This is a genomic window from Winogradskyella psychrotolerans, from assembly GCF_018860565.1.
In the GTDB taxonomy this organism is placed as follows: domain Bacteria; phylum Bacteroidota; class Bacteroidia; order Flavobacteriales; family Flavobacteriaceae; genus Winogradskyella; species Winogradskyella damuponensis.
The window spans coordinates 57,672-173,014 of sequence record NZ_JAHKPS010000025.1; the positions used below are offsets into that span (position 1 = coordinate 57,672).

128 protein-coding genes (2 of these 128 cut by a window edge) are annotated in these 115,343 nt (G+C 32.9%); 69 read left to right on the plus strand and 59 right to left on the minus strand.

Annotation, left to right across the window (positions count from 1 at the left end; translation table 11 throughout):
* Together pafA and KO504_RS13100 are read left to right on the plus strand one after the other, a co-directional pair.
* Window positions 1–1,561, plus strand: partial view of an alkaline phosphatase PafA gene (gene pafA, locus KO504_RS13095; protein WP_215927584.1) — the 3' portion only. The gene continues 107 nt to the left of window position 1, outside the view; only the last 1,561 of its 1,668 coding nucleotides appear in the window; its start codon lies beyond the left edge, outside the window; the stop codon is at window positions 1,559–1,561.
* A gap of 9 nt (window positions 1,562–1,570) precedes the next feature.
* Entirely contained in the window at window positions 1,571–2,377 is an 807-nt protein-coding gene (locus tag KO504_RS13100) for a DNA/RNA non-specific endonuclease (protein ID WP_215927586.1), read from the plus strand.
* A gap of 50 nt (window positions 2,378–2,427) precedes the next feature.
* Here the strand turns inward: KO504_RS13100 and KO504_RS13105 are convergent, their stop codons facing one another.
* The 4 genes from KO504_RS13105 to gcvP form a co-directional block, all read right to left on the minus strand.
* On the minus strand, window positions 2,428–3,279 hold the full coding sequence (locus KO504_RS13105) for a glycosyltransferase family 2 protein (RefSeq protein WP_215927799.1): 852 nt from the start codon (window positions 3,277–3,279) through the stop codon (window positions 2,428–2,430).
* A 58-nt stretch (window positions 3,280–3,337) separates the two neighbouring features.
* Complete coding sequence (locus KO504_RS13110; RefSeq protein ID WP_215927588.1) at window positions 3,338–3,874, minus strand: methyltransferase; 537 nt, start codon at window positions 3,872–3,874, stop codon at window positions 3,338–3,340.
* Between the two features lie 20 nt (window positions 3,875–3,894).
* A complete protein-coding gene (locus KO504_RS13115; RefSeq protein ID WP_215927590.1) occupies window positions 3,895–4,953 on the minus strand; it encodes a 3-oxoacyl-ACP synthase III family protein in 1,059 nt (352 codons plus the stop codon).
* A gap of 161 nt (window positions 4,954–5,114) precedes the next feature.
* Entirely contained in the window at window positions 5,115–7,964 is a 2,850-nt protein-coding gene (gcvP, locus tag KO504_RS13120) for an aminomethyl-transferring glycine dehydrogenase (RefSeq protein WP_215927592.1), read from the minus strand.
* Window positions 7,965–8,178: 214 nt separating this feature from the next.
* On the opposite strand from gcvP, the gene KO504_RS13125 reads away from it, so the two are divergent.
* A complete protein-coding gene (locus tag KO504_RS13125) occupies window positions 8,179–8,919 on the plus strand; it encodes a hypothetical protein (protein ID WP_252723693.1) in 741 nt (246 codons plus the stop codon).
* Here the strand turns inward: KO504_RS13125 and KO504_RS13130 are convergent.
* The 9 genes from KO504_RS13130 to KO504_RS13170 all read right to left on the minus strand — a co-directional run bounded on the left by KO504_RS13130 (window position 8,893) and on the right by KO504_RS13170 (window position 16,749).
* Entirely contained in the window at window positions 8,893–9,159 is a 267-nt protein-coding gene (locus KO504_RS13130) for a hypothetical protein (protein ID WP_215927596.1), read from the minus strand. The genes KO504_RS13125 and KO504_RS13130 overlap by 27 nt on opposite strands.
* A 25-nt stretch (window positions 9,160–9,184) precedes the next feature.
* On the minus strand, window positions 9,185–9,742 hold the full coding sequence (locus tag KO504_RS13135) for a sigma-70 family RNA polymerase sigma factor (RefSeq protein ID WP_215927598.1): 558 nt from the start codon (window positions 9,740–9,742) through the stop codon (window positions 9,185–9,187).
* Between the two features lie 96 nt (window positions 9,743–9,838).
* Window positions 9,839–10,717, minus strand: a complete 879-nt coding sequence (locus tag KO504_RS13140; RefSeq protein ID WP_215927600.1) for a methyltransferase domain-containing protein — start codon at window positions 10,715–10,717, stop codon at window positions 9,839–9,841.
* 9 nt (window positions 10,718–10,726) lie between these two features.
* The gene (locus tag KO504_RS13145) at window positions 10,727–11,161 is read right to left on the minus strand and encodes a hypothetical protein (protein ID WP_215927602.1); all 435 of its coding nucleotides are present in this window, start codon (window positions 11,159–11,161) and stop codon (window positions 10,727–10,729) included.
* 390 nt (window positions 11,162–11,551) lie between these two features.
* Window positions 11,552–12,055 (minus strand): GbsR/MarR family transcriptional regulator, encoded by a 504-nt coding sequence (locus KO504_RS13150; protein ID WP_215927604.1) that lies wholly within the window; start codon window positions 12,053–12,055, stop codon window positions 11,552–11,554.
* Between the two features lie 47 nt (window positions 12,056–12,102).
* On the minus strand, window positions 12,103–12,900 hold the full coding sequence (locus KO504_RS13155; RefSeq protein ID WP_354667401.1) for a hypothetical protein: 798 nt from the start codon (window positions 12,898–12,900) through the stop codon (window positions 12,103–12,105).
* A 12-nt stretch (window positions 12,901–12,912) separates the two neighbouring features.
* Window positions 12,913–14,943, minus strand: coding sequence for a M3 family metallopeptidase (locus KO504_RS13160; protein ID WP_215927606.1), 2,031 nt, complete (start codon window positions 14,941–14,943; stop codon window positions 12,913–12,915).
* 169 nt (window positions 14,944–15,112) lie between these two features.
* The gene (gene purE / locus KO504_RS13165; protein WP_215927608.1) at window positions 15,113–15,592 is read right to left on the minus strand and encodes a 5-(carboxyamino)imidazole ribonucleotide mutase; all 480 of its coding nucleotides are present in this window, start codon (window positions 15,590–15,592) and stop codon (window positions 15,113–15,115) included.
* A gap of 2 nt (window positions 15,593–15,594) precedes the next feature.
* Window positions 15,595–16,749 carry a 5-(carboxyamino)imidazole ribonucleotide synthase gene (locus KO504_RS13170; RefSeq protein ID WP_215927610.1) on the minus strand — a complete coding sequence of 385 codons (1,155 nt, stop codon included), beginning with the start codon at window positions 16,747–16,749 and terminating at the stop codon, window positions 15,595–15,597.
* A gap of 155 nt (window positions 16,750–16,904) precedes the next feature.
* On the opposite strand from KO504_RS13170, the gene KO504_RS13175 reads away from it, so the two are divergent.
* The 6 genes from KO504_RS13175 to KO504_RS13200 all read left to right on the plus strand — a co-directional run bounded on the left by KO504_RS13175 (window position 16,905) and on the right by KO504_RS13200 (window position 22,204).
* On the plus strand, window positions 16,905–18,014 hold the full coding sequence (locus KO504_RS13175; RefSeq protein WP_215927612.1) for an adenylate kinase: 1,110 nt from the start codon (window positions 16,905–16,907) through the stop codon (window positions 18,012–18,014).
* A 63-nt stretch (window positions 18,015–18,077) separates the two neighbouring features.
* Entirely contained in the window at window positions 18,078–19,076 is a 999-nt protein-coding gene (gene obgE, locus KO504_RS13180) for a GTPase ObgE (protein ID WP_215927614.1), read from the plus strand.
* Between the two features lie 15 nt (window positions 19,077–19,091).
* A complete protein-coding gene (locus tag KO504_RS13185; RefSeq protein ID WP_215927615.1) occupies window positions 19,092–19,805 on the plus strand; it encodes an ion transporter in 714 nt (237 codons plus the stop codon).
* A 42-nt stretch (window positions 19,806–19,847) separates the two neighbouring features.
* On the plus strand, window positions 19,848–20,840 hold the full coding sequence (locus KO504_RS13190) for a T9SS type A sorting domain-containing protein (RefSeq protein WP_215927617.1): 993 nt from the start codon (window positions 19,848–19,850) through the stop codon (window positions 20,838–20,840).
* Window positions 20,841–20,869: 29 nt separating this feature from the next.
* Complete coding sequence (locus KO504_RS13195; protein WP_215927619.1) at window positions 20,870–21,394, plus strand: DUF4136 domain-containing protein; 525 nt, start codon at window positions 20,870–20,872, stop codon at window positions 21,392–21,394.
* Between the two features lie 81 nt (window positions 21,395–21,475).
* Window positions 21,476–22,204 carry an SDR family oxidoreductase gene (locus KO504_RS13200; protein WP_215927621.1) on the plus strand — a complete coding sequence of 243 codons (729 nt, stop codon included), beginning with the start codon at window positions 21,476–21,478 and terminating at the stop codon, window positions 22,202–22,204.
* 63 nt (window positions 22,205–22,267) lie between these two features.
* Here KO504_RS13200 and KO504_RS13205 read toward each other — a convergent pair whose 3' ends face one another.
* Entirely contained in the window at window positions 22,268–28,558 is a 6,291-nt protein-coding gene (locus tag KO504_RS13205; protein WP_215927623.1) for an alpha-2-macroglobulin family protein, read from the minus strand.
* Window positions 28,559–28,743: 185 nt separating this feature from the next.
* Between KO504_RS13205 and KO504_RS13210 the strand changes: the two genes are divergently transcribed.
* Window positions 28,744–29,688 (plus strand): tetratricopeptide repeat protein, encoded by a 945-nt coding sequence (locus KO504_RS13210; RefSeq protein ID WP_215927625.1) that lies wholly within the window; start codon window positions 28,744–28,746, stop codon window positions 29,686–29,688.
* A gap of 209 nt (window positions 29,689–29,897) precedes the next feature.
* Window positions 29,898–31,250, plus strand: coding sequence for a UDP-N-acetylmuramate--L-alanine ligase (locus KO504_RS13215; protein ID WP_215927627.1), 1,353 nt, complete (start codon window positions 29,898–29,900; stop codon window positions 31,248–31,250).
* 22 nt (window positions 31,251–31,272) lie between these two features.
* Here KO504_RS13215 and KO504_RS13220 read toward each other — a convergent pair whose 3' ends face one another.
* From KO504_RS13220 to KO504_RS13300, 17 genes are all read right to left on the minus strand, one after another.
* Complete coding sequence (locus KO504_RS13220; protein ID WP_289846252.1) at window positions 31,273–32,001, minus strand: tRNA-uridine aminocarboxypropyltransferase; 729 nt, start codon at window positions 31,999–32,001, stop codon at window positions 31,273–31,275.
* A 91-nt stretch (window positions 32,002–32,092) separates the two neighbouring features.
* Entirely contained in the window at window positions 32,093–32,392 is a 300-nt protein-coding gene (locus tag KO504_RS13225) for an immunity 53 family protein (RefSeq protein WP_215927631.1), read from the minus strand.
* A 312-nt stretch (window positions 32,393–32,704) separates the two neighbouring features.
* Window positions 32,705–33,415, minus strand: a complete 711-nt coding sequence (locus tag KO504_RS13230) for an aromatic aminobenezylarsenical efflux permease ArsG family transporter (RefSeq protein WP_215927633.1) — start codon at window positions 33,413–33,415, stop codon at window positions 32,705–32,707.
* Entirely contained in the window at window positions 33,416–33,856 is a 441-nt protein-coding gene (locus KO504_RS13235) for a nitrophenyl compound nitroreductase subunit ArsF family protein (protein WP_215927635.1), read from the minus strand.
* Window positions 33,857–33,875: 19 nt separating this feature from the next.
* Window positions 33,876–34,850: a permease gene (locus KO504_RS13240; RefSeq protein WP_215927636.1), complete on the minus strand. Its 975-nt coding sequence runs from the start codon at window positions 34,848–34,850 to the stop codon at window positions 33,876–33,878.
* A complete protein-coding gene (locus tag KO504_RS13245; RefSeq protein ID WP_215927638.1) occupies window positions 34,843–35,250 on the minus strand; it encodes an OsmC family protein in 408 nt (135 codons plus the stop codon). The genes KO504_RS13240 and KO504_RS13245 overlap by 8 nt, the downstream gene beginning before the upstream one ends.
* Window positions 35,251–35,261: 11 nt before the next feature.
* Window positions 35,262–35,498, minus strand: coding sequence for a thioredoxin family protein (locus KO504_RS13250; RefSeq protein ID WP_215927640.1), 237 nt, complete (start codon window positions 35,496–35,498; stop codon window positions 35,262–35,264).
* A 51-nt stretch (window positions 35,499–35,549) separates the two neighbouring features.
* Window positions 35,550–35,855 carry an ArsR/SmtB family transcription factor gene (locus KO504_RS13255; protein WP_179340008.1) on the minus strand — a complete coding sequence of 102 codons (306 nt, stop codon included), beginning with the start codon at window positions 35,853–35,855 and terminating at the stop codon, window positions 35,550–35,552.
* Between the two features lie 339 nt (window positions 35,856–36,194).
* Complete coding sequence (locus KO504_RS13260) at window positions 36,195–38,039, minus strand: cystathionine beta-synthase (protein ID WP_215927642.1); 1,845 nt, start codon at window positions 38,037–38,039, stop codon at window positions 36,195–36,197.
* A gap of 213 nt (window positions 38,040–38,252) precedes the next feature.
* A complete protein-coding gene (locus tag KO504_RS13265) occupies window positions 38,253–38,390 on the minus strand; it encodes a hypothetical protein (RefSeq protein WP_215927644.1) in 138 nt (45 codons plus the stop codon).
* Window positions 38,383–38,880 (minus strand): hypothetical protein, encoded by a 498-nt coding sequence (locus KO504_RS13270; protein ID WP_215927646.1) that lies wholly within the window; start codon window positions 38,878–38,880, stop codon window positions 38,383–38,385. The genes KO504_RS13265 and KO504_RS13270 overlap by 8 nt, the downstream gene beginning before the upstream one ends.
* Before the next feature lie 183 nt (window positions 38,881–39,063).
* Complete coding sequence (locus KO504_RS13275) at window positions 39,064–39,507, minus strand: hypothetical protein (RefSeq protein ID WP_215927648.1); 444 nt, start codon at window positions 39,505–39,507, stop codon at window positions 39,064–39,066.
* Entirely contained in the window at window positions 39,504–40,064 is a 561-nt protein-coding gene (locus tag KO504_RS13280) for a hypothetical protein (protein WP_215927650.1), read from the minus strand. The genes KO504_RS13275 and KO504_RS13280 overlap by 4 nt, the downstream gene beginning before the upstream one ends.
* Window positions 40,065–40,195: 131 nt before the next feature.
* A complete protein-coding gene (locus KO504_RS13285; protein WP_215927652.1) occupies window positions 40,196–41,140 on the minus strand; it encodes a tRNA dihydrouridine synthase in 945 nt (314 codons plus the stop codon).
* A gap of 87 nt (window positions 41,141–41,227) precedes the next feature.
* A complete protein-coding gene (locus KO504_RS13290) occupies window positions 41,228–42,115 on the minus strand; it encodes a dienelactone hydrolase family protein (protein WP_215927653.1) in 888 nt (295 codons plus the stop codon).
* 75 nt (window positions 42,116–42,190) lie between these two features.
* On the minus strand, window positions 42,191–42,598 hold the full coding sequence (locus tag KO504_RS13295; protein WP_215927655.1) for a hypothetical protein: 408 nt from the start codon (window positions 42,596–42,598) through the stop codon (window positions 42,191–42,193).
* Between the two features lie 10 nt (window positions 42,599–42,608).
* A complete protein-coding gene (locus tag KO504_RS13300; RefSeq protein WP_252723694.1) occupies window positions 42,609–43,196 on the minus strand; it encodes an FMN-binding negative transcriptional regulator in 588 nt (195 codons plus the stop codon).
* Window positions 43,197–43,289: 93 nt separating this feature from the next.
* Between KO504_RS13300 and radC the strand changes: the two genes are divergently transcribed.
* From radC to KO504_RS13320, 4 genes are all read left to right on the plus strand, one after another.
* A complete protein-coding gene (gene radC, locus KO504_RS13305) occupies window positions 43,290–43,988 on the plus strand; it encodes a RadC family protein (protein ID WP_215927657.1) in 699 nt (232 codons plus the stop codon).
* A gap of 212 nt (window positions 43,989–44,200) precedes the next feature.
* Entirely contained in the window at window positions 44,201–45,496 is a 1,296-nt protein-coding gene (locus KO504_RS13310; protein WP_215927658.1) for a polysaccharide deacetylase family protein, read from the plus strand.
* The gene (locus KO504_RS13315; RefSeq protein ID WP_215927659.1) at window positions 45,493–46,179 is read left to right on the plus strand and encodes a YjjG family noncanonical pyrimidine nucleotidase; all 687 of its coding nucleotides are present in this window, start codon (window positions 45,493–45,495) and stop codon (window positions 46,177–46,179) included. Before KO504_RS13310 ends, KO504_RS13315 begins: the two co-directional genes overlap by 4 nt.
* Before the next feature lie 10 nt (window positions 46,180–46,189).
* Window positions 46,190–47,005 (plus strand): hypothetical protein, encoded by an 816-nt coding sequence (locus tag KO504_RS13320; RefSeq protein ID WP_215927660.1) that lies wholly within the window; start codon window positions 46,190–46,192, stop codon window positions 47,003–47,005.
* 4 nt (window positions 47,006–47,009) lie between these two features.
* Here KO504_RS13320 and KO504_RS13325 read toward each other — a convergent pair whose 3' ends face one another.
* Window positions 47,010–48,287, minus strand: a complete 1,278-nt coding sequence (locus tag KO504_RS13325; protein WP_215927661.1) for a replication-associated recombination protein A — start codon at window positions 48,285–48,287, stop codon at window positions 47,010–47,012.
* Between the two features lie 119 nt (window positions 48,288–48,406).
* On the opposite strand from KO504_RS13325, the gene KO504_RS13330 reads away from it, so the two are divergent.
* Window positions 48,407–49,177, plus strand: coding sequence for a rhomboid family intramembrane serine protease (locus tag KO504_RS13330; RefSeq protein ID WP_215927662.1), 771 nt, complete (start codon window positions 48,407–48,409; stop codon window positions 49,175–49,177).
* On the opposite strand, the gene rlmB is transcribed toward KO504_RS13330, so the two are convergent.
* From rlmB to KO504_RS13345, 3 genes are all read right to left on the minus strand, one after another.
* Window positions 49,174–49,908, minus strand: coding sequence for a 23S rRNA (guanosine(2251)-2'-O)-methyltransferase RlmB (gene rlmB, locus KO504_RS13335; protein WP_215927663.1), 735 nt, complete (start codon window positions 49,906–49,908; stop codon window positions 49,174–49,176). The genes KO504_RS13330 and rlmB overlap by 4 nt on opposite strands.
* A gap of 69 nt (window positions 49,909–49,977) precedes the next feature.
* Window positions 49,978–51,609: an aryl-sulfate sulfotransferase gene (locus KO504_RS13340; protein WP_215927664.1), complete on the minus strand. Its 1,632-nt coding sequence runs from the start codon at window positions 51,607–51,609 to the stop codon at window positions 49,978–49,980.
* A 10-nt stretch (window positions 51,610–51,619) separates the two neighbouring features.
* Window positions 51,620–53,308, minus strand: a complete 1,689-nt coding sequence (locus KO504_RS13345) for a POTRA domain-containing protein (RefSeq protein ID WP_215927665.1) — start codon at window positions 53,306–53,308, stop codon at window positions 51,620–51,622.
* Window positions 53,309–53,484: 176 nt separating this feature from the next.
* Here KO504_RS13345 and rpsL point away from each other — a divergent pair, with 176 nt between their 5' ends.
* The 39 genes from rpsL (at window position 53,485) to KO504_RS13540 (ending at window position 77,144) form a co-directional block, all read left to right on the plus strand.
* The gene (gene rpsL / locus KO504_RS13350) at window positions 53,485–53,859 is read left to right on the plus strand and encodes a 30S ribosomal protein S12 (protein ID WP_019386263.1); all 375 of its coding nucleotides are present in this window, start codon (window positions 53,485–53,487) and stop codon (window positions 53,857–53,859) included.
* A 22-nt stretch (window positions 53,860–53,881) separates the two neighbouring features.
* Window positions 53,882–54,358, plus strand: a complete 477-nt coding sequence (rpsG, locus tag KO504_RS13355; protein ID WP_178984421.1) for a 30S ribosomal protein S7 — start codon at window positions 53,882–53,884, stop codon at window positions 54,356–54,358.
* 3 nt (window positions 54,359–54,361) lie between these two features.
* The gene (gene fusA, locus KO504_RS13360) at window positions 54,362–56,488 is read left to right on the plus strand and encodes an elongation factor G (RefSeq protein WP_215927667.1); all 2,127 of its coding nucleotides are present in this window, start codon (window positions 54,362–54,364) and stop codon (window positions 56,486–56,488) included.
* A gap of 11 nt (window positions 56,489–56,499) precedes the next feature.
* Entirely contained in the window at window positions 56,500–56,805 is a 306-nt protein-coding gene (rpsJ, locus tag KO504_RS13365; RefSeq protein ID WP_007650482.1) for a 30S ribosomal protein S10, read from the plus strand.
* Between the two features lie 106 nt (window positions 56,806–56,911).
* The gene (locus KO504_RS13370) at window positions 56,912–57,427 is read left to right on the plus strand and encodes a hypothetical protein (RefSeq protein ID WP_215927669.1); all 516 of its coding nucleotides are present in this window, start codon (window positions 56,912–56,914) and stop codon (window positions 57,425–57,427) included.
* A 26-nt stretch (window positions 57,428–57,453) separates the two neighbouring features.
* A complete protein-coding gene (gene rplC / locus KO504_RS13375; protein WP_215927671.1) occupies window positions 57,454–58,071 on the plus strand; it encodes a 50S ribosomal protein L3 in 618 nt (205 codons plus the stop codon).
* Window positions 58,071–58,700 (plus strand): 50S ribosomal protein L4, encoded by a 630-nt coding sequence (rplD, locus tag KO504_RS13380; protein ID WP_215927673.1) that lies wholly within the window; start codon window positions 58,071–58,073, stop codon window positions 58,698–58,700. The genes rplC and rplD overlap by 1 nt, the downstream gene beginning before the upstream one ends.
* Before the next feature lie 5 nt (window positions 58,701–58,705).
* Window positions 58,706–58,996 (plus strand): 50S ribosomal protein L23, encoded by a 291-nt coding sequence (gene rplW / locus KO504_RS13385; protein ID WP_173302428.1) that lies wholly within the window; start codon window positions 58,706–58,708, stop codon window positions 58,994–58,996.
* A gap of 12 nt (window positions 58,997–59,008) precedes the next feature.
* Window positions 59,009–59,836, plus strand: coding sequence for a 50S ribosomal protein L2 (gene rplB / locus KO504_RS13390; protein ID WP_215927675.1), 828 nt, complete (start codon window positions 59,009–59,011; stop codon window positions 59,834–59,836).
* 10 nt (window positions 59,837–59,846) lie between these two features.
* Window positions 59,847–60,125: a 30S ribosomal protein S19 gene (rpsS, locus tag KO504_RS13395; RefSeq protein WP_008269180.1), complete on the plus strand. Its 279-nt coding sequence runs from the start codon at window positions 59,847–59,849 to the stop codon at window positions 60,123–60,125.
* A 5-nt stretch (window positions 60,126–60,130) separates the two neighbouring features.
* A complete protein-coding gene (rplV, locus tag KO504_RS13400; protein ID WP_215927677.1) occupies window positions 60,131–60,538 on the plus strand; it encodes a 50S ribosomal protein L22 in 408 nt (135 codons plus the stop codon).
* A gap of 9 nt (window positions 60,539–60,547) precedes the next feature.
* The gene (rpsC, locus tag KO504_RS13405; protein WP_215927679.1) at window positions 60,548–61,264 is read left to right on the plus strand and encodes a 30S ribosomal protein S3; all 717 of its coding nucleotides are present in this window, start codon (window positions 60,548–60,550) and stop codon (window positions 61,262–61,264) included.
* Between the two features lie 20 nt (window positions 61,265–61,284).
* The gene (gene rplP, locus KO504_RS13410; RefSeq protein WP_008269176.1) at window positions 61,285–61,704 is read left to right on the plus strand and encodes a 50S ribosomal protein L16; all 420 of its coding nucleotides are present in this window, start codon (window positions 61,285–61,287) and stop codon (window positions 61,702–61,704) included.
* Window positions 61,705–61,716: 12 nt separating this feature from the next.
* Window positions 61,717–61,908: a 50S ribosomal protein L29 gene (rpmC, locus tag KO504_RS13415; protein WP_115818549.1), complete on the plus strand. Its 192-nt coding sequence runs from the start codon at window positions 61,717–61,719 to the stop codon at window positions 61,906–61,908.
* A gap of 17 nt (window positions 61,909–61,925) precedes the next feature.
* Window positions 61,926–62,183, plus strand: coding sequence for a 30S ribosomal protein S17 (gene rpsQ / locus KO504_RS13420; RefSeq protein ID WP_092469501.1), 258 nt, complete (start codon window positions 61,926–61,928; stop codon window positions 62,181–62,183).
* Window positions 62,184–62,185: 2 nt separating this feature from the next.
* Entirely contained in the window at window positions 62,186–62,554 is a 369-nt protein-coding gene (rplN, locus tag KO504_RS13425) for a 50S ribosomal protein L14 (protein WP_092446808.1), read from the plus strand.
* Between the two features lie 12 nt (window positions 62,555–62,566).
* Window positions 62,567–62,878: a 50S ribosomal protein L24 gene (gene rplX, locus KO504_RS13430; protein ID WP_215927681.1), complete on the plus strand. Its 312-nt coding sequence runs from the start codon at window positions 62,567–62,569 to the stop codon at window positions 62,876–62,878.
* A 1-nt stretch (window position 62,879) separates the two neighbouring features.
* Window positions 62,880–63,431, plus strand: coding sequence for a 50S ribosomal protein L5 (gene rplE, locus KO504_RS13435; protein ID WP_215927683.1), 552 nt, complete (start codon window positions 62,880–62,882; stop codon window positions 63,429–63,431).
* 2 nt (window positions 63,432–63,433) lie between these two features.
* Window positions 63,434–63,703 (plus strand): 30S ribosomal protein S14, encoded by a 270-nt coding sequence (gene rpsN, locus KO504_RS13440; RefSeq protein ID WP_115818545.1) that lies wholly within the window; start codon window positions 63,434–63,436, stop codon window positions 63,701–63,703.
* A gap of 62 nt (window positions 63,704–63,765) precedes the next feature.
* Entirely contained in the window at window positions 63,766–64,164 is a 399-nt protein-coding gene (gene rpsH, locus KO504_RS13445) for a 30S ribosomal protein S8 (RefSeq protein WP_215927684.1), read from the plus strand.
* Window positions 64,165–64,176: 12 nt separating this feature from the next.
* Window positions 64,177–64,719 (plus strand): 50S ribosomal protein L6, encoded by a 543-nt coding sequence (rplF, locus tag KO504_RS13450; protein ID WP_215927686.1) that lies wholly within the window; start codon window positions 64,177–64,179, stop codon window positions 64,717–64,719.
* A 10-nt stretch (window positions 64,720–64,729) separates the two neighbouring features.
* Complete coding sequence (gene rplR / locus KO504_RS13455; protein WP_215927688.1) at window positions 64,730–65,086, plus strand: 50S ribosomal protein L18; 357 nt, start codon at window positions 64,730–64,732, stop codon at window positions 65,084–65,086.
* 6 nt (window positions 65,087–65,092) lie between these two features.
* Entirely contained in the window at window positions 65,093–65,617 is a 525-nt protein-coding gene (rpsE, locus tag KO504_RS13460) for a 30S ribosomal protein S5 (protein ID WP_179354566.1), read from the plus strand.
* A 13-nt stretch (window positions 65,618–65,630) separates the two neighbouring features.
* On the plus strand, window positions 65,631–65,810 hold the full coding sequence (rpmD, locus tag KO504_RS13465; protein WP_008269164.1) for a 50S ribosomal protein L30: 180 nt from the start codon (window positions 65,631–65,633) through the stop codon (window positions 65,808–65,810).
* A gap of 15 nt (window positions 65,811–65,825) precedes the next feature.
* Window positions 65,826–66,278 carry a 50S ribosomal protein L15 gene (rplO, locus tag KO504_RS13470; RefSeq protein ID WP_215927690.1) on the plus strand — a complete coding sequence of 151 codons (453 nt, stop codon included), beginning with the start codon at window positions 65,826–65,828 and terminating at the stop codon, window positions 66,276–66,278.
* 9 nt (window positions 66,279–66,287) lie between these two features.
* The gene (gene secY, locus KO504_RS13475) at window positions 66,288–67,652 is read left to right on the plus strand and encodes a preprotein translocase subunit SecY (protein ID WP_215927692.1); all 1,365 of its coding nucleotides are present in this window, start codon (window positions 66,288–66,290) and stop codon (window positions 67,650–67,652) included.
* A gap of 78 nt (window positions 67,653–67,730) precedes the next feature.
* Window positions 67,731–67,946 carry a translation initiation factor IF-1 gene (gene infA / locus KO504_RS13480; RefSeq protein ID WP_007094967.1) on the plus strand — a complete coding sequence of 72 codons (216 nt, stop codon included), beginning with the start codon at window positions 67,731–67,733 and terminating at the stop codon, window positions 67,944–67,946.
* 55 nt (window positions 67,947–68,001) lie between these two features.
* Window positions 68,002–68,118, plus strand: a complete 117-nt coding sequence (ykgO, locus tag KO504_RS13485; RefSeq protein WP_008269159.1) for a type B 50S ribosomal protein L36 — start codon at window positions 68,002–68,004, stop codon at window positions 68,116–68,118.
* A gap of 2 nt (window positions 68,119–68,120) precedes the next feature.
* Window positions 68,121–68,495, plus strand: coding sequence for a 30S ribosomal protein S13 (gene rpsM / locus KO504_RS13490; RefSeq protein WP_215927694.1), 375 nt, complete (start codon window positions 68,121–68,123; stop codon window positions 68,493–68,495).
* A 100-nt stretch (window positions 68,496–68,595) separates the two neighbouring features.
* Window positions 68,596–68,979, plus strand: a complete 384-nt coding sequence (rpsK, locus tag KO504_RS13495) for a 30S ribosomal protein S11 (protein WP_173281865.1) — start codon at window positions 68,596–68,598, stop codon at window positions 68,977–68,979.
* Between the two features lie 213 nt (window positions 68,980–69,192).
* The gene (gene rpsD / locus KO504_RS13500) at window positions 69,193–69,798 is read left to right on the plus strand and encodes a 30S ribosomal protein S4 (RefSeq protein WP_215927696.1); all 606 of its coding nucleotides are present in this window, start codon (window positions 69,193–69,195) and stop codon (window positions 69,796–69,798) included.
* A 95-nt stretch (window positions 69,799–69,893) separates the two neighbouring features.
* Window positions 69,894–70,886 (plus strand): DNA-directed RNA polymerase subunit alpha, encoded by a 993-nt coding sequence (locus KO504_RS13505; protein ID WP_115818534.1) that lies wholly within the window; start codon window positions 69,894–69,896, stop codon window positions 70,884–70,886.
* 59 nt (window positions 70,887–70,945) lie between these two features.
* Window positions 70,946–71,422 carry a 50S ribosomal protein L17 gene (gene rplQ / locus KO504_RS13510; protein WP_215927698.1) on the plus strand — a complete coding sequence of 159 codons (477 nt, stop codon included), beginning with the start codon at window positions 70,946–70,948 and terminating at the stop codon, window positions 71,420–71,422.
* 275 nt (window positions 71,423–71,697) lie between these two features.
* Complete coding sequence (gene carA / locus KO504_RS13515) at window positions 71,698–72,801, plus strand: glutamine-hydrolyzing carbamoyl-phosphate synthase small subunit (RefSeq protein ID WP_215927700.1); 1,104 nt, start codon at window positions 71,698–71,700, stop codon at window positions 72,799–72,801.
* A 198-nt stretch (window positions 72,802–72,999) separates the two neighbouring features.
* On the plus strand, window positions 73,000–74,295 hold the full coding sequence (gene eno, locus KO504_RS13520) for a phosphopyruvate hydratase (protein ID WP_215927701.1): 1,296 nt from the start codon (window positions 73,000–73,002) through the stop codon (window positions 74,293–74,295).
* 344 nt (window positions 74,296–74,639) lie between these two features.
* On the plus strand, window positions 74,640–75,092 hold the full coding sequence (locus tag KO504_RS13525; protein WP_354667403.1) for a hypothetical protein: 453 nt from the start codon (window positions 74,640–74,642) through the stop codon (window positions 75,090–75,092).
* Between the two features lie 265 nt (window positions 75,093–75,357).
* Complete coding sequence (locus KO504_RS13530) at window positions 75,358–75,660, plus strand: hypothetical protein (RefSeq protein ID WP_215927703.1); 303 nt, start codon at window positions 75,358–75,360, stop codon at window positions 75,658–75,660.
* Between the two features lie 125 nt (window positions 75,661–75,785).
* Window positions 75,786–76,700: a TlpA family protein disulfide reductase gene (locus KO504_RS13535; RefSeq protein ID WP_215927705.1), complete on the plus strand. Its 915-nt coding sequence runs from the start codon at window positions 75,786–75,788 to the stop codon at window positions 76,698–76,700.
* 42 nt (window positions 76,701–76,742) lie between these two features.
* Window positions 76,743–77,144, plus strand: coding sequence for an HlyD family secretion protein (locus tag KO504_RS13540; RefSeq protein WP_252723696.1), 402 nt, complete (start codon window positions 76,743–76,745; stop codon window positions 77,142–77,144).
* A gap of 107 nt (window positions 77,145–77,251) precedes the next feature.
* Here KO504_RS13540 and KO504_RS13545 read toward each other — a convergent pair whose 3' ends face one another.
* Entirely contained in the window at window positions 77,252–78,007 is a 756-nt protein-coding gene (locus KO504_RS13545) for a DUF481 domain-containing protein (RefSeq protein ID WP_215927707.1), read from the minus strand.
* Between the two features lie 175 nt (window positions 78,008–78,182).
* Here KO504_RS13545 and KO504_RS13550 point away from each other — a divergent pair, with 175 nt between their 5' ends.
* Both KO504_RS13550 and KO504_RS13555 read left to right on the plus strand, forming a co-directional pair.
* The gene (locus KO504_RS13550; protein ID WP_215927709.1) at window positions 78,183–79,469 is read left to right on the plus strand and encodes a citrate synthase; all 1,287 of its coding nucleotides are present in this window, start codon (window positions 78,183–78,185) and stop codon (window positions 79,467–79,469) included.
* Window positions 79,470–79,621: 152 nt separating this feature from the next.
* Entirely contained in the window at window positions 79,622–80,533 is a 912-nt protein-coding gene (locus KO504_RS13555; RefSeq protein WP_215927711.1) for a dimethylarginine dimethylaminohydrolase family protein, read from the plus strand.
* On the opposite strand, the gene KO504_RS13560 is transcribed toward KO504_RS13555, so the two are convergent.
* From KO504_RS13560 to rsfS, 6 genes are all read right to left on the minus strand, one after another.
* Window positions 80,534–80,800 carry an acyl-CoA-binding protein gene (locus KO504_RS13560; RefSeq protein WP_215927713.1) on the minus strand — a complete coding sequence of 89 codons (267 nt, stop codon included), beginning with the start codon at window positions 80,798–80,800 and terminating at the stop codon, window positions 80,534–80,536.
* Complete coding sequence (locus KO504_RS13565; protein WP_215927715.1) at window positions 80,797–81,450, minus strand: phosphatidylserine decarboxylase family protein; 654 nt, start codon at window positions 81,448–81,450, stop codon at window positions 80,797–80,799. The genes KO504_RS13560 and KO504_RS13565 overlap by 4 nt, the downstream gene beginning before the upstream one ends.
* Complete coding sequence (locus KO504_RS13570; protein WP_215927717.1) at window positions 81,440–82,261, minus strand: phosphatidate cytidylyltransferase; 822 nt, start codon at window positions 82,259–82,261, stop codon at window positions 81,440–81,442. Before KO504_RS13570 ends, KO504_RS13565 begins: the two co-directional genes overlap by 11 nt.
* Window positions 82,261–82,869 (minus strand): LUD domain-containing protein, encoded by a 609-nt coding sequence (locus tag KO504_RS13575; RefSeq protein ID WP_215927719.1) that lies wholly within the window; start codon window positions 82,867–82,869, stop codon window positions 82,261–82,263. Before KO504_RS13575 ends, KO504_RS13570 begins: the two co-directional genes overlap by 1 nt.
* Before the next feature lie 102 nt (window positions 82,870–82,971).
* The gene (ftsH, locus tag KO504_RS13580) at window positions 82,972–84,915 is read right to left on the minus strand and encodes an ATP-dependent zinc metalloprotease FtsH (protein WP_215927721.1); all 1,944 of its coding nucleotides are present in this window, start codon (window positions 84,913–84,915) and stop codon (window positions 82,972–82,974) included.
* 17 nt (window positions 84,916–84,932) lie between these two features.
* Window positions 84,933–85,304 carry a ribosome silencing factor gene (rsfS, locus tag KO504_RS13585; protein WP_215927723.1) on the minus strand — a complete coding sequence of 124 codons (372 nt, stop codon included), beginning with the start codon at window positions 85,302–85,304 and terminating at the stop codon, window positions 84,933–84,935.
* A gap of 94 nt (window positions 85,305–85,398) precedes the next feature.
* On the opposite strand from rsfS, the gene KO504_RS13590 reads away from it, so the two are divergent.
* Window positions 85,399–86,130 carry a biotin--[acetyl-CoA-carboxylase] ligase gene (locus tag KO504_RS13590; RefSeq protein ID WP_215927725.1) on the plus strand — a complete coding sequence of 244 codons (732 nt, stop codon included), beginning with the start codon at window positions 85,399–85,401 and terminating at the stop codon, window positions 86,128–86,130.
* Here the strand turns inward: KO504_RS13590 and KO504_RS13595 are convergent.
* Complete coding sequence (locus KO504_RS13595; protein WP_215927727.1) at window positions 86,127–86,522, minus strand: SRPBCC family protein; 396 nt, start codon at window positions 86,520–86,522, stop codon at window positions 86,127–86,129. The genes KO504_RS13590 and KO504_RS13595 overlap by 4 nt on opposite strands.
* A gap of 84 nt (window positions 86,523–86,606) precedes the next feature.
* Entirely contained in the window at window positions 86,607–87,251 is a 645-nt protein-coding gene (gene pyrE / locus KO504_RS13600) for an orotate phosphoribosyltransferase (protein ID WP_215927729.1), read from the minus strand.
* A 120-nt stretch (window positions 87,252–87,371) separates the two neighbouring features.
* On the opposite strand from pyrE, the gene KO504_RS13605 reads away from it, so the two are divergent.
* Complete coding sequence (locus KO504_RS13605; RefSeq protein ID WP_215927809.1) at window positions 87,372–87,953, plus strand: NUDIX hydrolase; 582 nt, start codon at window positions 87,372–87,374, stop codon at window positions 87,951–87,953.
* A 43-nt stretch (window positions 87,954–87,996) separates the two neighbouring features.
* On the opposite strand, the gene KO504_RS13610 is transcribed toward KO504_RS13605, so the two are convergent.
* Together KO504_RS13610 and KO504_RS13615 are read right to left on the minus strand one after the other, a co-directional pair.
* Window positions 87,997–88,275 carry a hypothetical protein gene (locus tag KO504_RS13610; protein ID WP_215927731.1) on the minus strand — a complete coding sequence of 93 codons (279 nt, stop codon included), beginning with the start codon at window positions 88,273–88,275 and terminating at the stop codon, window positions 87,997–87,999.
* A gap of 388 nt (window positions 88,276–88,663) precedes the next feature.
* The gene (locus KO504_RS13615; protein WP_215927732.1) at window positions 88,664–90,421 is read right to left on the minus strand and encodes a M14 family metallopeptidase; all 1,758 of its coding nucleotides are present in this window, start codon (window positions 90,419–90,421) and stop codon (window positions 88,664–88,666) included.
* Window positions 90,422–90,460: 39 nt separating this feature from the next.
* Here KO504_RS13615 and KO504_RS13620 point away from each other — a divergent pair, with 39 nt between their 5' ends.
* A complete protein-coding gene (locus KO504_RS13620) occupies window positions 90,461–90,829 on the plus strand; it encodes a hypothetical protein (protein WP_215927734.1) in 369 nt (122 codons plus the stop codon).
* A 69-nt stretch (window positions 90,830–90,898) separates the two neighbouring features.
* Window positions 90,899–91,831, plus strand: coding sequence for a citrulline utilization hydrolase CtlX (gene ctlX, locus KO504_RS13625; RefSeq protein ID WP_215927736.1), 933 nt, complete (start codon window positions 90,899–90,901; stop codon window positions 91,829–91,831).
* An 87-nt stretch (window positions 91,832–91,918) separates the two neighbouring features.
* Here the strand turns inward: ctlX and KO504_RS13630 are convergent, their stop codons facing one another.
* Both KO504_RS13630 and KO504_RS13635 read right to left on the minus strand, forming a co-directional pair.
* Complete coding sequence (locus tag KO504_RS13630; protein ID WP_215927738.1) at window positions 91,919–92,545, minus strand: chromophore lyase CpcT/CpeT; 627 nt, start codon at window positions 92,543–92,545, stop codon at window positions 91,919–91,921.
* A gap of 38 nt (window positions 92,546–92,583) precedes the next feature.
* Entirely contained in the window at window positions 92,584–94,644 is a 2,061-nt protein-coding gene (locus tag KO504_RS13635; RefSeq protein WP_215927740.1) for a tetratricopeptide repeat-containing sensor histidine kinase, read from the minus strand.
* A 460-nt stretch (window positions 94,645–95,104) separates the two neighbouring features.
* Here KO504_RS13635 and argS point away from each other — a divergent pair, with 460 nt between their 5' ends.
* Both argS and KO504_RS13645 read left to right on the plus strand, forming a co-directional pair.
* The gene (gene argS, locus KO504_RS13640; protein ID WP_215927810.1) at window positions 95,105–96,883 is read left to right on the plus strand and encodes an arginine--tRNA ligase; all 1,779 of its coding nucleotides are present in this window, start codon (window positions 95,105–95,107) and stop codon (window positions 96,881–96,883) included.
* A gap of 196 nt (window positions 96,884–97,079) precedes the next feature.
* Complete coding sequence (locus tag KO504_RS13645; RefSeq protein ID WP_215927742.1) at window positions 97,080–98,366, plus strand: carboxypeptidase-like regulatory domain-containing protein; 1,287 nt, start codon at window positions 97,080–97,082, stop codon at window positions 98,364–98,366.
* A gap of 99 nt (window positions 98,367–98,465) precedes the next feature.
* On the opposite strand, the gene KO504_RS13650 is transcribed toward KO504_RS13645, so the two are convergent.
* From KO504_RS13650 to KO504_RS13665, 4 genes are read right to left on the minus strand one after another with little or no spacing between them, the layout of a single operon-like run.
* The gene (locus KO504_RS13650; protein ID WP_215927744.1) at window positions 98,466–99,743 is read right to left on the minus strand and encodes an acyloxyacyl hydrolase; all 1,278 of its coding nucleotides are present in this window, start codon (window positions 99,741–99,743) and stop codon (window positions 98,466–98,468) included.
* A 33-nt stretch (window positions 99,744–99,776) separates the two neighbouring features.
* Complete coding sequence (locus KO504_RS13655) at window positions 99,777–102,092, minus strand: TonB-dependent receptor domain-containing protein (RefSeq protein WP_215927746.1); 2,316 nt, start codon at window positions 102,090–102,092, stop codon at window positions 99,777–99,779.
* Window positions 102,085–102,981, minus strand: a complete 897-nt coding sequence (locus KO504_RS13660; RefSeq protein WP_215927748.1) for a FecR family protein — start codon at window positions 102,979–102,981, stop codon at window positions 102,085–102,087. Before KO504_RS13660 ends, KO504_RS13655 begins: the two co-directional genes overlap by 8 nt.
* A 56-nt stretch (window positions 102,982–103,037) precedes the next feature.
* The gene (locus KO504_RS13665; RefSeq protein ID WP_215927750.1) at window positions 103,038–103,553 is read right to left on the minus strand and encodes an RNA polymerase sigma factor; all 516 of its coding nucleotides are present in this window, start codon (window positions 103,551–103,553) and stop codon (window positions 103,038–103,040) included.
* 105 nt (window positions 103,554–103,658) lie between these two features.
* Here KO504_RS13665 and KO504_RS13670 point away from each other — a divergent pair, with 105 nt between their 5' ends.
* The 4 genes from KO504_RS13670 to KO504_RS13685 all read left to right on the plus strand — a co-directional run bounded on the left by KO504_RS13670 (window position 103,659) and on the right by KO504_RS13685 (window position 109,566).
* Window positions 103,659–106,256, plus strand: a complete 2,598-nt coding sequence (locus KO504_RS13670; RefSeq protein ID WP_215927752.1) for a hypothetical protein — start codon at window positions 103,659–103,661, stop codon at window positions 106,254–106,256.
* A 253-nt stretch (window positions 106,257–106,509) separates the two neighbouring features.
* Complete coding sequence (gene ffh / locus KO504_RS13675; RefSeq protein WP_215927754.1) at window positions 106,510–107,841, plus strand: signal recognition particle protein; 1,332 nt, start codon at window positions 106,510–106,512, stop codon at window positions 107,839–107,841.
* Window positions 107,842–107,969: 128 nt separating this feature from the next.
* Window positions 107,970–108,854, plus strand: a complete 885-nt coding sequence (locus KO504_RS13680; RefSeq protein WP_215927756.1) for a bifunctional 5,10-methylenetetrahydrofolate dehydrogenase/5,10-methenyltetrahydrofolate cyclohydrolase — start codon at window positions 107,970–107,972, stop codon at window positions 108,852–108,854.
* Window positions 108,855–108,870: 16 nt separating this feature from the next.
* Window positions 108,871–109,566, plus strand: a complete 696-nt coding sequence (locus KO504_RS13685; RefSeq protein WP_354667402.1) for a YwaF family protein — start codon at window positions 108,871–108,873, stop codon at window positions 109,564–109,566.
* Here the strand turns inward: KO504_RS13685 and KO504_RS13690 are convergent.
* Genes KO504_RS13690 through KO504_RS13715 form a run of 6 tightly spaced genes read right to left on the minus strand, consistent with a single transcriptional unit; the run spans window position 109,559 to window position 114,097 of the window.
* Window positions 109,559–109,978, minus strand: a complete 420-nt coding sequence (locus KO504_RS13690) for a VOC family protein (RefSeq protein WP_252723697.1) — start codon at window positions 109,976–109,978, stop codon at window positions 109,559–109,561. The two genes, KO504_RS13685 and KO504_RS13690, sit on opposite strands and share 8 nt — an antisense overlap.
* A gap of 2 nt (window positions 109,979–109,980) precedes the next feature.
* Window positions 109,981–110,751, minus strand: coding sequence for a pseudouridine synthase (locus KO504_RS13695; RefSeq protein WP_215927758.1), 771 nt, complete (start codon window positions 110,749–110,751; stop codon window positions 109,981–109,983).
* 21 nt (window positions 110,752–110,772) lie between these two features.
* Window positions 110,773–111,600 carry an alpha/beta fold hydrolase gene (locus KO504_RS13700; protein ID WP_215927760.1) on the minus strand — a complete coding sequence of 276 codons (828 nt, stop codon included), beginning with the start codon at window positions 111,598–111,600 and terminating at the stop codon, window positions 110,773–110,775.
* A 2-nt stretch (window positions 111,601–111,602) separates the two neighbouring features.
* Window positions 111,603–111,968 carry a cupin domain-containing protein gene (locus tag KO504_RS13705; protein ID WP_215927762.1) on the minus strand — a complete coding sequence of 122 codons (366 nt, stop codon included), beginning with the start codon at window positions 111,966–111,968 and terminating at the stop codon, window positions 111,603–111,605.
* Window positions 111,969–111,982: 14 nt separating this feature from the next.
* The gene (locus tag KO504_RS13710) at window positions 111,983–112,522 is read right to left on the minus strand and encodes a hypothetical protein (RefSeq protein ID WP_252723698.1); all 540 of its coding nucleotides are present in this window, start codon (window positions 112,520–112,522) and stop codon (window positions 111,983–111,985) included.
* 36 nt (window positions 112,523–112,558) lie between these two features.
* Complete coding sequence (locus tag KO504_RS13715) at window positions 112,559–114,097, minus strand: helicase HerA-like domain-containing protein (protein WP_215927766.1); 1,539 nt, start codon at window positions 114,095–114,097, stop codon at window positions 112,559–112,561.
* Between the two features lie 178 nt (window positions 114,098–114,275).
* On the opposite strand from KO504_RS13715, the gene KO504_RS13720 reads away from it, so the two are divergent.
* On the plus strand, window positions 114,276–114,908 hold the full coding sequence (locus tag KO504_RS13720; protein WP_215927768.1) for a 7-carboxy-7-deazaguanine synthase QueE: 633 nt from the start codon (window positions 114,276–114,278) through the stop codon (window positions 114,906–114,908).
* 82 nt (window positions 114,909–114,990) lie between these two features.
* Window positions 114,991–115,140: a hypothetical protein gene (locus KO504_RS13725; RefSeq protein WP_215927770.1), complete on the plus strand. Its 150-nt coding sequence runs from the start codon at window positions 114,991–114,993 to the stop codon at window positions 115,138–115,140.
* Between the two features lie 66 nt (window positions 115,141–115,206).
* On the opposite strand, the gene KO504_RS13730 is transcribed toward KO504_RS13725, so the two are convergent.
* A protein-coding gene (locus KO504_RS13730) for a DUF2911 domain-containing protein (RefSeq protein ID WP_215927771.1) crosses the window boundary here: on the minus strand, window positions 115,207–115,343 show its 3' portion. The gene runs 409 nt beyond the window's last position; only the last 137 of its 546 coding nucleotides appear in the window; its start codon lies off the right edge, out of view — the gene reads right to left on this strand; it ends in the stop codon at window positions 115,207–115,209.

Sequence of the window (115,343 nt, forward strand, 5' to 3'; positions counted from 1 at the left end):
CTCTAGACCTAAACTAGTTGTTGGAATTGTGGTAGACCAAATGCGCTATGATTATTTAACACGTTTTGAATCTAAATTTGGAGATGGTGGTTTTAACCGCATGATAAATGAAGGATTCAATTGTAAAAACAATCATTTTAATTATATACCAACCTATACAGGCCCAGGACATGCATCTGTATACACTGGAACTACTCCAAAAATTCATGGAATCATAGGTAATAACTGGTATGATAAGGAAACTAAGGAAATGGTGTATTGTGCAGGAGATGACAATGTGAAATCGGTGGGAACTGAGCATAAAGCAGGGAAAATGTCACCACACAGAATGCAAACAACAAGTTTTGCTGACGAGAACAGGTTGTTTACGCAAATGCAAGGTAAAACTATTGGGATTTCTTTAAAAGATAGAGGAGCTATTTTGCCAGCAGGTCATGTTGCAAATGCAGCATATTGGTTTCATGGAAGAGATGAAGGGCGTTGGATTTCAAGTTCGTTTTATATGAATGATTTGCCAAAATGGGTAAAAGATTTTAATACCGAAACTCATGCAGAATCTTACTTAAAAGAATGGAATACTCTTTATGATATTTCAACGTATACTGAAAGCGGAGTTGATGAAAATACGTTTGAAGGAGGCTTTAAAGGCAAAGAAAAGGCTACATTTCCTTACGATTTAAAAGCATTAAGTAAAGACAATAGAGGTTTCGATATTTTAAAAGCAACACCTTATGGCAATAGCTTAACTACAGATTTTGCTATAGCAGCAATTAAAGCAGAAGGTTTAGGGCAAGATCAAATTACAGATGTTTTAGCAGTAAGCTTTTCTGCGACGGATTATGTAGGTCATAATTTTGGTGTAAACTCTAAAGAAATCCAGGACACCTACTTACGTTTAGATAAAGATTTAGAACGCTTATTTATATATTTAGATGCTACAGTGGGTAAAGGGGAATACACTGTTTTTCTTACTGCAGATCATGGAGCAGTAGACGTACCTTCTTATTTAACTTCGGCAAGAATACCTTCTGGTTATGTAGATAATAAAGATAGAAAAGAAAAATTTAATACTTTTTTAGAGGCGACTTATGGCACTAATGATATTGTTGAAAATATTAGTAATGGACAAATATTCTTAGACAGAAAGAAAGTAGAGGATTTAGATTTAAACCTTATTGATGTTCAAAATGCGATTGCAATGGAGCAGTTGAATTATAAGAATATTTCTAAAGTTTATACAGCCACAACGATGAGTTCATCAAGTTTTTCAAATGGAGTAGAAATGTTGTTGCAAAATGGATTTAACCAAAAGCGTTCAGGAGATGTGTTGTTAGTTAATGACACAGCCTTTATTTCATATAGTAAAACGGGTTCTACTCATGGTAGTGGTTTAAATTACGATACTCATGTGCCTTTATTATTTTTTGGTAAAGGGGTTAAGCATGGTGAAACATTTGATAAAACTGTAATTCCAGATATTGCGCCAACAATTTCTGCACTTTTAGGCATTAGTTTTCCCAATGGAGCAACAGGTCAACCTTTAGGGTTTGTTATTGATTAAACGCTTATTTTGAAAAGAAAACCAATATTTACTATAATAGCCATCATCATTGTCATTGGCATTTACAGTTATGAGTATTTTTTAAACTCAGAAGAAAAAACTGAAATCGTAAATGAAGGGCAAGCGGTAAAAGAAGGCACCAACGCGTATTACTTGCCAACAAGTACAACGAACCAAATAATTCATCATCAAAACTATTCCTTATCGTATAGTGAGCCTCATGAACAAGCCGAATGGGTGGCTTATGAGTTGAAAGCATCACATCTAAGTTCTACAAATCATAAACGACCTTATTTTGAAATTGATAATGCCGTAAAAACAGGAGCTGCACATTGGGGAAATTATAAAAAATCGGGTTACGATAAGGGGCATTTGTGTCCTGCTGGAGATAGACGTTTTACTAAAGAAGCGCATGACGAAACTTTTTTAACGAGTAATATAAGTCCACAAGAACATCAATTCAATGCAGGTGTTTGGAATAGGTTAGAACAGAAAGTAAGGTATTGGGCGAAAAAGAATGATGGTGTTTTTGTAGTCACTGGAGGTATTCTTAAAAATGGACTAAAAGTGATTGGAGAAGAAGATGTCGCTGTACCTAATCAGTTTTATAAAGTGATATTAGACAATACCAATGGAAAAATAAAAATGCTTGCTTTTATTATGAATCATGAAAACTCAGATTTACCATTGTATAAATTCGTGGTTTCTGTAGATGAGGTTGAAGCTGCAACTGGAATTGATTTTTTTCCGCAGTTAGATGATGCTATTGAAGATAGATTAGAAGCATCGAGTAGTTATAAAAGTTGGAGTTTCTAAGTGATTTCTCGCTCTAATTAGAAAAAAATAATAGCGTACAGGTAGTATTTTTATTTTAGAAATTTCCCCTTTATTCCATCCCAGCGTAAGTCTCTAATAAACTGCCCTTCTTCATTAGAAACTAAAAATTCTAATTTATTAGATTTAGCTCTAAAATAGCCAGACATATAATCTTTAAATAGTTTGAAACTCCCTTTTTTCGATGCTAATTTTAAAGCAGAGATTAAGGTGATCCAAAAGCCATAGCGCATTTTATACATAGCTTCACCTTGTAAATACTTAGAGGCTTTATTGTAAGATAGTCCTGTGGGTTTTAAGTGTTTTACATGAAGTGTTTCATCAGTAAGAATTTCCCAACCATTATATTTTGCTAATAATTCATCTACCGTATCCCATCCCATAGAAGGTTTGAGTTGCCCTATTTGATTAAAACATTCTTTTCTATAGGCTTTAAGAGCTCCTCTAATATGATCTTTATTGGTTAGGTTTTCAAGAACCCATGCATTATTTTCTTTAATATAACAGAACCCAGAAGCCATTCCTAATTTTGGATTAGACCGAAAATGGTCTGCTATTTTTTCTAAATAATCTTTTGGAAAAATAAGATCGGCATCAAATTTACAAATGATGTCAAAGTTGTTGTCTAATGATTCGAAACCTTTATTAAAAGCATGAATTATTTTTGATCCAGGTAAATGTAGGTCTGAAGACTTAGAGTTTACAATAGATAACCAAGTGTATTTTGAAGCATAGGTTTCAACAATATTTTGAGTAGCGTCTGATGAATTATCATTTACAACAACTAATGCTTTAGGTAATAGTGTTTGTTGCACCAAAGATTCTAAAGTTTTACCAATGTAATCTTCTTCGTTGTGAGCAGGAATGATGATGTAAATATCCATTAGAAATTTCAAAATACTAAGTTTCAAAGCTAAGTAAAACGCAATTGAAATTAGGGATTTATGCTTTGGAATTTATACCTCTTTCTGCATAGACAATATAATAACGTGGAGTAAAATGCCTCAAAATAGGTCTTATACCAAATTTCTTTACGGGATTAGTCCATTTTTGTCGGTCTTTAATTATCCATCCTGTTTTTTCTAAAAGCCAATCGAGTTGCCAATCTTCAAACTCATGGTAATGTCTGTCTCTCATATCTGTTTTACTTCTATAAGCTGAAACAAACCAGAGCTTTAATGGTACACTGATAAGAATTCTGTCTGCTTTAATCGATTTTAAAACTTCATAAGGAGATAAAAAATGTTCAAAAATCTCAAAGGCGGTTACTACTTTTGCAGACGAGTCTTCAATTTCAGAACGTTCTTCATCTAAATCTTTACCTGTAGTATTTTCAACCGAGTAACCTTCAGAAATCATAATTTCTGAAAACGGATTTTTAACACCTAAATCTAAGATCGAATCCGATAGATTAACATGTTTTTGTAAAAACTGAAGGGTGAGTTTAAAGCGTTTATTTGGATATGTTTTTTCGTACATCTATTGTTGAATCAGTAAAATCAATATTGATATACAATAGCATTGATATTCATACCAGCGCCAACACTTGCAAGCATTATAATATCACCTTTATTAATTTCTTGATTTTCTAATTGATCTTTTAAAATTATATCTAATAACGTAGGTACGGTTGCTACACTAGAATTGCCAAGCCTATTTATAGACATTGGCATTATGCCTTGAGGCATTTTCATTTGGTATAGTTTATAAAACCGTTTCACAATGGCTTCGTCCATTTTCTCATTAGCTTGATGAATCAATATTTTTTTAACATCGGTAATGGACTTGCCGCTTTTTTCGAGACAAGATTTTAATGCCATTGGAACATTAGAAAGCGCAAATTCATAGATTTTACGACCATACATTTTAATGTATCTACGTTGGTCTGTAATCTCAGGATTATTGGTTTCTCCAAAAAATATAAAATGTGCTTCATCTAAAGCATAAGTCGCTGTTTCATGTGCTAAAATTCCACCTTTTTCATCATTTTTTTCAATAATAACAGCTCCTGCGCCATCACTATAAATCATTGAATCTCTATCGTGTTTGTCAATAACTCTAGATAAGGTTTCGCTACCAATTACTAAACAGCGTTTAGCAATACCTGCTGTGATAAATGCGTTGGCTTGAATGACTCCTTCTATCCAACCAGGACAACCAAAAAGTAAATCGTAACCTACGCATTTAGGATTTTTAATTTGCAGCAAATGTTTAACACGCGATGCTATACTAGGTACAGTGTCGCTCTGTTCTGTGTTATATTTTATATCGCCATAATTGTGGGCAACAATAATATAGTCTAAGCTCTCTTTGTCAATACCAGCATCTTCAATAGCTTTTGTTGCCGCAATAAAAGCAATATCACTGTTTAATTGTTTTTCATTAACATAGCGCCTTTCCTGAATACCTGTTATAGCTTCAAATTTTTTTACAATAATTTCATTAGGGCTATCAATTGAAGTTCCATCAGCATTTAAAAATTGATGATTATAAAAATCTTCATTTTTTTCAACAATACTTGGTATATAACTTCCCGTTCCTGTAATTCTAATTGCCATAGTTCTTTAATTTCAATACTACGAAGCTACTTAATATTATAGAATTTTCTATAATTTAAAGTTTTAATGCTTTAATTTTTAATGAATTCGTAATAATTGCTGTTTATAATTTGAAATGCATAAAAAAGATTTCAATTTGTAAATTTTTTATAATACTATTTTTAAGCTTCCATGTAATCTTCAATTGGTGCACAACTACAAATAAGGTTTCTATCTCCATAGGCATCATCGACACGTCTTACACTTGGCCAAAATTTATTGTCTCTCACAAAATCTAGAGGAAATGCTGCCGCTTCTCTGTTGTATGGTAGTGTCCATTCATCAGCAGTTAGCATATCTAAAGTATGAGGTGCATTTTTTAATATGTTATTGGATTCGTCTTTAGAGGATGAATCAATTTCTTTTCTAATAGAAATCATAGCATCACAAAAACGATCCATTTCTGCTTTACTTTCACTTTCTGTAGGTTCAATCATCATGGTTCCTGCTACCGGAAATGATACTGTTGGTGCGTGGAATCCATAATCCATTAAACGTTTTGCAATGTCTGTAACTTCAATGCCATTGGCTTTAAAATCACGACAATCTATAATCATTTCGTGAGCGGCTCTTCCCATTTCTCCTGAATATAAAGTTGGGTACGATCCTTTTAAACGTTCTTTAATATAGTTTGCATTTAGTATCGCAATTTCGGTCGATTTTTTCAAGCCTCTGTAGCCTAACATTTTAATATAGCCATAAGAAATAAGGCAAACTAATGATGATCCAAAAGGAGCGCCAGAAATAGCCGAAATTGCTTGATGACCTCCTGTTTTTACAATTGGGTTTCCTGGTAAAAAAGGAACTAATTGTTCTGCTACACATATTGGTCCAACACCTGGTCCACCTCCTCCATGAGGGATGGCAAATGTTTTGTGTAAATTTAAGTGACAAACATCAGCACCAATATTTCCAGGATTAGTTAAGCCTACTTGCGCATTCATGTTAGCACCATCCATATAAACTTGTCCGCCGTTATCGTGAATAATCTGTGTGATTTCTTTTATCGCAGATTCGTAAACTCCATGTGTTGAAGGGTAAGTAACCATTATCGCAGAAAGATTATCTTTATGTAATTCTGCTTTTTCTCTTAAATCTTCGACATCGATATTACCATTTTCTGAAGCTTTGGTAACAACCACTTTCATACCTGCCATAACAGCACTTGCTGGGTTTGTCCCGTGAGCAGATGATGGAATTAAACAAATGTTTCTATGGTGATCTCCACGAGATTCATGGTAAGCTTTAATAACCATTAAACCGGCGAATTCACCTTGGGCACCAGAATTTGGTTGAAGTGATGTTGCTGCAAATCCAGTGATTTCTGATAATTGGTTTTCTAATTCTTTTAATACTAATTTATAACCTATAGGCTGGTCTGCAGGTACAAATGGATGTATATTTCCCCAATTTGGCCAACTTAGTGGTAGCATTTCAGATGCTGCGTTTAATTTCATAGTACAAGACCCTAATGAAATCATTGAGTGATTTAAAGCCAAATCTTTGCGCTCTAAACGTTTTACATAACGCATTAATTCTGTTTCAGAATGGTAGGTATTAAAAACTTCAAACGTTAAAAACTCAGACTGACGTTTTAAATGATCTGGAATGGTTTTTATATGAGAAATAGATGCAATTTTATCTGTAGTGTTACCTGTTGCATTTTCAAAAATTGAAATAATTTCATTTAAGTCTTCAATAGTTGTAGTTTCATTTATTGAAATTGTTACTGTATTGGTGTCTGGATAATGAAAATTAACTTCACGTTTTTCTGCTTCATACTTAACCTTTACAGCATCTGTTTTTATTTGAAGCGTATCAAAGTAGTGAGAGTTTACTTGCTCTAATCCTAGTTTTTCTAGAGCATTGGCAAGAGTAGAGGTCGAGTTCTTAACTTTATCTGCAATAAAAGTTAAGCCTTTTGGACCATGATAAACAGCATACATTCCTGCCATAACAGCTAAAAGTACTTGAGCTGTACAGATGTTAGATGTTGCTTTGTCTCGTTTAATATGCTGTTCACGCGTTTGTAATGCCATACGCAAAGCTCTATTGCCATTTTTGTCTTTGGTTACACCAATAATACGACCAGGAACATCTCGTTTGTAAGCTTCTTTAGTTGCAAAAAAAGCAGCATGAGGACCTCCATAACCCATTGGGATTCCAAAGCGTTGTGTTGTTCCAACAACTACATCTGCTCCAAATTTACCTGGCGCTTCAAGTTTTACTAGACTTAAAATATCTGCAGCAACAGCGACTTTAATGTTTTTAGCGTTGGCTTGTTCTATAAAGGATTTAATGTCTGTAATTTGACCATTTTTTCCAGGATATTGTAATAAGGCACCAAAATAGTCTTCAGAAAGGTTGTATTCTGCTTCGTTACCAATTACTAATTCAATTCCTATTGGGTTTGCTCTAGTTTCTAGTAGTGCAATAGTTTGTGGCAATACTAAATCTGAAACAAAGAATTTATTGACATTGGCTTTCTTTTGAGCACGATCTCTAACAGCAAATAAAAGCCCCATAGCTTCTGCGGCTGCAGTACTTTCATCTAAAAGTGATGCATTGGCAATTTCCATACCTGTTAAATCAATAATCATGGTCTGGAAATTTAATAATGCTTCTAATCTACCTTGAGCAATTTCTGCTTGATAAGGTGTGTAAGCAGTATACCATCCTGGGTTTTCTAATATGTTTCGCTGAATTACAGCAGGTAAATTTGTAGGATGATAGCCTAAACCTATGTAAGATTTGTAGACTTTGTTGAGTTGTGATAGTTTATAAATGTGAGTTAGATACTCTTGTTCGCTCATTGCAGCATCAAGATCTAAATCGTTTTCTAAACGGATATTGTCTGGAATAGTTTCAGTAATTAATTGTTCTAAATCTTTAACACCTATAGTGTCTAACATGGCTTGTTGTTCGGTTGAATTTGGGCCAATATGTCTGAGTGCAAATGAGGTTGTGTCCATTAAAAAATAATTTATTTAGTTCTGCAAAAGTAAGGATTTAGCCTAATTTTTTAGTTAATGAAAACTAAAGTTTTTAACCGAAATGATAGGTTATTAACACATTCCTTACTTTTGTTGAATGAGAGTTTTAAAACGCATCTTTAACTTTTATTTGAATAGTAGTATTCATGTTGCATTAGCCGCTTATGCCTTAGCATGGATAACACTAATAGAGATGAATATTGATTATGATAAATCTCTTTTAAGTTTTGTTTTTTTTGCGACGATAACGGGATATAATTTTGTGAAATATTTTGGAATCGTTAAGTTTCATCATCGCAGTTTGGCCAGCTGGCTAAAAGCGTTACAAGTGTTTTCTTTTCTAGCCTTTTTAGCTATGTGTTATTTTGTACTAAAGCTTGAGTTTAATGCATTAGTACTTATTGTTATTCTTGGAATTATTACATTCTTTTATGCTATTCCGATAATGGTTCCTAAACAGTATTTGTTTGATGACCATAAGAATTTAAGGCAAGTCAGTGGTTTAAAAGTTTACCTTATTGCATTAATATGGATGCTTACAACGGTTTTGTTGCCCATGTTAAATAATGATATTGTGATAAGTTCTGATAGCGTAATTATAGGTGTGCAAAGGTTTTGTTATGTGCTTGTATTAATGTTGCCGTTTGAGATTAGAGATCTAAATTACGATAGTTTAAAGTTGGCAACAATACCTCAAAAAATAGGGGTTAAAAACACTAAAATTATAGGAGTAGCCCTTTTAGTTGTTTTTTTGATGTTAGAGTTTTTTAAAGATGAATTATTAGATGTATCCATTATTGCTATTGTAATAACGACTATTATTACACTAGTATTATTGCTTCTTTCAAACAAAAATCAATCAAAATATTTTAGTGCGTTTTGGGTAGAAGGTTTGCCTATTATTTGGCTACTGGTCTTGTTGTTGCTTCGCTAATTCTTTATCAAATTGTGATTGAAGCTTTTTTAGTTCTTCAGTTTTGAGACACTGAACTTTTGATTTTTCTATGGTTTCAGATAATTTCTTGTTTTTATTAGAATACTTCTTTGTAATGTGGCAATACATAAGACGTAATCTTAGTTTAAATTGTTCCCAAGAAGAAGCCTCATCATATTGTACTTTGTCACAAATATGCTTTGCTTCATCACAGCTAATAAATAAAAAACTTTTTTTCATTTTTAATGTCCTTGTAAACGGAATATTATTTATACCAATTATCTTCCATGCATTCTGCTAATGCAGTTCGTGCTCTGTGTATAATAACCCATAGGTTAGACGCAGTAATATCTAAATCATTACAAATGGTTTCTGTATCATAACCTAAAATGGTTTTCATCTTAAAAACGTCGGCTTGTTTTGCAGGTAATTTCCCTAAACAATCGTAGATGGCGTCACCTAATTCTGAATTCACTAAATGGTCTTCAGCAGTTTTGTCACTGGCATCTGCCACGCGCTCTTCTAACCAATCACCTTCAGTGTCTGTATCACTGTTGTAACTCATTCTAACTTCGGCTTTACCTTTATTAGAATTTATTTTTCGGTAATGGTCAATGATTTTACGTTTTAAAATAGAGATTAGCCACGTGCGTTCACTCGCTTCACCCTTAAAGTTTTTCATGGATTTAAGGCCTGCTAAGAATGTTTCAGATATTAAATCTTGAGCAATTTCTCTGCTATTAACACGAGTAATTGTGTAATTAAATAAATAATCTGAATATGATTTTACCCAATTGTTTGGGTTTATTTGATGCTTAGGCATTTTTCATTTTCATTGCTGACTCAAAAATAGGTTAAAATTTTTAAATATAATTTAGTTCTAAAAATTAAAGTAAAATTACATAATGTGCATATCTCATTATTTTTTTGTGGCGCTAATAATATAATACCCAAAACTTTTGAGGTGTAATCCTGTTAATAATGCGTAGAATGATCCTTTTAAGTTGTGAAGACTTTCTCTTTTTATAGATTTAAAACTCAATAATTTTTTGAGTATAAAGCCCGTAATTGCAAATGGTACGTGTAGTACAGAAGGGGCAACGCAATGGGAGGTGTCTTCAATTGTAATATTTATGAAACCTAAGTCCTGTAACTTTTGCTTTATAAAAGTGTGGGTTTCCAGTTTTTCAAGACTCCAATGATCGCATAAACGGTTATAGGCATATTCTGCTCCTTTGCAAAGTTCTGAACGCTCTTTTTTTAGGAAGGCATCTGCGATGACTAGTCTTCCGCCAGGTTTTAAAATACGATACGCTTCTTTTAATGAATTTTCTCCGTGACCGGAATGGCAAAAGCTTTCTATGGCTACAGCCGAATCAAAGGAATGCGATTGAAATGAGGTGTGGTTATAGTTTTCTTTTAGAATAATACCATTTTTTCCTTGTAATAAATCATTCCCATGTTTCACTTGAAAATCAGAAAGTGTGACTCCATAAGTGATGATATTTTGATGTTGTTTTAAGGCATAGCGCATCGTGCCGCCCATACCACAACCTAAATCGATGAGTCTATGTTTTTTAGTGTTAATTTGAAGTCGTTTTATAACCTGAGCATTCATTTGATTAAGCATGCGGTCGCGTTTAAAAGGATTAGTTTTAAACGGTGCATAATAACCAAAATGCATGTTAAAGTCTTGACTCCAAAATTCGTAATCTTCTGAGGCTTCGTTATAGAAATCTATCATTTCTATTTTGTTTTTTTCAGAATAGCTGTCAATAGGTAGTACTTGTGTTTTCATAATGGAAATTTATAAGATTGAACTAAGATTTATCATTAATAACCACGTGTAAACCACAGTAAATAGTGTGAACAAAGTATTCATGAAATAACTACCGATCTTGAAAATTAATTTCTGTGGTATTTGATACATGGAATAATATGCAATTTGTGTAGCGACTTTCCCAACCCAATATGCTGCAATAAGTCCGGTTAAGGCAATAGCTAAGTTTGATCCGTTTTGTAAATCGTTAGGCATTACGATAGCAATTAATCCAAAAGAAAAATTTAAACCTTGAATATATCTGCCATACGTTTTTGCGATTTCTTGATTTAGAGGTTTTAGCTGTTTCACATCATTATACCAGTCAAAAACCTTGTGTCTTATATAAGGATAAATTAATGCGGTGAATATTTGTCCACAGCCACCTAGAATGATTAACCAATTTGGAATTTGTGTTTTCATGATAATTTAATTTTATAAGTGATATAGAAATGGAATAGGGCAAGACCCATTGAAACGAATAACCATAGAAATATGAGTTGGAATCCTCCAATTCCGAAATGGCTTATAATCCGAAAGAGTACAATAAAGGATGCCGTTGTAATTACATAACTTTTAAATAGGTTTTTGACAGGTTTAGAGAGCGTTTTAAAATGAACTATAAGCGTGATACTCATTAAAATTTGAACAAGACCTAAAACAATTTGTACCATAATGCCTCCCCAAAAAGTTAAGTAAAGAAACAGAGTAATCAGGATTAACAATTTGTTGATATCGTAAAAATGCTTCATGTTTTCTTTGTTTTTAAACTTTCAGAAAAAATTGAAAGTTTGTTTTAAAAAAATATACGTGCTACTTCATCAGTTTTAAAACCGACTTCGTTAACCAGTTTTGTTTTTGATTCACCATCTTATTCATTAAAGTATCTAAATCTTGCGTTAATTGATTTAAAGCCTTGGTTTGTTTAATGAGCTCTTTTGTTTTTTCAGTGCCATCCTCTTTTATTGTAGAGACCTCTTCAAGAACTTTAATCACAGGTCTAATTTCTCTTCGGCTGCGCTCTTTGGCGACGATGCGTGCTAATTCTTGTACGTCTTTTTCCGTAGTAAAAAACTCTTTACGTTCACCAGATACCAACACTTTAGTGACAATGCCCCAATCCATCAATTGTCTTAAATTCATACTGGTATTACCGCGTGAAATTTTAAGATCTTCCATAATGTCTTCCATAGACAAAGGCTGCGTGGAAATAAAAAGTAAGGCTTGTATTTGAGCCATTGCTTTATTGATGCCCCAAAGTGAGCCTAAACTTCCCCAAGTGCTAATAAATTTTTCTTTTGCTTCTTGATATTCCATAATACAAATATATAATAATTTTTAAACTTTCAATAATCTTTGAAAGTTTATTTGATTTGATAATGGATATGGTCATCGTGTCGTACTGCTTTACAACCGTGAAATCGAATTTTAGATTCATGACCTAAACCGAGTGATTGTTTCAGATGTGGTTCAATAAATAGCTTTTGGGTTGAAGGCGCAGAAAGCAATTGTTTAATTATAAGCACTGTTTTGGGGTTATCTAGTTTTAGGTTATGAATCGTTCCAAGTGTAAAATACTTTGTAAAATCATACTGCCAATAGCCTTTTTCTAAACAAGATTTAAAGCTGTAATTTTTATCGGTATTAGCATAAACACCATAACCAGAAATTGAAGGTTTTTTAGAGGTTGAAATGCCATTGTGATCTAAATACATAAAAGATAAATCTATCTTTTTTCCGTCATTATGACTTAAATGCGGCAATAAGGGAAAGCCATCAATAAAAGGGAAATTAGCATCTAAATAGGTAATTGCAATACCTGAAGAAGATAAAACGTGAGCTGAGTTTTCTAATTCGCTTTTCAAATTGGAATTCACATAATTTCTAAAAGCTAAGGGGTAAAACCAATTTCGAGGTTTTAAATGCTTATCAAACCATGGTAATTTTTCTCTTCCAAAATGAGTAGCAATTGGCGGAATGATAACAAGGTTAAATATTAAGTAAAGTAAAGGGAAAACAATGCGTTTTCCCTTTTTGATTTTGTTTGAAATAATAATAGCCAGAAGCCAAATAATACCTCCAATTTGCGTGATTATTGTTAAAACTAAAATGATTGCTATATGCCCAATAAGTTTTAATAAGCTCATAAATAGTGAACGCACTAACGTTACGTTTTATTTCAACAAGCCTGCACGTCTTAATAAGGCTTCAGGTTTTGGTTCTTGTCCTCTAAACTTTTTATACAAAGTCATTGGATTATCTGTACCTCCTTGAGATAACACAAAGGTTTTAAACTTATCTGCCACGGTTTTATTAAAAATGCCTTCTTCTTTAAAATATTCAAAGGCATCTGCATCTAAAACTTCTGCCCATTTGTAACTGTAATAGCCAGAAGAATAGCCTCCTTGAAAAATATGCGAAAACGACGTGCTCATACAATTTTCTGCGACATCAGGATACAGACTTGTATCTCCAAAGGCTTCAACTTCATGAGACTTTACATTTGTAATATTTGAAGGATCAATACCATGCCACGACATATCTAATAAACCAAAGCTCAATTGACGTAAGGTTTGCATACCTTCGTGAAAGGTTGCTGAAGCTTTTATTTTTTCAACCAGTTCCATTGGGATGACTTCGCCTGTTTCGTAATGTGTTGCAAATAATTCTAAAGCTTCTTTTTCGTAGCACCAATTTTCTAATACCTGACTTGGTAATTCAACAAAATCCCAATATACGCTAGTTCCAGATATACTTGGATACGTGGTATTGGCTAACATACCATGTAAGGCGTGACCAAATTCATGAAACAACGTTGTGACTTCATTAAAGGTTAATAATGATGGTTTACTTTTTGTTGGTTTTGTAAAGTTACATACGATAGATACATGTGGTCTTTCATTTTTACCATCTTTTATCATCTGTGGTTTAAAAGACGTCATCCAAGCACCATTTCGTTTTCCTGCTCTTGGGAAAAAGTCGGCATAGAAAATGGAAACTAATTCTCCTTCGCTATCCGTAACTTTATACGTTAAAACGTCCTCGTGATATTTATCAATGGTATTAATTTCTTCAAACTGTAACCCGAATAATTTATTAGCTACTGTAAAAGCACCATTGATTACATTTTCTAGTTTGAAATACGGTTTTAATTGCTCATCATCCAAGTCGAATAATTTTTGTTTTAACTTTTCAGCATAATAACCAGAATCCCATTTTTGTAATTGGTCAATACTATCTAGTTCTTTTGCGAAAGCTTCTAATTCTTCAAATTCTGCATTAGCCGCTGGTTTCGCTTTTTCTAATAATTCGTTTAAAAATGACGTTACTTTTTCTGGCGTTTCTGCCATACGCTCTTCCAATACAAAGTGAGCATGTGTTTTGTAACCTAAAAGTTGAGCACGCTCAAAACGCAATTGCGCTATTTTAAGAACAATGTTTTGATTGTCTAGTTCATTGTTTTGAAATCCTTTTCTACCAAAGGCTTTAGATAATTTTTCTCTAAAAGCTCTGTTGTCTGCATAGGTCATAAACGGAATATAGCTTGGGTAATCTAAGGTGATTAACCAACCGTCTTTGTCTTTGCTTTCGGCTAATTGTTTAGCGGCTTCTTTGGCGCCTTCTGGTAAACCTGAAAGGTCAGATTCGTCCATTAGGTGCATTTCAAATTTATTTGTTTCCGCTAAAATATGTTCTCCGAATTTTAATTTTAATTGACTTAATTCTTTGTCAATGGCACGAAGTTTTTCTTTCTTATCTTCAGGTAAATTAGCTCCATTACGAGAAAATCCTTTATATTTTTTATCGAGAAGCGTGTCTTGCTCTGTAGTTAAATTTAAACTAGATTTAGCATCGTAAACTGCTTTTACGCGTTTAAATAAGGCTTCATTTAACGTAATGTCATTGCTGAAATCTGAAAGTAAAGGTGAAACCTCTTGTGCAATTTTCTGAATCTCGTCATTAGTTTCAGCAGAATTCAAATTAAAGAAAATACTAGATAGACGATCTAACTCTTCACCAGAATAATCTAAGGCTTCGATGGTGTTTTTAAAAGTTGGTGCTTCAGTGTTTGCTGTTATGGTATCAATTTCGGCTTTTGCTTTTTCTATGGCAATATTAAAAGCCGATAGATAATCTTCTGTTTTTATTTTAGAAAAAGGGGCTGTTTTATAAGGAGTATTGAATGAATTATTAAGAATTGTCATTTTATGTTATTTTTCTTACTAAATAATTGATAATCTGTTTTTTAACTAAAATTTAAGAGGCTGATTACAGAAGTTGGTTGTACTTTTGTAAAATCTTTTTAGTGATGTATTTTACTACTAAGAATTGATTAATAGCAAAAAAAAGCCTTGATGTAAATTGAGGCTTTTTTTATAGGTTTTTTGCAGAGTCTATAACTTTAGATTTTAGTCCTTCTTTATAAACCATTATTTTGTCTAAAACACATTGGTCTGCGCTGCCTAAAATCTGAGCAGCTAAAATTCCTGCATTTTTGGCTCCGTTTAAAGCTACAGTAGCTACAGGTACTCCGCCTGGCATTTGTAAAATGGATAATACAGAATCCCAACCATCTATAGAATTACTGCTTTTTACAGGAACACCAATAACTGGTAACGGAGACATAGAGGCTACCATTCCTGGTAAATGAGCTGCTCCACCTGCGCCAGCTATAATTACTTTGATGCCTCTTTTATGAGCATTTTTACTAAAATCGAATAATTTTTCAGGGGTTCTGTGTGCCGAAACGATATCAACTTCAATTTCAATATCAAAACCGTTTAATATATCTATAGCGTCTTGCATTACTGGCATGTCGCTTTTACTTCCCATTATTATGGCTACTTTACTCATTTTTATTCGCTAATTACTTCGATTGTTTGTTTTACTTGTTCTGCTATTTTACGAGCTACAGAGATCTCTTTGTTAACAATAGTTACATGGCCCATTTTTCGGAATGGTCTGGTTTGTTTTTTACCGTAAATATGTGGAGTTACGCCATCCATAGCTAAGATGTTTTCAATGTTTTTATACACTACATTCCCGGTGTGGTTTTCGGCACCAACAAGGTTAACCATTACTCCAGCGACTTTACTTTCGGTATTGCCAAGTGGTAAGCCTAAAATACATCTGATCTGTTGTTCAAATTGTGAGGTATAACTGGCTTCAATACTATAATGACCAGAATTATGTGGTCTTGGTGCGACTTCGTTTACTAAAATGTCATCAGTTTCAGTTTGAAACATTTCCACAGCCAATAGCCCCACATGTTTAAATTCTGCTGCTACTTTTAATGCAACAGATTCTGCCTTCTTTGCAATAGCATCAGGAATTCTAGCCGGGCAAATCACATATTCCACTTGATTGGCTTCAGGATGAAATTCCATTTCAACAACCGGATACGTTTTAACATCTCCTTGTGCGTTTCTAGCCACAATTACAGCTAATTCATTTTTAAATGGAATTAACTGTTCTGTAATACATTCCACATTTGGTAAATCCGTTAAGTCAGAAAGATTTCTAACCACTTTTACACCTGTGCCATCATAACCAAATCGAGCGCTTTTCCATACAAAAGGATAATTTAAGCCTCCATGATCTACAGCTTCATCAATTTCAGACGTATATGCAAATCTTGAGAAATCTGCTGTCGGAATATTATGATCGCGATAAAATAATTTTTGTGTGGCTTTATTTTGAATGGTTCGTAATGTTTTAGACGAAGGAAACACTTTTACACCTTGTTTTTCAAGTGTTTCTAAAGCATCTACATTAACATTTTCAATCTCAAAAGTTAATACATCAACCTGTTTTCCGAAGTTAATTACGGTGTCGTAGTCTAATAAATCGCCAACGGTGAATTCGTCGCAGGCCAGTCGTGATGGTGCATCAGGACTAGAATCTAAGACACAAGTGTAAATATCAAACTTACGCGTATCGTATAACATCATTTTGCCAAGTTGGCCACCACCAAGAATTCCGAGTTTAAAATTTGAAGAAAAATAGTTCATGTTCACTTTCCACGAAAGTGGAAATATTTTAAAAGATTCAACTTAATTTATAGCAAAAATACGCTAAATATCATACATCCCTCTAAATTCCTAAATCAAAAATCCCTTAAAAAGCAATCAAATATGTATCTTTGCAACTCTAAAATAAAAAGAAAGTGATTAAGCTTCACGATTTATACTTTAAACCTTTTATATCTGAACAAGAAATAGATACCGCTGTCCAAAAAATGGTAGATGGTATTGCTAAGGATTTAGGAGATGAAGTACCTGTGTTTATTGGGATTTTAAATGGCTCGTTTATGTTAGTAAGCGATTTTGTAAAAAAATACCCAAAGCCATGTGAAGTTACTTTTATTAAACTGGCCTCTTATGAAGGTGTGAAGTCTACAGAAGATATTCAACGCTTAATTGGGTTAACCCAAGATTTAACAGGGCGTACAGTTGTTATTTTAGAAGACATTATAGATTCAGGAAACACTCTGGAAGAAGTGCATCGTATTTTTGAAAACGAAAATGTAAAGCAATTGATTATTGCAACGCTGTTTTACAAACCCGAAGCCTATAATAAAGACTTTAAACTTCATTACGTCGGTATAGAAATTCCTAATAAGTTCATCGTTGGTTATGGACTTGATTATAATGGATTAGGAAGAGATTTGCCAGATGTATATCAATTAAAAACAACACAACATATGACAAACATAGTACTATTTGGCCCTCCGGGAGCAGGTAAAGGAACACAAGCTAATTTTCTAAAAGAGAAATACGATTTAATACACATCTCTACAGGTGACGTTTTTAGATTTAATATCAAAAACGAAACCGCTTTAGGAATGTTAGCTAAGTCTTTTATGGATAAAGGAGAATTAGTGCCAGATCAGGTTACTATTGATATGTTGAATAAAGAGGTGGAGAAAAATGCAGGTGCTAATGGTTTTATCTTTGATGGTTTTCCAAGAACCAATGCACAAGCAAAAGCCTTAGATGCGTTAATGGAAGATAAAGATTCTCAAATTGACGCTATGGTGGCTCTAGAGGTTGATGATGAGGTTTTAGTAGAGCGTTTACTTAAACGTGGGGAAACGAGTGGAAGAACTGATGATGCAGATGAGAGTATCATAAGAAACCGAATAAAACAATACTATACTAAAACGGCTGTTTTAAAAGATTACTACACTGATCAAAATAAATATTTTGGTGTTAATGGTGTTGGTAGTGTTGAAGATATTACAGTGCGTTTAAGTACTGTAATAGATAAATTATAAATTACCATTCCTACTAAAATAGGAATCTAACTAAAAAGATTCCCACTTTGGTGGGAAATGAATATGACTGAAGGAAATTTTGTTGACTACGTAAAAATGCATGTTACTTCCGGAAATGGAGGTAAAGGTTCGTCGCATTTACATCGCGAAAAATATATTGCTAAAGGTGGACCAGATGGCGGTGATGGCGGTAGAGGAGGTCACGTGATTTTAAGAGGAAACTCTAACCTTTGGACACTTATTCACTTGAAATTTAAGAGACACTTTAGAGCTGGTCATGGAGCACATGGTAGTTCTGGTAGAAGTACAGGTGCAGATGGAGAAGATGTCTATGTTGAAGTGCCTTTAGGAACGGTTGTACGTGATTCTGAAACAGATGAGATTCTATTTGAAATTACCGAAGATGGTGAAGAAAGAATAGTCGTTGAAGGAGGTATGGGAGGTCGTGGTAACTGGCATTTTAAAAGTTCAGTAAACCAAACTCCACGCTATGCACAACCCGGAATTCCACTTAAAGAAAAAGATATTACTTTAGAACTTAAAGTTTTAGCAGATGTTGGGTTGGTAGGCTTTCCTAATGCAGGGAAATCAACCTTATTATCTGTATTAACTTCTGCAAAACCTAAAATTGCCGATTACGAGTTTACAACCTTAAAACCAAATTTAGGTATTGTAGAATATCGCGATTTTAAATCCTTTGTAATGGCAGATATTCCTGGTATTATAGAAGGTGCAGCAGAAGGAAAAGGTTTAGGGTACTACTTTTTAAGACATATTGAACGAAATTCAATTCTATTGTTTTTAATTCCTGCAGATGCCAAAGATATAGTAGAACAATACGAAATTTTAGAAGACGAATTAAGACGTTATAATCCTGAGATGCTAGACAAAGAACGTCTCGTTGTAATCTCAAAATCTGATATGCTCGATGATGAGTTGAAATCTGAAATATCGACTATCCTAGATAAAGACTTAAAAGCAGAATATATGTTTATATCTTCTTTAGCTCACCAAGGATTAACAGAGTTAAAAGATAAACTTTGGAAGTTGTTGAATGATTAAGAGCTAAGCTTAATAATGAAAACCTATCTTAAAAACTTAGTTGAAATAAACGAATCAAAACAAAGTCGGCGATTTGCATATTTTATTCAGTTTTTAATTATTTTTTCGGTTATCACATTTTCAATAGAAACCTTACCAGATTTAAAGCCTCAAACAAGAGTGGTTTTAAATGCCATTGAGGCTTTTTGTGTTGTGATTTTTACTTTTGAATATGTAGCGCGAATTTATGTGGCTGATAGTAAACCTAAATTTGTTTTTAGTTTTTTTGGCATTGTAGATTTTCTAGCTATTCTACCTTTTTATCTTTCATTTGGTATCGATTTACGTTCGTTGCGTTTATTACGTATGTTCCGGTTATTTAGATTGTTTAAGCTGGTTCGTTATAATAAAGCTATGCGTCATTTTGCTAATGCTATGAAATCAGCAAAAGAACAAATTGTGCTTTTTATGATCATAACCTTAATGCTTATTTATTTTACAGCAGTAGGTATCTATTATTTTGAAAACGAAGCCCAACCAGAACATTTTTCGTCTGTATTCTCAAGTCTTTGGTGGTCTATAGTCACCTTAACAACTGTGGGTTATGGTGATGTATACCCAATCACAGTAGGCGGTCGTATTTTTACATTTTTTATGCTGTTAATAGGTTTGGGAATTGTAGCCATACCTACTGGTATTATTTCGTCTTCTCTAACCAAAGCAGTAGAACCAAGCGAGGAAAAGAAATAGATGCCTCAAAAAAATAACACAGACCTTTTTGACTTATTCAATATGAAAACATTTTTAAACCTTATAGCACTAGTCTTTTTTACAGCTAGTTTTGGTCAATGTCCTGAAGGAGATGTTGTATTATTTGGACAATCTGCTGTAGATAATTTCGAAGTTCAATACCCAAATTGTCAGACTATTGAAGGATTTCTTATTATTCAAGGAAATGATATTGTAGATCTCTCTCCATTGTCTCAGATAAATGCCGTAGGAAGTCTTCTTATTAATGATACTTCTCTTAGTAATATGCAAGGCTTAGACGCTATTACAATTACGGGTTTGAGCGAGCAAGATGCTTTTATCGTTATAGATAACAACCCAATGTTTCAGGACATATTATTTTTAAATAATTACACCGTTAATGTTCCTGTGGTGTTTTTAGTTAGAGACATGTCTGCTTTAACATCTTTGGAAGGAGCTGGGAATATAACTGAGTTTATCACATTATATTTAGAAAATAACGATCTGTTATCTGACTTGAATGGTTTAAATGAGAATCTAAATATTATTGGAGGATTAGTTCAAGACCCTGTTTTATATATCAGAGAACACGCAAGTCTATCTGATATTTCTAGATTGAATACAACGCAATTGAATAATTCGTTGACGGCAGAGATTATTAATAATATCCAACTTGCGGTTTGTGAGAATGATTTGGTGTGTAGTTTAATTGAGAATAATGCTATTTTAATTGAGAATAATGCTTTGGGTTGCAATTCAAATGCTGAAGTTGAAATAGCGTGTGAAAGCTTATCTCTAGGTGAAGTTGAAGAGGAATTATTTGAAATTTATCCCAATCCCGTATCTGGAATTCTGTTTGTTGATGGTCTCAATAATGAGAATTTTGAAAGTTTAAAAATATATTCAAGTACTGGTGAAAAAATCTTAGAAACAAACACGCATAAATTAGATTTAACAGCTTTTCAATCGGGAGTTTATTTTATTAAAATTACGACAAAGCAAGGGAGTTTAACAAAACTTGTGATAAAAGCGTAATGCGTTTTTAGTATCTTTAAACTAAAAAAATGAAAAAGCTAAGGTTTCTATTTATAGTATTTTTTATCACCTCATGTGGTACAATAGTCAATTACGATTACGAAAAATCAACAGAATTTAGTAATTACAAGAGTTATAATTATTTTGATGACATGAAAACGGGTCTAAGCGAATTAGATACCAAACGTTTAATCAGAGCTATGGATAAAAAGCTCAAAACAATGGGGGTATTAAAATCAGATTACCCTGATTTTTATATCGATATACAAAGTCAAGATATCCAAAGCCGAAACCAAAGTAATGTTGGTATTGGTATTGGAGGAGGTGGCGGACACGTTGGAGGTGGAGTTGCTATAGGAATTCCTGTAGGAATGAATAAGCAAACACGAGAAATTGTTATTGAATTTGTTGATGATTCTAAAACAGGAATGTTTTGGCAAGCCGTGAGTGAAAGTAGTTATAATCCTAATGCAACACCAGAGAAACGTCAGGCACAGTTTGAGGCTTTAGTGGAAAAAATTTTTGCAAGCTATCCGCCTAAGTTAGAAAAGTAATTTTATCATTTTCATAACAGTTTTAACTTCAACGTTGTTTCAGTGTTTTGTAATTTTGGTGTCAACTGAAATTCAAAAGAAATGGAAGCATTAAAAGGAAAAGTAGCACTTATTACAGGTGGTACAAAAGGTATCGGTTATGGTGTTGCAGAAGCATTATTAAATAAAGGAGTAAAAGTAGTTATAACGAGTAGGCATCAGGATTCCGCTGAAAGTGCAGCTCAAGAATTGGCAGCAAAAACAAATAAATTAGATGCTATAATAGGAGTTGAAGCTGATGTAAGACGACTAGATAGTCAGGAAGTAGCCGTACGACAAGCAGTGTCAAAATTTGGCAAGTTAGATATTGTTATAGCTAATGCTGGTTTGGGGCATTTTGCAAGTATTGAGGATTTAACAACAGAACAGTGGAATGACACCATTGATACAAATCTTACTGGAGTGTTTAATTCTATTAAGGCTAGTGTTCAGGAACTCAAAAAATCAAAAGGTTATTATATTACCATTTCAAGTTTAGCTGGCGCTAACTTCTTTGCTAGTGGTTCTGCATACAATGCGAGTAAATTTGGTGTAACAGGATTTACGCAGGCAGTGATGCTAGATTTAAGACAATACGGAATTAAAGTAAGTACAATCATGCCTGGTTCTGTATCGACGCATTTTAATGGAAATACACCAAGTGATGAACAAGCATGGAAAATTCAAATTGAAGATATCGGAGAACTGGTCATTGATTTATTAAAAATGAATCCAAGAACTCTACCAAGTAAAATAGAAGTAAGGCCTACCACGCCTCCAAGTAAAGGATAAGTAAAGTATAGAAAAAAGAGGTTTCAATTAGAAACCTCTTTTTTTAATTTAGAATATTAACTGTTAGTTTGCTGAAATTCTAACGCCTTCACTATGACTACTAAACTCTGGTGCATACATACTCTGAATGGTGCTAATGCCATTACTCATATTACCAGCATTACTCACTCGTAAATCATATTCAAAGACATAAACCCCCTTTGGTAAATAGTCCATAAAGAAATTGGTGGCCGCATCTTTGGTGCTTTCATAATACCCCAAACCATCTTGCCATTTGTACTGCGATAATACATTTATAGGTTCTAAACCAGCAGCACGCATGTCTTTAAGATGTACAAATTCCATAGTGCGATCGGTTCTCAATTCAATTCTAACTCTAATTAAATCTCCTACTTTTAATTGACTTGCTGAGGTAATTTCGGTGATTTCTTCACCTTTATCGGTATTCGATTTTAAGAACAACTTTTTACTTAACTTTAAAGGAGTTTCAGCTGAAGTTATTTTGTCTAAATCTTCAAAATATTGCCAATATAAAGCTCCCCAAGCAATGCCTTCACCTTTTTTAGTAATGGTAACATCGGCTTGTTCTGATTTAATTTCAGAACCATTCCAAGAGGTTTTATAATACCCTGTGCCAGCTTCTACTTTTACGTTTTCTAATGTTGAAGGTGAAATGGTTTCATTACCAACTTTAACGTCTACTTGTTCTGTAACGCTAAGCCAATCGCTACCTTGAAGTAGTAAAGCATATACTGCTTCAGTCGTTGCTTTAGTGGTTTTCCATTGATTGGTTTGCTTGTTCTTTAGTAACCAAATTTTTAGGTTATCAATGTCTGCTAGATTCTTCGCTTCACTCTGTATTTCATTACCAACTTCAGAAAATGCTTCAATCATGAGCGCTTGTGTTTCAATTGGTGCTTGGTACCAATACCAAGAATTCGTATTTGATTTCCAGTACATGCCTAATTCATCTGAAGTAATACTATTTTCTTTTAAAGATTTTATAATCTTACCAGCTGTTTTAGAATCGTCCATTCGGTTTATGGTTAAAGCCATTAAGCCTTTCGAGTATAATGAACGCGATAACCAATATTTCTGAATCTGTCCTTGGTAATAATCCATAATATTTTGAACCTCTTTAGAAGGAGTCATTTCAGAATAAAAACTTCGTGTGTATAAATAATGCAATTGGGTATGCGATAAATGATCTTTGTTTAAATCAGCATCCTTGTTGTACTTTCTAATGTCTTTATATTCTTTAACAAATTCGGTATCTAAATAGTCTATGGCGTTTTTGATCATAGAACCTTCGACTGCGCTCAGGCTGACATTTAGTTGTTTTAGATGCCCAAACCCAGCAATAATATGTTGGGTGATGTAGCGATTGTCGCGTCCACCATTAAACCAAGGCCAAGCTCCAGAACTGTGTTGGTTGTTCTTTAGTTTTCTTATGGCAGATTGCAATTCGTTATTCATTTTATTTAAATCGAATAACAACCCAATGCGTTTTTTCTGTTCGGTTTCAGACTGTGCATCACGTAACCAAGGTGTTTCTTGAATCAATAATGATTTCAATTCTTGGTTCTTTTCTAAATTAGAAAGTAATGCGTCAGTCGATTTCCATTGATTGAATACTGCTTCAATTTTAGGATTCGATTGTACAATGTGTTGTGCTAATGCATTTGCATAATAACGCGAGAAAGTCTGCTCATTACACTCATAGGGATATTCCATTAAATACGGTAAAGCCTGTACAGCATACCAAGCCGGATTTGAGGTCATTTCTAAAGTCAACTTATGATTGGTAAGTGTTGTTGAGGTCGTATTCTTCAGTTTATCTAAAGTGAATGTTTTGGTCTCATTAGAACGAATCCACATTGGTAGCGTTTCTGTAACTAGCATTCTGTTTGATAAAACAGGTAAGGCATTTTGCTCGCCATCACTAAAAGCACCTGCTTTAGCAATAATTTTATATTGTACAGCTTGTATGCCTTTTGGGATTTCTAAATTCCAAGTTACTTGTGTATTGCCTTTCGCATCAACTACAAAAGGAGAGGTGTTACTAGAATTTGAAAGTTCTGCATCAATGGACTTCCCGGTCACAGCATCAGTTAATATCAATTGAGCCATTCCAGATAATTCATTGTCGGTAAGATTTGCAATTTTAGTGCTAATTGTAATTTGATCTCCTTCTCTTAAAAAACGTGGTGCGTTTGGTATCACCATTAATTCTTTTTGAGTTACAGCTTCCATCTGTGTCACGACACTTTCTAACGTTTTAGTATGCGCCAAGAGTTGTAATTTCCATTTGGTTAAAGCTTCTGGTGCTGTAAAGTTGAAGCTCAGATTGCCATCTTTATCGGTTTGTAATTGTGGAAAGAAGAACGCGGTTTCGTTTAGGTTTTTTCGGACTTCGACTTTTTGCAAGTCGCTAAGACTCTGATTAGTTGTAATTATTATAACTCCGTTTTTACCTTTTTCGCCATATAGAGCAGTTCCTTCTTCAGCTTTTAAGATCGTATACTCTAAAATATCTGAAGCTTCGATAGATCTAAATTGTGTTTCTGTTGCTATGTTTCCATTGATTATAAAAAGAGGTTCACTGTTACCAGTTATAGATCCTATGCCTCTCAAAATAATAGAGCTGTCAGATCCAGGTTGACCTGAACTAGATGTTATATTTAGTCCTGAAACTGCTCCATTCAAATTATTCAAAGCCGTTTTGTTTTCCGCAGACTCACCATAACCAACAGTTACAACCTCTTCTAATTCTGCAGAATCTGAAACCATCGCCACAGCTTCTGGTGAAGAAAGCCTTTTGCTTTTACTTAAGTACCTGTAATTATTTCCAAAGTAAAATCCAAACCAATTCAGTTCATCATAACCTTGATATGGATATGTCACATCTGTATAAAAATTATTGAATACTCTAAAATTAGTAGTTCCAAAACTTTGTCTTGAATTTTTACCTAGTCTTCCATGATAAACAGGGGTGTTAATAGGATTAAAATTCCAATTGTGTGTTCTAAACTCGTCTAAAGAGGCATCATACATGCTTGCTAATAATTCGGCAGACACTTTATCTCCTTGAGGTCCTTTAATTTTAAAACTCCAAGTTTCATCTTGTCCTGGTTGTAATTTATCTCTAAAAGTGGTGGTTTCAATGTCTAAATCAGTACTCGGATAAGGGACACTAACATTAAAACTCTGAGATTTATATTCGTTAAAAGCTGCAAATGACGTGTGTACTGTAAAGCCGCCTAAATCACTTTCTGTTACAGGAATACTAATTGTTTTTTTAGAATTGTTGAGTTGGACTAACTGTGTCATTATAATTGTCTTGTCCTTTTCAATTTCTACAGTAACTGTGATGTTCTCAGCGGCAGAACCTAAGGTTAATTTTGCCATCGAATTAATTTCGTAAGTGTTTTTATCTAACTGTGCTTCATAAATTTGGTTATCTGCTATGGTCTTGTCTTTATCACTAAAAAGAGAAGTAAAGATTTGGTCTTTTATAGGTTGTCCAAATTTATCTTTGCTTTCTGTAACGATGATGTATTGGCCAGAATTCCATTTATTAAGCTTTTTAAGCGTTATGGTTTTGTCTTTTTCAGTGTCAAATGTTGTGCTAAAAACTACGTCTCCTTTTTTCCAATTGGTTAATTGCTCTTCATTATTATAAGGTTCGTTAGGGAATAGTGTTTTAAATTCAGCTTCAGAAAGTGTTTGGTAATCTGGGGCTTGCCAAGGTCTTGTTCTTAAAACACGATTTGGTGCATTTAGTTTATATATTTTTAATTGTCCTTTTGCTGGTGCAAATTGTCCGTTAAGATTTTGAGACGTTAAAGTGAATTCAACGTCTTTTTGAGCTTTATCAATTTTCTGAGGAGCAATAATATTGAGTGTCATGGCATGGTAACCAACATTAACAATGGTAGATGTAGAACGAGTTTCTCCATTAAGATCTGTTACATCTGCTGTGATTTCATAATTAAAAACAGGAAGATTGTCTTTAGAAACACTTTCATCAGGAAGTGCTTTAAATGTAATTTCAAATTCTCCTTTAGCATTTGTTTTGGTCTCTCCAAAAGTGATTTCTTGAGCTTCCGCATTAAAATATGGACGTCTCCAATAATACCAACTCGGAAATCTTACATTTCGTTTTACACGATATACTACTTTAGCATCTGTAATAGTACTACCTGCAAAAGCGATTGCCGTTCCGTTTACGGCAATACTATCGTTTACTTTGTAAGTTTCTGTAATGGGTTGAAATTCTGGTTTGAACTTCGGTCGTTTGTATTCTTCAACTGAAATGTGTGTGTAGCCGTAACTATGTGAAAACATATCAATGCTAAAATTACCAGTTAAGCCATCATTAGGTAAAACAAACTCACCATGTACTGAACCAAAAGCATTGGTTTTTAATAAAAGTTCGCTTATAACTTCACCATTCACATTTTTCAATCTTAATTTTGAAACCTCATGAGCTGATACTTCCGTTTTTCCGTCTTTAGATTTGGTTGCGACACCTTTAAAATAAACGGTTTGGCCTGGTCTGTAGATACTTCTGTCTGTGAATAAAAAGTTGCGGTATTGTGTGTCGTTATTTTTGTTTTGGTCGTATTTTCTATTGATATAGAACTCTCCAAAGTAACCCGTCTCATCCTTAGTTTTAACCTTAATTTGAACATCTCTATAGTAGTTGGTATTCTTTTTAAATTCGAACTTACCAAAACGGTCTGTTGTAAAGTACTTTGTTGAACGCTTATTATCTCTGTTGTTTGCATACGATAATTCAACTTCTGCATAGGCTGAAGGTTTACCATTTTGTCTATGGATAACTTGATACAAATGCGTGTCGTTTTCTGAGCTTTCAATCAATGCTAAATTTGTAGCTTGAATATGGGCTGTTGCAAAAACGTCATGTTCAGAATTTGTATTTGTTTTAATTAAGTATAGACCATTTTCTAGATGTGGTAATACAATTTCTGTGCTGTGACTTTGATAATCGCCTTCAGATTTTAATGCTTTTGAAAATGTTTCAACAGGATTCAGTTTGTTGAAAAAATCACGCTTCTCTTTCGCTCTGTAAATTTGATTATAACGTTCTAATTGGTTTTGTGAAATTTTATATATTTTAAAATCTAAGGCGTCTAAATTCTTGTAGGTCACTAAGATTTTTGAAGGAGAGTTATTACTAATAAATTCTTCAGTTTGTAATTGTAAATTAGCTTGTTGAATTTGCTCAATTAAAACTTTGCATTTTAGAGCACCATCACTATTTGGGAATTTAGAAATTGCCAAATTACAAAGTTGTAGCGCTTCTTTTAATTTCCAGCGGTTTTTGGTGTTGTCTTCACTGTCTTTAATAGTGTTATTGTAAGAGTTGCCTTGTGTATAATATATTGTAGCAATTTCAAAATCATATAAAGTCGATAATTCAGAAGATGCTAATGCGTTTGATTTATATCTTAAAGTTTCTAGAAGTAAATGGTCTACATTAGAAAATACAGCATGTTGTTTTACAAAATTTAGCCGTTCAATGTCTATTTCTACAAAAGCTTTAGTCGCTTTATTTTTTTTATGAAACTTTATTAAATTTTGATAGATTTTTAAGGCATTGCGTTGAAGTGATAATGTGTCTTTAGATGATAAATCTATAGTGATAAAACGCTCACTATCTGAAATAAATGCTTTGTTATCAATACTAAATTTGTATGCAGGCTGTGTAATACTATTTTCGTCTGTTTTATAAAAGTTTAGGGCATTATGACTTAGTAAATCGTATAATGTTGGACGATAATCTTTAGAGTTGTCTTGTTCAATTAAAAGTGTAGAATAATTAGTTAATAATTCTTGTTGAAGTAGTGTGTCATTGCTAAGTGAACGTTGAAAATAGGTGTGAATTTCACTAAATAAAGTTTGTAAATCCCATGTTCTAAAATCATCACTCACTTTTTGAGACGTTTTGGTACGATTATAAAATTGGTAGCGATTTTGCTGAAAATATTGCCAATACATGGTTGCTAGCATATTTTCCAATAGGGGCTTAGTTGCATTACTTTTTGAAGACTCAATTTCAGATTTAAAACGATTTACGATGTTGAGTTGTGCATCTTCTTCAAGGATGAGCATATATTTACTAATATGTAATAATGCTTTAATACGTTGTTGCGTGTTTTTGGTTTTAATCGCTTTTTGATAGATGGTTTCAACCAGATCAGAAGCACTTTTGGTAAGGCCTTCGTTTTCGAGCTTATGTACTTTTTTCCATTGATTTTCAAATTCATTTTGAGCATTAGAAAAAGAAGCAAAGCAAATGAGCATGAGTATAGAGATATAGTTTTTCATAGTGTTTTCCGTAAATGCGGTAATCTTTAGTTTAACTGTAATAATTTTCTACAAAATACCTTCAAAAGGTATTCCAAAAACAGGTCTAATGAGTAAAAGTCTTATTTAGATGAGTGAAGTTAACAATTTGTTGAGGAAACCGAGCGTTATTAAATTGTATTTTTGTTGAAAGAATCCTTGTTTTTATGTTTAGATTTTTGTTTGTGTTATTACTATCATCATTTTGTTTTTCCCAAAACTCTATAGCGAATGCGGAAGCGTTTATAGCTAAAAAGCAATTTGTAAAGGCTCAAAATGAAATGACTGCATTTTTAGAGTCAAATCCAAACGACTTAAAAGGAATAGAACTTTTAGGTGATGCTTATGGCCATCAGAAAAAATGGGATAAGGCTATTGCGCAATATCAAATTTTAAAGCAAAAACGACCAAATAATGCTAATTATCACTATAAGTATGGTGGTGCTTTGGGAATGAAAGCCTTGAGCATAAGTAAAATTAAAGCGCTTGGCATTATTGGAGATGTTAAACAATCATTTTTAAAAGCAGCTCAACTGGATCCCCAACATATTGACACACGTTGGGCTTTGGTAGAATTGTATGTTTCGCTTCCTGGTATTGTTGGAGGAAGTTTTTCTAAAGCTTTAATGTATGCAGAACAATTAGAGGAATTATCTAAAGTTGATGGTTATTTAGCTAAAGGCTATGTTTATGAATATGATGACGAACCAGAGCTTGCCGAAAAATATTATAGATTAGCTATAAAAGTGGGTGGTTCTGTAACGTGTTATGAAAAGTTAACTGAATTTTACGAAGGACAAGAACAACCAGAAAAAGCTATAGGTAATTTAGAAGAAGCTAAAGATAAACACCAGCGTAATGCAATGCACTATCAAATTGGTAAGGTGTGCGCAGATTATAATATTCAATTAGAAAAAGGTGAAAAATGCCTTAAAACGTATTTGTCTAACCATTCGGCAAAAGATGGTGTGCCTAAAGAATGGGCTTATTATCGCTTAGCACAAATCTATAAACACAAGAATAATAAAACAGAAGCTTTAGTTTGGATAAATAAAGCGATTTTAGGCTTACCTGATATTGATGTGTTTAAGGAATTTAAGGAGACGATTTAATTTATACCTTCTTCTCAATACATTTATTTGTTTTTTTTACTTTGAATTAAGAAACATTCGTACTGACGTATAGATTATGTTTAGTATTTCGTTTTTGTGTCAGTGTGAGTAATTTTTGTGGAACGAGAAAATCGTATCGAGAACCTTGTTTGATAAATTCTCATTTCAAAAAACTTATAGTATTTTTACGGTATACATTTAAGGATACTATGAACGTACATTTTATCGCTATTGGTGGTGCAGCAATGCACAATTTGGCCTTAGCACTTCACAATAAAGGTTATAAAGTTACAGGAAGCGACGACACCATTTTCGAGCCTTCAAAATCGAGATTAGAAGCTAAAGGCTTATTGCCAGATGCTTTTGGTTGGTATCCTGAAAAAATCACTTCAGATATAGAGGCGATAGTTTTAGGAATGCACGCTAAAGCAGATAATCCGGAGTTATTAAAGGCTCAGGAACTCGGTTTGAAAATCTATAGTTATCCAGAATTTTTATACGAACAAGCCAAAAATAAAACACGTGTGGTTATTGGCGGAAGTCATGGAAAAACAACCATTACTTCTATGATTTTGCACGTGATGCATTATCATAATAGAGATGTGGATTATATGGTTGGTGCACAGCTTGAAGGTTTTGATGTGATGGTAAAACTCACAGAGCACAATGATTTTATGGTGTTAGAAGGTGATGAATATTTAAGTTCGCCTATAGATATGCGACCAAAATTTCATTTGTACAAACCAAATATTGCGTTATTGAGTGGTATTGCATGGGATCATATTAATGTGTTTCCTACGTATGAAAACTACGTGGAGCAGTTTAGCATCTTTGTAGATTCTATTGTGACAGGTGGAAGTATTAATTATAACGAAGAAGATCCGGAAGTCAAACGTGTAGTGGAAGCTTCAGAAAATCAGATTCGAAAAATAGCTTACAAAACTCCAGAATACATGGTTGAAGATGGGGAAACATTATTAGAAACTCCAGAAGGTCCAATGCCAATTGAAGTCTTTGGAGCGCATAACTTAAATAATTTAGCTGGTGCCAAATGGATTTGCCAACACATGGGCATCGATGAAGACGATTTCTACGAAGCCATTTCTACGTTTAAAGGAGCAAGCAAACGTTTAGAGAAAATTGCCGAATCTAAAACTAGCGTAGCTTATAAAGATTTTGCCCACTCTCCAAGTAAAGTAGAAGCCACAACTAAAGCGGTAAAAGAACAATACAGCGATCGTACTTTAGTGGCGTGTTTAGAGTTACACACCTATAGTAGCCTCAATGCCGAATTCCTAAAAGAATATAAAGGAGCTTTAGATGCTGCAGATGTTGCTGTCGTTTTCTATTCTCCACATGCTGTAGAAATTAAGAAGCTCGAAAAAGTTACAGAAACACAAATTGCGAATGCTTTTGAGCGCGATGATTTAATCATTTATACTAATCCAGAAGACTTTAAAAACTTCTTGTTTTTTCAAAAATTTGACAATAAGAGTTTGTTATTAATGAGTTCGGGTAATTATGGAGGTTTGGATTTTGATGAGGTGAAAGCACTTTTTTAAAGCGCTATTATCTATTTAGTAATTAGATCTCTTCTTGTTCAAAAACAGTATTTCTTTGCGTATTTGTCTTATAGATGTTCTTAGGACTAATGTCTCTGTTTGCCTTTGGACAATAGTTTTTACTATTTGGGTATAGAATATAGTCGAGCTGATAATCAATCATTTTTTCAAAAGGAATAAGGAAGTCCTTTGTTTCGCATTGTTCTACGTTACCTTCTTTAAGTAAATTTAAAACCGTATAAACGGACTCAATAGTGCTCAAACAAAGCGATTCTGGCTGCTGCTTAATAATAAATTTTGATTTTATTTTATTATCAAAACTCACTCTCTTTAGTTTTTGCAAGTTCTTACTTAATTTAAGCATTTTGCGAGCGCAAGGCCATGTACCATCAAGAATGAAGATGTGTGGAGTACCCTCCATAAAAGAATTTATTTCAGAACTTTTTTTTATTGATAAGTTGAAATTATCTTTTCCTGGATAAAGTAAGAAAGCACTTTTTTCATTAGAGAGTATGTCATTCACACGTTTATTATTGGTAAAATCTATACCAACTATAATTTCTGAATTTTCAAGTTGAAGATTAGTCATATGTCCCGTGCCGTTTTTTTCTTTTTTGTACTCCTTTGGGTGCATAAGAATAATAAAGCGCGTTTTAGTCTGAAATGGACTAATGTGTTTACAAATACATGTGCTTGAAGGTCTCATGCATTTGTAACATGTAATTCTGTGGGTTTTTATATCTACTTGCAAGTCAAATATCTTTTTGTTTCTCTAATTGATTAAAATATACAGAGACTTTCATTTTCCAATTATTGAACGCTTTGAATACGTTTATATATTATTACTCATTCTCAATCTTATCAATCATCTGTTTGAAAAGGTCTAACAAGAAAATAAGTTTGCTAGCATCACCAGCGGCGAAAAATTTTGAATTTTCAACTTTTACACCATACCAATCTTGTCTATTGATTTCGTTAAGAATCCATTTGATTTCTAAATTGGCTATAGATGTTTTAGAGATATCAATTTCAACTTCCCAACCTGGTGTGTCTAATGTGGTAATCTGAATCACTTCACCTTTTTCCCAGTCTCCATCACAATTACTTTTGAACCAATCTTGTATCCACTCTAAAATTTCCATTTGTATTATAAGGTATTGAATTTGATTTGTTGTTCTTTCGTCAGTTTCATTGCACTTCCGTCAGTTCGAGTGATTTTTTCCTTTTAGAAAAATCGTATCGAGAACCTCTAGGAAACTAAATGGTTCTCGATACATTTATTTAGTCTTAGTTGCACTTCGATTAACTAAACACTCGAACTGACGTTTTGGGTTTAATTAGCGCTTTTTTAAATCCATGTCATATAACAACCCAAAGCTTGCAAGATAATCTTTATCTCTTGATTTAGCGTCGTCTTGTGTAGAAGTTGAACGTATAAAAATATGAAGTAGTGTTTATTTTAATAATCCTGTGAAAATAGCAACATAATATAATCCCGTGATGATAAATACAACACCTGCAACAGCTCGCATAATTTTTTCAATTTGTGTAATTCTGTTATAAAATACACCAATTTTTCCAGCAGTAAAGGCTAATAAATAAGTGAATAAAATCACTGGTAATCCTGTTCCAAAGGCGAATATTATGGGTAAATAAAGTCCATCTGCAGACGCTATGCTCATCGGAATTAGCATTCCAAAAAATAAAGCTCCACTGTATGGGCAAAACGCTAATGCAAAAACAACACCAATTAAAAAAGAACCGAGTAAGCCTTTGTCTTTAAATTTGTCGGATAGTTGTTCTTGAAAATTAGATGTTCCTAAAAAATTGAGCCTGATAATATTTAGCATTATCAAACCAATTATAATTAATAGTGGTCCTAAAAATTTTTCACCATTCTGATTAAAAAACCGCGCAATATGAAACTTGCTTGCTCCAAAATATAAGATTAAACCAATAGCTGTATAACTAAATCCTCTACCTGCAGCATATAATAATCCGCTTAAAAACACCTGTCGTTTGCTCGCAATATTTTTAGAGATAAATGCGGTTGCCGTAATATTAGTTGCCAAAGGACATGGACTAATGGCTGTCATTAATCCGAGTATAAAGGCTGATAAAATGGGAATATTGTAAATCTCTAAAAGTGATTTTAGATATTCCATCTAGAGCGTTTTTAATTGGGTGTCAATTTTAGATTTTAGTTCTTTAGAAAATACATCTTGATCATTTCCGTTCATAAATGCAAATTCGGTTAAATCTATTTTGCTTTCTTTTCCGTTTTTAATCACATTTAAAATTAAGGCTGTACCTGAAGCTTCAAACTTTTCTGCGATTTGTTCGTTTTCTTTTTCATCAACATTAATGACTTGAAACGTAATTTTATCAGCTTTCATTTCATCTGAAAAATAAGTTTCTAACGTGAATTTTGTATTGGCTTCAATGGCATTGCACGTCATACAACGATGTGTAGAGTGGAAGTCTAAAACCTCTATTTTACTTATTGATTGATCTAAGTTTTGCGTTTCACTTTTGTTTTTGCCATTGCATGCTGTTAGCATTAAACCTACTGTTAGAATTACTAATATTTTAATTGTTTGTCGCATTTGTATATTGATTAATAGTTTATAATAAGATGTTAAAGACGTAACCTGAAAGTATTATACACAGCGTAACAACTCCAAAAAAGATGGCAATCAATTTTAAGGACATTACTTTTTTTAGTAAGGTGGCTTCAGGAATAGATAAACCTACGGTTGCCATCATAAAAGCAATGGCTGTACCCAAAGGCACTCCTTTAGCAACAAATACTTGAATCACAGGCACAATACCTGCTGCGTTAGCATACATTGGTACGGCGACTATTACTGCAAGTGGAACCGTCCACCATTCTCCACCTCCTAAATACGCACTAAAAAAGTTTTCTGGAACATAACCATGCATAGCTGCACCAATAGCAATACCAATAATGACATATAGTAGAACGTTCTTTACTATATCCCAAGCTCCGTTTGTAATTTCTGGTAAGCGTTGGTAAAACGTTCTATGTTCTTCTTGAAATTTGGCTTGTTGCATTTTGTTTTCGAGAATCTGTTTTACCCAATCTGAAAGTAAAGGTTCAAGGTTAAATTTACCGAGAAGCCAACCACCAATAGTACCTAATAAAATACCTGAAGTGACATAAATTAATGTGGCTTTTACACCAAACATACCTATAAACATGGCTACCGCAACTTCATTTACTAAAGGTGAGGTGATTAAAAACGAAAAGGTGACACCTAAAGGAATGCCGCCTTGTACAAAACCAATAAATAATGGTACCGAAGAGCAGGAACAAAAGGGTGTAATCGCTCCAAAAATAGAAGAAAATAAATATTCTAAACCGTAAAGTTTTTTTCTGTTCAGGTAATCTTTAAGCCGTTCAATGGGAAAATAAGCATTCACAATACCCATGATAAAAACGATAACGAAAAGCAGAATCAGAATTTTAAGCGTATCGTACACAAAGAAATTGAGTGCCACTCCTAAATGGGTTTCAGCACTAATACCTAAGATAGAATAGATGAACCAATCTGCAAAATGTTGTAACCAATTAAACATTTTTTATGGTTTTAATGGTACCAGAAATAGAACAGGATACTTTGATGGTATTGTAAATAGTTCCAAACTTTTCAATGTTCTTTTTTAATAATTCCACATTCAATTTGTCGTCCTTGGTGTAAATGGTTAATTCATAATTGATGTTTTCCATTCTTGGCGGATTGTCGAGACGTGTAGCACTAACATTAAGCGTTGTTTTGGTGTAGCTAAATTTCATCATAGCAGAAAAACGTTCCACATTTTTAAGCATACAAGCGGCAAATGAACCTAAGAATAATTCGGCAGGATTGGGTAAAACGTCAGCGGTTTTTGACGTTGTGCCAAAATCTATGTGTGATGTTTTGATATGAATACTAGCATCTTCATTAGAAAGCGAAGAGGCTTTGATTTGATAATTCATAACCGTTCATTTTAATTTAAAAGTTTCAATACCTCGTCTTTTGAAGGCACTCTACCTTTTATGGTAATTACATCATCGATGACTAAAGCAGGAGTCGTCATAATGTTAAATTTCATAATTTCCATGATATCTTCAACTTTGTCAATAGTAGCATCAATGTTGTGTTCTTTAACGACGTCTTTAACTACATTGGTCATCGATTTACATTTTGGGCATCCGGTTCCTAGTATTTTAATTACTTTACTCATAATACAGTTATTTGTTTATCGCCAATAGGCGATTGATTTTTAGAAAAAATATCAATCAAAAAAATCTTGAAATAATGATTTTGCAATCTTCCAATTGTCTTGATTAATACAGTACTTTATTTTTGGTGGTTTTAATTCTCCTTGAATTAAACCAGCATTTTTCAATTCCTTTAAATGCTGAGATACTGTAGATTGTGCCAACGGAAAGACATCAACCAAATCTCCTGTGAAACAACACGATTGACTTTCGAGATGTTTCAATATGGCAATCCGTGTTGGATGGCCTAAGGCTTTAGCGAATTTGGCTAAGGCTTCGGTATTTTCTTTATATTCTATAGTTTCTAAACTTCTTTTCATAGCTCTTATCGCAAATTTACGATTGGTTTTTGGGTTAAAATGTGACATTTGTCACATTAGCTTAATTTTTGGATATTTTTTAAGGGGAAAGTATCTTTTGAGTACTGCTGTCATTCTGAGTAGAGCGAAGCATTTCAATTAGCCAAGATGTTAATAGTAGATACAGCTTCTTCGGTTATACTTCCCTCAGAATAACAACTCGTGAATAATTTAGTTTAAAAAAAAATGTACCGAGAACCTTTAGTCAATCTATTAGTTCTCGATACATTCACGTATTCTTTGTTGCACTTCAAATCAATAAACACTAGAAATGATGTGCTAGGACAGGTTCAGTGATTCTTAAATTTTAGAAACAAATTCCAAAAACACCGCTTTATGCTTTTCTAAATCCATATCTGGAGATAAGGACACACGTGCAATATAATCTTTGTCACCTTCTTTAGTAGTGCCTTGTGTTGAGGTTGCCGGAATCGTCCAATAGCAGCCTTTTAATTGTCCGTAACTCACGCAATACTTGCTTTCGTTAGGGATTTCGGTAATCATTAAATTGATTAATCTATGATTTAAAGCACGTTTGTAGGCTTCTTTTTCTTCAGGAGTGTTTCCTTTTGTAGGAAGGTCTAATGAAAACACCGAAGGAGTAAATCCTTGTGCTGCCAATTCTTCTGAAACAAAATTGATTTTAGCTTCTGGTAAAGTGTCATGAATAAAATTCACAAACTCACGTGTATTTTTATAAGCCTCCGCAATACGCTGATTCATGGATGGTAATTGCTTAGCCAAAATCTCGTATTGAAGTGCAGTCGCGTCATTATCGCAAAGCGTCAAATGCAATGCTATTTTTTCCATTAAGTCATCTACTTTTGCATTTCCTGCAATATAACCCGCTGTACATTTTCCACCACTTGGGAATTTAGAACCACTCGCATAAGAAATCGTACGCATTGTAGATAATATTTCACCTTCCCCTAAAAAGTGCACATTAGGACAAAAGGTTTGGTCTAATATAAACACAGGATCAATCGCGATGTCTCCAGAAGCCGTTTTACGTTCTTCACTCAACGCTTCTTTTAATTTTTGTAAATCCGGAACTTCAACACGTGGATTGGTTGGGATTTCTGCAATGATATACGGAATCGCATCGTCGTGCGCAATTTTATCTAAAACGGTATGGATACTTTGCACCATATCATTATCACCATCTACAGGTAAATCTACCACTTCCACATTATCTAAACAGGCAGCCACACGTCTGGCTTGGTCATTGGTGCCTCCATAACAATTTGGAGGTACCACAAATTTAATCGCTTTGCCTTTATGGTGTTCTAAGGCATAGTCCACCAAGCCCATCATAATGGCATACTGCACCGACAATCCGCTAGAACCGACTAAAGGCTGAGACGTTGTGCCATTAATCTCCTTAATGGAGTTTAAAACGCTTGCTTTATTGGCTTCAAAATGATGGTCTAAATTAGTAATTGCAGTATGTGCTGTTAAGGCTTTTAAAGCCACTAAGCAATTCGATGGAGTCATCGCAATCGTTTCGCGACGTCTCACATGCTGAATATCTGAAATATAATGATCGTTGTGACTGCCATTCACTATGAGTACACTTCCAAGGTGTCCGTGAAGATTGATATAAAAATCAATGTTTACATTGTCCTCAAGATGTGAAATATCCTCTTGCTGCGAGATAAAAACAGTACTGCCTTTAAACTCTAAAATAGCATCTGCACTATCCACTTTTATGACATCGAAATGATAACCATAGACCTGCTTGATGATCTCAGCATCGAAAAATTCTGGAAGGTCGCCTGTATATACTATTTGGGTCTTTTTGTTTTCTAATAAATTTGTTCTTAAAATAGATAATACAGGAATGGTTTGTGACGAAAAACTAATCACATGGTCTGCTTTAATGTTGTTTAAATTCGCAATTCCCCATTCTAGAATACAAGATAGCGGATGCCCTAAACGAATGTAATCGTAAGCGGTTGGTAATTCGCTTAATGCTGAAGGTTCTGAATTATTGTTTTTATATAGGTTCTCAAACGCATTTAAAAACTGTGTTTTAGCTAGTTTCTCGTTGTAAATATCTAAACGATGTGTGGTTAGGTTTAACCAATCGTTAGGCCTATTTTTTAATACGTCTTTTATGTAATTTAGGGTTTTATTGTCTTGCATAATTCTCAATTTTCAATATGCAAAAATATGGATTAATTAGACGGATGAGAAAGGTTTAACAAGACGTTTTGATATGAGGTTTAAAAACTAATTTTAATTAGTTTTGGGAACTATGGTTGATTGAGTTAGAAAAAACATGGATAAATTAAGCCAACATTATATTCAACTTTTATTAATTCAATATCAATTTTTCGAAATATTTTCCTGTTGTATTTAATCTTTAATTTTAGGTGGAGGAGGCGGTGGGTTTTTCATTGTTGGGATCTGACCTATTATAATTATTTTATTACTTCCAGGATTGTTCAAAGGTCTTCCTTCTGGAATTGAATTTGATTTGTTTTGCTTAGCCATTTTTATGATATTTATTTAAGTAATGATTTGTTTCTATTTCTGTATATTCCATTAGCGTTTTATAGCGCTTTATGTTTAATTTACAATCAAGCTCTTCAATTTTTTCCCAGTATGACTGACGAAGATCGAAGTATTCTTGCATAACTTTCTTTTTCTTTAATTGGTCATATTGATGCTTTGTCCACAGTACTTCAAGCTTATTGAAATATTTTGTATACATCATTCTCAAGTTAGAAATTTCATCAATTTCCTTGTCAGATCTTATTATCTGATTTTCAACTAATAGTAAGAGTTGAACTAAAGCTATTAATATAAAAGCAACCCAGACATATGATTCAAAATATTTCCAACCTAATATTCCACTTAAAGAAACGAGTAAAGTCAATATTTGAAAAGTCTTTTTTAATGTTCTTTGAAGTCCAAGATATTTAGTCAAGTATATTTCTCCATACTTGATATTTGTCAGTTCATACCATACTTTATTTGTCATAAAATAAAAGTACAAAGTTGAAAGTAATAAATAAGAACTAATTAATTAAACATTGTAAAGAATTATTAACAATTTGGTTTTTAATTGTTTAGGTGTTGTTAATAGGAGGTTTTAAAACCTGTAAAACGAAAAACTCAAGTTCTATTGATACATCAATAGTTCAGGCCAACAAAAAATAAAAACCTATTCCCTAGAACTAAAAACCCTCTGCCAAACCAAAGTAATCTTACGCTTAACCTTAGTTGAGTTAGATATCACAAAAGCAAAACCCATAGTAGTCAGCAAGGCAATAAAAGCGAGTGCGCCAAGTGCACCTCCATAACCATCAAAGACATGGTTTTTAGTAATATAAATAGCCGTAAATAGCGCTCCTGCTATAGCAAGTAAGGTGTAACTTTTTAAGGTTTTAGAAGATACCATACCTATAAACGAGGTGCCAACAAATACAATAGGGAGGTGTTCTGTTAAATAGCCATTGAGTACGTTAGGAAAGGCATAAAAAAATAATCCTACAATGAGTGAGAGTAAAGCAGAAGCTTTTACAGCGCCAAGTCGTAAGTGTTCGCTAACAAAGTAAGTGAGTGTGGCGCCTAAAATTCCGGTGATGATGAGGATAAATGTATTCATGCTATGAATGAATAAATTAGCGTTGCTGTAATCACACCAGCAAATGCCATGGTGCCTAGTTTTCCGCCAACACCGAGAAATAAGTTTTTAGACATCATAAAAAACAAGCCAGCCAAAGTGCCTGCTGCAAGAACAAAACCAATAGATGGAGTGGTTGCGACACTAGACATCCCAACAAAAGCACCACAATAGATGCTTGCTGGGAGTTGTTGTAAGTAGTTCGATTTTTTATTTAAAGACGGTATAAATGCCGCTAATGTTCCAACAATTCCCATGGCTAAAATACTTCCAAAGCCTCCATGGATATTTAAGAGGTAACACAATACGGCTCCAATAGGTACCCAAATGACGACTGATATTTTTTCATAGGCGTAATCCTCGTGGTGTAAATCTAAGTAGCGATAGCCAAAAACGATAGTGAGCATAATAACAAGTGCCGCTATAATTATGGCTGCGTTGGTTTCGTAATGCGCGTTTACAATCATGGTTAAAAAGGTAACCTGTGTAAATAAAACAGTAGCGACCATTAAAAATCGAATGGCTTTATGTTTCCTCATTAAGAAATTTTAGTTTTTTGCTTTGGGGCTAAGTTTGATAACTCAGTATTAGAAGATGCAAAGGTCTAAGAAAATTTTTAAGAGGCAAATTGTAACGTAGAAATTTAGGGTTAAATTAATAAGACTTAAACTTATCTGTTTTTTAATATTTCAGTAACGGCTTGTTGGTATGCTCTTGGATTATTGGCTTTTTTTATTTTCTTAAAGGTTTTTTGTGGATTAGAAAACGACTGCGCAAAGTATTCCCAAAAACCTTGCATTTTCATTTTTATAGGAGTTGGTCCAGAAAGCGCTGCATCGTATTGCTGATAAATAGTGTCGTGAAATTCTCTAAAAATGTCCCATCGGTTTTCTGGATATTCAGTCGTGTCGTTTTTTATCATGCTTGGTAAAAACGGATCAGCAATTAATCCTCTGCCAATCATAAAATGATCGATACTAGGAAAACGAGTTTGCATTTCTTTCAGCTTAGTAACAGTGGTAATGTCTCCATTGTAATACAATTTGTGTTTGGTGCTTTCTATACACTTTTCGAAAGCCTCAAGATTGACGCCTCCTTTATAGAGTTGTTTGCCAATACGTGCATGAATGGCAATATTCTTTAGCGGATAAGCATCTAAAATAGGGAAGGTGTCTAAAATTTCTTCCGGATGTTCGTAGCCCATTCGCATTTTCATAGAGACCACAATGTCAGTTTCTTTATGAACACGCTCAAGAATATGATTGATTTTTTCTGGGTCGCAAATCAATCCAGAACCCATACCACGATTCGTTACCATTGGATAGGGACAACCTAAATTCCAGTTCAACTCTTTATAGCCTAATTCCTGAATGTAATCAACCACGAATAAAAACTCATCAGCGCTATTGGTCATAATTTGTGGAATGACTTCGAGGTCAGTATTATTTTCCAGTTGCAAATCTATTTGATAAGAATTTTTGATTATTAATTTCTTATTAAATCGAATATAAGGAGCATAAAACGTGTCAATGCCTCCAAAATAGTGGTTAAAGGCATTCCGAAATCGGAAGTCTGTAAACCCTTGTAGAGGTGAAGATAATAACGTAAGCGGCATTTCGTTTTGTGTTTTTAGGTTGCGTTTTTATACGACTGCTAAATAACAAAAAACTAACTGATTATATTGATGAATGTAAGAGGTTCTTTATTTTAAGTGTTTCTTAAAAAAAGCAATGGTACGTTCCCAAGATAAAGTAGCTGCTGCTTTATCATATCTTGGTGTCGTGTTATTATGAAAACCATGATTCACTTCAGGATAGATATAAGCTGTATATTCAATATCATTGACTTTTAATATTTTTTCAAAAGCAGGCCAACCTGCATTAACTCTGGTATCTAATTCGCCATATTGGAGTAGGAGTGGCGCTTTAATCTTTACAGCATCTTCAGCTTCTGGTTGTCGACCATAATACGGCACTGCAGCGCCTAAGTTAGGTAAACGAACAGCCATCATATTAGAAATCCAACCTCCAAAACAAAAGCCAACGACACCAACATTGCCATCGCAGTTGTCGTGATTTTTAAGGTGATGATAGGCTGCAATAAAATCTTCGAGCATTTCCTGCTGGTTACGTGTTTTTTGCATTGTTCTTCCATCGTCGTCATTGCCTGGATAGCCGCCAAGCGGACTCAAAGCATCTGGCGCCAATGAGATAAAACCTGCTTTTGCGGTGCGTCTGCCTACATCTTCTATATATGGATTTAGGCCTCTGTTTTCATGCACCACAATAACTCCAGGTAATTTGGTTTTGTTGTCCTTTGGTTGTGATAATAAGCCCTTTATAGTGCCGCCTCCTTTAGGAGATTCATAAGTTATATAATCTGAATCTAAGCTTGGATCATCTGGTTGTACCATTAAATTAGTGATATAATCTGGCGACATAAAACTTAATAATGATGATAGTGTAACTCCGCCAACAGCGTATAAAGATAGTTTTTCTACAAACTGTCTTCGGTTGAGTTTGTTATGTGCGTAATCATCGTATAAATCGAAAACGTCTTGTTTAATGTCTTCTTTTTTTAAGTCTTTCATAAGTCACTGTTTTATATCATGGATAATCAATTGATTAAATTACAAATTTTGAAAACGCAAATCCGTATTTTATAATTATTTAACACGTGTTAAGATAATAGAGTCGTCATCAAATTCAGTGGGTCTTGCTGCATCAAAATTTATATTAAATTTTAAAGTGTCTTCATCTGTAAATTCTGCGATGCCTAACATTTTCTTTGATTCACCAGATTCTATTTTTGTCATAGTAAAATCAACTTCAATTGGATTAGTGTCGTAATTAATGGTGTAAGTCATTTTTCCTTTTTTACCATTCATAAAGAATTCTTTACCACCAATAGTTTGTCCATTAATTTCAAAAGAGGCATAACCTTCATCATCAAAAATAATATAGCCAATCTCATTCTTGTCTTCACCTTTCCATTTGCCAATAAAGTCGTTTGTATTAGTTGTGGTATTTAATAAAAGTGTAGGAATAATAAATAATGTAAATAGATACTTCATTGGTTTTTGTTTAGAATATTTTATTTAAAAATTGAGTAATACTTTCTTGATTGGCTCTAATTAATTCTTCTCGAGCCGCTTTGATATCGCTTGGTTTTTTGTCTTGAGAGAGTTTAAATTTACCTTCCCAATTGGTAATCGTAATTTCAAACATTTCAATATAATTAAGGTTTTTGTCTAAACGCGGATGGTTGGGGTCTAAAACGTATTTATGGTCTGGTGCTTCTAAAAATTCAGTCATTAAAATTAAGGATTGTTTTAGAGCCGCTTTACTTTCTATAGCTTTTACTTTACCTTTTAGATGTACTTTAATATAATTCCACGTAGGAAGTTGTGATGTAGAATAAATACTAGGCGAAATATAACATTCTGGTCCTGCAAAAATGAGAGTAACCTCCTTATTGTCCTTTAATAATTTAGCTTGCGGATTGTTTATATCAATATGGCCAATGAGTTTGCCCTCTTTATAAATTAAAGGTAAATGTGTAATTACGGGTTGATTGTTTTGTACAGAAATAACCGTTGCTAAAGGATAGGTTTTTATAACGTCAACCATGTGATTGGTGTCATTATCTTGGTGATGTTGTGGAGGATACAATAGGTTTGTGATTTTAAGATTTACGTCTATTGATTATTAAATTACTTCAACATTTATAGACGCTTAAATTTACAATTTTTTTATCTTTAATGCATGGCAAAGAAGTTAACTTCATTTTCAATTAAAAATTGGTCACAAGACGATCAGCCAAGAGAAAAGCTTAGAGACAGAGGGAAAACGTCTTTGAGTGATGCTGAATTAATAGCCATTTTAATTGGTTCTGGCAACAGAGAAGAAAGTGCTGTAGCATTATGTAAACGTATTTTTGCGAGTGTAGGTAACAACTTAAATGCTTTAGGTAAATTATCTATTGCACAATTAATGGAGTTTAAAGGTATTGGTGAAGCCAAAGCGATAACTATTGCTGCGGCATTAGAATTAGGACGTCGTCGTCGCTTAGAAGACGCGCTTCAATTAGATAAAATAACATCGAGTCGTTCGGTTTTTGATGTCATGCAACCTGTTATTGGAGATTTACCGCATGAGGAATTCTGGATCTTATATCTCAATAATTCGAATAAAGTCATTCAGAAAAACCAATTAAGTAAAGGTGGTATTACAGGCACTTTAGTGGATGTGCGTTTGGTACTCAAAAATGCATTAGAAGTTGGAGCTGTAGCCTTAATATTGTGTCATAATCATCCTTCAGGGACTTTAAAACCAAGTCAAGCAGACAAAGCGATAACTCAAAAGTTAAAAGTGGCAGCTCAGAGTTTAGATATTTCGGTTTTAGACCATCTAATCATTACTGAAAATGCTTATTATAGTTTCGCAGATGAAAATAGTCTTTAAGAAATTCTAAAACTTAGAAATCTTAAATCTCATATTATTTTGAAAAGCTATAGAATTTATTGTTTTTAATTTGGAATTTGCCCTAGCTATAAATTAACTTCCCAAAGCCAAATCAAAATTTTTTAAATAAAAGTCAATTAGGATTACCAATATAATTAGGGCAATTAGAGTTGGAATTTGTTATTTTTAACTTTTGGAATCCGCAATGCCTTATGCTACTCGTTTATACACATAAAATCACACCTCGCGTTACTTATACGTTTAAGCATATATGTAAACGAATTTTAGGTTTAGAGATTGGTTTTACGTCTAAAGTTGAAGATTTTATAGCACACGATAGTCTTAAAATGTCTTACGCAAGACAACCTTTAAGTCATGAGTTGTTTGTAAGAAGCAATAATTTGTTGTTTGAAACAGGGCTGTCAGATATTGATATTAGCGTACAGCAATGGGAAAACACAAAAGGATTTTTCTCTACAGGAGATCGAAGCGATTTACCATTCGATATTTTTGCCGCCTCTTTTTATTTATTGAGTAGATACGAAGAATATTTACCACATGTTAAGGATGATTATGGTCGGTTTTTAGCATCCGAAAGTTTAGCGTCTCAGCATAAGTTTATTAACCAACCTGTTGTAGATATTTGGGCTTATAAGCTTCAAGCTGTTTTGCAAGAGCGGTTTCCAGATTACAAATTTACAACACGTAAATATAACGTTAAGCCAGTGATAGATGTACCCATGGCTTACTACTTTAAACATAAAGGGTTATTGCGAACTATTGGAGGAACTTTAAACGACCTCGGACGTTTTAAATTGAAACAAACGTATACGCGTTATTTAGTTTTAATGGGTTTTAAACGCGATCCTTATGATACTTTTAAGTGGATAATTAGAAAACAAAAAAAATACGATTTTAAATTTATAGTATTGTTTTTAATAGGAGATTATTCAACCTACGATAAAAACATAAGCACTAATAGAAAATCATTTGTCTCCTTAATAAAATCGGTTGCAGATTATTGCGATGTTGGAATAAAAGCATCATATTTTTCTTTAAATAATATCAAGACACTTAAAACAGAAAAGATTAGAATGGAAGGAATTACACATACCGATTTAAAAGCGGTTCGCCATTCGTTTTCTAAACTCAATTTGCCTACGTCTTATCGTAATTTAGTAGAATTAGAAATTAATCAAGATTTTACAATGGGTTATATTGATACCTTAGGTTTTAGAGCAGGTACGTGTACACCATTTCAGTTTTACGATTTAGATTACGAAGTGCAAACACCGTTGCAAATTAATCCGTATCAGTGTTTAGATTATGCATTGTTAAAATACAATTCAGAGCTCGACAAAACAGAGCATTTACAAAAGTTAATTAACGAAGTTAAAGCCGTGAATGGTACTTTTGTTGCTGTGTTTCATAATTATAGCTTTAGTGATCTTGACCGCTGGAAAGGTTTTAAATCACTATTTAATTTAATATTAGAATCATCAGAATGAAAAACGAAATAAAACATGTGTTTTTCGATTTAGATCATACCCTTTGGGATTTTGATAAAAATTCAGGGTTAACGTTTGAAAAGATATTTAAGCTGAATACTATTAAAGTAAATCTCGATGATTTTTTAAGAGTTTATGAACCTATAAATTTTAAATATTGGAAATTATATAGAGAAGAAAAAGTAACAAAATCAAACTTACGGTATCGGAGATTACGAGAAACTTTTGATAAAATAGGAGTCAAAGTTGAAGACGAAATGATATACCATTTGTCTGAAAGTTATATAGATCATCTTTCAACTTTTAATCATTTGTTTGATGGGACTTTTGAAATTCTAAATTATCTGAAGGATAAATACCAGCTTCATATTATTACTAATGGATTTGAAGAAGCTCAGGATAAAAAAATGACCACTTCAAATATTAAACCGTATTTTAAAACAGTTACAAACTCTGAAATGGTAGGAGTGAAAAAGCCAAACCCTAAAATTTTTAATTTTGCGTTAGATTGGGCAAAGGCTAAACCTCACGAAAGTGTTATGATTGGAGACAGTCTAGAAGCAGATATTGAGGGAGCTCATAATATAGGTATGGATACCATTCATTTTGATTATAAGGATACCCATAATAATCATAAATATAAACGCATAACCAATTTAAAAACGCTTGTTAATCACCTTTAAAAAAAATAATATGTCAAAGAAAATAGTAATTTTAGTTTTATTTATGCTTGTGAGTTGGTATGGTGTAGCTCAAAAAAGTATAAATGATTACAAGTATATTATTGTACCTCAGAAGTTTGATTTTTTTAATACAGAAGACCAATATCAATTAAATTCTCTAACGAAATTTCTATTTAACAAATATGGTTATGAGGCCTTTTTTGCAGGTGACGTTGATGAATTCCCAGAGGATTTAAAAAAGAATCACTGTTTGGCATTAACCGCTGAAGTAACTAAAGAAAGAGGTGGAATATTTAAAACAAAGCTGTTAATTTCGCTAAAAGATTGTTACGGCGTTACCGTTATGACATCTCAAATAGGAGAGTCGCGAGTAAAAGAATATAAAAAAGCATATAACCTAGCTTTGAGAGATGCTTTTGTAACCTTCCAAAATTTTAATTATAAATATGTTCCTAAAGCAGACGTAATGGTTAAGCCTGTAGGTGCTGAAACGGGAAGTGTAAATGAAAGTACTATTAAAGTAGCAACACCAGAAAATAAAATTGTTGAAACAACTAAAACTGAAGAAGTAGAAAGTGTTAAAACAGAAGTAGTTTCTACAACGCATGATTTTTCAGATTTACATTATGCCCAAGAAATTAAAAACGGTTTTCAATTGGTAAATTCAGAACCAAAAATTGTTATGATTTTACTGAGCACTGCAGCAGAAAATGTATTTATTGTTAAAGGGAAGAGTGCCATTGTTTTTAAAGAAGACGGATTTTGGTACTATTCTGAAAACAATGGAGAACTAGGTGATAAAACAGCAATGAACATTAAGTTCTAAACCACTAATAACCATATTTATCTTTCCAAAGCATTTTTAAATAATTTCGCTGTGCTTGTTCACGAGCATTATTTCCTGGATTATATAGTTTTGTATTGGCAATTTCTTGTGGTAAAAATTCTTGAGCTGCAAAGTTGTTTTCGTAACTGTGCGAATATTTATATTGATCTCCATAACCCAATTCTTTCATTAGTTTGGTAGGAGCGTTTCTCATTGCTATTGGAACCGATAAATCACCAGTGTCTTTTACTAATTGTTGGGCTTTGTTTATAGCTTCGTATGCTGCATTGCTTTTTGCCGAACTGGCTAAATAAGTGACACACTGGCTTAAAATAATTCGAGATTCTGGATTGCCAATTACAGAAACCGCCTGAAAGGTATTATTTGCAATAACTAAAGCCGTTGGATTAGCATTTCCAATGTCCTCACTAGCGAGAATTAAGAGTCGTCTTGCAATAAATTTTACATCTTCGCCTCCTTCAATCATTCGTGCCAAATAATACACAGCAGCATTTGGGTCGCTTCCGCGAATGGATTTTATAAATGCCGAAACAATATCGTAATGCTGCTCTCCTGTTTTGTCGTATCGAGCAGATTTGTTTTGGATTTGTTTCATCACTAAATCATTAGTGATAATAATGTCTTCACCTTCAAATGAAGCAACTAATAGTTCAAAAATATTTAGCAGTTTTCTAGCATCACCACCAGACAATCGAAGTAGTGCTTCTGTCTCTTTTAATTCAATATTTAATTTAGAAAGTTTAGAGTCTTCAGTCATTGCGCGTTGAAGTAAATCTTCTAAATCTGTTTTGCTAAATGCATTTAAAATGTAAACTTGGCATCTAGAAAGTAATGCAGAGATAACTTCAAAACTTGGATTTTCGGTAGTTGCACCTATTAAGGTAATCCAGCCTCTTTCTACAGCTTCTAAAAGTGAATCTTGTTGCGATTTACTAAAACGATGAATCTCATCAATAAACAAAATAGGGTTTTTTGTGGTAAACATACCACCACTTTTTTTTGCTTTATCAATAACTTCTCTGATGTCTTTTACCCCAGAATTGATGGCACTTAATTTAAAAAACGGACGTTCAGATTCATTGGCAATAATATTAGCAAGTGTCGTTTTTCCAATACCTGGAGGTCCCCAAAGTATAAGTGAAGGAATTACACCGTTTTTAATTTGCTGATAAAGCACGCCGTCTTTGCCAACTAGATGTTGTTGACTTAAATAATCGTTTAGTGTTTTTGGCCTAAGGCGTTCTGCTAATGGAATATTCATAATTCAAAATTACAAAATGCTTTTGTGATGTATTAATTTAATTTCATCTTAAAATACCTTTTTCTGCCAATTTTGCAGACTATCCTATTTTGGCTACAAAATTGAAAGAGATTTATAACATGAGCAAACATCAACATTTTAAATATTCTAATAGTATTATTGTCTACCCTTTGATGATTTTGTTCAGTATTTGGTTGGTGTTTTGGTATCAAGTAAGAATAGATAGTGGTATAAAAGCTCTTGGAATAAGACCTCAAAAGATTGACGGACTTATAGGAATTGTAACAAGTCCATTTCTACACGGAGACATTAATCATATTTATAACAATTCTATTCCTCTTTTTGTACTCAGTGTAGCCCTGTTTTATTTCTACAATAAAATAGCATGGAAAGTACTAGGCTTTGGCATTTTATTATCAGGACTTTTAACATGGGTCATTGCTAATAATGGAAATCATATTGGAGCAAGTGGTTTAGTTTATGTGTTGGTTAGTTTTATGTTTTTTAAAGGGATTTTTGCCAAACATTATAGATTAATTGCTTTGTCTCTGGTCGTTATTTTTCTTTACGGAAGCATGATTTGGTATGTGTTTCCTATTAAAAGTGGTATGTCTTGGGAAGGGCATTTAAGTGGATTAATTACAGGCTTGGTGTTTGCATTAGTTTTTAGAAAACAAGTTGCAAAACCAGACCGTTATAAATGGGAAGAACCAGATTATAATGAAGAGGATGATCCGTTTATGAAACACTTTGATGAAAACGGAAACTTTATTGAGCTTCAACCTGAAGAAGATATAGAAGTTGAATCTGAAATTGAGGATAATCAAAAGCCCTCAAATAATCACAATAGAATCAGTATCAAATATACATTCAAAAAAAATGAAGATTAACGGCGTTGTCTAACGGCTTCATATAAAAAAGCACCACAAGCCACAGAAACATTTAAAGATTCTATTTCGCCTAGTATAGGAAGTTTTGCTTGGTCGTCTACGACTTTTAAAACAGAAGGATTAATTCCTCGGCCTTCAGAACCCATAATTATAGCACATGGTTCTTTAAAAGAGACATCATATAAATAATTGTCTGCTTTTTCAGTAGCTGCAATAACCTTTATTCCTGAAGACTGCATATGGAAAACGGCATCTTTAATATGGTCTACTTTACAAATAGGCATTTTAAAAATAGCTCCAGCACTTGTTTTTATAGTATCTCCATTAATAGGTGCTCCTCCTTTTTTCTGAATAATAATACCATTGACTCCTGTACATTCTGCAGTACGAACAATGGCACCAAAATTTCTTACATCACTTAATTGGTCTAATAATAAAAATAAAGGTGTTTTTCCAGATTCAATAACACTCATTACTAAGTCGTCAATATCATGAAAAGCAATTGGAGATATTAGTGCTACAGCTCCTTGATGATTACCTCGAGTTAGACGATTTAATTTTTCAATAGGAACGTAAGAAGAATTAATGCCTTCAGTACGAATAGCAAGTTCTAATTCTTGGAACAATTCACCATGAAGTCCTTTCTGCATAAAAACCTTATCTATGGTTTCACCAGATTTTATGGCCTCAATAATTGCTCTAATTCCAAAGATTGTAGTTTCGTTCTTCATGCTGCAAAGGTATAAAAAAAACCATCCGGAAATTGAGATGGTTTATCAAATTAATTCAAGTTTGTTAACTTAGTTTTTTGCCACCTTTTTACTTATAATATTGGTGTCTGAATAAATCTGTAAAAAATAGATGCCGTTTGGCTGGTTATATAAATCAATAGTGTTAGATGTAGTTGTATAGATTTTTTTTCCAATAACATTATAAACGTCAATTTTATCAATAGTTAATTCTGATATTATTTTTAAGGATCCGCTTGTAGGATTAGGGTACACTTTGGTTATTAGTGTTTCATAATTGGAAACACTTAAATTTTCACATGCCGTTATATTTGAATTTAATTCAATTGGAGCGCTTGGTGTTAAATCTCTATTTGTAAAAGCGGGATAATCTATATGATATTTTTGTGCTCTAAAACTGGTATTAGAATAGGTGGAAGGGTTGGTTCCTTGTGAAATGATATTTCCATTAGAAGTATTTATTGGAGTTATATATTCCCATACAACTTCTTCTGTCATTGTGATTTCAAAGAAGCGACCATTGATTCCTTCGCAAATTAGAGTATTTCCGTTTGGTAAACGCTGTGCACTGCTTAGTATACCAGAGTAGAAGTTTAAAGCGCCCGTAGAGCTTCCGTAAGTATAATCTGGAGATATAGGGCCATATGCACTTCCTGTGTCATAAGAATATACTCCAGGGCTATCGGTTTCAGGGTTCACAATATAAGCTTCAGAAAATAAGGGTAACCTTCCTCTACCATTATTAAATAATAAAATTTTATTTTCATCTAATAAGCCAGGTTTAATAAAGTGAGGAGAGTGTTGTCCGTAAAGTTGTCGGTCTGATTCGTCACCTTGATTATAGGCTTGAGGGTTTCCCCAGCGGTATAGAAAATCGCCTCCTTTATTATAGATACCTCCTTCGCCTGTAGCTGCTTTTTCAGTTGTAGTAGAGTGATCTATAATATAAAATTCACTTAAATTTCTAGAGCTTATTATAATCTGATCTAAAATAGGATTGTAATTTATTGAATTAAAATGAAGCCAATTGGCACCTCCTTCACCTCCATTTAAAAAGTTGATATTTAATTTTTCGGGATGTAAGGCTATATCACCAAAATTGTCTTTTTCGTCATCAAAATCCTGAATAACATGGTCCATGATGTTCCATTTCCATACAATTTCAGCACTGTTCTCGCCAACAGGAGTAACTTCTATAATTTGTTCATTGTATAAAATGTCTTCATTTAGAAGTGATGGGTTGCGTCCTAGTTGTAGAGCTTCAGAATTAGTAATCTTAGTTACTGCAAGAATAAGAACATTTCCGTTAGGCATAGGGAATACATCATGGTGTTGTCGCATTGTCGAATTGTCATAAAAATATTGCCAAGTGAGGTTGCCCTCCCAATCAAATAGTTCTATAACGCCACCTTGTCCGCCAAAAACAATATCACTACTTTCAGTTCTACCAGCTCTTAAAATATTTCCATTTTCTAATAAATGAACAGCATTGCCAGGAGGAAACTCACTAGACCACTGATTTATGATTTCTCCACAATTATTAATTAAGTAAGTTCCCGTAAAAGCACTAAAAAAGGTGTAGCCATCTGCAACACCTTCAGAAATAAGTGTTGTACCAATAGTGTTTTGGGAATAAGAAACGTTAATTGTAATTAAGAGTGTGAAAATTATTTTTTTTAACATGAGTTTTTCTTTAAAAGGTTGCAGTTAAGCTAATATGTATTTTAGAATCTGATAATTTAAATTGTCTGTTTTCTGTTTTTCCGCTAGAATAATTTAAACGAAAAAGGCCAGCATTGGTAAGTAGGCCTAGTCCAAACCCAAAACCAAATAGTTTTTCTTTACTATTTGTAAGTCTATTTTCAAAATAGGCAGCATCTAAAACCGAATGTACATAAATATCATTACTTAAACGATATCTGTATTCGGTACTTAGAACTCCGTAGAGATTGGCAACCAAACTATTTTCTTCAAATCCACGAATAGAATTGATACCGCCAAAACGAAATAATTCATTATCTAAATAATCGTCTGAAATAAGTGTTGCTCCATTTAAACGTGCATAAAAACTGTTCTTATTATTAAGATTAAATATCTTGTAAGCATCTATGTTAAATACACTTTGTTTTTGCGTGCCTAAGTTGTTATCTCTGTTTCCGAAGCCAGAAGAGGCATCCAACCAAAAGTTAATAGGAAATAAAGGATCAGAGAATTGAGGTTTTGTATAATTGTAGTGTAATGTATAATAATTAGATGTGTAATCGTTTAAAATATCAGTGTCGTCATCTAATAAGTTTGTTGAATTTGTAGTATTAATTCCTATTCCAATTTTATGCTGGGCATTAATTTGATAATTAATTTTTGCGTATTGCTTAGCAGTTAAAAAGGTAGAGTCTTTTCTAAAAATATTAAGGCCAACTTGTAACCCAATAGGAGAGCTAAATAGATAAGGTAAATCAGCATCTACATTAATTGTTTGTTGATCTATCTCATCGCTTTTATAAAAAAGATTTAAGGTCTCTCCGTAGTTAAGATTGTTAATCAGTCGTAAATCTAAATAACCATCAAATTCAATCTTATTAGTGTTTTCGTTAGTGCCAAAGCCAAGGAAGCCATCGAAGTTGTTTGTCTTTGTTTTTTCTACATATATATATAGTGTTGTAGAATCTTGGGTAAAAAGCACTTCTGGGTCTTTTATTTTATTAGCAAATCGTAAGTCGTTTAATAGTTCAATTTTTTCTTTAATAGCATTTAGGTTGAAAGACTTTCCTGTTCGTAACTTTAAGAAACGTTTTAAGTAAGATTTCGGAAACTTCTCATAGCCTTTTACAATAATCTTATCAATTCGTCTTTTTTGGTTCGTTACAATTTTTAAGTCGGCTGAAATTAAATCAGATTCTAATTTAGAAATATTAATAAGCTGTAAAGTTGAAAACGGATCACCTTGTTCGGCAATTGTAGAATTTAAGTTTTTTAAATAGGTTTCTAGCTCAGTTATTCTGAGTTCAAAGTAATTATTGTCTTTTGATTGATGAATAAGGTTTAAATATTCAGTATTAAAATCCGAAGGGTAATAGATTCTAATTCGATCTATCTGTTTACCCATTATTAGTTGTGCCTTAAAAAGAGAGTCGTTTTGTTTAGTAATACTTTTAATAGTAGTATCAATATAGCCATTTTTAATCAGCTTAGTTTTTAGATTGTTAATTTCAAGTTCTAAATTTTTGTAATTATTGAAGCTCTTTTGATAACCTAGAGAGTCAATAGTTGCCGTTGAAACTTCGTTTTCTCCAATAACTTTTAAATTGATAGATTGAGAAGTGCCTAGATTTGAAAAAACTAGAAGAATAAGAAAAAAAAGAAAACGGCTGTAAAACGGCATGGACACTAAATAGAGTAACTCTTATGTAACGTAAAAATAAGTCATATTATATACGAATGAAATGAAAGTTCATATTTCTTTTAAAAATTAATTCTCAAGTGTTTGAATAATAGATATTAATTACTACATTTGCACCCCTCAAAAGTGAGGATTAATAAAATTTTATATAGAAATATATGCCAACAATTTCACAATTAGTACGAAAAGGAAGAGCCAAAATAACCAAGAAGAGTAAATCGGCTGCTTTAGATTCGTGTCCTCAAAGACGTGGTGTATGTACTCGTGTTTATACAACGACACCTAAGAAACCTAACTCAGCAATGCGTAAGGTAGCAAGGGTTCGTTTAACAAACGGAAACGAAGTAAATGCATACATTGGTGGAGAAGGTCACAATTTACAAGAGCACTCGATAGTATTGGTTAGAGGTGGAAGGGTAAAAGATTTACCAGGAGTTAGATATCACATCGTTCGTGGTGCTTTAGATACAGCAGGTGTATCAGGAAGAACACAACGTAGATCTAAGTATGGTGCAAAACGCCCTAAGAAGTAATTAAAAACTTTAAGAAGAAGACATGAGAAAAAGAGCAGCAAAAAAGAGACCGCTTTTACCAGATCCAAGATTTAATGATCAGTTAGTAACACGTTTTGTTAACATGATGATGTGGGATGGTAAGAAGTCTGTAGCTTTTAAAGTATTCTATGATGCAATTGATATTGTTGAAGAGAAAAAGAATGATGACGAAAAAACAGCTTTAGAGATTTGGAAAGAAGCTTTATCAAATGTGATGCCTCACGTAGAAGTACGTAGTCGTCGTGTTGGTGGTGCTACATTCCAGATTCCAATGCAAATTCGTCCAGACCGTAAGGTTTCAACTGCGATGAAATGGTTAATTAGCTTTTCACGTAAGAGAAATGAAAAATCTATGGCGCAACGTTTAGCAGCGGAAGTATTAGCTGCAGCTAAAGAAGAAGGAGCGGCGGTTAAGAAAAGAACTGACACGCATAAGATGGCAGAAGCAAATAAAGCATTCTCACACTTTAGATTTTAAGAAATGGCAAGAGATTTAAAACTTACAAGAAATATAGGAATTGCGGCTCATATTGATGCTGGTAAAACAACAACAACAGAGCGTATCCTTTTTTATACGGGAGTTTCTCATAAAATTGGAGAAGTGCATGATGGTGCTTCTACAATGGACTGGATGGAACAAGAAGCGGAAAGAGGTATTACAATTACGTCTGCTGCAACTACATGTGATTGGACATTCCCAAAAGAAAATGGTGAGCCAACAGCAGAAGCTCAAGATTACCATTTTAATATTATTGATACTCCTGGTCACGTAGATTTTACGGTTGAAGTTAACCGTTCATTACGTGTATTAGATGGTTTAGTATTCTTATTTAGTGCGGTTGATGGTGTTGAGCCACAATCTGAAACTAACTGGAGGCTAGCTGATAACTATAAAGTTCCAAGAATTGGTTTCGTTAACAAAATGGACCGTCAAGGATCTGACTTTTTAGGTGTTTGTCAGCAGGTAAAAGACATGTTGAAGTCTAACGCTGTGCCAATCGTTTTAAACATTGGTGATGAAGATGAATTTAAAGGTATAATCGATTTAGTTAAAAACAGAGCTATTGTATGGCATGATGATAACTATGGTTCTACTTTTGATGTTATTGAGATTCCTGATAATTTAAAAGAAGAAGCTCGTAAATACCGTGCATTACTTATTGAAGAGGTAGCGGGTTATGATGAGAACTTATTAGAGAAATTCATGGAAGATGAAGATTCTATTACAGAAGATGAAGTGCACGCTGCACTTAGAGCTGCTGTAATGGATATGGCTATTATACCTATGGTATGTGGTTCTTCATTTAAAAATAAAGGTGTTCAGTTCTTATTAGATGCTGTTTGTCGTTATTTGCCTTCTCCTTTAGATAGAGAAAGTGTTGTAGGAACAAATCCAGATACTGATAAAGAAGAAAGACGTAAGCCTAGTGTAAATGAACCTTTTTCAGCTTTAGCATTTAAGATTGCAACAGATCCTTTTGTAGGTCGTTTAGCTTTCTTTAGAGCATATTCAGGTCGTTTAGATGCAGGTTCTTATATATTAAACAACCGTTCAGGTAAAAAAGAACGTATCTCACGTATCTATCAAATGCACTCTAACAAGCAAAATGCTATCGATTTTATCGAAGCAGGAGATATTGGAGCCGCTGTAGGGTTTAAAGATATTAAGACTGGTGATACTATGTCTGATGAAAAACATCCTATTGTTTTAGAATCTATGGACTTCCCTGATCCAGTAATTGGTATTGCAGTAGAGCCTAAGACTAAAGCAGATGTTGATAAGTTAGGTATGGCTTTAGCTAAATTAGCTGAAGAAGATCCAACATTTACAGCAAGAACTGATGAAGCTTCAGGACAGACAATCATTTCTGGAATGGGTGAGCTTCACTTAGATATTATTGTAGATCGTCTAAAAAGAGAATTTAAAGTTGAGGTTAACCAAGGTCAACCACAAGTTGAATATAAAGAAGCAATTACAGCTTCAGCAAATCATAGAGAAGTTTATAAAAAACAATCTGGTGGTCGTGGTAAATTTGCTGATATCGTATTTACGATTGAGCCAGCAGACGAAGGTGTTGTAGGGTTGCAATTTGAATCTGTAATCAAAGGTGGTAACGTTCCTAAAGAATTTATTCCATCAATTGAAAAAGGATTTAAAATGGCGATGCAAAATGGACCATTAGCAGGTTTTGAAGTTGATGCAATGAAAGTAACATTGAAAGATGGTTCTTATCACGATGTGGATTCGGATCAATTATCGTTCGAATTAGCAGCAAAACTTGGGTTTAAAAATTCAGCAAAAGCAGCAAAAGCGGTTATTATGGAGCCTATCATGAAACTTGAGGTGATTACACCAGAAGAAAACATGGGTGATATTGTAGGTGATTTAAATAGAAGACGTGGTATGATGGAAGGTATGGGAGACCGTGCAGGTGCAAAGACAATTAAAGCTACAGTACCGCTTTCTGAAATGTTTGGTTATGTTACAACATTAAGAACTTTATCTTCAGGTAGAGCAACATCAACAATGGAATTTTCACACTATGCTGAAACGCCTTCTAATGTGTCAGAAGAGGTGATTAAGGCTGCTAAAGGAATTGAATCGTAAATCTTAAGAAAATGAGTCAAAAAATCAGAATAAAATTAAAGTCTTACGATCACAATTTAGTAGATAAATCTGCTGATAAGATTGTAAAAACAGTAAAAAGTACAGGTGCAGTAGTAACAGGACCAATTCCTTTACCAACACACAAAAAGATTTTCACTGTATTACGTTCACCACACGTAAACAAGAAGTCTAGAGAACAATTTCAATTAAGCTCTTATAAGAGACTTTTAGATATTTACTCTTCGTCTTCTAAGACAATTGACGCTTTAATGAAACTTGAATTACCAAGTGGAGTAGAAGTAGAGATCAAAGTGTAATTACACAGTAACATGTCCTAAGCTGCGAGCGAGGGAAAAACGGTAAAAATACAATTCAAGGCTGAAACGTATTTCAGCCTTGAATATTTATAAAAAAAAAGATAAAATGAAAAAAATAAATAAATATATTCTTTTATTAGCAGTAGTATTTAGTTTTTCTTGTAGCAGTGACGATGATAATTCTAATGATGGAGGTTTATCGGTTTCAGGAACATATACATTAGATAGTTTAGTGCCAAGCTCTACTATAGATGCTGATGCTAATGGAACTTTTACTACAGAAGATATTATTGATCTCATCAATTGTGATTTTAAAATAGTACTTACAGATAATACTATTACCATCAATATGGATGACTTTTCAGTGTACCAACCAGCAACGGTTTCATCTGGTCCTGAAGGAGTAGAATTAGATTTAGAATTAGTAGAATGTCAGAGTTATACTGAATCTGGAACTTATACAGTAGAAGACGGAAGTTTAATTTCTACTATTGATGAAGAGCAAAATATTTTAGCTATTAGTGGAAATGAAATAACTTTAATTTATACAAGTTATTTCCATACAAGTGCTGATTCTGGAAATGATACTTCAGTTCAGTTTACAGCAAAGTTTAGTAAATAAATAATAATAACAAATAAATAATAATTATGTCTGGGTTAATTGGAAAAAAAATCGGTATGACCAGCATTTTCGATGAAAATGGGAAGAACATTCCTTGTACAGTAATCGAAGCTGGACCATGTATCGTTACCCAAGTCAGAACTGAAGAAGTGGATGGTTATTCTGCCCTTCAATTAGGTTTCGATGACGCGACAGAAAAAAGCGCTACTAAAGCAGACTTAGGTCATGCTAAAAAAGCGGGTACTTCTGTAAAACGCAAAGTTGTTGAATTCAAAGGTTTTGATGAGGAGTACAAATTAGGTGATGCAATCACTGTAGAGCAATTTACTGAAGGAGAATTTGTGGATGTCGCAGGTACTTCAAAAGGTAAAGGTTTTCAAGGTGTAGTAAAACGTCACGGATTCGGAGGTGTAGGTCAAGCAACGCATGGTCAACATAACCGTTTAAGAGCTCCAGGTTCTATTGGTGCAGCTTCTTATCCTGCGAGAGTATTCAAAGGAATGAAGATGGCCGGAAGAATGGGTGGTGAAACAGTAAAAGTTCAAAATTTAAGAGTTTACAAAGTAGTTCCAGAAAAGAACTTACTTGTGGTTAAAGGATGTGTTCCTGGTCATAAAAACTCTTATGTAATTATTCAGAAGTAATGAAGGTAGCAGTTTTAGATATAAACGGAAAAGACACTGGAAGAAAAGCTGAGCTTTCTAAAGAAGTGTTCGCTATAGAGCCTAATAATCACGCTGTCTATTTAGATGTTAAGCAATACTTAGCAAATCAAAGACAAGGTACACATAAGGCTAAAGAAAGAGCAGATATCTCTGGAAGTACACGTAAGATAAAAAAACAGAAAGGTACTGGTACTGCAAGAGCAGGTAGTATTAAATCTGGTGTATTTAGAGGTGGTGGTCGTATGTTTGGTCCTAGACCAAGAAATTACGGTTTTAAATTAAACAAAAACGTAAAACGATTAGCACGTAAATCTGCATTAAGTATTAAGGCAAATGACAAATCAATTTTAGTAATGGAAGACTTCAGTTTTGATGCTCCAAAGACTAAAAACTTTGTCAATGTATTAAAGGCTTTAGAGGTAGAAAACAAAAAATCTCTTATTGTGTTGGGTGAAACAAATAATAATGTATATTTGTCATCACGCAATTTTAAAGGGTCTGAAGTTATAAAGACTTCAGAATTAAGCACTTATAAAATTATGAATGCTAATAAAGTTATTCTAATTGAGAGTGCATTAGAAGGAATTGAATCGAATTTAAGTAAATAGAACAGATGAGTATCTTAATAAAACCTATCATCACAGAAAAAGCAACCATGCAAAGTGAGTTGTTAAATGCATATGCATTTGAAGTGAATACAAAGGCGAACAAGGTAGAAATCAAAAAAGCGGTGGAAGCTGCTTATGGAGTTTCTGTTGAAAAAGTTCGTACAATAAATGTCCGTCCAGAAAGAAGAACACGTCACACAAAGACTGGTATTCAACATGGTAAAACAAATGCTGTTAAAAAGGCAATTGTACAACTGGCGGAAGGTGAAGTAATAGATTTATACACTAACATGTAATTTTAGACATTAATGTCAGTAAGAAAATTAAAACCGATCACATCAGGTCAGCGATTTAGAGTAGTAAATGGATTTGACGCCATTACTACTGATAAGCCGGAGAAAAGCTTGCTTGCTCCGAAAAAGAGATCTGGTGGTAGAAACAGTCAAGGAAAAATGACCATGCGCCAATTAGGTGGAGGTCATAAGAAACGTTATCGTATTATCGATTTCAAACGTAACAAAACTGGAGTTCCAGCGGAAGTTAAAACAATTGAATACGATCCAAACAGAACAGCATTTATTGCGCTATTAAACTACCAAGATGGTGAGAAACGTTATGTTATCGCTCAAAATGGTTTACAAGTAGGGCAAAATATAGTGTCTGGTGAAACAGGTATCGCTCCAGAAATTGGAAACGCAATGCCTTTAAGTGAAATACCATTAGGAACAATTATTTCTTGTATTGAGTTACGTCCTGGACAAGGAGCTGTAATGGCTCGTAGTGCTGGTGCATTTGCTCAATTAATGGCAAGAGGTGATAAGTTTGCTACAGTAAAGTTACCGTCTGGTGAAACTAGAATGATTCTAGTGACATGTATGGCTACAATTGGAGCGATTTCAAATTCAGATCATCAATTATTAGTATCTGGTAAAGCAGGTAGAAGTAGATGGTTAGGAAGACGTCCAAGAGTAAGACCAGTAGTGATGAACCCAGTCGATCACCCAATGGGTGGTGGTGAAGGTAAATCTTCAGGTGGTCATCCAAGAAATAGAAACGGTATTCCTGCTAAAGGATTTAGAACGCGTTCTAAGACAAAGGCGAGTAATAAGTATATTGTAGAACGTAGAAAGAAATAATTAAGATAGTATGGCACGTTCATTAAAGAAAGGACCTTATATCCACTATAAGCTAGAAAAGAAAGTTGCAGAAAATGTAGCTTCAAACAAAAAGACGGTAATTAAAACTTGGTCTAGAGCATCAATGATTTCTCCAGATTTCGTTGGTCAGACTATAGCAGTTCACAATGGTCGTCAATTTGTTCCAGTTTATGTTACTGAGAATATGGTAGGTCACAAATTAGGAGAATTTTCACCAACACGATCTTTTAGAGGTCATGCAGGTGCTAAGAATAAAGGTAAAAAATAAGAATCATGGGAAGTCGTAAAAAACAAATGGCGGAAGCTATTAAGGCTGAGAAAAAGCAGGTTGCTTTTGCTAAGCTAAATAACTGTCCTACATCACCAAGAAAAATGCGTTTAGTTGCGGATTTAATTAGAGGTGAGAAGGCAGATAAAGCTCTTCAGATTCTTAGATTTAGTCAAAAAGAAGCATCTCGTCGTTTAGAGAAACTTGTAATATCTGCAATTGCAAATTGGCAAGCTAAAAACGAAGACGCTGATGTTGAAGAAGCTAAATTGTTTATCAAAGAAATTAGAGTAGATGGTGGTTCTATGTTAAAGAGATTGCGTCCAGCACCTCAAGGTAGAGCACACAGAATAAGAAAAAGATCTAATCACGTAACAGTGGTTGTAGATGCAATAAATAAAACACAAAGCTAAGATAGAGATATGGGACAAAAGACAAATCCAATCGGAAATCGCTTAGGAATTATCAGAGGATGGGAATCTAACTGGTACGGAGGAAACGATTATGGTGATAAGCTTGCCGAAGACGATAAGATTAGAAAATACGTTCACGCGCGTTTATCTAAAGCTAGTGTAAGTAGAGTAATTATTGAGCGTACGCTTAAACTTGTAACCGTTACTATCACTACTGCTAGACCTGGTATTATTATCGGAAAAGGTGGCCAAGAGGTAGATAAGTTAAAAGAAGAGCTTAAGAAAATTACTGGTAAAGAAGTTCAATTGAACATCTTTGAAATCAAAAGACCTGAACTAGATGCTTATTTAGTAGCAGCAAGTGTAGCTCGTCAAATAGAAAGTAGAATTTCTTATAGACGTGCTATAAAAATGGCTATCGCAGCTGCTATTCGTATGAATGCAGAAGGAATCAAAATTCAAATTAGTGGTCGTTTAAATGGTGCTGAAATGGCACGTTCTGAACACTACAAAGAAGGACGTATTCCTTTATCTACATTTAGAGCTGATATTGATTATGCTCTAGTAGAAGCACATACTACTTATGGTAGATTGGGCATCAAAGTTTGGATAATGAAAGGCGAAGTGTATGGTAAAAGAGAATTATCACCACTAGTTGGCTTATCTAAACAAAAAGGTAAAGGTGGACGTGGTGGAAACAAGAACCAATCTCGTCGTAGAAAGTAATTTTTTAAAGAAAAGACAAAATGTTACAGCCTAAAAGAACAAAATTTCGTAAGCAGCAAAAAGGACGTATGAAAGGAAATGCGGGAAGAGGTCATTTGTTATCAAATGGTACTTTCGGTATTAAATCATTAGAGTCAACTTTTATAACTGCACGTCAAATAGAAGCAGCGCGTATTGCAGCTACTCGTTATATGAAAAGAGAAGGATCGTTATGGATTAAAATTTTTCCAGACAAGCCGATCACAAAGAAACCTCTTGAAGTACGTATGGGTAAAGGTAAAGGTGGTGTAGAATATTGGGCAGCCGTTGTAAAACCAGGACGTATGTTATTTGAAATAAGTGGAGTGCCATTAGACGTAGCTCAAGAAGCTTTACGTTTAGCAGCACAGAAACTTCCGGTAAAAACTAAGTTTATCATAGCTAGAGATTACGAAGCTTAATAGAAAGATATTATGAAGCAATCAGAAATTAAACAGCTTTCAACAGCTGAGTTACAAGAGAAACTTAGTGAATCTAAAAAGAGTTATACGGACCTAAAAATGGCTCATACTATTTCTCCTTTAGACAACCCAATTCAGTTACGCGTTGCACGTCGCACAGTAGCTAGAGTGGCAACAGAACTAACTAAAAGAGACGTACAATAATTGTATTCTGCTGAAAGATGGAAAAAAGAAACTTAAGAAAAGAACGTATAGGGATCGTAACGAGTAACAAAATGGAGAAATCTATTGTTGTTGCTGAAGTTAAGAAAGTAAAACACCCTATGTATGGAAAATTCGTGTTAAAGACAAAGAAATATGTCGCACACGATGAGACAAATGACTGCAACGAAGGAGATACTGTAAAGATCATGGAAACACGACCTTTAAGTAAATCTAAATGTTGGAGATTAGTAGAAATAATTGAAAGAGCGAAGTAATTATGTTACAACAAGAATCAAGATTAAAAGTAGCTGATAATACTGGTGCAAAGGAAGTTTTAACTATCCGTGTACTAGGTGGAACTAAAAGAAGGTATGCTTCTGTAGGAGACAAAATAGTTGTATCTGTTAAAGATGCTACTCCAAACGGACAAATCAAAAAAGGTGCTGTATCTACAGCAGTTGTAGTTCGTACAGCTAAAGAAGTAAGACGTCCAGATGGGTCTTATATTAGATTTGACGATAATGCATGTGTACTATTAAATCCTCAAGGGGAAATGAGAGGAACTCGTGTTTTTGGACCTGTAGCTAGAGAACTTCGTGATAAACAATTCATGAAAATTGTATCATTGGCACCTGAAGTGCTTTAATTGATAAATAAGATGACAAAGCTTAAAATAAAATCAGGAGATACAGTAAAAGTAATAGCTGGTGATCACAAAGGATCAGAAGGTAAAGTACTTAAAGTATTAATAGATAAAAACAAAGCCATTGTAGAAGGCGTAAACATGGTTAAGAAACATACTAAACCAAGTGCACAGAATCCTCAAGGTGGAATTGTAGAGAAAGAAGCCTCTATACATATTTCAAACTTATCGTTGTTAACTTCAAAAGGTGAAGCAACAAGAGTTGGTTATAAAATGGAAGGTGATAATAAAGTGAGATTTTCAAAAAAATCTAATGAAGTAATTTAATATGGCTTACGTTGCAAGATTAAAAAAAGAGTATCAGGAAAAAGTAATTCCTGCTCTTACGGAAGAATTTGGATATAAAAATGTAATGCAAGTACCTAAGCTTACTAAGATAGTAATATCTAAAGGTGTTGGTGCTGCTGTTGCGGATAAAAAGTTAATTGATCACGCGGTAGAAGAGCTTACAAAAATATCTGGACAGAAAGCTATACACACAATGTCTAAGAAGGATGTTGCATCTTTCAAGTTACGAAAAGGAATGCCAATTGGTGCCAAAGTAACTTTAAGAGGTGAACAAATGTATGAATTCTTAGATCGTTTGGTAACTTCAGCTTTACCAAGAGTTAGAGATTTTAACGGTATTAAAGCTACAGGTTTTGATGGACGTGGAAACTATAATTTAGGTGTTGTAGAACAAATTATTTTTCCAGAAATAGATATTGATAAAATCAATAAAATTTCAGGAATGGATATTACATTTGTGACTTCTGCGGATACAGACAAGGAAGCGAAGTCTTTATTAACAGAATTAGGATTACCTTTTAAAAAGAATTAATTATGGCTAAAGAATCAATGAAAGCCCGTGAGGTGAAGCGTTCTAAAACGGTAGCTAAATATGCAGAAAAACGTAAAGCTTTAAAAGAAGCTGGCGATTATGAAGCATTACAGAAATTACCAAAAAATGCATCACCTATACGTCAACACAACCGTTGTAAACTTACAGGAAGGCCTAAAGGTTATATGAGACAATTTGGAATTTCTCGTGTAATGTTTAGAGAAATGGCCAACCAAGGTTTAATACCAGGTGTTAAGAAGGCAAGTTGGTAAAATTATAAATTGGTTTCAGGTTTGGCAATAGTGCCGAAAACCGCTACCGCAAATTAATAACTATGTATACAGATCCAATAGCGGATTATTTAACGCGAGTTAGAAATGCAGTTAAGGCCAACCACAGAGTGGTTGAGATCCCTGCATCTAACTTAAAAAAAGAAATAACTAAGATTTTATTCGACCAAGGATATATCTTAAGTTATAAGTTTGACGACTCTACAGTACAAGGTACAATCAAAATTGCTTTGAAGTACAGTAAAGAGACTAAAGAGTCTGTCATTAAAAAAATTCAAAGAATCAGTAAACCAGGTTTACGTAAGTATGCTTCATCTAAAGAAATGCCAAGAATTCTTAACGGATTAGGTATTGCAATTGTTTCTACGTCTCACGGAGTGATGACAGGAAAACAAGCGCAGAGAGAAAATGTAGGTGGTGAAGTTTTATGTTACGTATACTAAAAACAGGAAATTATGTCAAGAATAGGTAAAAACCCAATAACAGTTCCTGAAGGTGTCACAGTTGAGATTAAGGATAATTTAATTACTGCAAAAGGTAAATTAGGCGAATTAACTCAAGAGTATTCAGATATTGAGATTAAATTAGAAGACGGTACTATTACATTAGAGCGTGCTTCTGATAAGAAAGATTTAAGAGCAAAACATGGTCTTTACAGAGCATTAATTGCTAATATGATAGAAGGTGTTTCAAAAGGCTGGACCAAAGAACTAGAAATGGTTGGTGTAGGTTATAGAGCATCAAATCAAGGACAGAAATTAGATTTAGCCGTTGGTTTTTCTCATAACATCGTTATGGATATTGCTCCAGAAGTAAAAGTTGAGACAGTATCAGAAAAAGGTAAAAATCCAATTATTAAATTAACGTCTTTTGACAAACAATTGGTTGGCCAAGTTGCAGCTAAGATTCGTGGTTTTAGAAGACCAGAACCTTACAAAGGAAAAGGTATCAAGTTTGTTGGTGAAGAAATTAGAAGAAAAGCAGGTAAATCAGCTTAATAATTAAGTTATGGCATTGACAAAGAACGAAAGAAGAATAAGAATTAAAAACAGAATACGTAAGGTTGTTTCTGGTACAGAAACAAAACCTAGATTAGCTGTTTTTAGAAGTAATAGAGAAATTTATGCTCAACTCGTAGATGATGTAACTGGTAAAACTTTAGTTGCTGCATCTTCAAGAGATAAAGACATAGCAGCATCTAAAGGAAACAAAACAGAAGTAGCTGCATTAGTAGGTAAATCTGTAGCAGAGAAAGCTATGAAAGCTGGTGTTGAAACTATTTCTTTTGATAGAGGTGGTTATTTATATCATGGAAGAGTAAAATCATTAGCAGAAGGTGCTAGAGAAGCAGGACTTAAATTTTAAGACATTATGTATCAAAAATATAAAAACGCAGAGCTTGTTAAACCAGGCGGACTAGAATTAAAAGATCGCTTAGTTGGCGTTCAGCGTGTAACTAAAGTAACAAAAGGTGGTAGAGCATTTGGTTTTTCTGCTATTGTTGTTGTAGGTGACGAAACAAATGTTGTAGGACAAGGATTAGGTAAATCTAAAGATGTTGCTACTGCAATTGCTAAAGCTGTTGAAGACGCTAAGAAAAACTTAGTAAGAATACCTATTCTTAATGGAACTATTCCTCATGAGCAAAAAGGTAAATATGGTGGCGCAAGAGTTAACATTATTCCAGCTGCACCTGGTACAGGAGTTATTGCAGGTGGTGCGGTAAGAATTGTTCTTGAAGCAGTAGGTGTACACGATGTATTATCTAAATCTCAAGGATCTTCTAATCCTCATAACGTAGTAAAAGCAACTTTTGACGCTTTATTACAATTAAGAGATGCTAAGTCTGTAGCTAAAGAGCGTGGAATTTCACTTGAAAAAGTATTTAACGGATAATCGATAGGATAAGATGGCAAAGATTAAAGTAAAGAAAGTAAAAAGTGCAATCAATCGTACTAAAAGACAAAAGCTAACATTATTAGCTTTAGGTCTAAAAAAGATTGGTCAAGTAGTAGAGCACGACGCCACACCAAACATCCTTGGTATGGTTAAGAAAGTTGAACATTTAGTTTCTGTAGAGGAAGCTTAAAAATATAACTTAACAATGGATTTAAGTAATTTAAAACCTGCAGAAGGTTCAGTAAAAAATCAAGGTAAACGTATTGGTCGTGGTCAAGGTTCTGGTAAAGGTGGTACGGCAACACGTGGTCACAAAGGAGCTAAATCTCGTTCAGGTTATTCTAAGAAATTAGGATTTGAAGGTGGTCAAATGCCATTACAAAGACGTGTACCTAAATTTGGATTTACAAATATTAACAGAGTAGAATACCAAGGTATAAACTTAGATACTTTACAAAAGTTAGTAGATGAAAAAGTAATCAAAGATAGTGTTGATTTTGAAACACTTGTATCTATGGGATTAGTTGGTAAAAACGAGCTAGTTAAAATTTTAGGTAGAGGTGAGTTAAAAACAAAATTAACAGTAACTGCTCATAAATTTACTGCTACGGCAAAGGCAGCTATAGAAGCTGCTGGTGGTGAAGCTGTAACTTTATAAGATTATAGGATGAAAATAATAGAAACATTAAAAAACGTTTGGAAAATCACAGAACTTAAGGATAGAATTATTCTAACCTTAGGTTTGCTTTTGGTTTATCGTTTTGGTGCTCAGGTGGTATTACCTGGTATCAATATAGATGCTTTAGGTGGATTACAAGCAGGTATGGATGGTGGTATCATGGGATTATTAAATGCCTTTACAGGTGGAGCATTTGCTAATGCTTCTGTATTCGCATTAGGTATTATGCCATATATCTCTGCTTCCATTGTTGTTCAGTTAATGGGTATTGCGATTCCTTATCTACAAAAACTTCAGAAAGAAGGTGCTAGTGGTCAGAAAAAGATCACTCAAATTACACGTTGGTTAACTATAGGTATTTGTTTAGTTCAAGCACCAGGTTATTTAGCTAGTATTCCTTCATTATCAGGATTGTCATCAATTAATGCAATGTTAGTACCTGGCTTTAATGAAAATATGTTTTACTTCTCATCAGTAATTATTCTAGTAACAGGGTGTGTATTCGCTATGTGGTTAGGTGAAAAGATTACAGATAAAGGTATTGGTAATGGTATTTCATTATTAATTATGGTTGGTATTATAGCAACGTTACCACAATCGTTTGTACAAAATATGTACTCTAGACTTGAAGGTGGTAATGGTGGTTTTATGATGATTTTAATTGAAATGGTTATATGGTTCTTAATCATATTAGCTTCAGTTTTCTTGGTTATGGCAGTTAGAAAAATTGCTGTGCAATATGCAAGAAGAACAGCTTCTGGTGGTTATGAAAAGAATGTATTTGGATCACGTCAGTTTTTACCATTAAAATTAAATGCTTCTGGTGTAATGCCAATTATCTTTGCACAAGCAATTATGTTTGTTCCAAGTTTAATAGGTAGCTCTGCTTGGTTGAAAGATACAAGTACAGGCATTTGGATGCAATCTAACTTCCAAGATATGTTTGGATTTTGGTACAACTTAATATTTGCTTTATTAATTATAATATTTACATATTTTTATACAGCAATTACAGTACCGACAAACAAAATGGCTGATGATTTAAAACGTAGTGGTGGATTTATTCCAGGTATACGTCCAGGATCTGAAACATCTGAGTATTTAGATAAAATTATGTCACAGATCACCTTACCAGGTTCTATATTCTTAGCATTAGTTGCTATTTTTCCAGCATTTATCGTTAAGTTAATGAGCGTGCAACAAGGTTGGGCATTATTCTTTGGTGGTACATCACTTTTAATTATGGTAGGTGTAGCTATTGATACAATGCAGCAGATTAATTCTTATTTATTAAATAAGCATTATGATGGCTTGATGAAGACAGGTAAGAATAGAAAAGCGGTTGCGCAATAAGATGTTAAACATTAGAATGTCAGTGTTAAAAATTAGGCAAGGTATTTGCATTTAATCACTGAATACTAAATATATATTATGGCAAAACAAGCAGCAATAGAACAAGACGGAACAATCATAGAAGCATTATCAAATGCAATGTTTCGTGTAGAATTAGAAAATGGTCATATAGTGACTGCACATATCTCTGGTAAAATGCGTATGCATTACATAAAGTTATTACCAGGAGATAAGGTGAAATTAGAAATGAGTCCTTACGATTTAACTAAGGCTCGCATAACTTATAGATACTAATACAAGGTATAGCCGAAAGGTTCTATCATACTATAGTAGTAATAAATAATACAAGATGAAAGTAAGAGCATCAGTAAAGAAAAGAAGCGCAGACTGTAAATTAGTGCGCAGAAAAGGTAGACTTTACGTCATTAACAAAAAGAATCCTAGATTCAAACAAAGACAAGGGTAAATATGGCAAGAATTGCAGGTGTAGACATACCAAAACAAAAAAGAGGAGTGATTTCTTTAACTTATATCTACGGAGTAGGTAGAAGTAGATCAAAGGAAATTTTAGCTGCGGCTAAAGTTGACGAAAGCACAAAAGTACAAGATTGGACTGACGACGAAATAGGAGCAATCCGTGACGCTGTTGGAACTTTTAAAATCGAAGGTGAATTACGTTCTGAAACACAAATGAACATTAAGCGATTAATGGATATTGGATGTTACAGAGGTATTCGTCATAGATCTGGTCTTCCATTAAGAGGACAACGTACTAAGAATAATTCTCGTACAAGAAAAGGTAGAAGAAAAACGGTTGCTAACAAGAAGAAAGTAACTAAATAATAAATAGTCTTTAGTCTTTAGACGTTGGAAAGAATCTGTTTGAAATTTAACGGTTTAGGATTCTAGCGACTATTAACTAATACTAAAAGCTAAAAATAAAATGGCAAAGGCAAGTACAAAAAAACGTAAAGTTATAGTTGATGCAATAGGTGAAGCTCATATCACAGCTTCTTTTAACAATATCATTATTTCTTTAACAAACAAAAAAGGTGACGTTATTTCATGGTCATCGGCAGGTAAAATGGGATTTAGAGGTTCTAAAAAGAACACTCCTTACGCTGCTCAATTAGCTGCTGAAGATGCTGCAGGCGTAGCAAAAGAAGCAGGTTTAAAGAAAGTAAAAGCATACGTTAAAGGACCTGGTAATGGTAGAGAATCTGCTATCAGATCTATTCACAATGCAGGAATTGAAGTTTCAGAAATTATTGATGTAACTCCAATGCCACATAACGGCTGTCGTCCACCAAAAAGACGTAGAGTATAATCTGAATTGTATTCAGTTTTCTAAGTCAGTCTTAGTTAAAAAAACTCACACAAATTTTAAATAAACTAATATCATTCATTTATGTATTGATATTAGTTTATTTTGCATAAATTTGCAAACTGAAAAATAACAAGTATCAATCGAGAGGTTAACGATTAAAGAAGGATAAGATTAAGACCTTAATTCTTTACTCACTCTCTAAACAAATTTAAAATGGCAAGATATACTGGTCCTAAAACTAAAATCGCCCGTAAATTCGGACAAGCGATCTTCGGAGATGATAAAGCCTTCGAAAAAAGAAATTACCCTCCAGGGCAACACGGAAACAACCGTCGTCGTGGTAAAAAATCTGAATATGCAATCCAATTAATGGAGAAGCAAAAAGCAAAATATACTTATGGTATATTAGAAAAGCAATTCAGAAACATGTTCAAAAGAGCAACAGCATCTAAAGGAATTACAGGTGAAGTATTACTTCAATTATGTGAATCTCGTTTAGATAATGTGGTATACAGAATGGGTATTGCACCAACAAGAAGTGCTGCAAGACAATTAGTATCTCACAGACACATTACAGTAAATGGTGAAAAGGTAAATATTCCTTCGTACCAATTAAAAGCTGGTGATGTAGTTGGTGTTAGAGAAAAATCAAAATCATTAGAAGCTATTCAAAATTCATTAGCAAACTCTAGCAATGTTTTTGAATGGATTACATGGAATACAGGTTCAATGGAAGGTACTTATGTTGCTGTTCCTGCAAGAATTCAAATTCCAGAACAAATCAACGAGCAATTCATCGTTGAACTTTACTCTAAATAATAAACTAATCATATTGGTATTTAGCCAAAGGATTTATTTGTCTTCTTCATACTTATAAATCGCGCAACTAAATAACAATTAAAACGAAGAATAATATGGCAATATTAAATTTTCAAAAGCCGGATAAAGTAATCATGATTGATTCTACTGATTTCGAAGGTAAATTCGAATTCAGACCTTTAGAACCAGGATACGGATTAACAGTAGGTAATGCTTTACGAAGAGTATTATTATCTTCTTTAGAAGGTTTTGCAATAACTTCAGTTAGAATAGAAGGTGTAGATCACGAATTTTCTACAATTTCTGGTGTAGTTGAAGATGTTACTGAAATGATTTTGAACTTAAAGCAAGTTAACTTTAAGCGTCAAATAGATGAAATAGATAACGAAACTGTTACGATTTCTATTTCAGGACAAAATCAAATTACAGCTGGTGATTTTCAGAAGTTTATTTCTGGTTTCCAAGTATTAAATACGGATTTAGTAATCTGTAACTTAGATCCTAAAGTAAACATCAATATGGAATTAACTATTGAAAAAGGAAGAGGTTACGTTCCTGCAGAAGAAAATAAGAAAGCTTCAGCACCAATCGGAACCATCTTTACAGATTCAATTTTTACACCAATAAAGAATGTAAAGTATGCTATTGAAAACTTCCGTGTAGAGCAAAAAACGGATTACGAAAAATTAGTTTTCGAAATTCAAACTGACGGATCAATCAATCCAAAAGATGCTTTAACTGAAGCTGCTAAAATATTAATTCACCACTTCATGTTATTCTCTGATGAGCGTATCACTTTAGAAGCTGATGAAATTGCACAGACTGAAACTTATGATGAAGAATCACTTCACATGAGACAACTATTGAAAACTAAATTAGTTGATATGGATCTTTCTGTACGTGCTCTTAATTGTTTAAAAGCTGCAGAAGTTGATACTTTAGGAGATTTAGTATCATTCAATAAAAACGATTTAATGAAATTCAGAAACTTCGGTAAGAAGTCTTTAACAGAGCTAGAAGAACTAGTAAACGTTAAAGGGTTAAACTTCGGAATGGATTTAAGTAAATATAAATTAGATAAAGATTAATTAATCATATTTTGCTCCTCGATTTACGAGTTTAGTAGCAAGATGATAAAACAAATGTCATGAGACACGGAAAAAAATTCAACCACTTAGGAAGACAAACAGCACACAGAAAAGCAATGTTAGCTAATATGGCTTGTTCATTAATTGAGCACAAACGTATTAACACAACAGTAGCTAAAGCAAAAGCTTTAAAGCAGTTTGTTGAGCCAATGATTACAAAATCTAAAGCAGATACAACACATAACAGACGTATTGTTATGGCTAAGCTTAGACAAAAAGATGCCGTTGCAGAATTGTTTAGAGATGTAGCACCAAAAATTGGAGATCGTCCAGGTGGATATACACGTATCATCAAATTAGGAAACAGGTTAGGTGATAACGCTGATATGGCAATGATAGAGTTAGTAGATTATAACGAACTTTATTCAGCTGCTAAACCAGAGAAGAAAACACGTAGAAGTAGAAGAGGAGGAAGCAAAGCAAAAGCTGCTACACCTGCACCTACGGAAACTAAAGCTTCTAACGAAGAAGAGTAAAAATGCTAGTAAAAAAACGAATGGAATTTGAAATCAATACTGATCAAAATTTGAAATCGTTTTTTGCATTTCACAAATCGCGATTATCGCGTCTTAATAAGCATTGATAAATATAAAGGATAGACTGTTTCAGTTTATCCTTTTTTTTTTGGATTTTTGCAAAAATTAAAAATTAATTTTACTTGGTTGTATTGTCCCTTTGAGGGGACTATAGGGGTGTTTTAAATGTATTTAAAATTATTTCTTCCAACTAATGTGACACAATAACATAACCAATGAAATACAAACAAAGAAAAAAAGCCCTTATTCTTTTAGCAGACGGAACAATTTTTCATGGTAAATCCATAGGAAAGGAAGGTTCTGCTTTTGGCGAAGTCTGTTTTAATACTGGTACAACAGGTTATCAGGAAATATTCACAGACCCTTCGTATTACGGTCAACTTATGGTAACTACCAATGCACATATTGGAAATTACGGAACTAAAGAAGATGAAAGTGAATCTGATGATGTTAAAATAGCGGGTTTAATTTGTAAGAACTTTAGTTTTAATTACTCGAGACCTGCAGCAGATGCCTCTTTAGAAGAATTCTTTGAGAAGAATAATACATTGGCCATTGCAGACGTTGATACTAGAGCATTGGTAAGCTACATTAGAGATAATGGTGCCATGAATGCCGTGATCACAACTGAGGTTGATAATATTGAAGCGCTTAAAACACAATTAGCAAAATTCCCTTCAATGAAAGGTTTAGAATTGGCATCTAAAGTGTCAACCAAGGAGCCTTATTTTGTTGGTGATGAAAATGCGACTTATAAGATTGCTGCTTTAGATATTGGCATTAAAAAGAACATTCTTAGAAACCTTGCAAAACGCGATGCTTACATTAAAGTGTTTCCATATAATGCAACATTTGAAGAGCTAGAAGGGTTTAATCCAGATGGCTATTTCTTATCTAACGGACCTGGTGATCCAGAACCGTTAACTGATGCTATTAATTTAGCTAAAGAAATTATAGCAAAAGACAAACCTTTATTTGGTATTTGTTTAGGACATCAAGTGATTGCTTTGGCAAACGGAATTTCAACTTACAAAATGCACAATGGTCACAGAGGTATTAATCATCCGGTTAAAAATTTAGTGACAGGAAAAGGTGAAATCACATCTCAAAACCATGGTTTCGCTATCAATAGAGAAGAAACAGAAGCTAATGCTAATGTTGAAATAACACATGTACATTTAAACGACCATACAGTTGCAGGTATCAAACTAAAAGACAAAAATTGTTTTTCAGTACAGTATCATCCTGAAGCAAGTCCTGGACCAAATGACTCCTTGTATTTATTTGATCAGTTTATAGAAAATATTAAAAATAAATAATACCAAAAACGCAATAAAACACCCTTTTTATTGCGTTTTTTTAGTTACGAAATCATTATCGTAAGCAATTATCATAAATCTGATTTTTGTCAAGTTTCGCGCCTTAGATTTTCGTAAATTTGACTAGCTTAGAGGCTAGTCATGCTGAACTCGTTTCAGTATTTCAATAGAAATTATAGTAAATTAAAATCAAAAATAATGAGCATTATAATCAATGTACACGCAAGACAAATTTTAGATTCCAGAGGGAATCCAACAGTAGAAGTTGATGTTACTACAGAAAACGGTATTATGGGTAGGGCAGCAGTACCATCTGGTGCATCTACAGGAGAGCATGAAGCTGTTGAATTACGTGATGGTGGAGATACTTATATGGGTAAGGGAGTTTTAAAAGCCGTAGACAATGTAAATTCTACAATTGCTCAAGAATTATTAGGTGTTTCTGTTTTCGAACAAAACGCTATTGATCAAATGATGATTGATTTAGATGGTACGCCAAACAAATCAAAATTAGGTGCTAATGCCATTTTAGGGGTTTCTTTGGCGGTTGCTAAAGCTGCAGCGAATGAATTAGGTATGCCGTTATATAGATATGTTGGTGGAGTTTCTGCAAATACAGTACCATTGCCAATGATGAATATTATTAATGGTGGTTCTCATAGTGATGCTCCTATTGCTTTTCAAGAATTTATGATTATGCCTGTTAAAGCAAAAAACTTTACACATGCGATGCAGATGGGAACTGAGATTTTCCATAATCTTAAAAAAGTATTACACGATAGAAATTTAAGTACTGCAGTAGGTGATGAAGGTGGTTTTGCACCCAACTTACCAGGAGGTACTGAAGATGCTTTAGATACTATTAAGACTGCTGTTGAAAAAGCAGGATATGTTTTCGGTGAAGATATTAAGATTGCTTTAGATTGTGCGGCAGCTGAATTCTATAAAGAAGGTAAATACGATTACACTTTATTTGAAGGTGATAAAGGTGTAGTAAGAACAAGTGCAGAGCAAGCTAAATATCTTGCAGAATTAGCATCAAAATACCCTATCATTTCTATTGAAGATGGTATGGATGAAAACGATTGGGATGGTTGGAAAGACCTTACAGAGCAGATTGGTGATAAAGTACAATTAGTTGGTGACGATTTATACGTAACTAACGTAGAGCGTTTATCTCGTGGTATCGAAAATGGTATTGCCAATTCAATTTTAATTAAAGTGAACCAAATCGGAACACTAACTGAAACGATTGCAGCAGTAAACATGGCACACAATGCTGGCTACACATCTGTAATGTCTCACAGATCTGGTGAAACAGAAGATAATACTATTGCTGATTTAGCAGTAGCATTAAACTGTGGACAAATTAAAACTGGTTCTGCGTCTCGTAGTGATCGTATGGCAAAATACAACCAGTTATTACGTATTGAAGAAGAATTAGGAAGTGTTGCTTATTTTCCTGGAGCTAATGCTTTTAAGGTGAAAGCATAAGTTTTTTTGGATTGTCCCCTTGAGGATTAGTGAGAAACAAAATATTTTTTGTTTTGAAACTACCGAGCGAAGCTCTTAGGGGTGTTTTTTTTGAATGTATAGAAAAATACACAATTAGAATAGACTATTCAACTAAATATGCTGAATATATACTAAACCATCTAAAATATTAATTTTAGATGGTTTTTATTTGTAAGAAAAAAGTATTAGTTTCATAAAAAATCTTACCCTAAGGATTAATTAGTTCATTGTTGATTACACATATTTAATTTTTTGATAGCCTAAACATTAGGCTTTAAAACCTGTGCAATATTTATGATTAAAAATCCATTAACGTCCTAATCATAGATGACCATCCCATTATTATTGAAGCGATTATTAACACACTTCAATATATGCAAGACCAATCAGATAAGTTGTGTTTTAAAACCGAAAGTGCTAGGGATTGCGAAACAGCTCATCAAAAAATTCAAAGCTATTCTGCAGCAAAACCTTTAGATTTGGTCATCTTAGATTTAAGTCTACCACCAGCTCCACAGCTTAATTTATATTCTGGTGATGATTTGGGTGTATGCATTAGAGGACAATTTCCAAATACTAAGATTTTGGTCATTACGTCATATGCTAATAGTCATAGAATTAGGCAGACTATTAATGCCTATAATCCGTTGGGCTTTTTAAATAAACAAGATGTAGGTTTTATAAAATATGTTAGTGCTATAAATAAAGTGCTATCCGGAGAAACACATTATAACAAAACAATAATGTGCATCAAGCGGTGGCGCTGCAAGTTGTAAATGCGATTATCCAAGACCTTTTGGTCCTTCAACAACTTAAAGAATTCACACCATAGTTTATTAACTGTTTATTTAGCCATCTTTGGCAAGAGGTGGCTAAATTTAAAAACGTATTTTTATATAAATTTCACAAAAAAATAATGTTATGGTAAGAGCCCCAAAAAGAGTCTTAATAATTTTACTTGTCGTAATTGTTATTGGGATTCTTGTTTTTAATCTAAAAAAAGAAACATCAAAACTAATAGAAACATCAAAGCAAGTTTACTTGTTTGCAGAACAAGCAGGAGACACTTTAATAGAATCAGTATTGCTTGATGAAACCCATATTGAATTTAATAAACAGTCTTTTTTGCTTAAAACAAAGAATGAAGATGAAAATTTAAACTTTAGTTTTAAATTGGAATCACCAAGATTATTTAGGTTTGCTAGTTTTAAACCTAGCTCAATTGCGTTTTTTATATATGTAACTCCAGGTGATACGCTTAGTTATAAATTGGATAATAGTATAATAACTTTTAATGGCAATAATGAAGCCCATTATAATTTTTTTAAAGAACTTTATAATTAAACCTAAATTACCCAAGATATAATGAGCAACTTGGAATTTCTGAATATAAGAAAGTTCATGAAAATTATTATAAAAATAAGCAACAGTTTTTAGATCAGTATGCAAAAAACAAAAATGTTTCAGATTTGTTTTATAATAAAATAAAAGATGTTTTTAAATTTCAATATATCAATGGGATATTAAATCAGAACAGCATTCCTAAAGGCGCCATAACTAATTATACAGAATATTTAAAAGGTATATCTATCAATGATTTTAATAGAAATGACCAAGATGATAATGTGAATTTTTATCTTGCATTAACAAAATATCTAAATATTGTATCTGAAGAAAAATTTGGCAATAATACATATTCAATAGAATCACTAGATTTTCAATTAGATTTAATCAATAAAAATTTGGTTGGTAAAACTAAAGAATATGCGATTACAAAAATGATATTTGAATTTGATAGTCATTCGATTGCAAAAAATTCAAAGAACCTACAAGATAAAATTATGATTTACTTGCCGCAAATAAAAGAAGAAAAATATAAAGTTGTGTTAGAGAGAATAAATGAACGATTAAATAAGATTAATAATCGATTAGCAGAAAATGTTTACGGTTCTATTTTATTAGATATTGATGGAGACAGAATTACATTAAAAGATATTTTAAAGAATCAGGGCAATACAATTAAAATAATTGATTTTTGGGCAAGTTGGTGTGCACCATGTATTGAAGAAATTAAAAGTAGTCATGAGTTTAGAAAAAAATTAATTCAGAATAAAAATGTAGAATTCTACTATTTTTCAATAGACGAGAATCAAGATAGTTGGAGAAAAAAAGTAGCCGAATTACAAGAATTTGGGATGGATAAAAATCAATATGTGATTACTAAAACTGAGAGTTCTGATTTAATAGAATTTTTTAATGTAAATTCTATTCCTCATTATGCTATTTTAGATTATAATAATAATGTTGTTTTGATTAATTCGCCCTCTCCAAATGATACTTCGCAATTCAATGATATTATTAATAAAATTGAAATATCAGAATAGAAATAATTCTCCTTCTTAAAAAAAATTAAATCGATTTGTATATTGGAGTATCGTCAACAAACAAGAATTCAAACCGTTAATCAAGGCGATTTGGTCTTTACTATTATTCCAAATGAGAATACGGCATATATTGCAAAGCTAAAGACACCAGCACAAAATTCAGGAAAAATTAAAGTCGGACAAAACGTAAGCATAAAATTAGAAAACTATCCAGATACCGAATTTGGTGTGTTAAACAGAAAAGTAGAAAACATATCTCTAATTCCTGATAAAGAAGGTTTGTATTTTATTGATGTTTCTTTGTCTGAAAAAATGATTACTTCCTATAATAAAGACATAGAATTCAAACAAGAAATGCGAGGTGCTGCCGAAATTATTACCGAAGATTTGAGATTAATAGAGCGTTTCTTTTATCAGTTCAGAGAAGTTTTAAACCGAAATTAGTTTTTATTCACAATTATCTTAGTTCTATTTGTACCATCATTACATCAGTTAGTTATAATGGAGTCTTGACTCTTAGATCTAACAGCACAGCGGTCTTATATCCTTTTTCAATTAAATGTATAAACAATACCATTAGTCAACTCATACTGTGTTTTAGGAATACCAATAATAGGATTGGCATCAAAATTATAGGTGAACGCCGTTTTAAAAAGTAGATTTTTTAAGACTTTAATACCAAGAGACGTTTGATTAGAAATTCTATAATCTGAGAACTTTTTTAATAACGGCTGGTAATAGGTTGTACTTACTAAAGAAATATTGTCTACGGGATATAAACTGAAAGAAAAATAGGTGCTTCCTCTAAAATCTCTTAGGATGTCAATAGTTTTATCTGATGCTTCTTCATGTTCAAACATTAATAATGTTCCTAAATAAAACCTGTAATCTTTACTTTTAGACAACTTAAACCGTGGTCCAAGACCTAATAATCCTCTGAATTTAATGTCGGAAATAGCATCATACTGACTTTGAGCAAAAATTTCAAGCTTTAAACGTTCTGTGATTTTCCTATTATATCTAATATGCTGAATGCCTTTGTTCACAAAAGAATTGTCTTCAATTTGTTCAAGCTTTAAATCATTAATAAAAAGATAAAGGTTTTTTCTGGTATTGTATTGAAGCCTCAAATTGTTGGTGATTTTAAAGATGGACTGTGTATTCTTTATAAGTCCAATATCTAAACTTGCAGAACCTGACCATTTTGATGTATCAGAAATACGTCTCAATGATTCTACATTTACAATTTGGGCGTATGTGAGGTTAAGACTAAAAACTAATATAACGAGTAAAAAAAAACGTTTCATATCTGTAAAATAAGCACAAAAATAGCATGATTTTTTAAGCTTTTAATTAGTAAAAGTCAAGGAATAAAATAGAAGTTAGTTTAAATGTTAAAACCATTATAAATCTACTTTCTAAATCGTTTGAGATTTCGTAAATTTACAATCCTTAAAATTTATTAAAACCCGAAAAGAAGATATGTCAGATAAAGCTACATTAGAAATTAATGGCGAGAAGTATGATTTTCCTGTTATTATAGGAACAGAGAAAGAAGTCGCTATAGATGTTAAGAGTTTAAGAAGTACAACAGGTGGTGTTATTACCTTAGATCCTGGTTACAAAAATACAGGAAGTTGTAAAAGTGCTATAACATTTCTAGATGGCGAAAAAGGTATCTTAAGGTATAGAGGGTATTCTATTGAAGAGTTAGCTGAAAAAGCTGATTTTTTAGAAGTAGTTTATCTACTTATTTTTGGTGAATTACCAAATAAACAAGAGTTAGACAAGTTTCATGAAGATATAAAATCACATTCTGTTGTAGATGATGATCTCAAAAAGATATTAGATGCTTTTCCTAAGTCAGCACATCCAATGGGTGTTTTATCTTCATTAACAAGTGCGCTTACAGCATTTTATCCATCTTCTGTAAATGTAGCTTCGGAAGAGGCTATGTATAATTCTATTGTTACTATTTTAGGTAAATTCCCTGTTATTGTAGCTTGGACGATGCGTAAAAAACAAGGTTTACCTTTAGAATATGGTGATGATAATTTAGGTTATGTAGAGAACATTCTTAAAATGATGTTTAAGAGCCCAAATAGTGAATACAAACAAAATCCAATTCTTGTAAATGCTTTAGATAAACTTTTAATCTTACACGCAGATCATGAGCAAAATTGTTCTACATCAACGGTAAGAATTACAGGATCGTCTCATGCAGGACTTTTTGTTTCTCTAGCTTCAGGTATTTCTGCACTTTGGGGACCATTACATGGTGGTGCTAACCAAGCCGTTTTAGAAATGTTAGAAGCCATAAAAGAAGATGGTGGTGATACCAAAAAATATATGGCTAAAGCTAAGGATAAAAATGACCCTTTCCGTTTGATGGGCTTTGGACACCGTGTATATAAAAACTTTGATCCAAGAGCTAAGATTATTAAAGTTGCCGCTGATGAAGTGTTATCAGATTTAGGCATTAAAGATCCTATTTTAGATATTGCAAAAGGTTTAGAAAAAGAAGCTTTAGAAGATCCATATTTTGTAGATAGAAAATTATATCCAAACGTAGATTTCTATTCTGGTATTATTTACAGAGCTATGGGAATACCGGTAGAAATGTTTACCGTAATGTTTGCTTTAGGTCGTTTACCTGGTTGGATAGCACAATGGAAAGAAATGAGACGAAATAACGAGCCAATCGGTCGTCCAAGACAGTTATATATTGGTGAAACCTATAGACCTTTCAAGGCTATTGATAAGAGATAATTGATTGTAATAAACTTATAAAAGCTTCATCTATGTTATGGAGCTTTTTTTATGCGCAACTTTATGAAATGCTCATACAGGTAGTTTATTATTCTAATGAAATTGTAATTAGGCTGTTTCATTTGACTGTAAATAACAATTAATATTAACACATGAAATTAAACATACAAAACGAAACCTCACGTTTAAAAGCCGTTATTCTTGGTACAGCCAAAAGTATTGGTCCTATACCATCAATAGAAGACGCTTATGATCCTAAATCCATACAGCATATAAAAGCTGGTACCTATCCAACAGAAGATGATATGATAAAGGAGATGGATGCTGTTGTGGAAGTGTTTAAAAAATACAATGTAACGGTTTTTAGACCCGAAATTATAGCGGATTATAATCAAATATTTTCTAGAGACATCGCCTTTGTAATAGAAGATAAATTGATAAAAGCAAACATATTACCAGATCGTGAACGTGAGTACACTGCAATTCAGCATGTGCTAAATAAAATAGGGGAGGAGAATATTATTGTACTACCAGAAGAATGCCACGTAGAAGGGGGAGATGTTATGCCTTGGAACGATTATATTTTTATTGGTACTTACTCTGGTGATGATTATTCAGATTATATAACGGCTAGGACTAATACAGATGCCGTTATAGCCATACAAGAGTTGTTTCCTCACAAAACCGTTAAGGCTTTCGAATTACGTAAGTCTAACACAGATCCAAAAGAGAATGCATTACACTTAGACTGTTGTTTTCAACCTATTGGTAAGGATAAAGCCATTCTTCATAAAAATGGATTTTTAGTTGAAAAGGAATATGAATGGTTACTGAATTTCTTTGGAAAGGAGAATGTCTTTGAAATTACAAAAGAAGAAATGTATAATATGAATAGTAATGTCTTTTCTATTTCTGAAGACGTTATTATTTCAGAAAAGAATTTTACGAGGTTAAATACGTGGTTAAGGGAAAAAGGCTTTACTGTTGAGGAAGTACCTTATGCCGAAATTGCGAAACAAGAAGGTTTATTGCGCTGTTCTACAATGCCTTTAATTAGGGAATAATTATTTACGATATAGAAAATAATTGTTTACAAGATTAATGTACTTTTGTTTTGCTTCATCTTGCGAGATGTTTTTGACTTGAAATAAAGCATTAGTTTTAAAAGCATTTATAATAGGTTTACGACTGCTAGGGCGATCATAATTATTAGTTGCTTTTTTAAAATAAGCATAAAGGCGTAATAAAAAATCGGCAGGAAAAGGTTCCGTATGGTCGTTTACACGATCTACCGCAGTTTTAAATTCTATGTCTAATTGTTCTGAAGTCATTTCATTTCTGCAATGATACTTTCGCCGCCTTTTACTTTTTGGTTAAGTTCAACTTTAATATCAGCATCCAAAGGTAAAAATAAATCTACACGCGAGCCAAATTTTATAAATCCAGAATCCGATCCTTGTTCTACTTTAGTACCTACTTTAGCATAATTAACGATACGTCTAGCTAGGGCTCCAGCAATTTGACGATACAATACTTTACCAAAACCATCATTTTCTACTACAACTGTAGTACGCTCGTTTTCCTCACTAGCTTTAGGATGCCAAGCTACTAAATACTTTCCTGGATGATACTTGCTAAATGTTACTTTTCCAGCGATTGGATGACGCGTAACATGTACATTTATAGGAGACATAAACACAGAAACTTGAATACGTTTATCTTTAAAAACTTCATTTTCCATAACTTCTTCAATCACTACCACCTTACCATCAACCGGAGATAATGCTTGCTTTTCGTTAGCATGCGTATTTCGTTTTGGATTTCTGAAAAATTGTAAAATAAGAATAAAGAACACCAAAATAGCTAGCATTAGCCCTTTTCGTATCCATTCATTAGTGATAAATCCATCAATTAAAAAAAACGAACCCACAACAATCACTAGAGTTATGAATATAATTTTATGACCTTCTTTATGAAACATAGTTTAAAATTCTTAAAAATAAATAAATAAATGGTGCAGCAAATATAATACTATCTAACCTATCTAATAGCCCTCCATGGCCAGGCATTATTGCTCCACTGTCTTTTACTCCAGCTTGACGTTTAAATTTAGACTCAATTAAATCTCCAAAAGTGCCTAAAACACTAACAATAATAGCTAATATTAGCCATGGTGTAAAACCAAGAGTTTCTGTATATGTAGCAATAAAATAGCTAGATATACATGCAAAAAATAATCCTCCTAAAAAACCTTCTACTGTTTTCTTAGGAGATATGCTTGGGAATAATTTTTGTTTACCAAAATTCTTACCTACTAAATAAGCAGCACTGTCGTTAATCCAGATCAGTATAAAACTACCTAATAATAATAATGGAGTAAATTCATTTTGGTAGTTTGCTATAAGAAGCATAAAGACAAAACCACTAGATAAATAAAATGTTGTAGCTATATAGCGTTTAGATTCAAAAAGTGGGATTTTCTTTGACGTAAAAAGATCTTTAATTAAAATGAGGTTGACAAAGGTGGTAATAACTAATAAAATCTGAATGGCTTCATCAGTTCCTGTGATAGTTGAATTTTGTAAACAAACATACCAAAACCCAATATAGATAATAAAATATACGATGTATTGAATAAAAGACTTAAGCTTAATGAGCTTGCTAAATTCTGTAAGCGAGATAATACCGAATACTCCAATAAGTATAACGGTAGCTTGTTGGATAAAAAGTGAACCAATAAGAAGTGCCACATACACAGCACCAGATAAGGCTCTTGTGGCTAATTCTTTCATTATAAATCTTCTAGTAAGAGCAAGTATAAATTTTTAGAACTGCTGCCATATGTTAAAAAGTCTTTATCATCTGCAGTTTTAAAATGCTTAATTGTAGTAATATTTGTAGGTATTGTTGCTTTACTTTTTGCTTTTATGCCTTTAAGACCTTCGCCAATAGTTTCTACAAATTGACTTGTTGTGGCATAAATAATGAAGTGGTCTGGTAATTCAATTAATTTTTTTTCGGCAATTTGATTTGAAGAAATCAATAAAGAACCATCATCAGAAATTAAATATTCGCAAGTAGATAAAAAATAGGCACTTTCCGAAAGCTTTTTAGTACTATTAAGATTGAAATCTTTAAATAATTCAGATAAGCGTTGGTCTATTAAGAAAACTTTATCATTATGCCAATTGTTTTCGTCTAGTATTGCGTTAAAACTTTCTTTAACTTCTTCAATATTTTCACAATACAAGAATTTACCACCATTGGCTTTAAAATTAATAGTAAAGCGTTCATCTACAGGTAGCTTAACCTCTGGCATATATTTGCCACGCTCTTGATTCGGTATGTGCTCTTCTGTCGGTTCAGACTTTTTTCCGAAGAATTTACGAAATAAGCTCATTCAATAGTTGCGATTAATCCTGTCGTTTGTGTGATTTTCAAATATAAAAAAACTTAAATTAACATTGGGTTAATTTAAGTTTTTTATATGATTGTATATAGGTTATTCTTCCTCTTCGTTTGAGGTTAGTGTATTTTCAAAAGTACGCTTACCAAAAATCTTTTCAAGATTATCTTTAAAGATAACTTCTTTGTCTAATAGTACTTCTGCTAATTCGGTAAGTTTATCTTTATTATTCTCTAATAACTTAATAGCACGTTGATATTGCTCTTCAATAATATCAGAAATTTCTCTATCAATAAGCTCTGCTGTTTTTTCGCTATATGGCTTTGTAAAACCATATTCAGATTGTCCTGAAGAATCATAATACGTTAGGTTTCCTACTTTGTCACTTAGACCATAAACAGTAACCATAGCTCTCGCTTGTTTTGTTACTTTTTCTAAGTCACTTAGGGCACCTGTAGAAATTTTATCAAAAATTACTTTTTCTGCAGCTCTACCGCCTAATGCAGCACACATTTCATCTAGCATTTGTTCTGGGTGCACTATTAAGCGTTCTTCAGGCAAATACCATGCAGCACCAAGAGAACGTCCTCTAGGTACAATGGTTACTTTTACCAATGGAGCAGCGTGCTCAAGCATCCAGCTCACAGTCGCATGACCAGCTTCGTGAAAAGCCACGGCTCTCTTTTCTGCTGGAGTTATAATTTTATTCTTCTTTTCTAGGCCTCCAATGATTCTATCAACAGCATCTAAGAAATCTTGTTTGTTTACAGACTTCTTTCCTTTTCTTGCTGCTATTAAAGCTGCTTCATTACAAACATTAGCAATATCTGCACCAGAAAAACCAGGTGTTTGTTTGGCTAAGAAATCGATATCTAATGTCTCTTCTTTTTTTAGTGGTCGTAAATGCACTTCAAAAATCTCTTTACGCTCTCTAACGTCTGGAAGATCTACATAAATTTGACGGTCAAAACGACCAGCTCTCATAAGTGCGCTATCTAAAACGTCTGCTCGGTTTGTTGCAGCTAATACAATAACGTTAGTATTAGTTCCAAAACCATCCATTTCTGTTAAGAGTTGGTTCAACGTGTTTTCGCGTTCATCATTAGAACCAGACATGTTGTTTTTACCTCTTGCTCTACCAATAGCATCAATCTCATCAATAAAAATAATTGAAGGAGATTTTTCTTTAGCTTGTTTAAATAAATCTCTTACACGCGATGCCCCAACACCAACAAACATTTCCACAAAGTCTGATCCAGATAGTGAAAAGAACGGTACTTGTGCTTCACCTGCAACGGCTTTAGCTAATAAGGTTTTACCTGTTCCCGGAGGTCCTACTAATAATGCGCCTTTTGGGATTTTACCACCTAAAGCAGTATATTTTTCTGGGAACTTTAAGAAGTCTACAATTTCTTGTACTTCTTCTTTCGCTCCTTCTAAACCAGCGACATCTTTAAAAGACGTCTTCGTATCTATTTTTTCGTCAAAAAGTTTAGCTTTAGATTTTCCGATATTAAAAATTTGTCCGCCAGCTCCACCGCCACCTCCAGATGACATGCGTCGCATGATAAAAATCCAAACACCAATAATAAGAACAAAAGGCAATAATGTAAGTAATAAATCTCCCCATACATTTTGTTCAGATTTAAATCCTACAGCAACATCTAGATTATTTTCAGCTGTTATAGCATTTATTTCTTCTTGGAATAATTTTAAATCACCAAATTCGAATTTATAATTAGGTGTTGCAGCTACAGAAGGTAGAATTGTATTTGGTTTTGAACCTTTGTGTAGATCTAAAGCTTGGGCTTCTTTAGTTAAATATACTCGAGCCTCACGGTTATTAATAATTTCTACTTTTTTAACCTCTCCGTTACGTAAATAGTTAAAAAACTCTGTTGGAGTAGTTTGTTTCCCCGTAGAACTTCCAAATCCACCTGAGAAAATTTGTATTGATATAAATATCGCAATGATAATTCCGTAAATCCAATATGGATTTAGTTTCGGTTTTTTGTTTAAATTTTTATTGTCTTTAGCCATTATAAGCGTTTCTCTTTTTAGTAACTTGTTTCTATTTGGGTGATTTTTGCATCTCCCCAAAGACTTTCAATATCGTAGTATTCTCTGATGTGTTTTTGAAATACATGGACTACAACGTTAACATAATCCATCAAAACCCATTCGGCATTTTCGGTACCCTCTACATGCCAAGGTTTATCCTTAAGTGTTTTGCTAACTTGTTTTTGGATGGAATTGACGATTGCATTTACTTGCGTATTTGAAGATCCTTCGCAGACAATAAAATAATCACAAACCGTATTTTCTATTTCTCTTAAATCTAAAATTGTAATTTCTTTTCCTTTAACTTCTTCTATGCCTCCAATGATGGTTGTAATGAGTTGGTCTGGATTGATTTTTTCTTTCGTCATTAATTTCAGTTAATTTTGTGCAAAGTTATTATTTTTTTAGTTCTTGTAAGCTCTAAATATCATAAGAAAACTATAAAATAAATTTTCCGTTTTTATGTATATAATCAAACTTAATGCCATTGGCTCAACAAACAGCTATCTAAAGGATATAGTGTCGGTTACGTTACCTAAGGATTACACTGTTGTTGTGGCAGAAAAACAGACAAAAGGCAGAGGGCAAATGGGAGCAGAATGGCAAGCGGAAAGTGGTAAGAGCCTTACGGTAAGTGTGTTTAAGAGCTTAGAGTCTTTTGATATTAAAGAGCAATTTTATATTAGTATGGCTGTTTCTTTAGCTATTTTTAAAGCGTTAAGCGTTTTTAAAATACCACAATTACGTATTAAATGGCCTAACGACATTTTGTCAGCAAACACTAAAATATGTGGTATTTTAATAGAGAATGTCATAAAAAACAATAATTTACAAGGCTCTATAATTGGATTTGGTCTTAATGTGAATCAGAAATATTTTGATAATTTACCACAAGCCTCCTCTATGAGTTTGTTAACAGGAGTGATTTATAATAAAGATGAAGTGCTTTCTGAAATATTAAAACAGATGAAGTTCTATTTCAATATATTAGAATCTAATAATCATTCTGATATCAAAGCGGAATACGAAAGCTTCCTTTTTAGAAAAGATAAGCCATCAACTTTTAGAAGTTCTAACAATAATAGCTTCTCTGGAATTATACAAGGAGTGACCAAAAGTGGTCAATTGCGAGTTTGGACAGAAGATGAGATTATTAGAACCTTTGATCTTAAAGATGTGAAACTATTGTATTAAATCTCAGTCTTCATATTCGTTGTTAAAGTCTCAATAAATTTACTTATTGGGCCTTTAATCATCATTGCCATCATAGCATTAAATTCACCTTCAAAATTTAATTTTACATCGGTTTTATTTGACTCAATTTCTGTAATATCAGCAATTAATGCAAAGTCTAATTTTCCGCCTGCAGCACCTAAAACGATTTTATTATAAGGAACAGCTTCCTTTTTCTTTAATATAATTTCTGGCATTCCTTTTAATGCGAATAGAAATTTGTCATTTTCTAAAACTTCAAACTTACTAATGTTTTCAGGCATTAAACTTTCAAAGTTTTTAACATCTGAAAGAAAATTAAAAGTTTCTTCTGCTGATTTATCTAAGGTTACTTTTGGGGATTCTAATTTCATAAGTATTGTGTTATGTTGTTTTTATTTGTTGTTAAGTTTTAACGTATTAGTTAAACGACTCAACAATTATACTATAATGCTATATCAATTAGCGTTCCACTCACTAGGATTGGCATTCCATTGTGCTAAAATGTCTTGTTGGTCTTTAGTTATATAAAACGTATCAACCGCTTGTTCTAGCAAGTTTTCGTAATTACCAAGTGTATGCAATTCTACATTAGCGTCTTCAAAATTCTTTTTAGCAATATCAAAGCCGTAAGAGAAAATAGCCACCATTCCTTTTACGTTTACTTCAGCTTCTTTTAAAGCTTGTACAGCATTTAGGCTGCTCATTCCGGTGCTAATTAAATCTTCAACAACAACTACGGTTTGTCCTTTTTCAATATAACCTTCAATTTGATTTTGGCGACCGTGCTTTTTGGCCTCTGGTCTTACATAAACAAAAGGTAGGTTTAAATACTCTGCTACCAAAGCTCCAATACCAATAGCTCCTGTGGCAACACCTGCAATAACATCTGGTTTTCCATAGATTTCTTCAATGTTCTTGGCAATTGTTGCTCTAATATAGTTTCTAATAGGTGGGAACGATAGTACAATTCTGTTATCGCAATATATAGGTGATTTCCAGCCAGAAGCCCAAGTAAAAGGATCGTTAGGTTGTAATTTTATAGCATTAATTTGCAATAAAACTTCTGCTGTTTTTTTGGCAGTATCTTTGTTAAAAATCATGGTACAAAAATAATGATTTTTCGAGGTTAGAAAATTTTAAACGAAAATAAATTTCATTTCAAATGGTTTCTCAGAAAAAATAATAAATTTACAAAAGGAAAGTTGAAACAAACTCAAACGATGTACACTATTTATGTAGGTGATAAACCTATAATTTTAACTACTGAGGTAAAAAAAGAAACTGATTTTAAATCCTTTCTTTTAAAATCTGTAAATATTGGTAAAGTGATAAAAACTTTAAATAATACAAATTTGAAAGCCGTACACTTAATTCATAAAAATGAAGGTAAGTTACTCAAAAAGTTTTTAAAGCTTTTGCCTAATGTAGTTGCAGGTGGTGGAAAAGCTTACAATTCTAAAAATGAGATACTCTTTATTTACCGAAATAATAAATGGGATTTACCTAAAGGAAAAGCGGAACGTAAAGAGACAATTGAAGAAACCGCTATACGTGAAGTAGAAGAGGAGACAGGTGTTGAAGGTTTAAAAATTACCAAACCATTACCAACAACATATCATATTTTTAAACGACATGGTAAACATAAAATTAAAGTGACGTATTGGTTTGAAATGACAACTGATTTTGATGGTGAATTATTTCCGCAAGAAAATGAGGGCATCACTAAAGTTGAATGGTTAGACGCTAAAGCGTCTCAAAAAGCTTTAGAGAATAGTTATGCTAATATTAGGATTTTGGTTTAGGTGCGTTTTGTCATTTTGTAAATGTTTTATGACTTAGCCTTTTTTATTTAGAATCGATTTCTAGTTTTTTTCCAAGTTGCCAGATTAAAATGCTACCAGTGATAAACATCCATATCGCATAAGCACCTGTAGGAACTCCCATTGTTACATTGCGAAGTATTGATGTCGCAATTACAAATACCAATGTGCCATCTCGTATACCACTCTCAACTGTAATTGAGATAACATTCTTTAATTGTAACTTATATAACTGAGCAGTTACATAATCTAATCCCATTGTTATTAAACTAAAGAGTAGAGTTACTAAACCTACTTCTCTCATTGCAGTACCTAAAAAGCAGCTAGAATAATGACAATAAAAACTAAAATAAAATTGCGGTAGAAGCTAAGCGCATTAGCTATTTCATTTGTAACGCAAATTTAATTTTGTATTTACGTATAAGCATACCTTTGGAAATAGGTGTTGCCGTGATAACCATTATTTGTGGGATGGTATCTAAGATATGGGGAATTTGATAGTGACTCTTCTATCTGTGTCAAAATAATATAAATCAAAAACTAAAATAAAGGGGTGATTACAATACTTTTAAAACTCATAATAGCAGTTAAAGTAATTGATAAGGCGTTACTTTGATGTTCAGCCTCTTTTAATACAGGTGTTTTTACGCCATGTCAAACGAATTTATCTTAGAGAATTTTATAACTCAAACTTAATTTACACGATAAACAGGGTATTGTAAATGCGCTTTTTCATAATGTTTACTCTGTTTATGTAACCAATCTAATTGAGCGTACCAGTTATTAGCAAAATCTTCGTCGTAGCTAATTTTTACATTGTACTCTACTTGAAGTTTTGGGTTGTTCTTTAAAAGTTGTTCGGCTTTGTCTTCCCATACATAAGGAGAGAAGCCTTCTTTTTGTTGTAAAATTGTATCGAAGAAATTCCAGTTAAAAAATGAATCTGTCGCAGAAGGTTCTAATGTTTCTAATAGATAACGCATGGCATTTTGATTTGTAGAAATGAGATAATCCCCTTTTTTAAACCTTACTTTCTTTACAGTGGTATTAACGCTGGTTTTGAAATGTGGGTAATGACCTTCATAAGGGGACTTACGAGTTTCGTACCTTCCTATTTTATAAGACTCAACTGTTAGTGTCGTGTCGTTTTTAAATTGGGTATATGTAACGTTGTTTAGCTTCAATAAATCCATGACGTTGTGCCAACCTTGCGGAATAATATAAGCTTTAGGAATACGTATAGAGTCAGTTGCTTTAAAATAATTTTGATAGACAACATCTTTAGTAAATGGTTTGGACCTGTCATATTTTAAGCGTTTTGCTCCTGTAAATTCACTTGGAACCATTTCGCCTTCATAACCTTTAAATTTTAAAGTAGAGGTTAACGTTGTATCTACAACCCAAGTTAATGGGTAGTTATCACCTGCGGACCATATTTTGGTTTGTGCTTTTCTGAGTTTTGTGATTTTATCGCCATGTTCTTCGGTGATTTTAATCATGCTTTTCATTAATTCGTATGTGCCTTCTACACGTTGTCTGTATGGTTTAAGCATATGAGTTTCTACCATCATTCCAAGCGTGTTAAACAATGATGTGTAACCTGTAGAATATCTTGGAGTATCTAAAAACTGTGTAAACCCTGAATCTGGTGTACGGTTAAAGACATTAACATAAGGGGTAATATCCCAAGATTTTGCTTCTAGTTTTTGTTCTAGTGACGGCATCATCTTAGTATGTATAAATTTTCCTAATTGACCTCCCAATTTATTGTGTTGGGTAAATAAATGGGTCAGTGTGTATTGATAATCAGCTCCATTACTTACGTGATTATCGATAAAAATATCGGGCTGTACCAAGTGAAATATTTGAGTAAAAGCTTTGGCATTTTTGGTGTCGGCTTTTATATAATCTCTATTCAAATCATAATTTCTAGCATTTCCTCTAAACCCATAAGTTTTTGGGCCGTTTTGATTGGTTCTTGTAGTAGCGTTTCTATTTAAACTACCACCAACGTTATAAATTGGGATGGTAACCACAATTGTATTTTTAGGTGCCTCTATTTTACCTTGAACCAAATCTCTAAGTAGCATCATGGTGGCATCAATACCATCAGATTCTCCAGGATGAATACCATTATTAATTAATAGAATTCTATTGTTTTGTCTAAGTGTTTCAAAATTATCACCAGAGCCATTCATATTTAAAGTGACTATATGTAACGGTTTTCCTGAATCTGTTTCACCAATGTCTTGAATTGAAATTTCAGGATAACTGTTTGCTAAATCTTTATAGTATTTTATAGTTTCTTGATATGTAGCTGTTTCTAAACCGTCGCTTTTTTCGAAAACCGTTGTAAAATCTAATTTAACTTTTTTGTGCTCGGAATCTTGCTTCTCTGCTTTGTCAGCGCAAGAATAAATAATTAAGAAAAGTAGGATGAGTTTTTTCATTATTACAATTTTGCTTTAAATTTACTTATATTTATTGATATGAAAACACATCGGTTGAGCTTTGGCGAAATAACTATCTTAAAAAGAAATCTCGCAGAAGTTATAATTAATGAAGGAGTTTTAATGGATATAAAAACGGTTGAAGAATATCATTCATTTTTATTAACACATTTAGAAGCTCCATTTTCTCTTCTTGTAAATAAAAAGTTTGCATATGCTTATACCTATAAAGCTCAAAAAACAATTGCTACTTTAAAAGAAATTAAAGCTATGGCCGTTGTTGTTGAGGGGTTTAATGCCAAATTGTCTACCAATTTTCTAATAGGGATGAATAAAGAAAAAAAGTGGAATATTAAGACGTTTAGGTTAAGAACAGAGGCGATGATTTGGTTGGAAAATCATGTGTAATTTTATGATTGTTTTCGTCTTAAAAAACAATAACTTTGCACAAAATTTATCACTCTATTTTTTTATTTTATGCAACAAACTACAAATACTATTTTAATGATTCGTCCTGTAAACTTTAGGATGAATGAGCAAACAGCAGTTAATAATTATTTTCAGGAAGATTTAGATATAAAAAATGCCGAAATTAATATTAAAGCACAAGAAGAATTTGATGCTTTTGTTGCTAAACTAAGGTCTGTTGGTGTTAATGTGATTGTTGAACAAGATGATATACTATTGGATACACCAGATTCAATTTTCCCTAACAATTGGGTGAGTTTTCACGCCAATGGTGATATTGCTAAGTATCCAATGTTTGCAGAAAATAGAAGACGAGAGCGTAGAGACGAAGTTTTTATTAGATTAGAACAAGAAGGCTTAAAGATTGAAAACATTATTGATTATACGTCTGCTGAGCACGAAGGTGTTTTTTTAGAAGGTACAGGAAGTATATTAATGGATCGTGTAAATAGAAAAGCTTATTGTGCATTATCTCCAAGAGCAGATGAAGAGTTGTTTATAGAGTTTTGTGAAGACTTTGAATATACTCCTGTAATTTTTACGGCTAATCAAACTGTTGATGGAAAACGTTTAGAAATTTATCACACTAATGTCATGATGTGTTTAGCAGAAAACTTTGCTGTAATTTGTTTAGACACCATTGATGATAAAAAAGAGCGAAAAAATGTTGTTAAACATTTAAAGCAAGATGGTAAAGAAATTATTTCTATTACTGAAGCTCAAATGCATCAATTTGCGGGTAATATGTTGCAGCTTAGAGGTGAAAATGAGCAACGCTATTTGGTTATGAGTGAAGCTGCGCATAAAAGTTTAACGAAATCTCAGATTGCTAGTATAGAAAAGCATTGTCCTATTATATCGAGTTCTTTAGAAACAATTGAAACCTGTGGAGGCGGAAGTGCACGCTGTATGATGGCAGAGGTCTTTTTACCTAAAGCATAAAGTTTTGAGCATTTTTGGTTGTTAGTGTTTCTTTTTAATGTTTAGTAAGGTAACGTTTTTTTGAAATTTGTTATTCTGAGTTTTAAGCTAGTCTATTTTATTAAATATATAACCCGCTTTTTCTGCTCCCCAAACATAGTTTCCGTTGGCATCAAAACCACGATCCCAAGAAATAATTTTGTCTTCTAAAATTTCAACTTCACTTCTTGCAAATGAGGCTCCACGCATTGTACTAACACATGTGGTATCTCCTGTTTTACCTATAAATTGATTTGGCTTTATACGTTTTAAGATAACCTCACAGCCTTCTTTTAAAGCAATATCATTTAAAGATATAGCGTCAAAAGCTTTAGGGGTTTTCCATTTACCAATCCAAAGAGAGTCTACATTTAACGCGTAAATAGCAGAGCTGAATGTACTATCTGAAGCTCTTTTTACTTCGTATATACGTTGGCGATAAGGTTTGTTCTGTCTATTGTTTAGAGCTTGTTCTACATATAGAAAGTTTCCTTTATCTTCCCAAATAGGATACATGTGTAATGCTATATTGTAATAGGAAGAATCAATTTGGGCTTGAATTTCAGAATTAAAAGAACCTTGCATCAAAGCAAACAATTCTTTGAGTTCCTTGTCTTCTTTAATTTCGGGTTTGGATTCGTTTTTACAATTGTAGAAAAAAGATAAAAGGATAATAATAGGGAGTAAATGTTTCATAAAGCCTCAATTTAGAAGCTAAATATAGATAAAATAAATTAAGCCTTAGCTTCTGATTTAGGAAGTTCGACAAAGAATTTACTACCAACATTTTCTGTGCTTTCTACCCAAATTCTACCGTTATTAAGTTCTACTAGATCTTTAGCAATAGTTAATCCTAAACCTGTACCTTTTTCGTTTTTTGTACCTGCCGTCGTAAAGTTTTTATGTGCAGCAAATAACTTGTCAATATTTTCTTTGGCAATACCAACACCAGAATCTTCTACACAGATTAAAGATTTACCATTAGCATCTACATTAGAAATCGTAATTACATCTCCTATTCTGCTAAACTTAACAGCGTTTGTAATTAAATTCTGAATAACAATTTCTATCATACTACGATCTGCATAAACAAAATCGCGTTGTGACTCATCAATTAATACAATGCGTTTGTCTTCAACTTTTTGCTCAACTAAGGCAATTTTAGTTTGAAATACATCTTGAATGTTAAATAGCTCAGGTTTTGGTTCTAAATTTTGCATTTGTGATTTAGACCAGTTTAATAAATTAAATAAAAGTGACGATGCATTATTCGCGTTTTCACTTAATTCTGGAATTAATTCATAAAATTCATCTTTAGAAATACTATCTTCTTTTAGTAAATCTAAAAAGGCTTTTATAGAAGAAATAGAATCTTTTAAATCGTGAGAAACAATAGAAAAAAGCTTGTCTTTTACTTGGTTAACTTCTTCTAAATGATGTGTTTGTTCTAAGATAGCTTCTGTTCTAACCTGTTCCTGAGTTAATTTTTCTTTTTCTTTTTTTAAATTGTCTTTATGAGATTTTGTTTGGGATAGGCTGTAAAATAGAAGTACCAATAATAAAACACAAAGCGCAATTAATGCATACAGTAAAAATGAATTATTTTGCCAAGAATCTTTAGTTTCGGGTAATTCGTTTTCTTTAACTATAACCGTGTCAGTTTCTGAGGTGTTTTCAGTTGTAATAAGATCAATAGGACTTATATCTGTAGGGAATACAGGTTGGTCTACTTTGGACAGCGAATCCTTTAAATCATAGAATTTATTCTGCCAAAAGAATGCATTTTGAAAATAACCACGTGTAGAATCTAACGCAATATGAAGTTTGTAGTTCTCTAAAAGCTCTTTTTTGTTGTTAATTTTTTGAGCAATAGCATAGGCTTCATTCAATTGCTTTTCTGCTAATTTTACTTTTTTATTCTGAAGATTTAAGTTTCCAACAGCATTTAAAGCTCTTAAAAGTCCTTCTTTATTGTCTTGTTTTCTATTGTATTTTAACCCTTCTACTAAATATTTAGAAGCTTTATCATATTCTTTAAAGCGTAAATATTCACTACCTAATTTTGGTAGAATTTCACCTCGTAAATTCTGATCGGTTTTAGGGTTTAAAATGTCTAATACCTTTTCGTAATATTCAATTGCTTTACGGTGTTCTTTCAATAACGAGTATAGTTCGGCGATATTTTTTGTAGAAATTTTAATGCCTTCCGTGTCATTAAGTTGCTTTCTAACGTCTAAAGCTTTGTAGTTAAACTCTATAGCTTTATCAATTTGATTAGTTTTAAAATAAGCTTCAGCTAAATTATTATAAGCAGTACTCAATTCATCTTTAAGGTATTGCTTTTCAAAAATATTTATTGCAGATAAAGAGTTCTGTAATCCAATTGCATAATTTCCTCGTTTAATTTCAATAAGACCAATGCTATTGCTCACTCTAGCTACGCCAAGTGTATCACTAATTTTTAAGTATAAATCTCTAGATTTCTTATAATTATCTATAGCATTCAGGTAGTCGTTGCGTTCGGTGTAGATTAAAGCTCTATAGTAGCTGCTTTCTGCAAGACCTTTTATGTAATTAAGCTCCTCAGATAGCTTAGAAGTTTTATTAACATAAAGTAAAGCTTTGTTGTAATCTGCTTTTTTATAGAGTTCGTTAATGAGCACCAGAGACATGTCCACCTTTGTAGAGTCTGGTTTTTTAAAGGCTATTTGTACTGTCAGTTCATCTATTTTTTCATTTTGAGAAAATACAGATAAAGACATAAGACAAACAGCTAAAAATAGTAACTGTTTCATCTTAAAATAGCTTTATAACGTATTGCGCTGTTTTGGTGCGAATAACTTTTAGAGAGGGATAAAAAAGTAAGTTAACACAAAACAATAACAACATGGTTAATGTTTGATTATTAAGCCTCATTAATGTTTGGGACATTGATTAATAGCCTACCAAAAGTGCTATTATGATTACAAATATGCTAATAATTAGGTTTTAATACGAATAAATTAGATGAAATGTACAATATAGTTTTGTTAAAAAATCACTTATCGACCAACGGCACAAATCTTGGGAGTATTACTGTTTCATCGACGAAATGCATGATTGGCTTAGTGGTCTCTTTTTTAGATAGTTAGTGGAGGGTGGTTTTTATATCGTTGTAGCTTTAATGTTCTGTAATTATGTCTATTTAGAATCTTAAATAAAACAATAAAACTTCTATATTTGCAAGCGTTTAAAATGCCAAAAGATAAAGATAAGATGAAGCTTCAAGAAACTTTAGAATTACATGTAAAAGCAGCTGTTAAAGCATTGTTTGAATCAGAATTAGAATCGGTAGAATTTCAGGCGACTCGCAAAGAGTTTGCTGGAGATATTACGGTTGTTGTATTTCCGATGTTGCGTGTAGTAAAAGGAAATCCTGCTGTAATTGGTGAGCAAGTTGGTCAGTATTTACTCGATAATGTGGATTTGGTTAAAGGATTTAATGTTGTTAAAGGTTTTTTAAACATTGAAATTGATGATGCATATTACCTCGATTTCTTTCAATCTATAAAGGACGATAACACGTTTGGGTTTGTTGAGGTAAAAGAAGACAAAGCCGTAATGGTAGAGTATTCTTCGCCAAATACTAATAAACCATTGCATTTAGGTCACGTAAGAAATGTGCTTTTAGGTTATAGTGTTGCTGAAATTTTAAAAGCTTCTGGTAAGAACGTTTATAAAACGCAGATTATTAACGATAGAGGTATTCATATTTGCAAAAGTATGTTAGCTTATCAAAAATTTGGTCAAGGTGAAACACCTACTGAAGACTTGAAAGGTGATAAATTGGTTGGTAATTATTACGTAAAGTTTGATCAGGCTTATAAATCTGAAATTTCAGAATTAGTAGCCCAAGGTCAGTCTGAAGAAGAGGCTAAAAAGAACGCTCCATTATTATTAGAAGCACAAGAAATGCTTATTAAATGGGAAGCTGGAGACGAGGATGTTGTAGCACTCTGGAAAAAAATGAACCAATGGGTTTATGATGGTTTTGATGTGACTTATAAAAATATAGGAGTAGATTTTGATGCTTATTATTATGAAAGTAATACCTATTTATTAGGGAAAGAGTTTGTTGCCGAAGGTTTAAAAACAGGAGTCTTTACTAAGAAAGCAGATGGATCTGTTTGGTGCGATTTAACCGAAGATGGTTTAGACGAAAAAATTGTATTACGTAGCGATGGAACTGCAGTTTACATGACTCAAGATATTGGTACAGCGATTCAACGTATAAAAGATTACCCAGATGTTGGAGGTATGGTTTATACGGTTGGTAACGAGCAAGATTACCACTTTAAAGTTTTATTTTTAATCTTAAAAAAATTAGGCTTCGATTGGGCTAAAAATCTATTCCACTTAAGTTATGGTATGGTAGATTTACCAAGCGGAAAAATGAAGAGTAGAGAAGGAACGGTTGTAGATGCGGATGATTTAATTCAAGAAATGGCAGATACTGCTGAAGAAATTTCTAAAGAATTAGGTAAGCTTGAAGATTACTCGGAAGAAGAGAAAAAAGCACTCTACAAAACCATTGGTTTAGGAGCATTAAAATATTACATCTTAAAAGTAGATCCTAAAAAACGAATTTTATTTGACCCAAAAGAGTCTATCGATTTTCAAGGTAATACAGGGCCTTTTATTCAATATACCTATGCAAGAATTCAGTCTATATTAAGAAAGGCTACTACAGTTTCGCTTAGTGATCTTGATAATGCTAACATAGTGCTTCACGACAAAGAAAAACAACTTATCAAGCAGTTAGAGTTATTTCCTGAAGTCATTCAAAATGCAGCAGAGCAGCATAGTCCTGCGTTAATTGCAAACTATACTTATGATTTGGTAAAAGATTTTAATTCATTTTATCAAAATGTATCTATTCTAGGTGCAGATACAGAAGAAGAAAAAAGCTTTAGAGTAGCGTTGTCTAAATCGGTAAGTCAGACAATTAAAAATGCATTTCAAGTTTTAGGAATTGAGGTGCCAGAACGTATGTAAGTTTAGATAATATCTAATTTTTATCATATGAAATGTGTTATTCTAACTTGTTTTAGAGCTTATTTTAAATAGGCGCCATTTCTATCTGTATTTTTTTTTGTAATTATTTCTCGTGAGGTTTAACACTTTGCAAGAGAGTGATTTGTGTATTTTTTCGTAATTTAGTAAGAGCTCAATTGTTCTTTAAACTACTGCTATGGAAAAATGTCACACTATAAAACGCTATACCATTACGTTTTTGTTAATGGTTTTAGTGGTGTTTTCGTTAAATGCTCAAGCTGTTTTTACAGAATATAGTGGTAAAATTATTGATGGGCGTTCTAATAAAGCTTTAGAAGCAGTTAGCTTAAATATCAATGAAACCAATATTGGTACTATTACAAATTCTGAAGGAGAGTTTGTAATAAAAGTTGCTAGCGATTACTTAGATTCTAAAGTGACGATTTCATTATTAGGTTATGATACTTACAGCGTTCCGTTATCTCAATTAGCTAAAGCAGATAATGTTATAAAATTATATGTCGCTGTAACCGAATTATCTGCTGTTAGCATTTCTGCATTTAAAAATGCTGAAAGTTTAGTACAAAAAGTGTTTCGAGATAAAATGCAACACTTAGACGATCAGTCTTTATTTATGACAGCTTTTTATCGTGAAACTATTAAGCGTCGTAATAGAAATGTATCATTAACTGAAGCGGTTGTTAATATTCTTAAACAGCCCAATTCTTCATCTCTTCGTGATGCTATTCAGCTAAGTAAAGCAAGAAAAAGTACAGATTATAAACGTTTAGATACCGTTTCTGTAAAGTTACAAGGCGGTCCATTTTCGGCATTGTATTTAGATATTATGAAGTATCCTGAACATATTTTTACAGAAGAAAGTATTAAAATATATAATTTCTCTTTTGATGAGCCTTCGGTTATAAATAATAGAGCAGTTTATGTGGTAAATTTTATTCCAAAGACTAACGTTGTTGGAGTAAACTATATTGGTAAATTATTTATAGATGTAGAATTATTGGCTTTGGCAGGTGCAGACTATGCTTTAGATTTAAGTGATAAAAAAAGAACCAAAAATTTATTAGTTAAAAAAAAGCCTAAGGATATTGTCGTTTACCCTTTAGAAGCAAGTTATAAAGTGGCATATAAAGTTAATGGTAAAACATGGTATTACAATTATTCTAATTTGAATCTGAAATTTAAAATTAATAAAAAGAAGCAGTTATTTAACAAGGTTTATACTTTGGCTAGTGAAATGGCTGTAACAGATTGGGAAGTTAATTCTGTTGATAAAAGAATTAAAATTAAGGATAGATTAAAACCAACTATGGTTATTACTGACGCGATTTCTGGGTTTTCAGATCCTAATTTTTGGGGAAAATATAATCTAATAGAACCAGATAAGTCTATAGAGTCTGCGATAGCTAAAATTAAAAAGAATATCGAAAAAGAAAAACAGGATAAAAAAAAGAAGAGTAGCTAAGCACAACTATAAATGCGTTATAAAAGTAGATTTAGAATAAGCATTTATTTAATGCTATAAAAGGACGTTCTTAAGGTCTAAAATCACCATTAATTCTTACTATATGGATTTCTCTTTTAAATTAAAACGGTATACATAACCACAGCTTAATTCTGTAAAATCTGCCTGACCAAGATTTGCATTAATATGTGCACCAAGAAAAATATTGTGCTTTGGAGCTTTGTTGGTTGTCCATAAATAATATTTTAATCCCATTCTAGCAGAAATAGTTCGTTTTATTTCATAATACCAATCTAATTCACCTAAAACTTCTATGGTTTCTCCATTTGCGTTTTCATAAGTAACCCCTTGGTTAAGTTGCCAATCTATTTTGTAAAAAGGTTTGTGTATGTTTAAACCTAAATCAAATTCAAAACCAATATGGTCTATTAATAATTCAGAGCTTGCAAAAATCCCAAAGCTAGTTGCGTAACCATAAGGGTTATCTTTAAAGTGAGGAAATTGTTCTTCAATTAAAGCTTCATTGTTTTTTATGTAATCGTAGTAGTGTTCATAGAACCTGTAATAAAAACCACCACCAAATTTAAATGTATTATTTAGGATTTTTCCGGCAGAAGCAGAAACTGTAAAAACTTCTTTTTTGGTATTAAACTTTTCAGATAATACATTTTGGCCTAAACCCAACCGAAAAGCCATATACGTTTGAGATTTAGAGGCGAAAGTAGGTTTTTTAAAATCGTTATTACTATTAGAGTTTTTGTCAATTTTAGCAGAAATACTTGCTGTAAAAGAATTTAAGCCTTGGTTTGGTAAATTCGTATGGCCATTAGAATGGTGTAAGTATCCCAAGCCAAATCGCCAGTCTGTAGCATGGGTTTTAAAAACATCGTAATAGAAAAAAGATCTAAACGACCAGTTAATTTTTGTGGTGATTGCTCTGTTAAATGCATTGGTAATTATATCGTATTGAGTATCCATATAAGAACTACCAAAACCTATTTGTAGGTTTAAACCGTCTATTTGTTTTTTTAATATTGAAAATTCAATAAATGGCAATATACTATAAGCATGCCCAACTTTGGTAGAATTGCCAAAATCTGTATAACCCAATGAAATACCAGTTTTTGGATAGTTTAATCTCGCAGCCCATTCTTTATTAGAGTTATAGTTGTATTGGCCAATACTTAAAAATACGTTTTTTTGTAGCTTGGTTTTTGGGAAATCAGTATTGGCTTCTTGTGTTTTTCCAACAATAATTTCGGGTGTAAAAAAGAGTGATGTCTTAGGGTTGGTAGTAGTTGTTTGGGCCAAACAATTTTGAAGAAAAAAGAATATAGTAATAGCTAAAGATAAGCTTAAATAATTTTTGAAGCGCATTAATAACTGGTTGGTTGGTGTTACAATAAACAACTAAAAATTGATTCTAAAACTAAGATTTGGTGTAAATTTTAAAGACCTATTATTAATTTCAACCATAGAATCATCAGAATTAAAGGTGTAATACCGATTGATAATGTTGGTTTGATTAAAGATGTTCCAGACAGAAGCTCCAATATCGGCTTTTACACCTTTTGAAAATTTAAAATTATAAATCACAGAGATATCTGTTCTAAAATAATCTGGTAAACGTGCATTATTTGGAGACGCGTATTCTATAATATTGTTACTGTTATCTTGTGTTGTTGAAGGTGTTGTGTATGGCCTTCCTGAATGCCAATTAAGTCCAAGGCCAATTTTAAAATCATCAATATTATAAGTTAAAGAAGCGTTGGCAACATGTTGCAAATCTAACGTGTTTGAGAAAGAATTGCCATTATTTAGATTTTCAAAATGATAATCGTTTTTACTAAAGGTATAACTTAGCCAAGTGCTAAAATTATTAAAGCGTTTGTTGATTAAAAAATCAATGCCTTTTACGGTATAAGAACCAATATCGTTTGTAAACTGAAACTGGTTTTGAAACCCTTGACTAAGAGCGGTAATGTTATTTACATTTTTGTAATACCCTTCTAGAGATACTAATAAGTTATTTTGGTTATAGCTAACACCTGCCGATACTTGTTGGCTTTTAATTAAAGGAATGTTATTCGTATTTGCTAATTGCCAACGTCTTTTTTCTATGCCTAAAAAATCTTGCTGTAAATCTATAACCTGAGTAATAGATTGACTCTTTAATTCGCCTAATATTTCTAACCTAAAATAGTCCGATAGTTTTTGGTTGAATGCAAACCGAGGTTCAATAATAAGCTTTTGCAGTTTCCCAAAGTAACTAATTCTTGAACCTAAACGTAAATATGTATTACGAGATTGTGAATAGCGTACAACTTCACCAAATATGGCATGTGTTCTTATAATTTCTTTTGTTAAACTCGTAAAATTAGGATTGGTTACATCTTCAAAATTGGTAACACCAACTTCGTTAAACTGATAGCCCAAATTTATTTTTAAGGAAGGGCTTAATACTTTTGAAATATCAAACCGTAAACCATAATCTTCAACTTTATTTTCTTGCTTTAAGAATTGATTGTTAGAAATATTGTTATTTGTAGCATCTAAATCATAATTAGAATAATAAGCTTGAGCAGAAAGATTCGTTCCATCCTTTAATCGTTTAGAATAGGTAGCACTTGTTCCAAAACTTATTTGGTTTAATTCACTTTTTGTCTCTTGGAAATCGTTATTTGTTGTTGTGTATACCTGTTTGTAATCTAAGTTGTTATACATGTTCATGACATTAACGCGTAACTTAGAGGAGTCGTTGATGTTATATAAAAACTTAGCATTAAAATCATAAAAAATAAAACGCTCGTCTAATGCCAATTGTGTATTAATAGCATTTGAAGTATTTAATTCTGAGTCTGAAAAAATACGGTCAAAATAGGAGTCATAAGTTTTTGAAACTATAAAATCTGTATAAGAACGTCTAGCGGCTAATTGTAATTCTGTTTTTTTAGATAATGGGATTTTTGCAAACCCATCTACGCTTAGTAGGTTGCCTCCAATTCCACCACTTGTTTTTTCGCTTAAATTGTCTGTGTTTTGAATCGCAATAGTACTAGAAACAGCATTGCCAAATTTGGCGCTAGTTCCGTTTTTAGAAACCGTAACATCATTAGATAAATAAGGATTGAAAGTAGATATTAACCCAAAAAAATGACCCGTTTGATACATTCTTATTCCTTCGTATAAAATAAGATTTTGATCGTTTGTGCCACCACGAACATTGATATTAGAAATGCGTTCGTCTACACTAATTATTCCTGGTAAGTTTTGTACTATTTGTAATACATCTGGTTCAATTAATCCGGGTAAAATTTGAAAGGCTTTGGTGTCAGCCTCAATGGTTCCGTTGTTTGTTTTAGAAATACCTTTAGTTAGATAATTCGTAACAACAACCTCTTCTAAGTGCTGAATACTGTTTTGTGCTTCAGTGACTTTTTGCGGTGTAATAGCAATAAAACGATTGCTTAGAATTTCAAAATTAAGGTTGGTATCAAGTTTTAGTTGGTTAACAGCTTGTGTTAAAGAAAGTCCATGGCGTAAAGGAGTGATTGAGATGCCTTCAATTGTCTTGGTTTCAAAAGAAAATTTAACATCGTACTGTTTTTCAAGTTCTAAAAGTATTTGTGCAAGCGTCTGTTTTTCCTTTAACTCTTGGCTATAGGCAAGGTTGTAAAAGGTAAAAGATGAAAAAAAGAAAATTAAACAAAGTAATTTTTTATTCACGCTTTAATAAAATAGATTTTTCTGATTTGCTGTAGCTTAAATTTAATGGTATTGTAACAGACTTTAATGCTAAATCTAAATTATTATGAGTAAAACTTCCTGTAAATAGACGAGATGTGTCAATATTTTTTGTAATTATTTTCTGTTTGTATTGATTTTCAAACTCAGCAATGACGTGTTTAAGAGGAATGCTGTTAAAGCTGCTTTCGCCTTGTAACCATTGTGGTTGAGTTGTGTTTTCTATTTCAGTTGTTAGTAATTTTCCATCTATAATCTGGAAAGTGTCGCCTGGTTTTAATTTTACCGTTTTGTCTTTATGTGTTACACCAACTAAACCTTCGTAACAAGTTACTTCAAAATAAGATTTACGTTGCTTTACATTAAATTGTGTACCTAAGACGCTAACTACTCCTTCAGAAGTAATAACATCAAATTTTTGACCTTTGGCAACTTTAAAAAAGGCCTCACCTTGTAGTTTTACCTCTCTATTGTTGCTCCAGTGACTCTTATTAAAAGTGATTGTAGAATTGGCATTTAAATCTACAATAGAATTGTCTGGTAACTCAATAGTATCTTGTTGTGCTATAAGTGTTCCAACTTCAGTGTCTAGAGTTGAAGTGTAATAATAAATACTAAATCCAATGGCTAAAATAGCCGCAATTCTAAGCAGTGGTTTTAGCCATTGCTTCGTTTTTGTAGGTTTAGGTTTAAGATGTTGCTTTAATGTTTTGTAAGATGTATCTGTAGCAAATTCGGATGCTTTAAAAGATTTTAAAGCAGTATCCATTTTAATAAGATCATTATAATCTTCTAGCTGCTTAAAAGCTTTTAGCTCTTCAGTATTTAGGTTATGATCTAACCATTTTTTTATGAGTTCCTCTCGTTTCATAAATGTAATTTCAAGTATATAACAGCTTAGGTTTAAAAATCCCTACTTTTTTAGTTTTAAAGTTCGTTAATTTCTTCTCTTAACTTTTTTAAAGCTCCATAAATTCGTTTTTCAACGGCTTTTACAGATATATCTAAAAGTTTTGCAATTTCCTTAAAGCGTTTGCCTTCAACTCTATTCATTAGAAAAGCAACCCGTTGTGCTTCGGTTAAATTATTTAGTGCATTTTGTAATTTTTGATGGTATTCTTTTTCTTGTAGTACAAATTCGGGTGTTTCATTAGTAGAATGTTTTTGAGGTTGTTTGTTGTATTTTAAGACTACTTTTTGATGAGCTACCGCATTAAGCATTAGGTTGTTTGCTGTTGTAAACAAATAGCTTTTTGCTTTTTCAGGTGAGATTTTACCGCAATTTTGCCATAATTTAATGAAAGCTTCTTGCACTTTATCTTGCGGATTCAATTGTTGTCCAAACTTGTAATACAGAAAATCATGAAGATTTTTAGCATGTTTATTATACAAGCGCTCAAATAATTGTGACTCGCAAATATTATCTTGTAGAGGTTTGCTCATAGGTTTTTATAGGTTGCACAAATTATAAATAAATTTTTAATAATTGAGAGTAGGACTTTTTACAATTAAACTGTTCTATAATAAATCGTTAAATTTATCTGAGTTATGAGTTTTAGAATCAACAGTATAGTTATAAGTTTACTTTTTGTCCTTTTTTGTTTTATGTCTTGTCAAGATGAGATTAATGAAATAGAAAACCCAAACGATCAAGAAGCCATTATACCTAATTCTACCTTGGTAAATCTTATGGGAAGAACGGCAGCAAACTCTGGAGCTGCTGATGACATTTTAGATGGAGCAAGTTGCTTCTCTGTAGAATTACCAGTAACAGTTGTTGTTAACGATATTACTACTATAATTGAAACAGAAGCCGATTTAGAAGCGCTTGAAGATATGTTAAGTGATGTGGTAATTGATGAAGATATTTTAGATTTTGTTTTTCCAATCACAATTATATTTAACGATTACAGCGAAATTTTTATTGAAAATGAAGACGAGCTTCAAACTTTTGTTAATGAATGCGTCTATAATGAGAACGCTGTAATTGAATGTGCAGATTTTGTATATCCAATTTCATTTTCAGTATTTAATTCAGGGTTTAATTTAATTGACACAGTTGTTATTCAAAATGACGAAGCTTTATATGTTTTTCTTAATGAATTAGAAGAAGACGAAAGCGTTTTAATAGTGAGTTTAAACTTTCCTATAACTATACAATATGCCAACGGAGAAACTGTAGATGTTAATACAAATCAAGAACTAACAGATGCAATTGAAGCTGCAGAGCAGTTTTGTAATGTTATCGATGATGATTGTCTTGAAGATGAAATTGCATTGAATTTAGTTGAGTGTCCATGGAATTTTAGTAATGGAACAGATACTTATGATAATTACCAGTTAATTTTTAATGATAATGGAGAGTTGCTTATTTCTGAAGGTATGGCAACTTCTGCAATTGGTGGGGCTTGGAGCTTGTCTACTACAGATAATGGTGTTCTCTTAAGCTTATCAGAATTAACAGCATTTCAAGATGATTTAGAAGGAGATTGGTTAATTGTATCGTGTAATAATGCAGGTTCTAATAATGATATGCTCACAATTACGCGTGCTAATACAGTGCTTGAATTAGTTCAAGATTGTCCGCAAACGGAAGGCTGTTCTGCATTAGAAATTAATGCTAATATTAGCGAGTGTGTATGGAAATTAGAAACCAATCTTTTAGATTCGTTTGTACCTATTTTTATGCATTTCAATTTAGATGGCGACGTTTTAATTCAGGATGTCAGTAATTTAGAATCACAAATCGGGACTTGGGAAATTGTTACCATTGCTACAGATGTTTTTGTTAATTTATCTTTACAACAAGGTTACGAATCCTTAAACGGGCAGTGGCAAGTTGTAGAATGTGAAGAAGGAAGTCTATACTTAATCAATGGAGATAACTTTATTACTCTAGAGCAAAGATGTGAAGTAAATAACCAAGATCTTTTAAATTGTTATAGTTTATATGTTTTGTCTCAAGAATGTGATGATAATAATGATGGTATAGCCACATTTGTTTTTGAAACTAGTAGTTTACAAAGTTCAGAATGTATTGCGCTTTACCCAATATCTGGCAGTTATCACCCTACCTATGACGATGCTATAATTTCTACGAATCATTTAAATATTCAATTAACTACACCAACAGAATTAACATCTCAAACCATATATTTTAGAGTTTTTAATCAAGAAACACAAGAATTTGCGGTACAAGAATTAGAGCTAATAGTTGAAGCTTGTAATGATGATGTGTTTAATTGTTTTGGAGATTTTGAAATTGTAGAATGTGAACAACCAAATAATGTGCCTGTTTATAATTTAAGTGCAAACACTATAGGTTTGGTCGATTGTACAGAGGTATATTTTCCATCATTTCACGAAACTTTAATGGATGCAGAGAGCAATACCAATGCCATCGAAAATCCAGAAGCATTCGGAACATTAGTCTCAGAAGTCTATTTAAGAATTGAAGCTGAAAGTGGAAATTTTGAAGTATTCACAGTGTATTTAAATACTACAGATTGTGGTGGTGCTTTTGATTGTTTTCAAAGTTTTGATGCCGTAATTCAGTTATGTGATGAAGGTGATGATGGTATGGAAGTCTTTGACTTAACAGTTCCTTTTGCTAATTGTATAACAGAAACTAATGTAGTAAGCTATTATGAAACTGAAGCAGATGCTAATATTTATGTTAACCCAATTGTAAATCCTGGTGCTTACACAAATATCGTAGCTAATCAACAAATTATTTATGTAAGAGTTGAAATTAATAATCAGTTTGAAATATTTACAATACAATTGGTTTTAGAGAATTGTTCTGAAGAAGATTGTTCCGTGGAAGACGTAGAGAACTATTTAGCTGAATGTATTTGGAATCCCGTAAACTACAACGGAAGTGATAATTTAATGAATTGGGACTTCGATTTCGAGTCTAGTAATAATATCGTTGTAATATTTACAGATACACAAACCATAGATGCTACATGGATAACATCACAATCTAATGACGGTGTAATTATAGAATTTACAAATGTAAATGGACCAAATATCCAAGCCATAAATGGAAGTTGGTTAGTTGTAGAATGTACTGCAGAACAATTAGTATTGCATAACGTAAATGATAGTAATAATGAAATAGTTCTAGATAGAACCTGTGAATAAAGAAAATGCTGAAAGTTAGTAATTTTAGTAAGTTAGTTAAGTTGATAAAAAAGAGTTGCTCGCCATGAGCAGCTCTTTTTATTTGATAGTAATTTATCCATTTGTTTAATATTCCTTCTTCTTAAACCTTCATTTATAACTAAAAAACTAATTCTTAAACACATTAGTAATTCCCTCATAAATTCTTAAATTTGCAGCTTATTAAATAATTACAGGCTGCTTTGTTGCAGACTGCAAACAGAATACTAGAAACATGTTCAATAATTTAAGTGATAAGTTAGATAAAGCGTTACACGTATTAAAAGGTCATGGTAGCATTACAGAAGTAAATGTTGCTGAGACGCTTAAAGAAGTAAGACGTGCGCTTTTAGATGCCGATGTTAACTTTAAAATTGCAAAGGAATTTACCGTACGTGTAAAAGAAAAAGCACTTGGTCAAGATGTATTAACAACATTACAGCCAGGCCAATTAATGGTTAAAATCGTTAAAGATGAATTAACCGAATTAATGGGAGGTGATGTAGAAGGTATTAATCTTTCTGGAAACCCTAGTGTGATTTTAATGTCAGGTCTTCAAGGATCTGGTAAAACCACTTTTTCTGGTAAGCTTGCCAATTATTTAAAAAATAAAAAAACGAAGAAACCTTTATTAGTAGCTTGTGATGTTTATCGTCCTGCTGCAATTGATCAGTTACATGTTGTAGGTGATCAAATAGGTGTTGAGGTTTTTAGTGATAGAGGCAATACAGATCCTGTTGCCATTTCGCAAGCAGGTATTGCACATGCAAAAGCCAATGGTCATAATGTTGTGATTATTGATACCGCTGGTCGTTTGGCTGTAGATGAAGCCATGATGACTGAAATCTCTAACATCCATAAAGCAATTCAGCCACAAGAAACCTTGTTTGTTGTAGATTCTATGACAGGTCAAGATGCGGTAAATACAGCAAAAGCCTTTAACGATATTTTAAATTTTGATGGTGTTATCCTTACCAAATTAGATGGTGATACACGAGGTGGTGCTGCAATTTCTATTAAATCTGTAGTTAATAAGCCAATTAAATTTATTGGTACAGGTGAAAAGATGGAAGCCATTGATGTCTTCTATCCATCACGTATGGCAGATCGTATTTTAGGAATGGGAGATGTTGTTTCTTTGGTAGAGCGTGCACAAGAGCAGTTTGACGAAGAAGAAGCTAGAAAACTACAGAAGAAAATAGCCAAAAACCAATTTGGGTTTGATGATTTCTTAAAACAGATTCAGCAAATCAAGAAAATGGGGAACATGAAGGATCTTATCGGAATGATTCCTGGAGCAGGAAAAATGATGAAAGATATTGATATCGATGACGATGCTTTTAAAGGTATCGAAGCGATTATTCATTCTATGACACCAGAAGAACGTGCTAATCCATCAGTAATAAATGCAAGCCGTAAAAAGCGTATAGGTAAAGGGTCTGGAACTTCAGTACAAGAAGTAAATCAACTCTTAAAGCAATTTACGCAAATGAGTAAAATGATGAAGATGATGCAAGGTGGAGGCGGAAAACGTATGATGCAAGCTATGCAGAATATGCCAAAGTAAAGTTTACAGTATTTAGTCCTCAGTTGACCGTTACAAAATTTAGTCTTCAGTTGGCTTTTAAAAATAATAAATTAATCAATAAGAGATTTGCGCCATAGCGTCTTTGCAAGAAAACAATAACCAAAAGCATGACAATTTTAGACGGAAAAAAAGTAAGTAACGACATTAAAAACGAAATCAAAGCCGAAGTCGATAAAATGAAAGCTAATGGTGAAAAAGTACCTCATTTAGCTGCTGTTATTGTCGGTAACGATGGGGCTAGTTTAACTTATGTAGGCAGCAAAGTTAGAGCATGCGAACGTGTTGGTTTCGAATCTACAATGGTGCGTTTGTCAAATACAACAAGTGAAGTTGAGTTGCTCGATAAAATTGAAGAATTAAACAATGACGATAATATAGATGGCTTTATAATTCAATTGCCATTGCCTCCACAAATTAATACGCAAAAAGTATTAATGGCTGTAAATCCTGATAAAGATGTCGATGGATTTCATCCTATGAACTTCGGGAAAATGGCATTAGATATGTCTACATTTATTCCGGCAACACCATTTGGTATTTTAGAATTGCTAGACCGTTATGAAGTAGAAACTAAAGGTAAACATACTGTTGTTATTGGTCGTTCACATATTGTTGGTCGCCCCATGAGTATTCTAATGGGAAGAAAAGGTTTCCCTGGAAATTCAACAGTAACTTTAACTCATAGTCACACTAAAAATATTACGCAGATTACTTCACAAGCAGATGTTATTATTTCAGCCTTAGGAGTGCCTAAGTTTTTAAAAGCCGAAATGGTAAAAGATGATGCTGTAATTATTGATGTTGGAATCACAAGAGTACCAGACGATTCAGAAAAAGGCTATTATATTACTGGTGATGTAGATTTTGAAAACGTAAGCAAAAAGGCAAGTTTTATTACACCAGTTCCTGGTGGAGTAGGTCCAATGACAATTGCCATGTTGCTAAAAAACACATTGTTGGCAAGAGAGCAACACAGAAAAAATTACAGATAATTTTTTAAATGGAATCGTGCAGGCAAAAGTCACGTTAGGTAGTTTTCAACATATCATTCCTATTCTATTTGCAATAGCATTTACTGTTTGTCTTGTAAGTTATTCTAGCAAGAATTTCAATGCATTTCAAAAACAAAAAGCAGTTCATTATTTAGCTTGGTTTGTTTCTCTAACGCTTATTGGGTTTCATGCATACCGAATGCTTTTTGATAGTTATAATTTTAAAACCGATTTACCACTTTACCTCTGTAGTTTAATGGCTTTATTAATTCCTGTGTTTACGTATTATCGTAAATATTGGATGTTTGAAATACTGGTGTTTTGGATTATTGGAGGCACATTACAAGCTGTTATAACACCAGATATTACTATAGGATTTCCAAGTTTCGACTATTTTAGATATTGGATAATCCATTTGGGATTGTTATCCATCATTTTCTATTTCATATTTGAATTAAAAATGAGACCAACATTTAAAAGTGTATTTAAATCCTTCTTTGCACTTCAAGGCTATGTTGCTTTAATGATGCTTTTGAATTACCTGTTAGATGCTAATTATTTTTACTTAAATGAAAAGCCAAAGTCGGCTTCACTGTTAGATTATTTTGGAGAATGGCCGTATTATATTTTGGTAGGTCAGCTAATAATAATTCCTCTGTTTTTGTTGATTTATGGGCCATTTTACCTTTCCAACAAACGAAATATTACTTAGCAAATAACTGAGTCCTATCTTTAAAGGATTTAAATTCTAATGCATTTCCTGAAGGATCTTTAAAAAACATGGTAGCTTGTTCTCCAACTTGCCCTTCGAATCTAATGTAAGGCTCAATAATAAAGGCTATGTTTTTAGATTTTAATAATTTAGAAAACTCTTGAAATGCTTCCCATTCTAAAACAACACCAAAGTGCGGAACGGGAACAGCTTTGCCGTCTACTTGATTTGTGTGCGTATCTGCTTCTGTTTTGTCTTTAAAATGAATAACTAATTGGTGTCCAAAGAAATTATAATCTACCCAATGGTCGCTACTTCTACCTTCTTCAAGTTGTAATGTATTAGTGTAGAAATTTCTACAGGCTTCTAAATTATGAACAGGAATTGCAAGATGAAACGGAGATAAAGCCATAATTAGCGTCTGTTTTTTCTTATTGTATTGTTTTGACTTGCCTCATACGTTTTTGTAGAATCACTTATTAATTCGTTTAGCGTTTTAAATTCGGCTTTAGTCAACTCTCTATATTTTCCAACAGGTACATCAAGCATTATATTCATTATTCGAATACGCTTTAACGCTTGTACTTCATAATTACAATATTCACACATTCTACGGATTTGTCTATTCAATCCTTGAGTTAAAATGATACTGAACGTATATTTATCAATCTTTTTAACCTTACATTTATTAGTGTGTTTGTCTAAATCTTCTAAATAAATTCCTCCAGACATACGCTCAATAAAGGTTTGAGAAATTGGTTGGTCAACAGTTACGATGTATTCTTTTTCGTGATTATTGCTGGCTCTTAATATTTTGTTTACAATATCTCCGTCGTCAGTGAGAAGAATTAAACCTTCACTTGGCTTGTCTAATCTTCCTATAGGAAATATGCGTTTTGGATAGTTGATATAGTCAATAATATTGTCTTTTTCTACTCGAGTGTCTGTAGTACAAACGATACCTACAGGTTTGTTAAAAGCTAAGTACACAAAGTCTTGTTTGCGTTCTCCAATGATTTCGCCATCGACTTTAACAACATCTTCGGATGCGACTTTAGTTCCCATTTCAGGAACAATATCGTTAATAGTTACTCTTCCTGCTTCGATTAAACGGTCTGCAGCTCTACGAGAGCAATAACCAGCTTCGCTGAGGTATTTGTTAAGGCGTTTTAGTTCTTGTGACATGCTGTAAAAGTACAATAAAGATTAGTTATTAATAAACTCAATAATCTTTGGTGTTAAAGAAATATCCTTTAATCCATGACCAAATCCTGAAGTAGAAATAAATTCGGAATTTTTATAACGGTTAGCAATTAATAGTCCGTCTTCATAAGGAATAATACGGTCTTTTTTATCATGGATAATTAAACCTTTGGCTTCAATTGACTTGGTGAAATTTGCAGTTGAAAAGTATGAAACAGGCTGTCCAAAACGTTCAACAATAATATTGTCTAAGCCATTTGAAACTTTATTGTTAAAACCCATCATGGTTTTGTATCTATCAAAAACTCCAGTAAAATGTGCTGGTGCTCCTAATAAAACCATTTTATGTATACTTGGTAATTGATGTTTGTATAAACAAAAAACACTTGACATAGCACCAACTGAATGTCCAATTAGTACATCTGGCTGAAACTTTTTGGCGACTACATTTATAAATTCAGAATATAAAATGGCATTAAATTGTTTTCCGTCAGATCTCCCATGAGCAGGAGCATCTAAGGCGATAATATTATAGTCTTGTGCTTTTAAATCTTTTAAAATATACTCCCAACGTGATGCATTACTTTCCCAACCGTGGGCTAGTAAAATAGTTTTGCCCTTGCCCACCCAACGGTAGGTTGCTATATCTAGATTTTTATAGTTTATTTCTTCATAAAAAGCAGATTCTATTACACGTTTTTGCTGTTCGTTGTAACTTCCTTTTCTAGGTGAAGCAAATAAGTTTATAGCTTTTTTTGCGGCGTATTTAGACGAGATTAGACTCGTTGCGTTAAGAGCTCTACCAATTGATTTAATAACAAAACTACTCATACTTATTGATCTTCTCTATTTACGGCTTCAACTGAAAATGCAGGCAAGCATACCGCTAGATATTCACATGGTTCTGTAAAAGGATTAGAGTATTGTAACCGAGTATTTTTTTCTACTTTAATAGATTGGCCAGCTTCTAAAACTATGGTTTCTCCATCGATAATGAATTGTTTTTTTCCTTTAATGATATACGTATATTCATCAAATTCTGGTGTTTGAAAAGGCTCGGACCAACCAGGGGGAGCGACCATGTGTGCAATACTAATTTCTGAATTACCATCTGTTGCGTTTCCAAAATGTTCTTTTATAATTTTACCATCTTCTGTTGGAACTACAAATGGCGAGTTTTGAATTTTATATTTTTTCATTTTGTTTATTGCTTTTACCAATGAATCATGAAATATTTAATCTTAGCTTTTTCAGGAACTTGAATTGGGTCAATAGTCATATCCATGTCAAAGCGCATGCTCGCAGGAAGCTCTTTTTTATCAATAGTAAAAGAGGCGTTTATTTCATTAACAGAAACGACAATTACATTAATGAGGTTGTCTATTTTTGAAATTTTATAAGCTTCTTTTAGGTCTTTAAATGTACTTAAAGTTGAGATGTTTTTCTCTGTTTTATAACGTGAATCAATAATGTTTACGCTAGAAATTACAGATGTTGAATCTAAAGTTTCTTTTGGAGATAAGTCTAATAGTTTTTTGCCACCTTTTTCAAAAATTTCAATGCTGTTTACAGCTCCAATAAATTCATCTCCGGCAATATAACGCACAACCGAATCATTGCTAAAAATGGCATCTAATTCTTTTACTTGCGTAGAGTCTGTTAGTAAACCAATATGATTCTTAGTAATTGTAAATGGATTTACAACTTTTTCTTTTGCGCAACTAGTAATAATAAGAGCACAAATTAGTGCCATTAATAAAGTGTTTTTCATGTTAGATTTAGGCATTTATTATTTTATCATTTTACTTAATATTCCCAAGACTCCACGGATTACTGTTGCACTGGTTAGAACCTTCACTATAGGATTCATTCGTGTACTTTGTCTTCTAGTTGAGCTTGTTTTTCTTTTACTTTCGGCACGTTTTAAGGCTTCTTTTTCTTCTTTTGCTTTTTGTTTTACCTCTTCTGCTTCGGCTTCTTCAATTTTTTTATTTAACATTTCATAAGCACTGTCCCTATCAATTTCTTGATTATACTTTTTAGCGAGTTTTGATTGTGCTAATAAGCTGGCCAATTCAGACTCTGTTAAAATATCCATTCTGCTCATTGGTGCACGTAACATTGTAGCGGCCAGAGGTGTTGGTTTTCCTTTTTCATCTAAAGCAGAGACTAAGGCTTCACCAATTCCTAATGATGTTAAAACTTCTGCTGTATCGTAATAATCCGTGTCAGGATAATTTTGAGCGGTTAATTTTATGGCTTTTCTGTCTTTTGCAGTAAACGCTCTTAAAGCGTGTTGTACTTTTAAACCCAGCTGCCCTAAAACAGCTTCAGGGACGTCAGTTGGATTCTGAGTAACAAAATATAATCCAACTCCTTTACTTCTAATAAGCTTTACAATACTTTCAATTTGATTTAATAGCGCGTCCGAAGCTTCATTAAAAATTAAATGTGCCTCATCAATAAACATGATAAGTTCTGGTCGGCCACTATCTCCTTGTTCAGGAAAAGTAGAATAGATTTCAGCTAATAAACTCAACATAAACGTAGAGAATAATTTTGGCTTATCTTGAATATCAGTTAATCTAATAATGTTAATATAACCGCGTCCATTCTCATCAATGCGCAATAAATCTTGTGTATCAAATGAGGTTTCGCCAAAGAACAAATCGCCACCTTGTTGTTCTATTTCTATTAATTTTCTAAGAATAGCACCTGTTGAAGCGGTAGAAATACGCCCATAAGATTCTTCAAATTCTTTTTTACCTTCATTAGTAGCATATTGTAAAATTTTCTTGAAATCTTTGAGGTCTAATAAAGGTAAATGGTTGTCGTCACAATATTTGAAAATTACGGAAATGATTCCGGCTTGGGTTTCTGTAACGTCTAATATTCTCGAAATTAAAACAGGTCCAAATTCACTTATAGTTGCTCTTAATCGAACTCCATCTTGTTCAGATAAGGTCATTACTTCTACGGGAAAAGCTTTTGGCTCAAAGGGTAAACCTATTTGCGCATGGCGTTCATCAATCTTTGCATGTCCAGGACTAGGTTTTGCTAAACCACTTAAATCTCCTTTGATATCCATAAGTAAAACAGGAACTCCTTTTTCAGAAAGATTTTCTGCTAAAACTTGTAATGTTTTTGTCTTTCCAGTACCTGTTGCACCAGCAATAAGACCGTGTCTGTTCATGGTTTTTAATGGTACGTTTACAAAAGTGTTAGTCATGGTTTTACCATCTAGCATAGCAGAACCTAAGGTAATATAATCACCTCTAAACGTGTTTCCGTCGTTGATGTCTTTTATGAAAGCTTCAGAATTCTTCATGAGTCAGAAAATTTGGATAAAAATAATGTAATTTTAATCAAGTATGAAATAGTTTTAGATTGCAGTCTTAGTATTTATCAGCAATTAATACTTAATCTTGTTTTGATAGTATAAGAATGTTTAATTATTACTCAGAGTTTACTGCCTACTGCTTACTTATTAATATATTTGCAGCCTTATGACAAGAAGAGAACGACAAGAGTTAATAGATAAAGGGCTATTATTGCCTTTAATGGAAGAATTTTACACCATTCAAGGCGAAGGATTTCACAAAGGTACTGCTGCTTATTTTGTGAGAATTGGAGGCTGTGATGTAGGTTGTCATTGGTGCGATGTTAAAGAAAGTTGGTTAGCAGAATTACATCCGCCTACAGAAACAGAAAAGATTGTTGAAAATGCGGTTAAATATAGCGACACCATTATTGTAACAGGTGGTGAGCCATTAATGTGGGATATGGGACCTTTAACAGCTCAGTTAAAAGCTAAAGGAGTGCAAACACATATCGAAACCTCTGGGGCTTACAAATTATCAGGAGAATGGGATTGGATTTGTCTGTCGCCTAAAAAAATGAAATTACCAACAGAAGACGTTTCTAAAAAAGCAAACGAACTGAAATGTATCATATATAATAAAGACGATTTTAAGTTTGCAGAAGAACAGGCTACTAAGGTAAATGAGGGCTGTATTTTGTATTTACAACCAGAGTGGAGTAAACGCGATAAAATGATGCCGTTAATTGTGGAGTACGTTATGGCAAACCCAAAATGGAAAGTGTCTCTTCAAACGCATAAGTATTTGAATATCCCTTAAAATTCAAATAGATAGTTATTGCATTTGTCCTGTAAATTATTACATATACAATAGTGTTATATTTGTTAAACTTAGAGAAGTAATGGCACAGACACGATATTTCTCTTTTAATCCTTTGGATAAAACAATAGGTAATTATGACACTTATTCTAATACAGAAACGGTAGCGTTAACGGCTAGAGTAGGTGATAAAGCAGGTACAATGGCTACAAAAGATGTAAGATTTTATTAGAGTATATATGAAACAAAAAAAACGCCTTGAGAAATCAGGGCGTTTTTTTGTATATGCCAGATAGATTTAACCTTTAAAAGGCACAGCAACTCTCACAGTTCCCCAGCCTAAATGCATATTAATTCCGTTGTCAGATTTATTAAATGCAATAGAAAATGCTTCTAAAGATTCTTTTGCTTCTGTAACGGGTACTTTTAGACGTG

Coding starts and splice junctions, on each gene's coding strand:
- KO504_RS13105 (WP_215927799.1), bottom strand. CDS start 3,279: ATGGATATTTACATCATCATTCCTGCTCACAACGAAGAAGATTACATT.
- KO504_RS13110 (WP_215927588.1), bottom strand. CDS start 3,874: ATGTACGAAAAAACATATCCAAATAAACGCTTTAAACTCACCCTTCAG.
- KO504_RS13115 (WP_215927590.1), bottom strand. CDS start 4,953: ATGGCAATTAGAATTACAGGAACGGGAAGTTATATACCAAGTATTGTT.
- gcvP (WP_215927592.1), bottom strand. CDS start 7,964: ATGGACACAACCTCATTTGCACTCAGACATATTGGCCCAAATTCAACC.
- KO504_RS13125 (WP_252723693.1), top strand. CDS start 8,179: ATGAATATTGATTATGATAAATCTCTTTTAAGTTTTGTTTTTTTTGCG.
- KO504_RS13130 (WP_215927596.1), bottom strand. CDS start 9,159: ATGAAAAAAAGTTTTTTATTTATTAGCTGTGATGAAGCAAAGCATATT.
- KO504_RS13135 (WP_215927598.1), bottom strand. CDS start 9,742: ATGCCTAAGCATCAAATAAACCCAAACAATTGGGTAAAATCATATTCA.
- KO504_RS13140 (WP_215927600.1), bottom strand. CDS start 10,717: ATGAAAACACAAGTACTACCTATTGACAGCTATTCTGAAAAAAACAAA.
- KO504_RS13145 (WP_215927602.1), bottom strand. CDS start 11,161: ATGAAAACACAAATTCCAAATTGGTTAATCATTCTAGGTGGCTGTGGA.
- KO504_RS13150 (WP_215927604.1), bottom strand. CDS start 12,055: ATGGAATATCAAGAAGCAAAAGAAAAATTTATTAGCACTTGGGGAAGT.
- KO504_RS13160 (WP_215927606.1), bottom strand. CDS start 14,943: ATGACAATTCTTAATAATTCATTCAATACTCCTTATAAAACAGCCCCT.
- purE (WP_215927608.1), bottom strand. CDS start 15,592: ATGAGTAAAGTAGCCATAATAATGGGAAGTAAAAGCGACATGCCAGTA.
- KO504_RS13170 (WP_215927610.1), bottom strand. CDS start 16,749: ATGAACTATTTTTCTTCAAATTTTAAACTCGGAATTCTTGGTGGTGGC.
- obgE (WP_215927614.1), top strand. CDS start 18,078: ATGACTGAAGGAAATTTTGTTGACTACGTAAAAATGCATGTTACTTCC.
- KO504_RS13185 (WP_215927615.1), top strand. CDS start 19,092: ATGAAAACCTATCTTAAAAACTTAGTTGAAATAAACGAATCAAAACAA.
- KO504_RS13190 (WP_215927617.1), top strand. CDS start 19,848: ATGAAAACATTTTTAAACCTTATAGCACTAGTCTTTTTTACAGCTAGT.
- KO504_RS13195 (WP_215927619.1), top strand. CDS start 20,870: ATGAAAAAGCTAAGGTTTCTATTTATAGTATTTTTTATCACCTCATGT.
- KO504_RS13200 (WP_215927621.1), top strand. CDS start 21,476: ATGGAAGCATTAAAAGGAAAAGTAGCACTTATTACAGGTGGTACAAAA.
- KO504_RS13205 (WP_215927623.1), bottom strand. CDS start 28,558: ATGAAAAACTATATCTCTATACTCATGCTCATTTGCTTTGCTTCTTTT.
- KO504_RS13210 (WP_215927625.1), top strand. CDS start 28,744: ATGTTTAGATTTTTGTTTGTGTTATTACTATCATCATTTTGTTTTTCC.
- KO504_RS13215 (WP_215927627.1), top strand. CDS start 29,898: ATGAACGTACATTTTATCGCTATTGGTGGTGCAGCAATGCACAATTTG.
- KO504_RS13225 (WP_215927631.1), bottom strand. CDS start 32,392: ATGGAAATTTTAGAGTGGATACAAGATTGGTTCAAAAGTAATTGTGAT.
- KO504_RS13230 (WP_215927633.1), bottom strand. CDS start 33,415: ATGGAATATCTAAAATCACTTTTAGAGATTTACAATATTCCCATTTTA.
- KO504_RS13235 (WP_215927635.1), bottom strand. CDS start 33,856: ATGCGACAAACAATTAAAATATTAGTAATTCTAACAGTAGGTTTAATG.
- KO504_RS13240 (WP_215927636.1), bottom strand. CDS start 34,850: ATGTTTAATTGGTTACAACATTTTGCAGATTGGTTCATCTATTCTATC.
- KO504_RS13245 (WP_215927638.1), bottom strand. CDS start 35,250: ATGAATTATCAAATCAAAGCCTCTTCGCTTTCTAATGAAGATGCTAGT.
- KO504_RS13250 (WP_215927640.1), bottom strand. CDS start 35,498: ATGAGTAAAGTAATTAAAATACTAGGAACCGGATGCCCAAAATGTAAA.
- KO504_RS13255 (WP_179340008.1), bottom strand. CDS start 35,855: ATGAAAAGAAGTTTAGAAACTATAGAATATAAAGAAAATACCGAAGCC.
- KO504_RS13260 (WP_215927642.1), bottom strand. CDS start 38,039: ATGCAAGACAATAAAACCCTAAATTACATAAAAGACGTATTAAAAAAT.
- KO504_RS13265 (WP_215927644.1), bottom strand. CDS start 38,390: ATGGCTAAGCAAAACAAATCAAATTCAATTCCAGAAGGAAGACCTTTG.
- KO504_RS13270 (WP_215927646.1), bottom strand. CDS start 38,880: ATGACAAATAAAGTATGGTATGAACTGACAAATATCAAGTATGGAGAA.
- KO504_RS13275 (WP_215927648.1), bottom strand. CDS start 39,507: ATGAATACATTTATCCTCATCATCACCGGAATTTTAGGCGCCACACTC.
- KO504_RS13280 (WP_215927650.1), bottom strand. CDS start 40,064: ATGAGGAAACATAAAGCCATTCGATTTTTAATGGTCGCTACTGTTTTA.
- KO504_RS13285 (WP_215927652.1), bottom strand. CDS start 41,140: ATGCCGCTTACGTTATTATCTTCACCTCTACAAGGGTTTACAGACTTC.
- KO504_RS13290 (WP_215927653.1), bottom strand. CDS start 42,115: ATGAAAGACTTAAAAAAAGAAGACATTAAACAAGACGTTTTCGATTTA.
- KO504_RS13295 (WP_215927655.1), bottom strand. CDS start 42,598: ATGAAGTATCTATTTACATTATTTATTATTCCTACACTTTTATTAAAT.
- radC (WP_215927657.1), top strand. CDS start 43,290: ATGGCAAAGAAGTTAACTTCATTTTCAATTAAAAATTGGTCACAAGAC.
- KO504_RS13310 (WP_215927658.1), top strand. CDS start 44,201: ATGCTACTCGTTTATACACATAAAATCACACCTCGCGTTACTTATACG.
- KO504_RS13315 (WP_215927659.1), top strand. CDS start 45,493: ATGAAAAACGAAATAAAACATGTGTTTTTCGATTTAGATCATACCCTT.
- KO504_RS13320 (WP_215927660.1), top strand. CDS start 46,190: ATGTCAAAGAAAATAGTAATTTTAGTTTTATTTATGCTTGTGAGTTGG.
- KO504_RS13325 (WP_215927661.1), bottom strand. CDS start 48,287: ATGAATATTCCATTAGCAGAACGCCTTAGGCCAAAAACACTAAACGAT.
- KO504_RS13330 (WP_215927662.1), top strand. CDS start 48,407: ATGAGCAAACATCAACATTTTAAATATTCTAATAGTATTATTGTCTAC.
- rlmB (WP_215927663.1), bottom strand. CDS start 49,908: ATGAAGAACGAAACTACAATCTTTGGAATTAGAGCAATTATTGAGGCC.
- KO504_RS13340 (WP_215927664.1), bottom strand. CDS start 51,609: ATGTTAAAAAAAATAATTTTCACACTCTTAATTACAATTAACGTTTCT.
- KO504_RS13345 (WP_215927665.1), bottom strand. CDS start 53,308: ATGCCGTTTTACAGCCGTTTTCTTTTTTTTCTTATTCTTCTAGTTTTT.
- rpsL (WP_019386263.1), top strand. CDS start 53,485: ATGCCAACAATTTCACAATTAGTACGAAAAGGAAGAGCCAAAATAACC.
- rpsG (WP_178984421.1), top strand. CDS start 53,882: ATGAGAAAAAGAGCAGCAAAAAAGAGACCGCTTTTACCAGATCCAAGA.
- fusA (WP_215927667.1), top strand. CDS start 54,362: ATGGCAAGAGATTTAAAACTTACAAGAAATATAGGAATTGCGGCTCAT.
- rpsJ (WP_007650482.1), top strand. CDS start 56,500: ATGAGTCAAAAAATCAGAATAAAATTAAAGTCTTACGATCACAATTTA.
- KO504_RS13370 (WP_215927669.1), top strand. CDS start 56,912: ATGAAAAAAATAAATAAATATATTCTTTTATTAGCAGTAGTATTTAGT.
- rplC (WP_215927671.1), top strand. CDS start 57,454: ATGTCTGGGTTAATTGGAAAAAAAATCGGTATGACCAGCATTTTCGAT.
- rplD (WP_215927673.1), top strand. CDS start 58,071: ATGAAGGTAGCAGTTTTAGATATAAACGGAAAAGACACTGGAAGAAAA.
- rplW (WP_173302428.1), top strand. CDS start 58,706: ATGAGTATCTTAATAAAACCTATCATCACAGAAAAAGCAACCATGCAA.
- rplB (WP_215927675.1), top strand. CDS start 59,009: ATGTCAGTAAGAAAATTAAAACCGATCACATCAGGTCAGCGATTTAGA.
- rpsS (WP_008269180.1), top strand. CDS start 59,847: ATGGCACGTTCATTAAAGAAAGGACCTTATATCCACTATAAGCTAGAA.
- rplV (WP_215927677.1), top strand. CDS start 60,131: ATGGGAAGTCGTAAAAAACAAATGGCGGAAGCTATTAAGGCTGAGAAA.
- rpsC (WP_215927679.1), top strand. CDS start 60,548: ATGGGACAAAAGACAAATCCAATCGGAAATCGCTTAGGAATTATCAGA.
- rplP (WP_008269176.1), top strand. CDS start 61,285: ATGTTACAGCCTAAAAGAACAAAATTTCGTAAGCAGCAAAAAGGACGT.
- rpmC (WP_115818549.1), top strand. CDS start 61,717: ATGAAGCAATCAGAAATTAAACAGCTTTCAACAGCTGAGTTACAAGAG.
- rpsQ (WP_092469501.1), top strand. CDS start 61,926: ATGGAAAAAAGAAACTTAAGAAAAGAACGTATAGGGATCGTAACGAGT.
- rplN (WP_092446808.1), top strand. CDS start 62,186: ATGTTACAACAAGAATCAAGATTAAAAGTAGCTGATAATACTGGTGCA.
- rplX (WP_215927681.1), top strand. CDS start 62,567: ATGACAAAGCTTAAAATAAAATCAGGAGATACAGTAAAAGTAATAGCT.
- rplE (WP_215927683.1), top strand. CDS start 62,880: ATGGCTTACGTTGCAAGATTAAAAAAAGAGTATCAGGAAAAAGTAATT.
- rpsN (WP_115818545.1), top strand. CDS start 63,434: ATGGCTAAAGAATCAATGAAAGCCCGTGAGGTGAAGCGTTCTAAAACG.
- rpsH (WP_215927684.1), top strand. CDS start 63,766: ATGTATACAGATCCAATAGCGGATTATTTAACGCGAGTTAGAAATGCA.
- rplF (WP_215927686.1), top strand. CDS start 64,177: ATGTCAAGAATAGGTAAAAACCCAATAACAGTTCCTGAAGGTGTCACA.
- rplR (WP_215927688.1), top strand. CDS start 64,730: ATGGCATTGACAAAGAACGAAAGAAGAATAAGAATTAAAAACAGAATA.
- rpsE (WP_179354566.1), top strand. CDS start 65,093: ATGTATCAAAAATATAAAAACGCAGAGCTTGTTAAACCAGGCGGACTA.
- rpmD (WP_008269164.1), top strand. CDS start 65,631: ATGGCAAAGATTAAAGTAAAGAAAGTAAAAAGTGCAATCAATCGTACT.
- rplO (WP_215927690.1), top strand. CDS start 65,826: ATGGATTTAAGTAATTTAAAACCTGCAGAAGGTTCAGTAAAAAATCAA.
- secY (WP_215927692.1), top strand. CDS start 66,288: ATGAAAATAATAGAAACATTAAAAAACGTTTGGAAAATCACAGAACTT.
- infA (WP_007094967.1), top strand. CDS start 67,731: ATGGCAAAACAAGCAGCAATAGAACAAGACGGAACAATCATAGAAGCA.
- ykgO (WP_008269159.1), top strand. CDS start 68,002: ATGAAAGTAAGAGCATCAGTAAAGAAAAGAAGCGCAGACTGTAAATTA.
- rpsM (WP_215927694.1), top strand. CDS start 68,121: ATGGCAAGAATTGCAGGTGTAGACATACCAAAACAAAAAAGAGGAGTG.
- rpsK (WP_173281865.1), top strand. CDS start 68,596: ATGGCAAAGGCAAGTACAAAAAAACGTAAAGTTATAGTTGATGCAATA.
- rpsD (WP_215927696.1), top strand. CDS start 69,193: ATGGCAAGATATACTGGTCCTAAAACTAAAATCGCCCGTAAATTCGGA.
- KO504_RS13505 (WP_115818534.1), top strand. CDS start 69,894: ATGGCAATATTAAATTTTCAAAAGCCGGATAAAGTAATCATGATTGAT.
- rplQ (WP_215927698.1), top strand. CDS start 70,946: ATGAGACACGGAAAAAAATTCAACCACTTAGGAAGACAAACAGCACAC.
- carA (WP_215927700.1), top strand. CDS start 71,698: ATGAAATACAAACAAAGAAAAAAAGCCCTTATTCTTTTAGCAGACGGA.
- eno (WP_215927701.1), top strand. CDS start 73,000: ATGAGCATTATAATCAATGTACACGCAAGACAAATTTTAGATTCCAGA.
- KO504_RS13545 (WP_215927707.1), bottom strand. CDS start 78,007: ATGAAACGTTTTTTTTTACTCGTTATATTAGTTTTTAGTCTTAACCTC.
- KO504_RS13550 (WP_215927709.1), top strand. CDS start 78,183: ATGTCAGATAAAGCTACATTAGAAATTAATGGCGAGAAGTATGATTTT.
- KO504_RS13555 (WP_215927711.1), top strand. CDS start 79,622: ATGAAATTAAACATACAAAACGAAACCTCACGTTTAAAAGCCGTTATT.
- KO504_RS13560 (WP_215927713.1), bottom strand. CDS start 80,800: ATGACTTCAGAACAATTAGACATAGAATTTAAAACTGCGGTAGATCGT.
- KO504_RS13565 (WP_215927715.1), bottom strand. CDS start 81,450: ATGTTTCATAAAGAAGGTCATAAAATTATATTCATAACTCTAGTGATT.
- KO504_RS13570 (WP_215927717.1), bottom strand. CDS start 82,261: ATGAAAGAATTAGCCACAAGAGCCTTATCTGGTGCTGTGTATGTGGCA.
- KO504_RS13575 (WP_215927719.1), bottom strand. CDS start 82,869: ATGAGCTTATTTCGTAAATTCTTCGGAAAAAAGTCTGAACCGACAGAA.
- ftsH (WP_215927721.1), bottom strand. CDS start 84,915: ATGGCTAAAGACAATAAAAATTTAAACAAAAAACCGAAACTAAATCCA.
- rsfS (WP_215927723.1), bottom strand. CDS start 85,304: ATGACGAAAGAAAAAATCAATCCAGACCAACTCATTACAACCATCATT.
- KO504_RS13590 (WP_215927725.1), top strand. CDS start 85,399: ATGTATATAATCAAACTTAATGCCATTGGCTCAACAAACAGCTATCTA.
- KO504_RS13595 (WP_215927727.1), bottom strand. CDS start 86,522: ATGAAATTAGAATCCCCAAAAGTAACCTTAGATAAATCAGCAGAAGAA.
- pyrE (WP_215927729.1), bottom strand. CDS start 87,251: ATGATTTTTAACAAAGATACTGCCAAAAAAACAGCAGAAGTTTTATTG.
- KO504_RS13605 (WP_215927809.1), top strand. CDS start 87,372: ATGTACACTATTTATGTAGGTGATAAACCTATAATTTTAACTACTGAG.
- KO504_RS13610 (WP_215927731.1), bottom strand. CDS start 88,275: ATGAGAGAAGTAGGTTTAGTAACTCTACTCTTTAGTTTAATAACAATG.
- KO504_RS13615 (WP_215927732.1), bottom strand. CDS start 90,421: ATGAAAAAACTCATCCTACTTTTCTTAATTATTTATTCTTGCGCTGAC.
- KO504_RS13620 (WP_215927734.1), top strand. CDS start 90,461: ATGAAAACACATCGGTTGAGCTTTGGCGAAATAACTATCTTAAAAAGA.
- ctlX (WP_215927736.1), top strand. CDS start 90,899: ATGCAACAAACTACAAATACTATTTTAATGATTCGTCCTGTAAACTTT.
- KO504_RS13630 (WP_215927738.1), bottom strand. CDS start 92,545: ATGAAACATTTACTCCCTATTATTATCCTTTTATCTTTTTTCTACAAT.
- KO504_RS13635 (WP_215927740.1), bottom strand. CDS start 94,644: ATGAAACAGTTACTATTTTTAGCTGTTTGTCTTATGTCTTTATCTGTA.
- argS (WP_215927810.1), top strand. CDS start 95,105: ATGAAGCTTCAAGAAACTTTAGAATTACATGTAAAAGCAGCTGTTAAA.
- KO504_RS13645 (WP_215927742.1), top strand. CDS start 97,080: ATGGAAAAATGTCACACTATAAAACGCTATACCATTACGTTTTTGTTA.
- KO504_RS13650 (WP_215927744.1), bottom strand. CDS start 99,743: ATGCGCTTCAAAAATTATTTAAGCTTATCTTTAGCTATTACTATATTC.
- KO504_RS13660 (WP_215927748.1), bottom strand. CDS start 102,981: ATGAAACGAGAGGAACTCATAAAAAAATGGTTAGATCATAACCTAAAT.
- KO504_RS13665 (WP_215927750.1), bottom strand. CDS start 103,553: ATGAGCAAACCTCTACAAGATAATATTTGCGAGTCACAATTATTTGAG.
- KO504_RS13670 (WP_215927752.1), top strand. CDS start 103,659: ATGAGTTTTAGAATCAACAGTATAGTTATAAGTTTACTTTTTGTCCTT.
- ffh (WP_215927754.1), top strand. CDS start 106,510: ATGTTCAATAATTTAAGTGATAAGTTAGATAAAGCGTTACACGTATTA.
- KO504_RS13680 (WP_215927756.1), top strand. CDS start 107,970: ATGACAATTTTAGACGGAAAAAAAGTAAGTAACGACATTAAAAACGAA.
- KO504_RS13690 (WP_252723697.1), bottom strand. CDS start 109,978: ATGGCTTTATCTCCGTTTCATCTTGCAATTCCTGTTCATAATTTAGAA.
- KO504_RS13695 (WP_215927758.1), bottom strand. CDS start 110,751: ATGTCACAAGAACTAAAACGCCTTAACAAATACCTCAGCGAAGCTGGT.
- KO504_RS13700 (WP_215927760.1), bottom strand. CDS start 111,600: ATGAGTAGTTTTGTTATTAAATCAATTGGTAGAGCTCTTAACGCAACG.
- KO504_RS13705 (WP_215927762.1), bottom strand. CDS start 111,968: ATGAAAAAATATAAAATTCAAAACTCGCCATTTGTAGTTCCAACAGAA.
- KO504_RS13710 (WP_252723698.1), bottom strand. CDS start 112,522: ATGGCACTAATTTGTGCTCTTATTATTACTAGTTGCGCAAAAGAAAAA.
- KO504_RS13715 (WP_215927766.1), bottom strand. CDS start 114,097: ATGAAGAATTCTGAAGCTTTCATAAAAGACATCAACGACGGAAACACG.
- KO504_RS13720 (WP_215927768.1), top strand. CDS start 114,276: ATGACAAGAAGAGAACGACAAGAGTTAATAGATAAAGGGCTATTATTG.
- KO504_RS13725 (WP_215927770.1), top strand. CDS start 114,991: ATGGCACAGACACGATATTTCTCTTTTAATCCTTTGGATAAAACAATA.